The sequence below is a fragment of the Paenibacillus roseus genome, from assembly GCF_016424485.1.
Taxonomy (GTDB): domain Bacteria; phylum Bacillota; class Bacilli; order Paenibacillales; family Paenibacillaceae; genus Paenibacillus_D; species Paenibacillus_D roseus.
The window spans coordinates 57,672-173,014 of record NZ_JAELUP010000003.1 but is presented as its reverse complement, the minus strand read 5'-3'; the positions used below and the strand labels follow the sequence as shown (position 1 = coordinate 173,014).

Below are 115,343 nucleotides of genomic sequence, written 5' to 3'. Positions count from 1 at the left end.
ATCAGCAGGTAGATCTTATTGTGGATACGACAGGTGTCGTTGGCACACAAGTCCTTTCCAACTTGGCGCATGGCGGTTATTTGATGCTTGTAGGATTGAGAGACGGACTTAGCTCCTTTAATCCGAAAGAGATTGTCGACCGCAGTCTGAAAATTATCGGCTCCATCGATTCGCTAGGCACGTTCGCTACTGCCTTGTACATGATTGAACAAAATATTGTTCCGGCACAAAAAATCATTACGCATACGTTCCCGTTGGAACAATATCAGGAAGCCTTCCAGGCACTGGGCTGCAATATCGGCGAGCGTACGCTGAATCCCTCTTCCCAAGCGATTAAAGTCATTCTTCAGTCCAGCTGAGTGATCCCACGAACTGCGATGCAAATTCAAACCGTCAAGGAGCGATGAACATGATTGCAAATGAACAGGATTGGAAAGCTGCTCCAATAAAAGCTATTATTTTCGATATGGATGGTGTTCTGATTGACAGCGAACCGATCTATTTTGAAATCGAACGAAGCTCGTTCACCCATTTCGGAGCAGACGTAAGTGAGGAAGAGCATCACACGTTTGTAGGCGTGACGCTGGAATCGATGTGGCAGCAAGTGCTGGACAAGAAGCCCCTGGGATGCACACTGGAGGAAGCCTTATCCTATCATAAAGGCAACGTGATGCGAATCATGTCCGGCTTTGAACGACTGGAGCCTATGCCAAATGTAGAGCGCTGGTTAAGCTGGCTAAAATCCCAAGGGATTCCGCTTGCCGTCGCTTCTTCATCCCCCAAAGCGCTCATTGAGCTGATTATGGATAAAACCGGGCTTGGCGCATACTTTGACGCCTTCGTTACCGGGGAAGAAGTCGCGCACGGCAAGCCTGCGCCGGATATTTTCCTTCATGCAGCCGGCTTGCTCGGTGTAGATCCTGCCTCCTGCCTCATCATTGAGGATTCGCGCAACGGTGTACGAGCTGCCAAAAGCGCCGGGATGCGATGTGTCGGCTTCCAGAATCCCGGCTCCGGCAATCAGGATTTGTCCCAGGCTGATGAAGTCGTAAGCAGTTATGAGCAGTTGCTCTCCATTCGGCCTTCCCTGCCGATCATCTATCATTCCGAATTTGCATTGGAGATGGAAGGCTGATTTCAGGCATGCTTATTTTTTAAAAAAAGACTGCAAGCTTTTGTCCATCATGACAAGAGCTTGCAGTCTCACTGTGAATACATTCCGGTCAACTAAAGCTCATACTGCTGTGGGGTTAGTGCACATAATCGCTCAAGCCATTTTCCAAAGCACTCTTCCAGTTATTATTATGCCTTTTCGCTGCTTTCAAGGTAGTGAAGTTGGCGTGGTTCAGAATAAGCTCTGTTTGACCACCCTTATCGACAAAATGAATGGTGACCAGCGTTTCGTCCGCATCCGCCTCATTCACCCAGTTCCAGGTAAACGACAGTTTCTCATTTGGGATGATCTCCACATAATGACCCTCTAATGTGTGAACGAAGCCATTCGGGGCTTGCATGGCAAATCTGTACATCCCCCCTGGCGAAACATCCATCCGTTCAATCGTTGTCTTGAATCCTTTCACACCCCACCATTGTTCTAATTGCTCCTTGACTGTCCAGGCCTGGTAGACTGTTGCTCTGTCTGCACGGTAAATATGGTGAACGTCCAGCAGATGCTTTCCATTTTGCATTGTGATCATGAATAGCGCCTCCGTTAACGGTTTTTAGTGTTTTGGTCTAGAAAATGCTCAAGGTTAATGAGCTGCTCCGGCCAGAACTTACTTAAATCTATTAACCATTCCTTGGCACGATCCACAACGTCGGGGTTCACATTATAATAACGAAACGTTCCTTCCTTTCTCTTGGAAACAACCCCTGCCGTTTCCAAAACTTTGAGATGCTTCGAAATTGCGGGTAGTGACATTTCAAATGGCTCGGCAAGACTCATTACCGTCATTTCTCCATCCGCCAAACGTCGGATGATCTCTCTGCGTGTAGGGTCGGAAAGAACATGAAACACATCATTTAATAATTCATCGTTATATTTAACCATGTATTTAATTATAAATCGGGTACATTTCACTGTCAAGCTGGCCTGCTAACGCACTCCATAGATCCGTCAGAAACTACTGGCTATTTTGTGGGCTTTTTGTACAGCATCTTCTTTAATCTTCCGGGCTTGTTCCGGAGCTGCTGCCGTCCCTTCGACAAAGATGCCTTCAAACTCGGAAATTCCGAAAAACTCCATGATAACACTCAAATGCCGGTGTCCCATTTCCCAGTCAGCATATGCTGATCCTTGTGATAATACACTTCCGCTGGCTTGAATATGAATAGCCTTTTTATCTTGCAGCAAGCCGACTCTCCCCTTCCCGGAAACATATCGAAACGTTTTTCCCGCGACACACAACGCATCCAGATAAGCCTTCATCACGGTTGGGAAGGAGAAATTCCAGATCGGGTTCACAAACACATACTTATCTGCAGCAATAAATTGATCCACAAGTTCAGCCAATCTAGAAATCTTTTCCTTCTCTATGTCTGTTAACTCATTAAATGGCATACCTGTACTCATCTTTCCCCATCCTGAAAAAATATCGCTATCCAACTGCGGAATCCCCATTTTGAACAAATCAAGGTGAATGACTTCATCTTCCGGGTTAGCGCTTTGGTATGTCTTCACGAATTCTTGCCCCACGCCCAAGCTGTAAGAAGTCTCCTCATTGCCCGGGTTTGCTGTAATATACAATACGGTTGTCATTTCTAATTACCTGCCTTGTTTAGTTTTTTTGAAAAGCACATTGATAAGTTGAGAGAAGGTTTCTTTCGTTCAACTTACATAGGGGCTATTCTTTCAATCATATTTAACAAAATGGTTAATTAACTACATGGATAAGTATATGCATATCTCTATCATCTGTCAACAAAATCTTGACTATAAAATCAAATCGAATAACCATGTATACTTTTGGAAAAGTCCGGCATGTTAATAAATGGACATTTAGACATACATTCCTGATGGAAACAAGGAGAGGTTTGAATGAGCGAGCTGAATTGGAGCCGTTACTTGACGGAGATGACACTGGCATTTCATATTCTGTTTGCAACCATCGGAGTGGGCATCCCTATTTTCATTTCCATTGCCGAATGGATCGGTATTCGAAAGAACGATCCCCATTACACGCTCATGGCAAGACGATGGACGCGAGGTTTCGTCATTACGGTAGCCGTAGGTGTTGTGACCGGAACATGCATCGGCCTCCAGCTTAGCTTGCTGTGGCCGGAATTCATGCGGTTTGCAGGGAATGTCGTCAGCCTCCCCCTCTTTTTGGAGACCTTTGCATTCTTCTTCGAAGCTATTTTTCTTGGCATCTATCTGTATACATGGAACCGGTTCTCCAATCCGTATCGGCATTGGCTGCTTACGCTCCCGATTATAGTGGGGTCATCGGCATCCGCATTGTTTATTACAATGGTCAATGCTTTTATGAATACTCCACAGGGCTTTACGCTTGAGAATGGCAAATTGATTAACCTCGACCCGCTCGCAGCCATGTTCAATCCGGCTACCCCCTCCAAGGTGGCGCATGTCTTGTCCTCAGCCTATCTGACATCTGCATTTGTACTCGGCATGATTGCAGCCTTTTCCATGCTTAGGGGGAGGAATAACGATTACAATAAAAAATCCATCCGTCTCAATATGATAACCGGACTTGTACTGGCGGCGGCTACGATATTGATCGGAGATATTTCCGCTAAATTTCTGTTCGAGAAGCAGCCTGAGAAGCTCGCGGCAGCCGAATGGCATTTCGAGACAGGCAGTCGAGCAGCCTTGGTCATTGGAGGACGATTGGACCCTGTTACCCATGAGATTACTGGAGCCATTACGATTCCTAATGGGCTTAGCCTGTTGACCTCGTATGATCCCAATGGTGTTGTTGTCGGTTTGAATGAGTTTCCACGGGACGAGTGGCCCCCGCTTTATGTCCATTATTTATTTGATGCCATGGTCGGAATCGGATTCTACTTGCTGGCCGTACCCGTGTTGTTTCTGCTCATCAGCAGAGTGAAGCGTTGGAATGCCTACAACCGCTGGATGTTGGGAGCCATTCTTGCAGGCGGTCCATTCGCCCTGATGGCGATCGAGTTGGGCTGGTTCTACGCGGAAGTCGGCAGACAACCGTGGATATTAAGAGGCTACATGCGTGTAGCCGAAGCAGCTACGACGAACCCCAATACCCCGATTACCTTCTGGCTGTTCGCCGCCTTGTATCTCTTGTTGGGGATTGTTTGCCTTGTAGTGCTAAGCCGGCTGTTCCGCAATAAACCTGCCGAACTGGAGCTTGAAGAACGCCGAATTATTTTGTAAGGAGAAGATACAGATGACAATTGAGCAGATTGGGATCACGGTTCTATGGGTCTTCCTGTACGGCTACCTAATCGTGGCCTCCATCGATTTTGGGGCCGGATTTTATGCCTATTACGGCAGGGTAATCGGAATTGATACTGTGATTGGCCCGGTCATTTCGAGATATCTATCACCGGTCTGGGAAGTGACCAATGTTTTTCTGGTCTTCTTTTTCGTCGGCATTGTCGGCTTTTTCCCTGAGACCGCATACTACTACGGCACCGCCCTGCTCATCCCTGGCAGCATTGCCCTGATTCTCCTGGCAATTCGAGGCTCGTTCTACGCTTTTGCCAATTACGGGGCCCCCAAAAGCAATCTGTATCTTCTGGCTTATGGAGCAACCGGCCTATTCATTCCGGCAGCCCTATCGACGGTGTTTACCATTTCGGAGGGCGGTTTTTTAACGGTTGGGGATGGCTCTGTATCTCTGCTTATGGAAGAGTTGTTCTTTAGCGACTATTCATGGGCGGTTGTATTTTTAGCTGTTTCCAGCGTGTTGTTTATCAGTTCAACATTTCTAACGTATTATGCGAGTTATGCGGGGGACAAGCAGGCGCTCGAATGGCTGCGAACGTTCGCAATATGGGGCGGCGTGCCAACAATAATTTCCAGCTTATTCGTATTTATTGCGCTGCGAAACCATAACCGGGAACACTTTCAGCACACCCTCAATGTATGGTGGATGTTCGCACTATCACTGGTCAGCTTTATCATTGCCATATGGCTGATTTGGCACCGCAAAAAATATGGAACAGCCTTTATTCTGGTTATGCTCCAGTTTGCATTTGCTTTCTTTGGGTACGGGATCTCCCATCTGCCTTACCTGCTCTATCCGTATTTGACGCTTTCAAGCAGTGTTACCAATCCGGTAATGGGACGCGCTTTGGTTATCGCATTTATAGCAGGACTTGCATTGCTGATTCCGGCGCTGACACTGTTGCTTCGGCTATTCCTGTTCAATGCGAGCTATGTGAAAGGAGAAACGCAATGAATATATTTGACCGTCAAGATAAATGGTTGATGCGGTTATGTTTTGGCATTGCAGTGATTATGCTAATATCTGCTGTACGTTATTTCATGTAGGTTGGATGAAAAATATAAAACAGGCTGCACAGCAGCAGAAATATTCTGCCGTTATACAGCCTTTGTTCTCAAACTCATCATTGCTCGAAAAGCCAGCAGATTAGCCTTTCGGCAAGATTGGAGATATTTAAATTTATGTTGAATATATTTTTAACGCTCCGGCACCTACAAGGTTTCCGTTTGTGCTCACTTTGATTTTATAATTCAGGCTTGGATTGTTTATGTTGAACCAAACCACCTGCCCCTGACTAACGTTCTCCCTCCAGACACGGCTGCCATCCGGGCTCTCCAGAATAATATTCATGTTTGTCACATAGCTCAAATAAACCACGTGAACGTATAAATTATAATGTGGATATGTGTTGAAATTTCCGATAGACACTGCCTGATTGCCATCGATCTCTCTAGGGATAGATACATATTGAGTCGTATTTACAGCCCTTGCCCCTATTTGATTAGCCGAGGCTGCTTCAGCCTCAGCAAGCTTTTCTGCAATTTGTTCCTCGGTTAAGTACGATACCGTTTCAACGCCATTTTCATCCAAAGTCGTGAGCTTCCCATCTGCCAGGTTTAGAACATTTACTGCGACGCCTTCAGGACCGGTTCCGCTCTGTGCTTCCTCATTACCCGCAGCATACGCGGAAGTCGTCATCATCATGGTCAATACAAGCATTAGATAAAAGACTTTTTTGAATTTCATTGCAATTCCTCCTTAAAATTTGTTCTCATCAACTTGGTTGATGACGAAGTTCAGTACCTTGAAATTTGTACGCGGAATACCACCCCTAATATGCCTAAAAGAATGAAATTGCCCAATTTTACATTGGACTGGTGGATCATGGACACAACAAACAGGCTGCACAGCAGCAGAAATATTCTGCCGCGATACAGCCTTTGTTCTCAAACTTATCATTGCTCGGCTCGCGAATGTAGCCTAAATTCGTTCAAATCGGCTTAAAGCTAAAGCCGATGAGCGGCATGAAGTGTCGGTCCGACGAATTCATTCAGCGGGAAGCCGCCTGCAATTGCCTTGGTGATGAAGGCTTTGCCTTCACGAACCGCCTCTTTGACAGACAGTCCTTTTGCCAGCCCTGCTGTTACTGCAGCAGATGTGGTGCAGCCTGCCCCATGCGTATAGGTCGTCTTTACAACATCAGCCTCATGCCAGTCAAAGGCGCTCCCGTCATAGAGCAGATCAATAGCACGGCCGGGCTCAATAACGCCGCGATCCTTGATCAGAACATGCTTGGCTCCCTGCTCTTGAATAATAGCCGCGGCTTGCTGCATTTGCTCACGCGAACGGATCGGACCGGTCTTCGCCAACTGCGAAGCTTCAAACAGGTTAGGCGTTACCAGATCGGCACCTGGAATCAAATATTTAATCATCGCATCTGTGTTTTCCGGCTGCAGCACTTCATCTGTTCCTTTGCACACCATAACAGGATCGATGACAATTCCTTTACGTTCTGCCCGCTTCAAGTGGGAAGCCACAAGCTCGATAATATCGGTAGAGCCGAGCATCCCGGTCTTCATTGCATCGAAGCCGATGCCGTCCAATACCGTACGGAGCTGCGCTTCTACAATATGCAGTTCAACGGGATACACCTGATGGTTCCACGTTTCAGGCTCCATAGCTACGATAGTTGTCAATACAGTCATGCCGTAGACGCCAAGCTCCTGGAAGGTTTTGAGGTCGGCCTGAATGCCTGCCCCGCCGCTCGTGTCCGATCCGGCAATTGTTAATGTTTTAGGAATACTCATGAAGCCTAATTCTCCTTTTTTATTGTACATCCTACTGCTAAATAAACAATTTGTCAAAGTCGTAATAGAGAATTTTTTCGAAATATGTATGTTCATACGGGAGCCGTGTACTGAGGTACCCATGAGCTGCTCCCAACTTCGCTGTTCCGGTAAAAGAAAAAGCTTCTCCCACAAGGGGACTGACCCCCTGGTTTATGGAGAAGCTTTCTTTAGTTTGTTGCTGGTTCACGTATCACTTTTGGTAAACGCTTACAGTATACTAAAATGCCCTCTTCCACTTGACAGCAAGATAGGGTAATATTTCTTTAAGAGAACGATTACTTCTTGGTAATTGTAAACCAATTGATATTTAAACCTCCTACGGTAGGAAACGCTAAACCAATTTGCTGTTCTGTAGATGAAAGTACGACATCGTGGGAAATGGTGGTCCAGTTCTGCCATCCTCCCGTTGCTGGAACTGTAATGGTACCGAATACTGCTCCTCCACCAGCCCGTTCAAATTGAATTTGACTGCCACTTGGGCTAGCTACCCTGTAGCTGATGGTGTAAGTCCCAGGAGAAAGAGGGGTTGGAGTTGAATAAATCATCCAGTCACCAGGGTCGATCCATCCGACATTTTGCCCTCCCCCAACATCTGTTGTGGCTTGCTTCTGAACGCCATAACTGGATATATAATCCTCTGCTTCAATTTTTATAGTTTTGTCTTCAATTCTAATCCAGTTCAGATTAAACCCTCCAGCGGGGAATGCCAATCTTAATATCTGTTCCCCAGCAGGAAGACTAACATCATGGGAAATAGTGGTCCAGTTCTGCCAACCGCCAGTAGAAGGAACTTGGGCAGAACCATATACTTGACTAGTAGTGCCATTTTCCGCTCGAATGGTTCCTCCGCCATTTAGACTTGCTACCCTGTAACTTATTTTATACGTACTGGCAGCAGGAACATTGATGCGATACGTCAGCCAATCTCCCGGATCGATCCAACCTACATTCAGTCCACCGCCTGTATCGGTAGTAGCCTGGGTTTGTATTCCCGACATGCTGGCATAGTTTTCAGCTTCTATTGTGCCAGGTACATTATAGGTGGTGTTAGGCTGTTGGCCGCCGCCCATCCATAAAATCGCGTTCGTAATCAGTTTGTTCTGAGTCGCATCAGAAAAAGTAAAGGATTTCGTTGTGTTAGTTGCGTAGTCCATAAGATTATGGCCCACATTGAGATACATCATTTTATAATTTTTATTGGTCCAAACTACAGGGTAATAGCCACTGTACCAAGATTGGTTGGGGTCAGTTCCAAGGGGAAAACTCACAGGATCAATGGAGTATAGGATATCAATGTCTGGTTTGTTGCGCAAATCAACCGACCAGCTGTACCATTCGTTTGCGGGGGTTTTGAATGTTGCTGGCATATTACTGGTAGCGGGATGGTTACTGTTTTCGAGACGCAACACAGCTGGCGTTGGGAACCACGTGTTTGATTTAAAAGCTCCCGACCCCAAAAACTCGTTATAGTACCAGTTCCATGACGAAGGGTTTGTGGTAAAAGCACTGACATGAAATCCTAGCCATCCTCCGCCATTTCTCATATATTGCTCAAATGCAGGTCTTTGGGCGGCAGGGGGTGCGCCATCTAAGAAAATGACAACCTTGTACTGGGAAAGATAGGAAGCATTCAATTTACTCCAATCGGTAGTCGATTCGTATGAAAAATTGTACTGGCTGGCCAACTGGGGAAATCTCTGGTTTGCCTCGTTCACAAAGCTTATATGGGCTGCATCCCAAGTTCCATTGTAAAAAGCGATGACTTTAAATTGTGGAGCGGCTGCTGCTGTATTAGTACGGTAAGGAACAGAAGAAGCTATGAATATGAAAATTAAACAGATGGCAAAGATCCGTGCTAACAGCTTGCTGTTTGGCGTTAATATAGACATTTGTCTTTCCTCCAATTCATTTTTTGAAATTCTCTTTGGGGCTGTTACTCAAAGTAAACGCTTGCAAAAACAATGTTTTTAATCGTACATAAAACACCCCCTTTCTTTTGATGCATATTGATTATATCAACAAAAAATAACAAATAAAAGATGTAAATAATAAATTTGGATTTAATAGATAAAAATACAATACCTTAAACTGCCTACGACAAAAAACGACTCATTTGGGAGTCGCTTTTGTTAAAAAACAGCTTCGTGATTGCAAGAATACACACGGTATTGCTCAGATATTGATGTTGTCTATAAGCTGCTTGAAAGCCTGAATAAGCGCGATGGGGTTATCCTTGACCGTATAGGGAAACACACCCTGATTGGTGTGCAAGTACAAAAAACCGCCTTCCTTCCCTAATTTGCGGTATGACATATCGTGGACTTCGCCAATTGAAAATTCGCGGTGGCAGGTTGTAATCTTCGTCTCATACAGTTCAATAACCCGCTGATGGACAATCATGTCCTGAGGATTGGAAGTGACTCCCCGCTCGATCTTGACATACGGATGTGAAGCGATAGGCTGTAGCATATGCAGCACCTCCAAGGACTTAGTATTGAATACGGGGCTGTTTGCAACAGCTTAACTATAATGTTTTTTCCTGTCCCTGTAAAATATTCGCACCGTATGGGTTTCAAATGTGGTACCCATACTAAATCCATACAATTATACAATTAGAACGGCAAGGAGGAATCTTCATGAGCAGCCAGCACTGGCTCATCCCGGCGACCGAGGAATTGGGCTTCAAATTATTAAAAGGACATATCGTGCGCATTACCGATGTGGAAGGAGAACAGGTCGCAGACTTTGTAGCCTTTAATGCTAACGACCCAAGTGAGCGGCTCGATCCCGGCGTCACCCTCGATACGGTACGCAGCAAAAATGTAACGCCGGGAGATATCATTTACTCTACGAGATACCGGCCTGTATTCACAATCCTGAGCGACACTGTAGGCAGACATGATCTACTGCTGCCGGCTTGCCGCCCCGAAATGTATGAAGTGCTGTATGACAAGAAAGATCATATTAGCTGCTATGATAATCTTAATCACGCTCTAGCAGCGTTTGGCATCCCGGCTGCAGATCAGCATACCCCGTTTAATCTGTTCATGAATACAGTGGTTGATGCTGACGGCTCTGTCCGTGTAGAGCGTCCGCTGTCCAGAGCAGGAGATTATATTGAGCTACGCGCGGAAATGGATCTAATCGTAGCCGTCTCCGCCTGTCCCTGTGCCGAGAGCGCCTGCAACGGCTACACGTGTACGTCGATAGCGATTGATATCCGGTAACGGCTTCTAACCGGCAAGCTCCTTGAATACAATGACTTGTACACGTTCATTCTTCATTCAAGGAGCGATGTCGATGAATACCTTTATAACGTATATGGTGCTTGGCATCTCGCTATCTGCACCGATTGGCCCGATCAATGCGGCCCAGCTTGACCGCGGCGCCCGATATGGATTCATGCATGCATGGCTGGTTGGGCTAGGGGCAATGTTTGCCGATCTGGTGTACATGCTGCTTATTTTTTTTGGACTGGCCCATTTTCTCGATACGCCATTTATTAAAACCTTTTTGTGGTTATTTGGTTGTTTTGTCCTGATTTACACGGGTATCGAAACCTTGAACAACCTTAAATATCCTCCAAAACCTGAAAAGCAAATTTCCGGGGCAGGATCATTCCGCTCCGGCTTTATGATGGCGCTGATGAACCCGCTTAACATCCTGTTTTGGCTTGGCATTTATGGCTCTATCCTTGCAAGCAGCCTGCACAGCGCCGGAATGCTGACCATTTTGCTTCACAGTATGGGCATCTTTGCTGGAATTCTCTTGTGGGATGTCGTTATAGCCACCTTGGCTAGCTCCTTCCACCGCTTTGCAGGCCCTGCAACATTACGGTTCATATCTGCTGCTGCTGCCGTTTGCCTGCTCGGTTTTGGCGCATATTTCGGCTACAAGGCTTATATTCAGCTATTCGGATGAAGGCTTTCACCCATTTCCCCCTTGGGCATAAAATGTTCTTATACTTGCAAGGGGGATTCAATGCAATGGCCCAGTTATTGACGAAAGCATGGCTTGACGAGCATTTGGCCGAGCTGCCGCAATGGCAGCAGGAAGCCTTTGAACAATTTTCCGGTATGATTGCCGACCCTGGCGGAACGTATCCATGCATTCCCGGCAGACAAGGTTTTTTATCCAATCAGTTGCGCTTCGGTTTCGCCGCCGACCCGAGAAGCGAGCATGCGATTTCGGATGTCGCCTCACTTTTGAGCCAGTATGGCGAATGCTCACGGGATACAGGCAAATATGCATCCCTGGTCATTTTATTTGATACGCCAACAGAGCTGACCAATGTTGCAATAGAAGCCTATGAGGAGCTTTTTTGGTCCGTGCTGAACCGGGTCAGTGAGAAGGATACTACCGTCTGGCCGGATGACATATCTACCGATCCTGCTCATCACTCCTGGGAGTTTTGCTTTGATGGTCACCCTTATTTTGCCTTCTGCGGCACGCCCGCTCATGAGCAGCGTCGAAGTCGTCATACTCCTCATTTCACGATTGCCTTTCAGCCCAGATGGGTTTTTGAGACGATTAACGATTCGACTGCTTTCGGACGCAATATGAAGAAGCTCATTCGCCAAAAGCTTGTCGATTACGACGGTATTCCAGTACATCCTTCACTGAAATGGTATGGCCAGGAGGACAATCTGGAATGGAAGCAATACTTTCTGCGTGACGATGAGAGCATCCCCTCGAAATGTCCGTTCACCTATATGAAAAACAAGTTCAAAGCGCTGGGCATCCGGTTTCACAAATAAGGTTGACGAACCGCAAAAAGAGCCGAACCGCTAATGCGGCTCTGGCTCTTCGATTTTCCATTTATGCTGCATATATAATGTAATCAAACCGATTACAAGCAGGAGCATCAGACTGGACCAAAAACCCGGACGTCCCGAGCTCTCCAGAAGCACGCCCGATACGGCAGCCACAATAAGCAGTATTGCCGTGCACGATTTCACCCAGCCGCCTGCCCCCGGCTTTAGCAGCTTGAGATATGTGGCGAGAATGAACAGCCAAGTGTATAAGATGACAAGCCCGGCAGCTGTTGTAATATGCTCGAAGATTTGTTTGGGCAGCAGCAATCCCAAGAGAATCGACATACATAAGCCCAAAGCATTCATACCCAAAGCGTAAAGAGGCAGTTCTCTTTTCCCTTTTGTTATTGCAAGCCATTTTGGAGCGTCCTTGTCCTGCGCCAAAGTTACCAGCATCGTGGAGACTGCATATAACGATGCCACCAGAATCGAAAAACCGGCAATAATCATTACCGCATTGATCAGATGGACAAAAAAAGGCAAATGCATCGCTTCAAAAGCTGCAACAATCGGGCTTTTGGAATGAACGATTTTTTCATGGCTGACAAACATCAAACTTAGCCCGGCCGTCAGCATATACAATACCGTCACGGCGAGCAACATTACCCGGCCTGCCTTAGGCGCATCCTTCGGGTCCTGCAAATCTGCGGCCATAAACCCCATCACTTCAATGCCGCCAAAGGCGTAGAACGCATACAGAAGCCCTTTCCACGGCCCCTGCCATCCTTCTCCCAGCCATGCCGAAGAATTGTGGAGCGTGCTCCATTTTCCGGCTCCGCGGACCAGTCCCAGTACAGCGACACAAATGAACATCAACAGGGCGGCGATTTTGATCACAGCAAAAAAATTCTCCGCCTTATTGACGCCCTTGCTCCCCAAAACAACTACGCCTAGTCCCAATATGGCGTAGACGGCAGTGAATGCCCATAGCGGCATAGCAGGAAACCAGAGCTGCGAGAATAGTCCGAGCGCCGTGAGCGTGCTGCCCATGATGAGAATTTCCGAGCACCAGTAGGTCCACCCCATCAAGAAGCCCGCCCAGCGTCCATAGGCTTTTTTGGCATATGTACGGAAGGAGCCCTTCTGCGGAGAGTTTACTGTCATTTGGGCGAGTGCTTCAAATACGCAAAGTGTAGCAATGGCCGCCAGCAAAAAAAGCAGCAACACCAGCAGACCGCTCTTGCGGATTGCCAGGCTGGAACCGAGGAAAAATCCGCTGCCGATTGTACAGCCGACACCAAATAATGCAAGCTGCCACCAAGGCAGATTTTTGACAGTTTGATCCATGGCGCAGCCCTCCCATTCTGCCTCTTACTCTGTGCAGATGGAAGGATAATTATCCGGCAGGTTTTTCTCAAGCATAAGGATAAATGGACTCGAAATCCGGACATCATCCGGGCACATCATTTTGTAGTGACAGCAAAAGCTCTTACAGGAAAGGTGCCTATGTTCCTGATTTTCGGCGGGACCGCATAAAAGGTGAAGCCTTCCTCAGGCAAATGCTGCAAATTGCACAGATGCTCCACGATCGGGATGCCTTCGCGAAGCAATAAGGAATGAACTGGTCTCGATTTACCCGACGTATCGTCAATATTGAAGGAATCAATGCCGACTAGGACGGCTCCCTGATTACGCAGATAAGCGGCCGCAGCTTCTGTCAGATAAGGCGCATTCTCAAAATACTGCTCCGTATTCCAGTGTCTGTCCCACCCTGAGTGCACCAATACGGCTCTCCCCTGCAAATTCCGTCCGTGGAAGACCTGCTCATCGATTGCAGGCTGCTGCTCCGTTGCCCGAATCACGATGCCATCCAGACCGGCGAAAGCTGTCAGTTCCATCTCCGACAGATCCTTCCCGTCAGCATATCTGTGGAATGGCGTATCAATATAAGTGCCGGTATTGGACACCATCTCGATCTTTCCGATCTGGAACTCGGTTCCTTCCTCATATAATGCTCTGGACGCCTCGCGGCTTAAATAATCACATATAACAGGTGCCGGAAGTCCTTTGTACGTTACTAATCCATCTTCAATGATATGACTCAGATCAATATATGTTTCCGCAGCCACCCCGGTTTCCCCCCATGCTCCATTTTCATATATCCTGTGCCAAAAGTTCGATAGCCTTATGCGTAATCGCCCGGCTGCGTCTTGCTCTTCATCGCCACGCCGAAATCCGTATATATGCGGTTCGTCAAATCGATTCCTCTGCCTCCGGCTATATGATGCGCCAATATTTGGAACGGAATGATGAGAACGAACGGGGCCAAATATTCGTCGACTTCAAGCCCCAGGCCCAGTGTTCGATCGTTTGCCGAAGCGCCCAGCGACACCGTATACGTATAATTTGTAATCCGACTCTCATAATCCCGCAGCAGTTCCAGCCTTTCATGGACAGGCCCTCCCGTCTCCAGGAAGAAGATGCGATGGTTCGGATTCACTTCAAGATAAGGGCCATGCATGAACGCTTCCAATTCAATTCCTTGCGAAGGCATACGGACTGTCTCGCAAAATTTCGTTTCCACTTCCTTGATCGTGCCAACCGCGGGCCCGTAGCCAATGGCTGTAAATCTGGGCGCGCTTATCAAAGCTTCCTTATGCAACGCATAGAAAGACTCCGTCCCCGCGATGATATCCGGAATTGCATCAATGGCCGTCTGGAACTCTTTCAATGCACGGCTTACCTCTTCTTTCGTCGCCCGGCCCTTCAGCTCAGCCAAATGGAGTCCTGCCAGCATAAAGGTCAGTACCGTTGCCAGAAAGCCCTTGGTCACATAGCCTACACGCTCTTTGCCGCAGCCAATGTCAATTGAGATATCGGCCGCCTCCGATATGGCGCTGTTCGGATCGCTGGACAAAGAGACTGTCCGAATGCCGCTTTGCTTGCGGATTCGGTTCAGTGCTCCGATGGTGGAGGTGCTTTGCCCGCTCTGGGAAATCCCGATCGCCAGGTCGATATGCGGACTGATTTTATCATAGTAGGTAAAATGAAACGGCTCCCGCACATCGATCCGCACATCCGCCCACTTTTCAATAAAATATTTGGCGCTCAGTGCCGCATTATAGCTTGAGCCTGTAGCCAATACAAGCCAGTCCTCTTTGTCCTTCGCCAGATCGGCAAACGGTCGCACCTGCTCCGGATACTTGGATAGAATGTCGCGAGACATCGCTTGCTCCTCATGAATATAGGTCATCATCGTCGGTTTCATCGCCGCTTCTCCCCTCGCCATTGCCTTCTTTTACCTGTCAGACTCAATCGCAAACAAATCAGCGACAATAGATAGCCACTTGCCCGCGTTGCCCGTCCATACTTCCTTGTATGTGGCATTATTGAACTGTGGCCAGTACGGTTCATCCTCATTCAGGAATGTCTGGATACCGACTGGAATTTCCCCGGTCATCTCGCCTGACAGCACGGAATACTGTTGTGCGTAACGATAGCCTTCGCCATACATAAGCGACTGGCCGAACGGATTTTTGCCGACAATCCACTGCAGTTGTCCTTCGGCAATATCAATCAGAATACGGTCTTTAAGATAAGCACCCGCGATTGAGGCCGCTTTGCCCGTGGACAGCACAATGGCATTATTTCCGCGGAAGGAGAACCATACCGGAAACCGCTTCACATAATAGGAATCATTCAGTTTGACGCCCTGTTCCAGTTGCAGGACATACTCTTCCTTGGCCCGCTCGTCTGTCAGCAGATGCTGATACTTGAAGCTGCGATCATCAAGATGCTCATCCTTATGGTAAACCCCGCTCGAAATCATCGGGTAAGGATCTGTATAAGCAGCCAGCTTCTTCAAATATTCTCCATAGGCCTTGATCGACTCCAGCCAGCTATCCGCCTTCGGGTGCTCGCCCTGCGTGCGGTGAACAGCCGTCAGGGCAAGCAGGTACAGATGCTCCCGCGACTGGTGATTGAAGTGCTGAATGACCCGCTTGTCAGGATGGCGGTAGAAAAACCCACGCAATGTCGAGCTGTCGTCAAGTTGAATCCCTGCGAGTTCCTGGCAGCCTAACACGTAATGGATGAATTCAACAGCTTTCTCCCCATACCATTCATCCCCTGTCGCCTCATAAAGCATCGATGCCGCCCATGAAGCTGTCGCCATATACAAGCTCTCGGATGACTGGTATGTATGCTCCCAGAAGATCGGCTTCTGGTCGAAGCCGTGCTTGGCGAACTCCTCCATCGCATACTGAAAATCTTCCCTGGCCGCTTCCAGCAGCCGCCGCGACAGCGCCGCATTCGGAATCCGTCCATGAATATAAGCTTCAATCCCCGCACAGTAAAAGTTTTCATAGGCCTGGTTATGAACACGGGCAGCCGCATCATCCATATTGCCGATTCTGCCGTCTGTCCAGCGGGTAATTCCCGCGCTGGTAGCTCTGTAGCCGTCGCCGAAGCGGGTTTTGAGGATGAAATCCAGTCCCCATTCTCCTTCCTCCAGCAGCCGCAGATACAAATCCGCGTCACGAGCCTTGACTTGCTCGGCCATCTCGAACAGCGCCCAGGCGACTTCCGCTGTCTGGACAAGTTGCTGGGACACATCCCCGGCATCATGCCATCCGCCGTTAAAGGAAATGATTGTGCCCTTGTGTTCCGCGACAATATCGGCGTGGCAGCTGCCGTGAATGCCCGGAACCGGATAACCGCAGCGCTCACAAAAAATAAAATTCAATGATTTCCATATCGATGCCTGCCACACGCCCGCTGCGCTTCCGATATTAAAGTTCTCCGATACAGTCCCCCCCGCCTGCAGATAATAGCGCCCGCCTTGGTTGAAGGAGGTAAAATCCATGATTCCAAAGCTGCCCAGGCCCGTATCGATTTGGCGAATCTCTCCCGTGTACACCGTATCGCCCCGCTCTGACCGCTTGAGCTGAAACTGCCGCTCTTTCAGATCCGTCGCAAATGCCTTCTTGGTGGAGTTCAACCGGTATCCGCTATGAGAAAAGACGATTTCCCGCGGTCTTGGCAGCCAGCCCTTGGAAACCTCCTGCTCCGCAACTCGCTCCAGCGTGATGCTTCTGAGCTGAAGCGACATTTCCTCGCCGGCGGCGCGTTCTTTCCCGTTCAAAAAATAACCGATCACAACTTCCGTAATCGCATCTCTTGGAAGCTCTTCTATGTTCAAATGAATCGTTTGCCATTCATGGTTTTTCAAATTAACCCCATGGACGCCTTCCCGTTCATAAATATCCGGAATCGGGATAACGCCTTCATTGCGGAACTTGATCATCACGTAAGCATTGGGAATACCGTGGAAGTCCGCTTTTAATTCAATAGCCAACCGGTTGAATGTCTCCCAATTCTCCCGCTCTGCCTTCCTGAGCATCCATGAACTGCCGAAATTCACATAATCACCGTCAGCCGGCGCCCCCTCGGGCCAATGCGGCATTATCGTCGGGGAACTAAGCTGCAAGATACCATCGTCCTCTGCCGCCAATTGTCCTACTCCTGCATGAACCCAATTGCTTGCCGCGTCCTTGCCGCCCCCAAACCACGGGCTGGATTCAAGAACTTGATACTGCTGCTGGGCCCGCTCAAGCGACCAGTCTTCCTGCAATGGCAGGGGGCGATGAATATACCCTGAAAGCCTAATATCTTTCCATAATTCATCATTCATGCCTATACCCTCTTCCTGTGAAATTTTCGACCGAATTGTTCATGCACCCGCAGCGAGCGGGAGCTGTATGTTCGGCCCTTCCCGGACAAGCCGGTACTCGCGCCAAAATAACTGGAGAGGAGACCCATGAATTTCCTTCCATTTCGTTTGGTAACGATACCAAATAAGGAAATGATAGAGCTACTTTTGAATTGAGGGTAACAAAAAACAAATGCTGTGTCAACGGGAAAAAACAATACTTTTAAGAGAATGTATTTAAATTCAAAAATAGAATAAATAGCTTGGTACCGATACCAAAACAAGTTGAATCCTGCACGGGTTTCGGTTAAAATCAAGACGATCCTATGTAAGTATCCGAATAAGGATGTGTCACACATGAAAACCAAAATTACAATCTCTGAGATCGCCCGAAAAAGCGGTGTGTCCGTATCCACAGTATCCCGGGTTCTGAATAACAGCCCCTCTGTCTCTCCCGAAAAGAGGGAGAAAATTCAGCAAATCATCGCCGAGCACAACTATACGCCCAGCGTATTTGCCAGAGGGATGGTTAACCATACCAGCCAGAACATCGGCGTCATTCTGCCGGATATTACGAATCCTTATTTTGCTTCATTATTCATGGAGGTTCAGCGCTTTGCGCTACTAAGCGGCTACGCGACCCTTCTGTTCAATACGATGTTTGTACGCAACCGAAAGCAAGAGGTGAAGAAGTTGTCCGAGGAGGACTACTTCCGGATTATCCAGGAGAAACAGGTGGACGGCGTCCTTGTACTAGGCGGCCATATTGATAAAGAGGACATCCAGGAGTCCTTCATTCAAGCTCTGAATCAACTGCACCGGCAAATTCCCGTTGTGATTGTCGGCTCCAGAATTGATGGCTGCGATTGTCTGGTTGTCGAGCGCAACCTCAAACAGGGCGTCGCTGCCATTGTTCATCATTTTATCGCACTCGGTCATGAGCGGATCGGGTTCATCGGGGGCGAACCCGGAATTCGTATTACATCGGCGCGAATTGAAGCTTTTAAACAAGAGATGCGCGCATTGGGGAAGCCTGCTCTGGATCATCATATTATTCCATCCGATTACTATGCTCCTGACGGTTACGAAGCCATGATGCAATTGCTTGAAGAATCTCGCGAGACGCTCCCTACAGCGGTGATTGCCATGAACGATATGGTTGCTATCGGTGCAATCCGGGCGATGAAGGACCGGGGCCTGAGCTGCCCGGAGCATATTGCCATCGCAAGCTGTGATCAATTCCCGCAATCCGAGTACACCATCCCCCGTCTTACCTCGCTGGATCAGCATAATGAGTACCTGGGACGGATGGCTGTTCTTCAGCTTATAAGCGCGATGAATGGCTCCGAAGAGATGATCCATATTAACCACACGCCCAAGCTTATTATAAGGGAATCGTGCGGGGCTTAATGCTTTAATACTTTTAAAACCTTTAAACCGCACTCTGGCTGATCCGGGTATTCCGGCTGCCAAAGGGCGGTTTAAGACTTGATCTAGCTTTCTGTGGTGCTTGCGGCCTCAGACTGATCCTGCTGAATCCGGTACAGCATGGAGTACAAACCGTCCATGGCCATCAGTTCTGCATGTGTTCCTTTCTCCACAAGCCCTCCTTGTTCCATAACGACAATTCGGTCAGCCCGTTCAATAGCTGTCATCCGATGGGAGACGAATACGAATGTCACATCAGGAAGAGCTTCCAGAAGTGCATGAATCACTTCACGCTCAGTCCGCATATCCAGTGCCGACGTCGATTCATCCAGAAGCACAATTTCCGGTCGACGAATAATCGCACGCGCGATTGCCAGCCGCTGCTTTTGCCCGCCGGACAGCGTTCCTCCCCGCTCGCCAACCAGGGCATCATAACCTCCGTCCAATTGCTCGATAAATTCGTGCGCCAGCGCGGTCTTCGCCGCCTGTACCATCTCTTCCTCCGTGTAATCTTCTACACCCAGTGTCAGATTCTCACGCACTGTGCCTGTGAATAAATACGGTGTCTGCGGCACATAACTGGTCCGCTGGCGGATTGCATCCAGATGCTCTTGAACAGGCAACCCCAGTACTTCAACCAGACCGGATGAAGGCTTGATGAGCCCGCTGCACAGCCGGAGCGCGGTCGACTTTCCGGCGCCGCTCGGCCCGACAATTGCAAGAAACTCTCCCTTCCTCACCGTCAGGCTGATATCCGAGAGCAGCACCTTGCTGGCCTTGCCCTCAACCGGAACAACAGCAGCAGCCCGACACAGTCTGATCGGCTCTTCTGCTCGTTTAGATGCCTCTGTTTCTGGAGAGGAATTGCTGTCTCCGGATTCCCCGGAAGCCATCTGCTCACGAGCCAGCCCGTTGCCGCCCGCTTCGGAAGGCTCCTCATCCAGCGCAGCCAACCGGTCTCCCGCGCCCAGTCCCTGCTGAAAATTCCCCCAGGTATTGATGACACTGAGCAGCGGGCTCTGTACGCGGTTGATCAAGACCAGGAAAGCCAAAATTTGTCCGGCGGTCAGAGTACCCTGAATAGCCAGATGAGCCGTAAAGAATGCGCATGCAATCGTAATCAGTTGATTGGTTACATAGACGGACTGATTCATCGTCGTCTGCAGCATCGCCTGGCGCATATGGAGCCGGTTCTGCTCCTTGCGGCGGCGCTCATATTTGCCGGTGAACAGGCTTTCGAGTTGAAACAGGCGTACAATGGAGATGCCCTGCATCGTTTCCTGAAGCAGTCCGCGAACTTCCGCATCCTTCTGCTGCTGCACTTGTCCAAGCGTACGCAGCCGCTTGTCAAATAATCGCCCGATGAAGAATATGACAGGCGCCGAGGCTGTCACTACCAGGGCCAGCCTCCAGTCTATCGTGGCCAAATAACCGAATGCGACGGCAAACAGGGCCACATTGTAGGACAGTTCATAGACAATATTGGCGATCATCCCATTCGCCTGCTGGACATCACGGGTCGCCCGCGAAACGAGATCCCCCGTATGATATCGCAGCACAGACGGATATGGCAAAGAGGTTATTTTGCGAAATACATCAACGGACATGTCCCGCTGCATGAACGATTGGACTGAATTTCGCAAATAAAATTGCAGCATGAAAAAAATAATGATGGCAATACCCGCGGCGAAGCAAACGCCTGTCAGCATAAGCAGTCGGTCTATATCCCGCGTACCCGCGGCATCAATAAACCATTGCTGCACCCAAGCGTACCCGACATCATAGACAATATCGGCAGCAAGCAGCAGGACAGACAGCACGAAAGCCGCCTTATACGACTTGGCATATTTCATAACGGCCCAAAATCGTGAAGAAATATTGCGCCCCGCAAGTTCTGTATCCGGCAGGCTCATGCCGTCTCCTCCTTTCGGCTCGTACTGGCCGCTGCATACAAGCTGCGGTATCTGCTGTCACTTGAGAGCAACTCCTCATGGGTACCCTGCTCAGCAACCCGTCCTTCATGCATGACAATAATATGATCTGCCCCCCGTATCGTTGACAGCCGGTGGGCGATAACGACAACTGTACGACGGGCCATTACATTCTCTATCGCTTCCTGCACGAACCGTTCATTTTCACTGTCGAGGGCAGATGTTGGCTCGTCTAGCACAAGCAGCTTCGGTTTTCTAAGCATCGCACGGGCAATCGAGATTCGCTGGCGCTCGCCGCCGGACAGTGTAAGTCCACGTTCTCCGAGGGCGGTATGATAGCCTTCAGGAAGCCGTGATATCCAGTCATGCACATTTGCCAGCTTCGCCGCTTCAATGACATCCATCGTCTGGGCGTCTGTCTTTCCGAGCCTGATATTGTCGCCGATTGTGCCGGAGAACAGATAAGGCTCCTGCGACACATACGACACAGATTGCCGCCACGCAGACAGATCCATCTCCTTCAAAGACTGTCCATCAACCCAGATGCTTCCCGATTCCGGGGTCTGCAATCCGAGAAGCAGGCTGGCTATGGTCGTTTTGCCAGAGCCGCTCTCTCCGACGATCGCCGTCATCTGCCCGGTTTTGATTGTAAATTCCACCTCTCGAAGCGCTGGCTCGCTTTCAGGGTGATAACGGAAGGTCACACCTTCAAACCTGATATCTCCATCCGTGCGTATTTTCTGGACTCCTCCCGGCTTGCGGCCCTCCGACTCCTCCGGCAAATCGTTAATTTCAAACACGCGCAGCGCACTGGATACAGCCCCTTGAAGCTGCGGCCATATAGATGACAAGTTGGAGATCGGCCCGGACAGCCGCTCGAAGGCAACCAGGAAAGCGGCAAGCGCTCCTACATCCAACCTGCCCTGGGTAATGAGATAGCCTCCATAGCCCAATATGTACATCAGGCCAAGCACATACACAAAAATATTAACCCTGTAAAATATCGCCTCAAGTGCAAGCGCCTTCAGGTGATGCCGCAAATAACCCTCCCACTTCGACTTGAAGCGCTCCGTCATTCTCCTTCCGGCTCCATAGCTCTTGATAACCTCCATTCCCTGCATGCTGTCCATCAGGAATGCATCTTGTATGGCCTTGGCTTCCTGGCGTGAAGTATAGGTCGCGCGCATGGGCCGGGACATTGGTGTGGCCAGCAGCGGAATGACAAGCGTAATCAGCAGACAGCCAATCGTGAGTCCCATATTGACAATTGACAGATAAGCAAGCAGAAATCCGAGCTGCAGCACATTGCCGAGCAGTTGAATCATTTTGCCATTAATCGCCGACTGGGCGTCCGGGGAAGCATCGTTTATCCGGGAGAGCAAATCCCCCGTATGGTAAGTGGACAGTTCTCTTACGCGAAGCCGCAGCATTTTGTCAAGCAGGCTCTTCTGCAGCCGCAGCGTCGATCTGTTCTGCAGTCCAGTATTTAAATAGCTGCTGGCAAAACTCCCTGCCGTTTCTACCAGAACTAGCCCCCCCATGAATAAAATCGAGGTCGTTAACAAAGCGGTATCGCGGTCTATGGCGGCATTCACAATGCGTCGCATCAATTCGGCGTTGGCAACTATAATAAATGACAGTACGGTAGTCAGCGCCACAATTCCGGCATACCAGCCCCAGTACATTTTCGATTTCTGCCATAGACGGCCTAATACGTGAAAAGCCTGACGTCTTTGCGCCCGAAGCTTTGTTTTCTCCTGCACCATCCGGCCTCCCTTCTTCCGCTTCCCGAAGCATGCCGGCCCCGCCCTTGCGCGCGGAGCCGACAGCTGGATTCAATCCGTTTCAACCTGTATTTCGACGCGGCTGCTCAAGTAGTTGGCCATTTCCCGAATTGTATTGTACCTGAATACGATCAGATCCTCCGAGGAAATATTCTGTTGCTCCAGCTCTACCTCCAGCAGCACAGCCTGTATCGATGTGCCGCCAGCCTCAAAGAAGTTATCGGTTACCCCGATCGGCGAAATGCCGAGTACACTCTGCCACACCAGCACCAATGTCTTTTCCAATTCGGTCTCCGGCGCTTCATACTCCTTCCTTTGCTCCACAGCAAGCCCTATCTGCAGCAGGCTCTGTTTATCCGCTTTGCCGTTCACGGTGAGGGGGATTGAATCTACAAGTACGAATTGATCCGGAATTATGAACTCCGGCAGATGCAGGGACAAGATCGTTTTAATAGTCGCCGTATCCCGTTCCATATCCGCCACAATATAAGCAATCAGTCGTTCATCCTTCGACAGGACAACAGCCTCTTCAATAAAATGAATATTGCATAAGACTGTTTCAATCTCGGCCGGCTCAATCCGGTATCCCCGTATCTTGATCTGGTCATCTGCGCGTCCCATATATTCCAGGAATCCGTCAGCACGCCAACGAGCAAGATCGCCTGTCTTGTAGAGCCGGTCATTCGGAATGAACGGATTGGGAATGAAGCTCTCCCCGTTCAAATCATCCCTGCCAACATAGCCGCGGGCAACGCCAACGCCGCCGATATACAGCTCTCCAGTGACGCCAATCGGCTGCGGTTTGCCGTCCCGCAAAACATAGACCGTCGTATTATCGATAGGACGTCCGATTGGTACAGCCGGGCCCGCTGTCTCCCGCAGACAATCATAGAATGTGGAGTCGATGGTTGTCTCCGTAGGACCGAACAAATTCACAAGCTTCGCGGGCAGTTCTTCCATATAAGTATAAAACTTCTCCGCATAATACGGCTTGAGAACTTCTCCGCTGGAGAATACATAGTTCAGCGATGACAAGCGTTCAATCTGGGTATGCACATTCGCATATTCCAGGAAGGCATTCAGCATGGACGGCACAAAATGAATAATTGACACCTGATAAGTCTCCACAGCTTCGATAATGGCTTTCGGCTCGCGTTCGCGTCCCGGCTCCAGAAATACAAGCCTGGCGCCTTGAATTAGTCCCCAGAGCAACTCCCAAATCGAGACATCGAATGTGAACGGTGTCTTCTGGAGCAGTGTGTCGCCCCGGCCGATCGGGTAAGCCTTCTGCATCCAATGAAACCGGTTGACAAGTGAGCGGTGTTCAATTGCGACCCCTTTTGGAAGCCCGGTTGTCCCTGAAGTATATAGAATATAGCACAGCTCATGCGGATCAGCCATATTCACGATTCTCTCCGGCTCTTCGGCTTCAACAGCATCATCTCCCAACTGATCCATTAGCAAAATGCGCTCCGTATCACCGCTTCCAAGTCCATAATGCGAATGGGTCAGCATCTGGCTGCACTCGCTGTTCTCCAGGATGAAATCGATGCGCTTCTTGGGAAAATGAGGATCGACAGGCACATAAACAGCACCGGCCTTGAGAATGCCAAGCAGCCCGATAATCAGATCCTTCGATCGCTCAACAGCCAGAGCCACCTTGTCGCCTGGACGGACTCCTCTTGCTGCAAGCCTGCCTGCCAGCTTCTCCGACTGCCTGATCAGCTGCTGGTAGGTCAACTCTCCGTCCGGCGCAATGACCGCAGTGGAGTCCGCAAACATCCAGGCCTGTTCATCAATCAGGCTGACCACCGTGTCTTCCTCAGGGAACTTGGCCGCAGTCTCATTGAACTTGTGGACAATCAGCCCGCGCTCATCCTCAAGCAGCATGTCAATCTCATGTATGGTTCTCTCCGGCTCTTCGGTCACAAGACGCAGCAGCCGGATAAAATGATCGGCCATGCGCTGAATCGTATCATGCTTGAATAAATCTGCACAGTATTCCAGGCTCCAAAACAATTGATCATCTTCACGGAGCGTAACAACGAGCGTCAAATCAAATTTGGCGACCCGATGCTGGAATCCGCCGTAAGGCAGCAAGCGGACACCGGGGCCAAGCTCCTTGACCAACTCTCCCGTACCGTGATTATGCAAGACGAACATCGTATCAAATAGCGGATTTCGGCTGACATCGCGCCTTGTTTTGAGGCGGTCTACCAACTCCTCAAAAGCATAATCCTGATGCTCGTAGGCTTTCAATGCATTGCTCTTCACTTCGTTCATGAATGCCGAGAAAGTCGTTTCTCCCCGGGGCTTGTTGCGCAGGGCAAGCGTATTGATAAAGGCGCCGATCAATCGCTCCGTATCTGCATGATTCCGTCCGGCAATTGTGGTTCCGACTACAATATCATCCTGGCTCGTATACTTGAACAGCAGCACATTATAGACGGCTAGCAAAATCATATACAGAGTCATGCCGCTTTCCCTGCTTATTTTGAACAACTGTTCTGTCACCGGCTTGGGAATCTCAAAATCGACCCGCCCCCCTCTGAAGCTTTGAATTGACGGGCGGTTGTAGTCTGTCGGAAGATTAAGCATCGGTGTTCCCCCGGAGAAAACGTCCAACCAGTATTTTTCATGCTCTTGCTTGCGTTCGGCTCCTTCAGCTGATGTCTGCCAGACAGAAAAATCCTTGTATTGAATGCGCAGCGGAGCAAACCGCTTGCCCGCATAAAGCGCCATAAGCTCTTCAAGGAATATTTCGACAGATACACCATCCGTAATGATATGGTGCATATCCAGGAAAATCAGATGCCGGTCCTCGCCAAGCTTCACCAGTTCAACGCGCAGCAGAGGAGCCGTACTCAGATCGAATGGCCGGACAAACGCCTTGATCTGCTCATCAATCTCATCTTCGCTCTGCTCGGAATAAGGAATGTCCAACCTCACATTCTCATGAACCCGCTGTACCAGTTCGCCGTCAATCCAGCCAAATGAGGTCCGCAATGTCTCGTGCCGATTTACCAGCTCCTGCACCGCCCGCTTCAAGCGCTCCACGTCCAGCGCGCCGCGTATCAGCATTACATCTGGCACATTGTAAGTGACCTCGGCAAGATGGTTCAATACGTAGAGCCGCTTTTGCGAATAGGAAGCCGGATAGTACGCTCTTTTCCCGGCTGGTTTAATCCATTGATAGGCGCTATCGCTGCTGACTCCCGAACTTGTCTCAAGCTTGGTTTCTGCTTGAGCCTCTCCTGTTTTTACACTTGCCCCCAAGTAAGCAGCCAGTCCCTGGATCGTTGGCGTATCGAACAGCGTTTGCAGCGGAACTGTAATGCCGAATTCCTTCTGCACCTTGGACAAAAGCATGATCGCCTTCAGCGAATGGCCGCCCAGACTGAAGAAGCTGTCATGGCGTCCGATTCGCTCACTTAGCAGCACCTGCTGCCACAGCTCTGCAAGCCGAATTTCCACCTCGCCTACCGGGTCCTCATGCGCATTATTGACTGCCCATTTCTCGTCCTCCAAAAGTGCCCGCCGGTCAGTCTTTCCGTTCGGGGTCACCGGCAGACGGTCCAGAAGCACAAGATGGGCCGGCACCATATAGGCTGGCAGCCTTCCCTGCAAATAATGCCGAAGTTCCTCCTGCCTTGCTCTTTCCTCCACTGCAATATACGCCCACAGTTCAATGCCGGATTCGCTATCCGGCTTCGCCATCACAGCCGCTTCGCGAACAGCCTCATGCTCTGTCAGACATGCCACGATTTCTCCGATCTCGATGCGGTACCCACGCACCTTCACCTGCTCATCGCTCCGCCCCAGATAAATCAGACTGCCGTCTGCGAGACGCCTTGCGATATCTCCCGTTCGGTACATCCGTCCTTCCGGTGTGAAGGGCTCCTTCAGAAACCGCTCGGCTGTCCGTTCCTCCTGCTCCCAGTATCCGCGCGCTACACCATCACCGGCGATGTACAGTTCACCCGCGGCACCGCTTGGCACAGGCTGCAGAAGCTCATCCAGCACATAAATGCGCACGTTATCTGCCGGCCGGCCAATCGGAACGGAACTGGATACGTCCAGAACTGGATCAAAAGCATGAATCATGCAGCCGACAACCGTCTCTGTGGGGCCGTACTCATTGTAGATCGTGATCTGCCCGTCAAAGTGGTCGAGCACCTGTCTGGCAACTGCCGTCTCCAGCGCTTCTCCGCCAACAATCAGCGTCCGCAGGCGCTGCGGCACACAATCCGCCAGCAACAGCAGGCGCAAATGGGTCGGCGTCAGCTTAAGCACATCCACCTGATCTTCCGCCAGCAGCTGCGGCATAAGCTGTCCCTTGTCCTCGCCCGCGTAGACAACGATGCGGCCGCCTGTAAGCAGCGGGACATAGATTGACGTCACCGTGAGGTCAAAGGCAAGCGAAGAATAAAGCGCAAAGCTGCTTGGCTGGTTGCCGGTGTATTGCTTTCGCGCCCACCACAAATAATTGACCGCTCCGCGGTGTTCGACCATGACCCCCTTCGGCTGCCCGGTGGAGCCGGAGGTGTAAATCAGATACATCAGGTGATGAGGCTGAACATTCAACCCAGGATTGCTCTCGTCCCCTTCTGTCATCGCCTGATCAATGGCAAACCAGACGCTTGTCTCTGGAACCCGTGAAGCCAAAGACTCTTGCGTAAGCAGCGCCTTCATCTTGCTGTCAGCCGCAATGTACCTGATGCGATCGGCCGGATACGAGGGGTCAAGCGGCACATATGCGGCTCCGGCCTTCAATACGCCCAGCAGCGCTGCTACCGCCTCCAGGGAATGTTCAGCCATAACGCCAATCCGGTCCTCTGACTGTACGCCCTTGGCGATCAGGAAACGCGCCACCTTATTGGCCTTTGCATTCAGTTCGGCGTATGTCCACGTGCCTTTATTGCCAGATACAATTGCTGGTTCATCCGGGGTCTTCATGACCTGCTCCTCGAATAACTGATGCACAGATGTCTGCGGATATGCGGTCCCAGTCGCATTAAATAATATTAGCGACTCATGTCGCTCTTCCTCTGTCAGCAGGCTGATCTCACCAATTCGCTGATGCGGCTGCAGAGCAATACTGGTCAAGAGCCGGACGAAATTGGCGATCATCCGCTGCACCGTCTCTTGACGGAACAGGTCGATCCGGTACTCTATGCTCCACAGCATCTTCTGATTCTCAAGCAGGGTAGCAACGAGTGTCAGATCGACCTTCGCAGGCTCATGCCGGATATCGTCAAATTCGCGGATTACCGTCTCTTTCCCAAGGGTAAGCAGCGATGTGCCTCCGCCTTGATTATGCAGGACAAACATCGTATCAAACAGCGGATTGCGGCTAATATCTCGCGGAATTTTCAGCCTATCCACCAGTTCGTCAAACGCAAAATCCTGATGGTCAAACGCGCTTAAGGCATGCCGCTTCACTTCGTCCACAAATGCCGAAAATGACTTCCCGCTGCTTGGCTGGATGCGCAGCGCCAATGTGTTGATAAAGACGCCGATCAAATGTTCGGTGTCCGCATGATTGCGCCCTGCACTGGTTGTACCGATCACAACATCCTCCTGGCCTGCATACTTTCCTAGCAGGACGCCAAAGGCTGCCAGCAAGATCATATACATGGTTGTGCCCGTTTCGGCATTGAACCTTTGCAAAGCAGTGACGACATCATCAGGCACATCGAACGTCACCGTTCGTCCGGCAAAGCTCTGTACGGATGGACGAGGATAATCGGTCGGCAAATTCAGTGGCGGGACCCCCTCGTTGTACAAATCGGCCCAATAAGCCTCATGCCCCATAGTCGATAACATCTGCCCCCGCTGCCATACTGCGAAGTCCTTATACTGAATGCGCAACGGCTGCAATTCCGTACCTTCGTATAGCGCTGACAGTTCCTTCATCAAAATACCGACGGAAACACCATCCGTTATACTATGGTGCATATCAAACAGCAGGATATGCCGTTCAGCACCGGTACGGATCAGTTCCAAACGCCATAAGGGCGCCAACTGAAGATCGAAGGGCCGGATAAAACCAGCCAGCCTGGAGCCAATCTCGTCTTCTCCGGCATCGGAGCAAGGAATGGTCAGCACAGTATCGTCATGAACACGCTGAACCAGGCCGCCCTCGACCCACCCAAATGAGGTACGCAATGTTTCATGCCGCTGAATCAGCCTGTTCGCCGCCTGCTGCAGCCGCTCAGTATCAAGCGGACCTTCAATAGTCATCGCATGAGGCACATTGTAGGTTACTTCTGCCCCTTTTAACGCACTCAAGGCATACATCCGTTTTTGTACGTAAGAAGCGGGGTAATGGAGACGCTTCTCTATCGGTTCGATCGGCGAGTATATTTTGTAGAATACCTGATGCGCCGAAACTTCTGCTTTTTGTTCTTCCTCTGTCCCGCCTGCAGACAGGAAAGCTGCCAATCCTTTAATCGTTGGTCTATCAAACAGCGTTTGCAGCGGTACCGTCATGCCGAATTCCTTTTGCACCTTGGACAATAGCAGGATGGCCTTTAGTGAATGACCGCCCAAATCAAAAAAGCTGTCGCCACCCCCGATCTGCTCACGCCCCAGTACCTGCCGCCACATTTCTGCAAGCCGAATCTCCAGTTCTCCTGCCGGCTCCTCATGCGCCTGCACGATTGTCTGTGTATCGTCCTCAAGCAGCGCTCGGCGGTCTGTCTTCCCGTTCGGAGTCACCGGCAGACGGTCCAAGAGCACAAGATGGGACGGCACCATGTACGAAGGGAGCTTTTCCTGCAAATAATGCCGAAGCGCTTCATGCTCCGCCTGTTCATCCGCCGCGATGTACGCCCACAGTGCAAGACCTGATTCGCCGTCCGGCTTCGCCACCACTGCGGCTTCACGCACTGCTTCATGATCTGCCAGACATGCTTCAATTTCCCCAGTCTCGATGCGGTAGCCCCGCACCTTGACCTGCTCATCGCTACGGCCCAGATAGATCAGACTTCCATCACCTAAGCGTCTGGCAATATCACCCGTCCGGTACATCCGCCCCTCTGGTGTGAACGGTTCCTCCAGGAAGCGCTCGGCTGTCCGTTCCTCCTGTCCCCAATACCCGCGCGCTACTCCATCTCCAGCAACATACAGCTCACCAGGCGATCCGCCCGGCACAGGCTGCAGACGCTCATCCAGCACATAAACCCGCACATTATCCGCCGGTCTGCCAATGGGTACCGAACTGTACAGGTCACGAGCCGGATCAAAAGCGTGGATCATGCAGCCGACGACCGTCTCCGTCGGGCCGTACTCGTTATAGATCGTGACCTGCCCTTCAAAGTGGTCGTGAACCTGTCTGGCGAGCGCACTGTCCAATGCTTCTCCGCCGACGATCAGCGTCCGCAGGCGCTGCGGCACATGACCCGCCAAAAGCAGCAAACGAAGATGGGTCGGCGTCAGCTTAAGCACATCTACCTGGTCCTCCGCCAGCAGTTGCGGCATCAATTGTCCCTTGTCCTCGCCTGCGTAGACAATGATCCGACCGCCTGTGAGCAGCGGCACATAGATCGAAGTCACCGTCAGGTCAAAGGCAAGCGACGAATACAGCGCAAAACTGCGCGGTTGATTCCCTGTATACTGCTTGCAGGCCCACCACACATAGTTCACTGCCCCGCTATGCTCGACCATAACACCCTTGGGTTGTCCGGTGGAGCCGGAAGTATAAATCAGGTACATCAGATGATGAGGCTGGACATTCAACTGCGGATTGCTTTCATTTACTTCCGTCATCGTCTCGGTGATCGTGAACCAGGCAGTCGTCTCCGGGACACGATCGGCGAGCTCCTCCTGCGTAAGCAGCAGCTTCATCTTGCTGTCAGCCGCAATATAACGAATACGTTCGGCAGGATAAGAAGGGTCCAGCGGCACATAGGCAGCTCCCGCCTTCAGTACGCCCAGCAGTGCCGCGACAGCCTCCAGAGAATGCCCGGCCATGACGCCAATCCGGTGCTCTGCCTGTATACCCGTGGCAATCAGGAAGTGCGCCACCCGGTTGGCTCTGGCATTGAGCTCTGAGTATGTCCATACGCCTTCGCTGCCGGATACCGCTTGCTCATCCGGTGTTTGCAGCACCTGTTCCTCAAACAGTTGATGTATGGGCTGTAGCGGATATTGGGCCGCTGTTGCATTAAATACGCGAAGGAGTTCATGCCGCTCCTCCTCTGTCAGCAGATCGACGTCATCCAGACGGATATTAAGGTCCTTCATGACTTGCTGACAGAACCGGACAAACTGCGCCGCCAGACGGACAATCGTCTCCGGGGCATAGACATGGATATTGTAATGGAGCTGCAGCTCCATTGTTTCATCCTGCCGTCTGGCAAAAACAAAGGAAAGCTGGCTCTGCCATTGGTCCGCCGCGCTGCTCACACCCTCCATCCTGACCAGAAGCGGAAGCGGCTTGCCGCCGCGCGCCCTTGGAAGCAGTGACAGACTTGAAGCTTCCCTGGACAATGTCATCCTGGACATTGTCTTTTTCACATCAGTGGCAACACTAGCGAAGGAGGCCTTCCGGCTGGCCTCCGTCTGTACGGGTAACGGCGCTCCGTCTTCCGCTGTCATATCAGCGGACTGGAACGGCAGCGAGCATACTGTGATCGATTCACTGCCCGTTAAAGTCGTGAAAAATCCCTGTACTGCCCCGAGTAAAATCAAATACAACTCCTGATCAGAAAAATGAGCAGCTCTTTGCAGGTCCTGGACAAGTTTGGCCGGGATATCCTGAACGATTCGTGTCGTCTCAAATCCCGCAGCAGAGGTATAATCGAATGGCCAAACAAACAGCGCCAGCGAAGCGAAGCCCGAAGTCTGCCCCTGACTGGTCTTCAATACTGATTTATACATACATCCGTACACCCCTATTCCTGATTTTCATAGGCTTGTATTGCTGCGCTTAAATTCCGTATTGATTCCAGGGCTCAGCCATCGCTACAACGACCTTGCGTTTGCCGGTGTACGGATTGCGTCCGTGGGCGTTCAGCATATTGTCCAGCAGCAGAATATCACCCTGTTGCCACGGGAATACGAGTGATACTTCATTATAAATGCCGCGAATTTCATCAAGCACAGACTCCTCAATCGGCGATCCGTCTCCATAATAGACATTGCGCGGCAAATGCGCTTCGCCAATCGCGCTTACCATGTATTCTCTGATTTCCGGTTGGAGACTGGAGACATGGAACAGATGCGCCTGATTGAACCAGAGCATCTCCCCGGTTACCGGATGTTTGGCAATAGCCGAGCGGACCGAACGTGTGCGCAGGCGATCGTTACCCAGCCATTCCGCCTCAATCCCTGACCGCAAGCAGTATGCATCCACCTCATCACGGTCATCCGTCTGAAATACCGTCTGCCATGGCAAGTCAATATTGCCGCCAACATTGCGAACGTACATGACTTTCTTCTCCTCAAACTTCTGGCGGATGGCAGGGCTGATCCGATTGTATACCTCCCGGCTGTCGGCAATCGGCGTCTCTCCGCCGGCCAGGGAATTTTGCACGCAATGGAACCAGATTTTGCGCGGCCATGCATGTGTATAGGAATTCTCGTTATGGAGCGGGATAAACTGATCCTCCGGATATTCTGTTGACGTATAGATACGGCCCTGCACCTCACTTCTTGGCGTGGAGCGCTCCTTGTACTCCTCAAGCTGAGGCGTAATCGCCTGGGAGACACTCTCAAAATAAGCGAGTGAAGGGACTTGAAAATCCCGAAATAAAAACCCTCCTGTCGTCGTTAAATGCCGCTGAATCCACTCTTGATGCTCTCTCACCCAATTCAATAAATCTTCACCTTCATGAACCGGACGAATCATGAACTGGCGGTGTCCGGAATCAATGGGATCAATCTTGGCACTCGACAAGGATTGCAGCTCGTTCATCAAATCATAACCTCCATTTTCGCTTCGTAGATTTGTTGTAAAGGCATATGGGCGGCAGGATCAAGATTGACCACACGGCGGGACCACAGTTCCAGCAGTTCTTCTGCCAGAGCCTGCCGCTGCGACTCGTCCGTCCAGCCCTCCTCCTGCATCTGTTCCAGGAATGTGCGCTGCCCGTCAGCTTTGGACAGCAGCGTGAACATATCTAGAGAGATTCCGTATGGATGACGTTCCGAATAGTTCATGCCGATCTCCGCAATGGTAGCCAGTTCGCCCGAGGCTGTGGCTTTGCGCTTGAGATGAAGCTGGACATATTGCGGCAGCAGCGGATACAGATTCAAAAAGTCTGTCTGTGAGTTTTCTCTCTTTTTAACAAGGAAATCCCCCACTACCAGATAATTGAGCTTGGTCGTCAAGTAACAGACAATCGAATCCTTGACTGAATCAACAATCGGCTCGACGTTATTGTTAAATGATGTATTTAGAAGAATAGGAACTCCGGTTTTCTCGCCAAAAGACTGGATCAGCCCCCAATATTTCGGATTGGTTGACCGGGAGACGGTTTGAACACGCGCTGTACCGTCCACATGAGTAACTGCGCCAAGAATTTTGCGTTTGGCTTCCTTTACTTTAACCACAAAAATCATATACGGAAGCTGCTTGGTCTGTCCGGGAATCTCATAGTATTCCTCTGCTGCTTCTTCCAGAACTGATGGTGCGAACGGCCGGTAGCCCTCGCGCATTTTCACCATCGCATTAATGATATGCTTGTTCTCCTCAGGACGAGGGTCTGCGACAATGCTCCGGTTGCCGAGCGCGCGGGGGCCAAACTCCGAACGTCCCTGTACCCAGCCAATAACATGGCCTTCGGACAGCAATTGGGCCGTGCGTTCTACCGTATCCTCACCCATATGCTCCCACTCGACAAAGTCATCCCATGCCTGAACGATCTGACGCACTTCATCACTGCTGCCGATATTTTTGCCCCAGTACAGATGTTCCAGCGGGGCATACGGCTGACCCGGATTTTCTTCGTGGTACGTATGCAGGGCTGCCCCCAGCGCTGCACCGGCATCATGGGCGGCAGGTTGAATGAAAATATCCTTGAATAATCCGGAGTACAGCAGCTTACCGTTCATGGTGCAGTTATGGGCAACCCCTCCAGCCAGACACAAGTAGTCGTGATTCGTTTCTTTTTTGAAATGGGTCACAATATGCAGGATGATATCCTCCAGTGCTTCCTGAAGCGCTGCAGCAATATCCTTATGTTGCTGGGTGAACGGCTCCGCCTTTTTGCGGGGCGGGCATAGCTCGAATAATAGCGGGATATTGATATGCGTACGGTAGTTGCCATTCGGCAACAGACTGTAGAAGGTCTTGAATACCGAACGGTACACGGACGGATCACCATATGGAGCAAGCCCCATCACCTTGTACTCATCAAAGCGCCGATAGCCGAGGAATTGTATAATTCGTTCATAGAAATCCCCTAGCGAATCGTTTCGCGTCAACTCACGAAGCGGCTTCATCGTCCGGTTCTCGGCGGTCAGTATCATGCCTGAAATACCGTCCCCGCTGCCGTCAACGCTAAAGATCAGACTCTTGTCGAACCTGGACATGGCGTATGTGCTGAATGCATGAGCAATATGATGATGAACAAAACGGATTTTCTCCGGCGGAAGCTCATAGCCGAAGGCCAGGCGAATATAGCGCTGAATCCCGGCCCTCGTCCGCTCCAGCTCGAACTTCACCTTGTGAAACGATAAGTAAAATGCGAAATAATCGACTTCCTCGATGCCGACGCCTCCCTGCTCCAGGCAAAAACGGATAGCTTCAATTGGCGCTTTCGGCGAATGCTTGATCCGGTTCAGCCGCTCTTCCTCCATGCCTGCTATAACGACACCATCCCGTATCAGAACAGCTGCGGAATCATGGGAATACGCGAGCGAGGATTCCGAGGCTTGCTCGAATACCAAATCCGGCCCTGCATTAATACCTATAATGTTCATCCCTTGTCCTCCTTGTGTCCGGGTCATCCGGCAGGCAGCAGCAGCAGCCGTTTTGCCCAAAGCTCCATCAAATGATTGCAGCAGTGCGTCACATCTTCTGCTGCAGAAATATCCGATTCCGACAGCAGTTCCATAATCGTCCGCTCACCGTCCGCGTTCATCAGCACACGGTATACCTCCGCAGAGAGCGGAACGGAGAACCCGCGTCTGCAGGTACAAGACAGCTCCATCACTTGCGCCTTCTCGTTCGGCAGCTTATACGTCCATTTCCGATGGACATACGCATACTTCGGCAGCATCGGCTTAAGCCGCAACAGATCGTCAGGGTGGATGCGCTGCTTGCACACAAGCAGTCCACCTACTGCCATATAGTTGAAATCACCAGTTATCATCGAGGCGATTGCGTCATGGGCGGTTTCCGGCAAAGGCTCAAACGGGCTGCGCAGACTAAATTGAGCTACAAACGGAAGTCCAGTCTCCTGTTCAAACTTATCCAGCAACTCCCATAAAGCCGGGTTATCCGATTCCGCTACCGCATGCACCTGAACCGCCGATGCGCCTACGATCCCCGCTTTATGAGAAGGCTGGAGCTCATCCTTCCATTCAAGGGAGTAGTTCCCAAACCTGAATTGCGACGGCTGAATTTCTAAAGGAATGTCAAAATACTGATCAACAGCGCTCTCTTTAATTGAAATACAGACACTCCCTGCTTCATTGCCAGCGCTGCTGCTGTCCGGCGCAATCCTTGGGTCTGACAGCAGACATCGGTTGCCAAGTGAATTCGGGCCAAATTCGGAGCGGCCCTGTACCCAGCCAACCTTCTCCCCTGCCGCAAGCAGACTCGCTGCCTTCTCACTCGCACTGTGCAGATCGGACAGATTGTAATCTTCCGTCTCTCTGCTGATGATCCCGTCCCATAGTTCAATTGCCTCCAGCACATCGGACTCCGGTTCAATCGGGCTTCCCCAGTACAAATGGGTCCATGGACCCGAGCTGCACTTTTTGGTTTCACGCTGGAATACGCTAAGGGCGGCGCCAAGCGCAGCACCGGCATCACTATGTACCGGCTGTACGAACACTTCCTCGAACAAACCGGATTGCAGCAGCTTTCCATTCAGAACCGTATTGGCTGCAAGCTCTCCGGCAAAGCATAACCGCTTCATTCCTGTAACCTGCTGATAGTGGGTAACGATATGAAATACAATCGCCTCGATCATTTCCTGCAAGGAAGCTGCAAGGTCAGATGCACGTCTTGCAAGCTGCTTCGGGCCAGCGTCAATCCCTTCCAGTCTCCATATTTCGTGCAGCGCATTGCTGTCAAGCTTCAGCTTGTAGCCTCCGCCCGGCAGGAGCTCATAGGAAGAGGCAACAAATGGACGGTAGACAGCCGCATTTCCTGCAGCAGCAATCCGGTATAATTGAATTGTATCCGAAATCGGCGGCTCCAGACATTCACCGATATTCCGGCAAAATGTGATCAGCGAGTCAACGTCATGGAACGACTGAAGCGACTCCAGATCCAGACCGCTGCCCTTGGCTACAAGCCCGGAAAACCCGTCCTCCGATTTGTCCAGCGATAGAACGAGAGCGCTTTCAAAACCTGAGCATGCATAGGCGCTCATCGCATGGGCGTATTGATGCTTGACAAAAATAATACTTTTCAAGTCAAAGGAAAAATTAAATGCTTCTTTCAAATAGTTCCGAATCCATTCACGAATCGTTGCATAAATAGCATAGCGATTCGGATTGGCCAAGTAATTGCGCTGGAGAAAGAAGTTATAGAACTTTTCCTCACCGTAGACAACAATCTTGTCAATCTCGCTTAAAGACAGATTCGCTGCCTGCAGACAGCGTTCAATGGCAAGCACCGGACGATAATTCGTACGGGGAATACGGTTCAGACGTTCTTCTTCAACGGCAAACAATACCTCTCCGTCCCGGAGCAGCACGGCCGCCGAATCATTACGAGTGCTTTCCGTCAAATCGAATGCGCCTGCCGTACCTTCCAGAATGCTATCAAACCCTCCGCTTATCCCAATGATGTTCATTATCAAAATAACCTCCAATACGCTTATTGTCCGGCAGCGCATGGCAGGGTGTCCCGGCATCCATCTTGTCCAGGAGCCTGCATGTGACATAGCGGCAGCAACTGGTCTTACCGGCTTACATGCAAATCTGAATTTGTACGCAGCCGTTTAGCTTTCACGGACGGGAACGATCTTTAATATATTGCGAGGGTCTACAATTACATCTCCAATTCGGATTGTAATGGAATTTTTCTCATTGATTCTTCTGTTCAGCTCTTCAGCGTCGTAGTTCTGGATATGGGCAATCACCTTGTTGCCGTCCTGTGTGTATACCTCTACCTTCTCAATAAGTCTCACCCCCTCTCGCGGGACGATAATGGCATGGGCGTTTAATGCAGAACCTGCAGCAACAACTTCTTCTCATCTTCAAACCACTGCCGTACCTGTTCCTGAATTTCAGAAGCTCTGTCCCTCTTATTAGAAATTATAGATTTAAATGTAACATGCCGAAGTGCAAGCAGCCTTTGCTGGAGCTTTTCATACTCAAGGCTGAACTGACGGTTCTTCTCCAGATGCCCTGCCTGCTCCATGTACCGAATAGCAGTCATCAGCAATTTTTTATGATCGCATACAAGCGGGAACACTACTCTGTCAAATGGCTCGCCTGCTCCGAAACAATGAATAGAATGCTGCAAACAGGCGGAAATCGGCTCCAATCCGAATGAAAGCTCAGGGTTTAGCGTATGCAGGTGAAACAGTGTATTTCTGGAATGCGCATAATCACTAATCTGCCCAATAATACGTTCATAGAACAGCTCGTATTGTACATTGGGTTGAAGCTTAAAGAGACGGTTTCCCTTCAACCAGTAGCTCTGCTCGTCAAAATAAGCCCAGCTTGCCCTTAATTCATCAAACGAGGCCGTTGTCAATGAGAAGTTGTCACCCCTGATGAAATCAGCTAGGTGAACCGTTTTGGAGCCTTGGCAATATCCATGAACGAATACCGGGTGCGGCCGGGAGCCGACCGTCTGAAATGCGCTGAGGTGTGAAGTTTCCAGCAGCAGCAAAAGGTAGTAGTCCTGATTAATTGCATTCATTATCAATTCAATAGGGTCTGTACTATAGTTGGCCAGGAAATCACGGTTAATTACTTGAAGGTTAAGGAAGGGACAGCTTAATGGGGGCTCGGGGGTAAAGAAATCGACACCTCCGCCGCTAGTAACAGAAAGCTGCAAATAATTGCTCAACACCCAATTGATACTTTTGTCGTCCTGAGAAATTACAGCTAGCACTGGCGCATGTGTCATGTAAGAGGTAATGATCGGATAATTAACATCCAGAATCTTTTTCATGACATCCCCCATTCTGAACATTTTGTATGATTAAACTAATAATTGGTATTATATCATTTTCTGGTTTTTCCTTTACTATGCTATTTTTGGCTTTTATAGACTTTTCTTGTCCTCATTAAGGGTGAAACACCAGAAGGGATATGCTGGCGCTCGCCGCCGGGAATTGTGAGCTATCGCCGCTTGAATCAAATGGATCACTTAAAAAATAATTGGTATCGCATCATTTTATGGGTATAATTCCTATATGGCATTTTTGAAAAAGCCGAGTTTTTCGCCCCCCCAGAAGCTTTCACACTCTATCCATTTGACTTGTGCTTATTTTCGTTTAATTATTATACATATATCTTTTGTTGACTTTGTTTCCCGGACTGGATAACCGACATTTAACTATGGTTGTTGAGCGTGTGCGCTGCACGGACATATGGTAGTCGTATCATTTCAACATTTCAGGGGATTATAGGAAATAGAAGTTGTCATACCCAAATACTGGAGGCGCACCTTATGTGTGGAATTACAGGAATTATGACCCTTTCGGCAGCAGTGCCGGATAAAACTTTGCTGGAGCGTATGATTGGCGTTATTCGTCATCGCGGACCGGACGATGTCAGCTATTGGAGCGGCCCTCATATGGGACTCGGTTTTTGCAGGCTATCGATTGTCGATCTCGCGGAAGGCAGACAGCCAATCAGTAATGAAGACGGCAGCCTGTGGCTTGTCTTCAACGGCGAAATCTATAATTACCAGTCGCTCCGCGGAAAGCTGCAAGACCGGGGTCATCTGTTCAGCACAGAAAGCGACAGCGAAATTATTGTTCATCTTTATGAAGAATACGGTGAAGGGTGCGTTCATCATCTGCGCGGCATGTTCAGCTTTGCCATCTGGGACAGCAGGAAGCAGATGCTCTTTGCCGCCCGCGATCCGTTCGGGATCAAGCCCTTCTACTACCGTTCGAGCGGAGACAGCTTTATGTTCGCTTCCGAAATCAAGAGCTTGCTGGCGGCAAGCGGACAAGCCGCCTCGGTTAAGCCCGAGAGTTTGCTAAACTTTCTGACCTTCCAATATGTACCGGAGCCAACCACGATGTTCACTGGCATCTCCAAGCTCCAGCCTGGTCATTATCTGATAGCAAGGCCCGGAGAATCCCTGAAGCTAAAAAAATACTGGGAGCCATCCTTCACGCCGGAGGATCGGCCCTTATCCTATTATACAGAGCAGATTGAAGCCCGTCTGGCGGATTCCGTATCCCGGCATCTGACTGGCGATGTCGAAGTCGGCTGTTTCCTCTCAAGCGGTATCGATTCCACGGCAATCGCCGCTCTGCTGCGGCGTCACCGCAACGTTCGTACGTTCTCTGTCGGCTTCGAGGGGCCGCATAACGAGACGACTTTTGCTGCTGAGACTGCCCGGACGCTCGGTACGGAGCATTATGATATGCTCATTAGCGAAGAAGACTATTTTCAGTCAGTGCCCCGTGCGGTCTGGCATCAGGACGAACCCGTCGCCGATCCGTCAGCAATAGCATTGTATCACGTAGCCAAGCTGGCCAGTTCTAAGGTGAAGGTCGTATTATCCGGAGAAGGCGCAGATGAGCTATTCGGAGGCTACGGGATCTATCGTGAGCCCGCCGCGCTGGCTCCCTTCTCCCTGCTCCCCAATTGGGCTCGCCAGTTGTTGAAGAACCTGGCCGTACGTTTGCCTTCGGGAATGAAAGGGCGCAATTATATTCTTCGCGCTTCGACGCCGCTTGAAGAACGCTTTCTTGGCAATGCCAAAATCTTTAGTGAGGATATGAAAGCACAGCTGGTCAAATCATTTGCCGACCTGGAGGAGAACTTCCAGACCCCTCAGCAAATCGCCGGCCGCTATTATGCGCAAACTGTACATCTCGATCCGGTAACACGCATGCAGCATATTGATATGAATCTGTGGCTGCCCGGCAATATTCTGATGAAGGCTGATAAAATGACCATGGCCCATTCCCTCGAGCTCAGAGTTCCTTTTCTCGATCTGGAAGTGTTCGAACTGGCTGCCAAGCTGCCAAGCGCCTTCAAAACGGCTAAGGGCACAACCAAATACGCGCTGCGTCAGGCTCTCTCAGGGGTGGTACCCGAATCTGTTGTGAACCGTCCCAAGCTGGGATTCCCTGTGCCTCTCAGACAATGGCTCGCAGCGGGGCGCGGAGGCCGTGTGCTGGAACAGATTGAAAACGCAGGAATTTCCGACTATGTACATCTGGACCAGGTTGCCGCAATGTATAAGCTGCACCGTGAGGGCAGCGGGGACTACTCCCGCCGACTATGGGCGCTTTATATTTTTGCGCTGTGGCATACAGCCTTTATTAAAGAAGGCCCGTCCGCATCCTTCCAGCCTACACCTGACAGGGAACAAATTGTCCCTGGCTGGTCTCCATCCGTATTGCCGATTGACATCATTCAGACCTAAGCGGTCTTTCGTTACGGTTATTGTTCTCCTCTTCGGCTGGGCAAGCACTCGCTGGCTGCAAAGAGCAATAACCTTTTTTTCATTTTTGTCTTCTACTTTGCAATTCAAGCATTCACTTCAATCGTATTCAGCATTAAGTCCCCCATGGCATTGCCCCCCTGTACCCCCAGAACCCGGATTTGATCAAAACCTGCAATTGTAAAAGCAGTTGTATGCCCTGCCGGAAGCGTAATCGATTCCAAGACAATATTGCGATACGTAAATTGAAGCTGCACAGGTTTGATGGAGCCGGGGCTGGAACTGATCGTGCCTGTAGCGCGGATGATCTCATTCGTCGTATACAGCACCGCCGTTTCAAGGTCGTAGACATACCACGGACATTGCAAACAATGTACCGGTACAGCAGGGTCTTGAGACAAATCTATGCCGAGACACCCCTCTGAAGACATCATCATCCCTCCCCATCTCATTCCAGTATATCAACAGGCCGGGCATTTGAACGCGTATATCCGTCTATTTGTTGGCAAATATAGGCGTTCCCCTCTGACAATTGCCCATTTGTCATCGACTACACGAATGTCAGGGGCATTTAGCCCGCCTGATCAATATCATAGTTAAAGAAGGCGAATTTACAGGAGGCACTGAAGCATGAGAAGCCACTCATCCAGACTCATTCAGGCCAACAAACAAATTACGGTCGTCAAATTGAACTGTCCGAAAGTAACCTGCCGCCGATGCGGTAAAAAAAAAGAACCCCTTCCCGTAAACGCAAACAGAGACCGTTGATCTGCGAAAACCGCTCCAAGGGCGGAAAAAAACGCAAACCGTGGAGCGAACCAGGCGGAATTCCCCGGGTGATCGCCCAGGCGCCCGTGCAGGTTTCCGCCCCTGCCTCTCCTGCAAGCCGTCAATTTACCTGCGATAGTCTAAGCGGAAAAATATTTCAGCTTTGCGACGGTGTTCCTCGCGTATACTTTACGTCCGCGAATAGCTCCTCATCCAGCATTATCCGAATAGCGAATGACACGAAAGGCAGCATGAAGGCGGTCATCGAACTGCAGCGGGGCGACGCTGTTGAAGGTGTTATTGAGCAAGGACAACAGGTGAGCTTTGACGTTCCTTCCATTAGCAGGCTGTCCATTTCAAGCTCTGGTGAAGGCGGGATTTCCAAAGGCAACTATACGATCCGCATTCGCCGTGAAGCGAAATAAGGAGCGGATGGAAGCATATGAACGTGAAGCCATCCCGACAGATTTCCCAAGGAGTTGAACAAGTTGAATACCAAAGACGACAGGCACACCGCATTCTTGTCTGCTAGACAAGAGCTTGCCAAGGCTATAGAACGCTGGTACGTATGGCTCTCCTCCTCCCCTGCCGTATTGTTTCACGCTGCGGATATGGACCTCATGGTCGAGCCGGTTAGCCGCTTCCTTCAATCTGCTGAGTGGATGAGCGAGAGCGCTATAGCCAAGCATGAATGGTTTGTTCAAAAAGGAGCAGAACGATTGCTGAATCGTCTGGAAAAAGGAGACTTCGATATTTATGAGCAATGACGAACGGAATTTTGCGGTATGCATTGCCCAAGGATGCGCCGCCTGGAGATGCGGGGATGACGCTGAAGGGATCGGCTGGTTCCAGAAGGCGGCTTTGCTATGGCTGGATCAGCTAGAGCAGACGGAAGGTGACGGCGGCGAGCTGTTGGAAGCGCAGTACAGACAGTTGGCTTCAGAGGTTCGGCAGACCGTCAGCATGCTTGAGCATGGCGATATCGCGCTTGCCGCCGACAGACTGGAGGCTGGCTTGCTCCCTTTGCTCGGTTATCGCGCTGACGAGGAAAGGATCGAACGCAATGAATAGGCTCGTATTGGAAAACAAGGTTTTGCAGCAAAACCTGGATTATGTGCAGGATGAGCTTAGAGCGCTTCTGGAGCCTTACGTCTCGGGAGAATCGGGCGATCCGCTTGAGGTCGCACATGCCGAGAACGGTTCCCCTGTTGCCAGGCTGGCGACAGAGGGAGGCATCATTCACAGCAATAGTCTGATCCATCCCGAGGCAGAGGCCAGTCGCTGGGCGGAGTCCGTCCAATACTCGGATACGCGGATTAGTCTGGTCTATGGCTCAGGCTTTGGCTATCCGCTGCTGGAGTATGTGAAGCGCAAAAAACCCTACACCCAAACTCTCTTCATTGAGCGAGATATCCGCCTTTTTTATACCATGCTGTGCCATGTGGATATTCGTCCGCTGCTGGAGGATGGAAGCTGTCGTTTTTTAGTAGGCTCTATCCCCCAAATCCAGTCCCAGCTTCAATATGTGATGACGGGCGATTTTCTGCTGCAGAGCAGCAAGCTGACCGCTCACTTCACATGGCTCGCCCACCGCAATGAAAAAGAGCCCTATTTGGAGCTTCATCAATGGTTCATGAATACATTGGAATTGATGATCGCAAGCATCGGAAATTCCATTCACGATACACTGGCAGGCTTGTACAATACGATGGAAAATGCGGAAGCTATTATCAAGGCTCCCCGTCTCGCCTCTCTGCGCGGCGCCTTCAAGGGAAAACCCGCGATTATTGTATCCAACGGTCCTTCTCTTGACCATAATATTGATCATCTTCGGCAGGCTGCGGGCAAGGCCTTGATCATCACGGCTGAATCTGCGCTTCGTCCCTGCTTGGAAAGGGGAATTCTGCCGGATGCGATGAGTGTTACGGAGCGGTCGCCGGATGTGTATCATTATCATTTCGCTAATCAGAAGCTGCCTCCATCTCTGGCCTTGATCGGGCTAACCGTCATCGACCCGCGCATACCGACCTCGACCGAAGGACCCTGGGTGCCGGTATTCCGCCGTCTGGAGAATTCCGCCCGCTGGATTCAGCATGCCATCATGGAGAGCGGCGAGGCACTGAAGGGCGGCTCCTCCTCCGCTCATCTGGCTTTTGAGTTTGCGTTGTGGACTGGTGCGGACCCGATCATATTCATCGGGCAGGATCTGGCGTTCGGGCCGGACAAGGCGACGCACAGCAGACAATCCGTGTATTCCGAGGACCGTCTCCTGGGGCAGGTCCAGGCGTTGCAAAATCAGCCCGCCTACGAAGTACCCGGCGCCAACGGCGGGATGGTGCGAACAACAAAATTATGGCATGAGTTCAAATCCTGGTTTGAACAGCAAATCAGCCTCCATCCCGCGACCCGGTTTATTGATGCTACTGAGGGCGGCGCATATATCAGGGGAACAGAGCTCATGACACTTCAGGAAGCAGCAGCCTCCTTCTGCGTCGAGCCGCTTGAAACTTCGCTTCACGACTACTTGCTGGGCTGCACGCCCTCCGCTTCGGGCGAGGAGTTGTGGCTTGATGACCGGCTGCAGGAGCTGCGGCTGCGCTGTGAAGCACTGCGGCGAAAATTCCTGCTGCTGACGGAACGAGCCGAAGAGGACTTGCGCAGCTGCCGCCTGATCGATAAGGCCTGTTCCCTTCATCAATCATATCCCAACACCGAGATCCCGGCCTATATTGAGGCGCTGATTCGGGCGCAAAGCGATGTCTATCACAATTATACGGACCCGGATGTCAGCACCTATATGCAGCCGCTGCTTTTTGCGTATCAAAAGAAAATCAATGACCTGGGCGAGATCGATTCCATGGAGCTGCTCAGGCAGATGAACAGCTTGAGAAGCTCCATGCTCCAGGCAATCACAGAGAGCTGCTCGCTCATTGCCAGGCAGCTTCGGCAGGCCGGCAACCGTGTCGTGCCGCGCCATGTCACCTCCGGGAGCCAAATGGAATAGACCATTATAAGCATATTTGGGCAGCCAAGGCGTCATCCACCTATACCAATCTGAGCAATCGACCATAAGATATCTTGCAACTTTCTTCTCATTTCTTTCACATCAAGGAGGAAACCTTTAATGAGCTGTTCATCTCCGCAAACCTGCTGTCAGCAACCGATCGTCAGCGTGTGTCTGGCCAACCAGAACTATCTGATTGGAACAGGAACGTCGCTTGGTTCACTGATTTTCGGACCAAACCCGACTCCGGTAGCTGCTTCCGGCGTTCTGGCCAACAACTCATCCAACTCCGCATCCATTACATTCACATTCCGCAGAGGGTCCCGGGTCGTTGCGACAATAACCAATGTCACGCCTGGCCAATCCAGAGCCTTCGCTGTTTCCGGATTTACATCTATCAGTGCGACAGGTACTGTTATCAGCGCTGTAGCGGATTTGTGCATGACCGAATTTTTCAGACCTTCCGTATAACAGCGCAGCGTTTCCCGCCTGAAGCCCTTGTCTTGGGCGGGAGTACATAAGTTGCTTAGCTATCAAGGAGGATCTGCAATGAGAGAATGTGCCAACCTGATGATTGGACCGTATGCGACAATTCGCGAGGCTATTGCAGTTATTGAGAAGGAATCCGCCCAGATTGCCCTGGTTGCCGGTCCTGACTGTCGGCTGCTCGGCACGGTGACTGACGGAGATGTACGGCGCGGCATTCTGGACGGCTTGTCGCTTGAGCAGCCGGTAGAACGTGTTATGAACGCCAAACCCAGTACCATTGTGCGAGGGACGCCATGGAAAACAGCCTATGATTTGATGCTGGGCAAAGGCTTGCGACGGATTCCTGTTCTTTCTCCAGACGGTATAATTGCCGGTATGGAGGCGCTGGAGGATTATCTCAAGCCGCACCCACGGGAAAATTCGATCGTCATTATGGCGGGCGGCCTCGGCAGTCGCCTCGCCCCGCTCACAAAGGACTGCCCCAAGCCGCTGCTGAAAGTGGGCAGCAAGCCGCTACTGGAGACGATTCTGGAATCTCTCATTGCCTATTCCTTTCGCAAATTCTACTTCTCTGTCAATTACAAGGCCGATATGATCGAATCCTACTTCGGCGACGGCAGCCGTTGGGGAGTCCGCATCGAATATCTGCGTGAGGAAGAACCGCTCGGCACGGCCGGCGCCCTCTCCCTCCTTCCCTCGATTCCGGAGCAGCCGCTGATCGTCATTAATGGCGATTTGCTGACGAGTTTGAATTTTGCCCATCTGTTGCACTATCATCAGGAACATGCGGGATTAGCCACCATGTGCATTCGGGAATATGCGTACTCCATTCCATACGGCGTAGTCGATACGGATCAGCACCGCTTTCTCGGCATCCGGGAAAAGCCGGTCCACCGCACATTTGTAAATGCCGGTATTTACGTCCTCGAACCGCGCATTCTCGCCGCTATCCCCCGTTCCACCTATACCGATATGACGGCGCTGTTCGAGCAACTGGCGGCACATGACGAGAAATTGGCTGTATTTCCCGTACAGGAGTATTGGCTCGATATCGGGAAAATGGACGATTACGAGCGCGCCAACCGGGAGTATGGCGAGGTATTCCCGTGAGCGTGCTCGTTGTCGGCTACGGTTCCATCGGCCGTCGACACGTACGGCTGCTTCAAGAAGAAAAGCATGAAGCGGCGGTCGTAAGCAAGCATGGTGCGGTTGAAGCCAAGGCGGCCGGTGCGCGGACATATGACTCCCTGGAGGAAGCACTCGAGTATGAATCGCCTCGTCTGGTCATTATTGCCAACCGGACCTGTGAGCATGAGGGGACGCTATCGGCGCTGCTTGCATCCGGCTATACAGGGAACGTGCTGGTCGAGAAACCGCTGTTTCAACGTATGCCCGAGGCCTCTATGACGCGACAGCTGATGTCGATGGGTGACAGGCTATCTGTGTTCATCGCTTATAACTTGAGATTTCATCCTGTGCTGTCCCGCCTGAAGGAGCTGATCGGTACAAATCAGGTACTGTCTGTGCACGTGTACGCCGGCCAGTATCTCCCTGATTGGCGGTCCGGCGATTATCGCAAGCGCTACTCGGCCAGGCGCTCAGAGGGCGGCGGCGTGCTTCGGGATTTGAGCCATGAGCTGGATTATACGGAATGGCTGTTCGGCGCGTGGCAGCGAGTGGCCGCTGTGGGAGGCCGCTATAGTAATCTGGAGCTGGACAGCGATGATCTGTTCGCCCTGCTGCTAGTCACAGAGCGCTGCCCTGTCGTGACCATTCAGCTCAATTACGTGGACCGTACAGCCCAGCGCCAGTTAATTGTCAATACGATGGATAGCACCTATACAGCAGATTTGATCCGGGGGACGCTTGCTTACGGTGACAAGCGGGAGATCTTCGCCATTTTGCCGGACGATACCTACCGGACGCAGCTCAAAACGCTGACAGGCGGCTATTCAGACAAACTGTGTACGGTAGAAGAGGCGCTTAGTGTTGTGGCGCTTGTTGAAGCTGCCGAGAAGGCAGCACTGCTTGGGAGGTGGATTACGCGATGAAACGATTATGTACCCTATGCGCGCGGGGCGGCTCCAAGGGAGTTCCGGGGAAAAACATTCGCCCTCTGCTTGGCAAGCCGCTTCTGGCCCATAGCTTGCTGCAAGCGCAAACGTCCGGCTTGTTCGATACCATAGCGGTAAGCAGTGATTCGGAGGAAATTTTGCAAACGGCTTTGAAGTACGGCGCGAATTTGTTGATCACAAGGCCCCCCGATCTGGCAGGTGATGAAGCGGCGAAAATTCCCGCCATCGCCCACTGCGCCGAGGAAGCTGAACGGCTGACGGGCATCAAGTATGATACGGTCACCGACCTGGATGCGACCTCTCCCCTGCGGACCATAGCGGATATTGCCGGGGCGGTTCATCTGCTGGAAACTTCAGAGGCGTGCAATGTCATTACTGGCCATTCTTCCCGTCGTTCTCCCTATTTCAACATCGTCGAGCATCAGCCGGACGGGAGCGTCAAGCTGGTCAAAACTGCGGAGACCCCTATAGTGCGACGTCAGGATGCTCCCCGAACCTATGATATGAATGCATCCGTCTATGTCTGGCGCCGGGTATGGCTGCGGGCGGATTATCCGCTCTTTACCAAGCGGACGCTCCTGTATGTGATGGATGCGGCGAATTCGGCGGACATTGATTCGGAGCTTGATTTTCTGCTTGTAGAGGAGCTTATGAGGCGCAGGGGGGCGGATTCATGACGAGACATGGTGAATATAATAATGAGCTTGGTCAGGACAGCTTCTCGAAGCTGTTTGACCTGAGCGGGAAAACAGCCATTGTGACAGGCGGCCTTGGTATTCTGGGTCGGAGATTTGGCGCAGCATTGGCCGCGCATGGCGCTCAGGTTGCAATTGCAGATTTGGATGAGGATGAAGCGGACGGCTTTGCGCGGGAGCTGGAGCAAAATTACGGTCCTGTCTGTATCGGAGTCGGCTGTGACGTGTCTGACCCCGACTCCGTGGCTCGCATGACGGACAAGGTCGCAGAAGAACTCGGCGGAATCGATATTTTGCTTAATAATGCGGCCTCCAAGTCGGACGATCTGGAACAGTTTTTTTCCCCATTCGAGACCTACTCGCTAGCACAGTGGAAGAAGGTGATGTCCGTCAATGTGGACGGCATGTTTCTAGCGGCGCAGGCAGTCGGGAACCGGATGCTGAAGCAAAATCGCGGCGGGTCGATGATTCAAATGTCCTCCATTTATGGACTTCTCGGGCCGGATGAACGTATTTATGAAGGCTCCCGTTATCTCGGAACCGCGATCAATACTCCGGCAGTCTATTCTGCTTCCAAGGCGGCGGTCGTTGGGCTGACCAACCATTTAGCAGCCCGCTGGGCCCCATTCGGCATTCGGGTCAACACGCTTACCCCCGGCGGTGTTGAGAGCGGCCAGAACAGCCAGTTTGTGGAGCGGTACAGCGCCCGTGTGCCGCTTGGCCGGATGGGGCAGCCGGATGAGCTGGCGGGAGCAGCCATTTATTTGGCCTCCGACGCCTCCAGCTATGTGACCGGGCATAACCTGTATGTGGATGGCGGCCTGCACGCCTGGTAAGCAAGGAGCTTGTTGAGGCTCCCGCTGTCTTCTCTTTCGTCTGATCGACAATCTATCTCCTTGCTACCGTTAGCCATAATTAGCGCGCGGGCACGCCTTTGACGGTTAGACCGGCCCCCACATGGCGCGTTACAACCGCTCCTGCCCCAATTATGGCACGACTGCCGATGACAAGCTTGTCGGAGGTCGACCGCCCTTGCAGGATAACGGCTCCTGTGCCGATGCTGCACCTTTCCATCAGATGGACATTGCCTGAAATATTCGCTCCCGGACCAATCGTGACAAAATCTTCAACTATGCAATCATGGGCAACTGTACAGTTCAGGTTATACAATCCGAAGTTGCCATTTTGAATCCCTGTCGTGATACGGCAACCGGCAAATACAAGATTTCCTTGCCGTCGCAGCAAATCCGGCTCCTGCCTGACGGCGAGCGTCGCCGATGGATGAATCAGGTTGACATAGTTGAGCTGGGGAAACCGTTGGAACAACTGGCAACGCAGGTCAGAGTCTCCGATTGCAATAACGAAGGCAAAGCCCCCTGCATGGAGCGTATGAACCCGCTCCTCCCCAACAACGTTGAATCCATAATGCTGCCGAATTCCCAGGACCGGCTCCTTATCGATGAACACAAGCTCCCTGTACCCCACCTCCCAGGCCAGATCGGCCGTTTCTGCGGCCAGCCCGGATGCGCCCAGTATCGCCAGTTTCATTCCAGCAGCTCATCCTTCCTGTAGGCGCGTTTGGACCGCGTACCCAGCAGCTCCCAGTAAGCAAATGGGGACAACCCTCCCCCGGGCCGCTTGACCGCAAGATGGTCTTCCGTCAGCACTTCGCCTTCATCGATATCTTGGGCTGCAATCAGGCTTCTCCGCACCAGCTTGGCGTTCTCGCTCTCCTGGGGCGCCGGGATTTTCAGCGATGAACCGAGAGATGCTTCGACCTGACGGACAGACCGGACAAGCTCGCGGAACGCGGCAGGAGCAAGCGACGCCTGATGGTCCGGTCCTTCCATCCCGCAATCCAGTGTCAGATGCTTCTCAATGACAGCGGCTCCCCGCGCTGCGGCTGCAATGGCAACAGCTATGCCCTCTGTATGATCCGACAGCCCGACAGGCAACCCGAATGCGGCCGACAGTGTATCCATGGCTTGCAAGTTGATGCTGTCGTACGGGGCAGGGTACTCTGTTGTCGCGTGAAGAAGTGTCACTCGTTCCGCTAATGCCTGCCGGCCTACTGCGGACAGATACGCATGGCGGAACGTTTCGCGCGACGGTCTGGACGCTATTGGCCGGGTATATCCGAAGGCCAGTGCAGATAGCGCCTCTTCGACATCAGCGAGTGTACACATGCCGGTAGATAAAAGTACCGGCTTGCCACTGCGGCCGAGTTGAACGAGCAGCGGGGCGTTAGTCGCATCACCGGAGGAAACCTTGATTGCTCCCAGCCCAAGATGCCGAGTCAGCATATCCGCGCTCTCCAGATCAAATGGCGTAGACAGCAATTCAATGTTCAGCTCCCTGCATTGCCGTAACAGCGCCTCATGATCAATGACCGAAAGCTCAAGCCTGCGGAGCATGTCATACTGCGTTTCCCCGGCATCCGTTGTTTGCCGCTGGTACTCCGCCTTTGCTGCCTGCCGGCTTACGAGCCGGTCCGCCCGGAAGGTCTGCAACTTCACAGCATCCGCCCCGGCATCCGCCGCGACTTCAACAAGCTGCTTGGCAAGCTGGAGGGAACCATTATGATTGACCCCGATTTCCGCAATAATGGTGACGCGTCCCTTTTTCACGCCTATCCCTCCCCTTGCGCATCATAAAAAAGCTTCAAGCCGGCGCGACCGCGACCGACCTGACGGATCAGCTCCGCTACGATGCGCAAACCGCTGTTTCCTGTACCGTACGGGTTCTCCACGCCTGTACAGTCCATCCGGCAAGCCTGATGAATGGCCGCCTGAATGGCTCCAGACTCAGGCTCGCAATGCAATACGGAAGCACCCCGAAGTCGTCCCTTTTGCCGGAAGCCGATATCAACGCTAGGCTTGCCCAGGGAGGGAATCTCGCATATGCCGCTGGAAGAATTGCCGATCACCGCATCCACTATGCGCGCGGTACTGAAATAACGAAGCTGCCCCAAGGAGGTATAGGCCGCCGCATTGGCGTGCGCCGCTGTGTATCTGTCAATCCGTTCAGCATAAAGCCGTCCACCAGGGTCAGCGTTCGGCTTCGTAAATACAATACCCGTATCCTCGCCAAGCGCTGCCAGCGCCTTCATCAGTTCCTCCAGCTCCGCTTCCGCATCAGAACTACCCAGCGTTACCGAGTGATACGTCACCAACACATTGCGGGAACGAAAGGTGAAATTAAGCTCATGCTCCAGCTCCTCCCTGGAGAGCAGCGGAAGCTGCTTGATCCGGTCTATTCCGGGATGCCCGACGTTCAGTATCATATGAGGGTCTTCGCCAAGCTGCCTGACCCGCTGTGCGGAGCGTTTATTCGTCACAAAATGAAGCTGGGACATCTTCGTGATGCCATGCCGAATCGCTTCGTCCAGCGCTCCTTCCGTCACATCCCCTCCCCCGATGTGTGCAATGGGAATTCTCGCCATGAATGCCGCTGCGGCTGCAGCCCATATTTCATAGCGATCCCCAAGCACGACCACCCAATCCGGCTGTAGCCGCCGGTACGCATCAGCGAATCCAATCATGCCAAGACCGACCGATTTCGCCGCTCCTGCCGCCGTATCGCTGGACAGCAGCATTTCCACCTGGTCATGAATCGGGAATCCGTCCGCCTCAATAGCCCGGACCGTCATACCGAACTCCGGGGCCAAATGCATGCCTGTCACAATAAGCTGCAACTCCAACTGAGGAGCCGCTTCAATTTGCTTCATTACACTGTAGAGAAGGTCGTACTCCGCACGGCTGCCTGTGACGACAGCAATTTTATGTCTGGGGTTGGAGACGGCGCCATGAACCGCCTGAGTAGTATCGGTTATTTTGCGACTCATGCCCCCCTCCCGTCTGCCTCTTGCAAGAACGCGCTGCTCGGAAGATTGATGACTCGTCGCGCCAAGCTCTCTGCCGTGGACAAATCCATTCGCGGACTGCGCTTTAGCATGGGAAGCTGGTGCAGGGGCGTCCATAACGGACGCGTCATTATGCCCGCCTGATTGGTCTGCTCCAGCACTCCCTCCAGATGGGCAGCGTGAGATTCATCAAGCAACAGCGCATTGAGCCAGTAATTGCTGACCGCAAAGGAAGGTTCCTGAAAAAAACGAATGCCTTCCGCCTGCCGGAACGCTTCTTCATAGGCCGAAGCAAGACTTCGCTTGCTAGCCAGCATAACCGGGAGCCGTTCCAACTGCGCGACTGCCAGTGCCGCATTCAGATTAGGGAGCCGATAATTAAAACCTGTCTGGTCATGAACAAAGTTCCAGCGGTGCGGCAGCTTGGCCGTCGTCGTAAGATGCTTCGCTTTTCGAGCCAGCTTTTCATCATTGGTCAGGAGCGCACCCCCGCCTCCGGCTGTAATAATTTTATTCCCATTCAGGCTGATCGCCGCTATTTCGCCCCAACTCCCGGTATGTCGTCCCTTATAAAATGAACCTAAGGATTCCGCGGCATCCTCGACCATTTTCAGCTTGTAATGCGCGCAAATTTCCGCCAGCGGTTCAAGGTCAACCGGGTGACCCAGGGTGTGCATAGGCACAACCGCTCTGATTCGCCTGCCAGTCCTCGCGTTATAGCAGGAACGGTCTTTAAGTACAGCCTTCTTCCTTAAATAGTGGTCCAGCTTTTCAGGATCGAGGCCAAGTGTAGTTTCCGAACTGTCAACCAGATGCGGGATTGCCCCGCAATAGGAAACTGCATTAGCGGTCGCTACAAAAGTCAAGGCGGGAATCAGCACCTCGTCCCCCGCTTCAACCCCGCTTAGTGTCAGCGAAATATGGAGCGCAGCCGAGCCATTGACAACCGCAATGGCATGCTTGATTCCTGTATAAGCAGCCAAATCTTGTTCCAGACGATTCACGAATGCGCCGACTGAGGATACCCAGCCGGTATCGAGGCATTCCTTTACATATCGCCATTCATTCCCTGCAAAATGCGGGGCGTGCAATGGATGGGCTTGATCGCCTGAGGGCAATACTTTGCGCAAGCGTTCCAGTACGTCCTGAACAAAGGGGTGGCTCGTCATATCGTATACGCTTGCGGGTTGGGATACCGAACTGAACGTTCAGCAGTAAACCACTGCACCGTCTCGCTCAGCCCTCTTTTCAACCCTTCCTCCCCCGTATACTCCGGCTGCCAGTCCAGCAGCTTTTTGGCCTTGGAGATGTCCGCCCAGAGCCGCTCAACCTCGCTGTTGGCCGGACGAATCCGGGCCTGATCGGCCTCAATCTCGATTTGGGCGTCCATCACCTCTGCAATAAGCCGAGCTGTCTGTTCGATTGTCTGCTCATAGCCGCTGCCAACTTGAATAACTTGGCCAACCGACCGCGGAGAGGCTGCCACAGCCGCAAACCCGCGAACCGTGTCCTTCACAAATGTAAAGTCTCTCGTCGGATGCAGCGACCCGAGACGGATACGTCTTGCTCCGCTAGCAATTTGCGAGATAATCGTAGGTATGACTGCCCGAAGTGACTGGCGCGGTCCATACGTATTGAAAGGGCGAATGACCGCAACCGGCAAATCATAGGCATGGTAGAACGAAAGCGCCAACTGATCCGCCCCAATTTTCGAAGCTGCATACGGAGACTGCCCCAATATCGGGTGTTCCTCCGAAATCGGAACGAATCTTGCAGTTCCATACACTTCACTAGTGGAGGTATGAACGAGTTTGACATTTCCAAGCTCCCTTGCAGCCTGGAGAATATGGAGCGTTCCTTTTACATTCGTATCGATATAGCTCTCAGGGGCCAGATAGGAGTACGGAATACCGACTAGCGCAGCGAGATGGAAGACCAGCTTGCAGCCGCGCATTGCCTGTTTGACGGCTCCCGCGTCTCTAATGTCACCCTGTATAACTTCCACCTGGGACTTGATCTCTTCTGGAAAATGCGCAACCCACCCTGTGGAGCCAAACGCATTGTAATAGACAAAAGCTTTTACCTCGCAGCCGGACCGGACCAGCTCTTCGACCAGATGCGAGCCGATGAATCCGTCCGCGCCGGTTACCAAAGCTTTGTTTCCTGCCAAATTCACCTGTTCAGCCCCCAATCTGCTGTCATCTGTCCTCGCTAGATATCCTGTTCATTCGTTAAAGCAGGTATAATAATGTATTCGTGCGGAAGAAAACATATGCAGATGGAGGCGTGCGGAGCAAATGAAATACTTATTATCCAACCCTCACAAAGGAAATCGTTGCTGACGTGGAGGAACCTGAGAGCGTGATCGTCGCTGCAAGAGCAGTCGTGACTGTAACACGAATGATGTCGCCTGCATTTATGTTCAGCACAACCTGGTTATGCACCAGCCCGACCCCGATTGCTGCTGCAACAAGCGTGCCAGGTACAGCAACGCCGTTGCGGGAGAGCTGAAAATTGGTCAGGAGCGTAAGTGTCGGATATATCGCATAGGTGATCAGGTATCTGCCTGCAGTATTGAGTGTAAACGTGTCTGCAGCCGGATTTACAGTAATATCTGACGGCAGATTCTGGGCGTTGGGGAATGTAATGTTTCCCGTAGGGTTTAAGAGAGTCAGTATAATTGTCGCCCCGCTCGTGTTAGCCGCTGACCCTAGCGTGCCCGTCGGACCCGTGGGGCCGGTTGCACCTGTTGCACCCGTCACTCCTGTTGGGCCGGTGATTCCTGTTGAACCTGTTGGCCCCGTGTTGCCCGTCACACCCGTAGCTCCGGTCAGGCCTGTGGCTCCTGTTAACCCTGTTGAACCCGTACTTCCTGTCACACCGGTAGCTCCGGTTGCACTCGTCGGACCAGTACTACCAGTTGATCCTGTTGGACCTGTCGGACCGGTTGAGCCTGCGCTGCCCGTCACACCCGTAGCTCCGGTTAACCCTGTTGATCCTGTATTGCCAGTGACACCCGTAGCTCCGGTCGGGCCGGTAATTCCTGTTGAGCCCGTGGGACCCACAGTGCCTGTAACACCAGTAACTCCGGTTGGCCCTACAGGGCCAGTGGCTCCCGTTACACCTGTTGAACCCGTGCTTCCTGTCAAACCAGTAGCCCCGGTTGCACCCGTCGGGCCGGTACTACCCGTAGCTCCGGTAACTCCCGTTAACCCTGTTGGGCCTACACTGCCCGTCACACCAGTGACTCCTATCGAACCGGTTGATCCCGTTGGGCCGGTAGTCCCGGTGGGACCCGTGTTGCCTGTAACACCAGTAGCTCCGGTTATACCCGTTGATCCTGTACTCCCTGTCACACCCGTGGCTCCTGTCGAACCGGTAGTCCCCGTTACACCTGTTGAACCCGTACTGCCCGTTACACCCGTGCTTCCTGTGGCTCCGGTTGGACCTGCCGGGCCAGTGGCTCCGGTTACACCCGTCGGGCCAGTGATACCCGTTGATCCTGTTGGACCGGTGTTACCTGTAACACCGGTAGCTCCTGTGACTCCCGTTGGACCGGTTGCACCGGTGGCTCCTGTTAATCCTGTTGAACCCGTACTTCCTGTAACACCGGTGGCTCCCGTGCTTCCTGTTGAACCCGTGTTGCCCGTCACACCCGTAGCTCCCGTTGATCCTGTACTCCCTGTAACACCGGTAGCTCCTGTTTCTCCTGTTGGACCTGTCGGGCCGGTGGAACCTGTTGCCCCTGTTGGGCCGGTAGGGCACTTTTTACAGCAGTTAGGGCTATTGCATGAAGAATAAATGACACCTGCCCGGCAGTACGTATTGGTGCCAGCGCCATAAATGATTCCCATTGCAGTCCCTCCCCGTCTGTACAAATTTGAAAATCTATCAAACAAAGCACAAGCCACTCCTGCTTCTGCAAGGCCGATTTTCCCTTGTTATAGTAAATGTAATCTTTCTCCCATTTGCCTGTACGATCACCCTCCAACCCATATAAAAGGCTGCTTTAATAGACGATTACAGTTGTATAATGACCATGAGGGTGCTGTAATGACGGGAAACAGAATCGCAATACGAGACGAGGTTACAACTACATCAGCTGAACGAATGAATGTCAGGCAAAGACTATGTTTCTTCTGTTCAACTAATTTAGTTTACATAATTAAAATTTAGTAAACCAATCTTTTGCCGTAACCCTACTGTGTTTGAACTCTTGTGACTTTTGACAAATTCTGCGTTACCGTTTACGCTAAAACATGCACGTCTGATACTGGCTTCATCATCACTTACCTTAGCAAATTACCGATAATAATCCCGAAAAGTCGATTGTACATATTTTGCGAGATAATAGAGAGGAATGCACAAACTATGTTTACCAGAGAGAAGCTTGAGCACTGCCAAGCTGGATTGTACGCGATTGTTTTAATGATTGCCGCAGCGCTCGGGCTGCTGGCGCCGAACTGGATGGCCAAATTGGACAACAGTATACTCATTTCATCCATAATCGGCATTTTGATGTACGGGATGTTCACGCAAATCCCATTTATAGCGATTAAAGAATCGTTCGGAAACTTGCGCTTCATCTGGGCAATCTTGACGGTTAACTATGCTGCAGTTCCGGCTGTTGTATGGGGGTTGTCACAGCTGTTGCCGAATCATCCCCCTGTCCTGCTGGGTGTCTATCTGGTGCTGCTGGCACCATGCATCGACTATGTCATTGTATTTACTTATCTGGGGCGCGGCAATGAAAAGCTCATGCTGCTGTCGACTCCCGTGCTCTTCATTACGCAAATGATTTTGCTGCCGGTATATTTATGGTTGTTCATGGGAAAAAGCGCTGCGGAAATCGTCAATCCGGGGCCGTTTATTGAGGCATTTTTGATTATTATCGTATTGCCGCTTCTGATTGCATTGGCTATTCAGCTAATTTCAAGGACATCTCCCCAGGGGCAAACGCTGCTCGATTTCTCCGCATGGATTCCGGTCCCATTCATGGCGCTGACGCTGTTCGTCATCGTGTCATCACAGATCAGCAAATTGTCTGAGTATATGGGGCTCATCATCAAGGTAATTCCGGTCTATATCGCTTTTATGGCGATCATGCCGTTCATCGGGCGTCTGATTGCAAAATGGTTTCGCCTGGACGTGAAATCCGGACGAGCAGTTATATTCAGCGGCGGGACACGCAATTCATTGGTTGTACTGCCATTTGCACTGTCACTGCCGGATGATTGGAGCACGCTTGTTGCGGCGATTATCGTGACGCAGACTATTGTGGAACTGACCGGAGAGCTCATATACATTCGAATCATTCCAAATGCAATTCTAAAAGAATGACGGACCCCCTCCTTTTTTTGGAAGCCTAAAATGCCGGTTTCAATCAAAAAATGCAAACATTTCTAAATTAATGTCCTCTCATATCTCGAGTGCAATTTCCACATAACGGAATTCATGAACAATTGTGTTATTTTTATCGTCGTGAATAATAAACAACTGGATATGGTCTTAAAAGGCATGCTGGGGCAATACGAACAGTTTGGCGTGCATTCATTCTGTTGGAAGTACTGGAGGAAGTTCGATAAGTCGGGTTCAGCAACATCTCTTGGAACAGTAAAAGGCTGGCTGGGAGGTAATCCTATGCAATTGGGGCGCGATACCCGTTATGTAATCAATCGTGAGGAAGAGGATTCTCTGACTATGGGATTTGAGGCCGCTCGCTAATGATTCATGCTTTTTTTAACTTCATGCCTCCTCTCTGCACAGGACAACTAAGAAAGGTTGAATTCCTCTTTTTAAGTTTACATAATATAAATTAAGTTAACTATTATTTCGAAGAAAAGAACTCCGGATACGCTGCTTGTTCTTATTGATTTCAAAATGGAAACATAATACAATTTGGAATGTAAGGAGTCAATACTCAAAGGGGGTGTAACAAAATGCCCAAGATAAAAGTTCCCCGTTAATCACGAGGTCCACCATTTCTTTTCATTCTCTGAACACTCATCATAACATTGGGAGAGATGAAAATGAATCGAAATGAACCCGCACAACTGACTCATGATGAAAGATTAGCAAATTGCCACATCATTTCTGAACGGCTGCACCGGACGTATGGCGAGCAAGTGCTTGCAATCGGGGTCTACGGCTCTATGGCGAGAGGCACAGATGCGCCCTTTTCAGACATCGAGATGTTTTGCGTATTGCGAAACACGGATGAAAAAGCCGATGAGTGCTCCTATGAATGGTCAATGGGCTCCTGGAAAGCAGAAGTCGATGTACGAACAGCAGATACACTTCTTCATGAGGCGGCTGTTGTTGAAGGCGAATGGCCGCTCACCCATGGTCCATACTTTCACGTGCTCAGCTTGTATGATCCTGAACAGTTCTTCCCTCGTCTGAGGAAAACGGCTGAGTCTGTCTCCCCTATGGAATTCAAGTTGGCTATTGAAGAGGTTCTCGTTGGGGAAATCATGGAGCTTGTTGGGAAATTAAGAAATGCCGGAATGCAAGACAATTTTGCTTATTTACCGTACCTGGCGATGCAGATGGCTCACAATGGGGCAATGCTGATCGGACTCCATAATTGCAAGCGATTCACGACCGGTGCATTGGTTATGCCTGAGGCATTGACGATGCCGGATCGGCCCGCGGGTTTCGATCAGCTTGCAGAGCTTGTCATGTCCGGCTGCTTGAATGATCCGCCGCGAACTGTTGCTGTCTGCGAATCTTTCTGGGACGGCCTCGAGACTTGGGCGTTCAAGCATGACTACATCATTCATATACGCCGGTTCCCGTTTTGAGAAACCGAGAGTCGTTTCGCGATAAAAAAAAGGTTGCAGCTTGGCTGCAACCTTTTTTATCCTTATAGACATTCAATACACGCTTGTCGAGCTACCGGTCCAAAATTTCCATAGACAGCTTCGCAATACGATGAAGCTTTTTCAAATCTGCAGAAGTCCTCTTCCATACCCGTATTCCAATCAAGGCATTATGAAGCAATTCAGCAAGTTCATCAGCATCTCGGCTCGTTGCAAACTCCCCTGCCACCTGCCCTTGCCGAATAATTCTAGCCAGCAATTGCTCGGTTCGTATAAACCCTTTGGTCGTCATTTCATTGGCAGCGTTATCCCGCAAACCAAGTTCAACGGCTGTATTGACGTACATGCATCCCGCAGGGGCACTATCTAAATCCTCAATCATGAAATCAAAAATAGACTCCATTGCTTCTCTTGCCGTCTCACTGCCCTTAATCCTATATTCAAGTGTTGTATTTATAGTTTGGCCATACCGATTCATCGCTTGCATATATAAGGCCTGCTTATCCCCAAAGGTATCATATAGGCTTCTACGGTGAATGCCCATATGCTCCACCAGATCGGCTATGGACGTCTTCTCGTACCCCTGCTCCCAGAACAGTTGGACCGCCTTGTCCAATACTTCAATTTCTTCAAACTCTTTGCTCCTTGCCACCCGGCTTCCCTCCTTTGTCTACCTAACCATAACATTTCGAGAATGAGTGGTAAAGAAATTCTTGCGGTTTGTTCACTACCGACTGCCCATTTAGGCTCGAAACGGAAATCAGTCTTCGTTCCAGCGATCTGGATTTTATTGAAAAAACCGCTCCAGCTTTTCCTCCAGCCACTCTTGCACGGTCTGATTCTCCCTCTCTGCCAGACGCAGCAGCGTCTGTTTTTTCGCATCCGGCAAATAGACAGTAATCGGTGACAGACCGGTATCAATTAACACGCCATCATACTTGACAACGATTTCCCCCGATCGCAAAAACAGCCTCAGCTTATCGATAAAATCCGGATGCGTCTCGGGCAAAATCCCCGTCAGTACCGACTTGCGGACCTCTACCGTAAGGTCCTGCCCGACATGGAGCCTCATATTGACAGGGCCAATATGTTTGAACATTTCTTCGATTATCGTGTAGATGAAGGAATCAATGCCCCGCGGGATAGGAAACTTGAACATCGCATAGCCGTAGGCTGTATTCAGCTTGCGGTCAGAAATTTGCAACTCCGGCTGCCATCCGCCGACAACAGCCTCTTTATAGGGAAGACGCTCATTGTCCTCTGTCTGCAGAGTCGCCTCGACTCGCCTGTTGCTGACCCGCTTTAATTCTACCAGCCGTGCCTTGCTTCCGTCCTTCACAAACGGCTGATAGAGAAAAAGTCCGCTTTTCTTATCATAAATTGTCTCGTACTTGCCCGCATCCGGGTTTTCCTGCACATAGCGTTCCAATTCTGTTTCTTCTATAAAGTAAGTCCGCTTGCCCCGGTACTCTCCCTCGTAATAGGCCAAGCTTCCGTCATGCAGCAGTTTATGGACAAAGGTTGTCGACCTGCCAATCTTTTTCGCGGCCTCAGCAGAAGTAAGGTCTTTTTTCGTATACAATCCCTTAAGCCGCTCTACGTCCTCTATTCGAAAACGATATCCCCCATCACCGCGATGAGTCATCCGGTTCACAGGCTCAAGTCGTTTGGAGGGATCGGCATGATTAATAATCTTATATAAAGACGTCGCAGTAATTCCCAATGCTTCAGCAGCCTGGGTGACGTCCAGGTATATGCTTTGCGGCCCGCTTATCAGATGCATCTCCGCCTTTCTATATTATTGCCGTCATTCTATTATACAATCTGATTGCTATTTCATAAAGTAAAAAGTGCCGAATTTCTTTTCTAATTTCAATCTAATTCAGACTTAAACTTCAAATTCACTATTAGTTAATAAATATGATTTAGATAATTTAGTTCAATCAAAAAGAATGTACTATTATTTTAGATTAAACTGAACTTTTGAATTTTATTAACTGTCATATCTGATTAAAAAGAGAATAGACGAATTCTATTTTTATATGTATCTATTCATAGATTCTATTTTTATTTATACTAAAGGGTAGGCATATAAAATGAAAATGAAAATGAAATGGAGATGAGAGGCATGAGCACAATTCCGCCGGTACCCGGGGATGACGTCTCCTATTTGATAAGCGGCAACTCCCCTGCTCACGCTATTCAATCTCCTCGGCTGCTCCCCATGATGCTGGAAGATGATCATGTCATCAGCGTCATGAAAATCATTTCCGCTGACGAAGACCGCGAGGGCAATTACAACTTCTCTGCTGTCTCCAATCTGGGGATGATTTATCTGTATATTCACCACCGGGACAAGCGACGCAAGATTAGCACGAAGAAGGAATATATGCGAGAGCTTCTCTACCTGCTTCAATATACAGAAGATATCGGAAAAACAGATATTCGGGAATTAAATCGGTTGGATATGGAAATGTTCCAGACTAATCTGGAGGGAAGGACGAAGAAGAGTACCACGCTTAGCAAGAAGGTTATTATTGTGCAGTCGTTTTTAAAATGGTGTTACGAGGAAAGCTATCTGTCTAAGAATATTGCCCGTGGACTTCGGCCCGTTCATAAACAACGCGAAGAAATCCCGGATCATGATATTGAGGAAATGGATCTGCGGCAAGCGATTGACTACTATGGGGAACATCCGAAAATCAAGTCCCTGCTGCTTATTCTGGCAACGAGCGGATTACGGTTAAATGAGGTTATCACACCGAGCTGGGGCGATCTTTATTATGATGCGCGGCGCGGACGCTACTATTTGCGCACCCGTACCAAGCGGGACAAGCTGCGTCATGCCCATATCAAAGATTACGCGCTGGAAGCACTGCTGGAGTATCGGCACAGGCTCGGGATGAGTACGGATATTAACGGACGAGACAACTCCCCGTTCTATCCGAACCGTTTTGGCAAGCGTTATTCCTTGTCCAGTCTGTCAACTGCTCTGTCCCGATCCATGGAAGAGGCCGGGCTTACTACTGTTCACGGGAATCGCATTACACCGCATTACTTGCGGCATTATTTTACCCAGACTGCTTTTGCCAAGGGCGCACCGCTCGACTGGATATCCGAGACATTGGATCATTCCAGCACGAAAATTACGAAGGATAATTATTTGAGCCGGATGATGAAAAAAGAACGAGATGTCAGCGATTATGTGGATTTGATGTAGGAGGCCAAAAACGACAATGTAACTGAGATAGACAAAGACTTAAAATATCCCCCGCTGCTCTGATGCCATATTCAGAGCAGCGGGGGATATTTAATCATTTCAAGCTGCTGAATTTCTCGCATGGCCATACATGACCCAGAACATGAACAGCATTAAAGTCCTATGAGACAATTTACATGGAGAGAGATAACTGCAAGATACACCTCATGCGTTACATGAAAAATGAAATAGGTTTACATAACTTTAAATATGTTAACCTATTTCACAAACCACCCAGCAAAATTGCGAATTAAAGCAGTTTCCAACGGAATTGGTCTTAGAAGTGATAAAATGGCTCAACCTAAATTAAGGAATCGTGCTTTAACAGCGATCGGAAGAATCCTCTGCCACGCAGCGTCTCCTCCACCTAGAGGTCATCCACTAATTTAGGTTTTGATCCCATAAAATCCTTCTATTATTTATGAGAATTCTGCATGTAAACCAGAATTAGAATATTAGAAATTTTTCATTGGAATCTCATAATCAGGGGGGAACGCTGTAACGACCGCGTTTTCACTCTTACTGTAAATTTGTGTAAAAAATTTATGTGGTATAGTTATTCTTGGCTCCATGAACAGCATGAAGTCTTCATACTTCGACAACAAACGGAGGGAAAAACCGGGAATATGTTGAAACAAAAATTTTACCGTAAACTCATTATGACCTGCTTGTGTACATCCATCGGACTCGCTGCTTTCGCTTTTGGTCCGTCCAACCAAGTCAGCGCCGCTACGTCCGAAGCTACTGAAATCATTTCAACGGGAAAAGATCTTTTGGGAACTCCATATCGGTATGGCTCTTCCGGAACGACCAGTTCTTTCGACTGCTCTTCCTTTGTACAATATGTATTCAATCAAAGTGATATTTCTTTACCCCGTACGTCGTCCGATCAAGCTGAAATTGGGGAAAAAGTAGGCAAAAGCTCCTTAAGCAAAGGGGACTTGATGTTCTTCAATACAAATGGAAAAAGCATCAGCCATGTTGCAATTTACATAGGAGACAATAAGATGCTTCATGCCGCTTCCGGTAAAGGTGTAACCATTACAGATATCGATAATGTCTATTGGAAAAGCAAATTTGTTACCGCACGCAGAGTGCTTTAGCCAAGTAGACATAACTGGAATTATGTCTACTTGCTCCGCAACATCCTGCTGTAACCTGTATACTCCCCGCAACCACCTCGTCACAGGTGGTTTTTTTGTTTCTATAAATACTGACGATGCACTTGCGCCAAAGGTTGCAAAATCGTTACAACAAGCGCAACCGGCCTGGCAAAAAAACAGTGCCTGTCTACGATTAACCGGATATCTCCGCTCGCAAACAGGCACACTGAAGACTACTCCGCTCCCTATACCGTTTTCCGCTGATTTTCCTGAGCAGTTTCCTGCTTGATTTGCTCAAGAATGGCGAGCAGCTCTTCTTTGGTCGGAATCTTCCTTTCCATTCTAATTCCCTCCTGTATGTATGCGTTAACAGCACTGTGAGGCGCTCATCTCCCATTATACTAGATATAGCCCCCGATCAGCCTTGGTAAAGTTAGGGTATACAGCCGCGGGAATCGCTTGCTACAATAGGAATGGAGGTGAGCTAACTTGAACATTTTGAAAGTAAAGGACCGCTTAGAGCTAGACAAGCGAACTCCGGCTATGCCCTGGTATGTAGAGAAGTTCATTCATTATAAGCTGCCCGATTTGTCTCCGTCCTCTCTGCTCGAATATGTGCGGGATTATGAAATTTTTATGAACTGGCTGATGGCCGAAGGCTTAACTGAGGCAATAGCGATTAAGGATATTCCGCTGGAGGATTTGGAGCGGCTGCATATGGACAGCATTGATCATTATAAAATGTTTCTGTCAACCTTCAAAGCGGAGACGAACAACCGGACGACAATATCCCGCAAGCTCTCTTCGCTTCGCTCACTGTTCCATTATTTGAGTCAGATTGCCGAAGATGAGCAATTCTACCCGCTGCTCAAGCGCAATGTGATGGCAAAGGTTCATATCAAGCGGACCCATAAGCCTAAGGATACAGCCGCCAAGCTTGAAGGCAAGCTGCTGCAGGAAGAAGAAATTTATGAATTTATTCATTATATAAAAAGCCAGTACCCAATCGATGCTGCCGGCAACAAGCAAGCGCTGTACTCTTATGAGAAAAATAAGGTGAGGGATGCCTGCATCATAATTCTCATACTCAATTCGGGCCTGCGCGTATCCGAAGTCGTAAATCTTAATCTCGATGACATTGATTTGAAGAAAAAGCTCGCTTATGTATATCGCAAAGGATCAAATGACGATACATTCAAAACTCCGGTCTACTTCCGTCAGGAAGCCATCGATGATTTGAATGACTATCTCGCCTTGCGAGATCGGGAATATCGTCCGCCCAAGCGGGAAAAGGCGTTGTTCCTGGCGATTGCCAACGGCAAAACCGAAGGCTCCCGCATGACGAAGCGGGCAATTCAGGAAATGGTCATCAAATATGCCAAGCGCTTCGGCAAACCGTACCTGTCCGTTCACAAACTGCGCCATTCCTTTGCCACTGACTATTACTTGCGCAATGATCTGTATAAAACACAAGAACAGTTGGGACATTCCTCCCCGGAGACGACCCAAATCTATGCGCACCTGACCGACAAAACAATGGCCGAAGCCATTGATCATATCAAGGATTAGCGGATCGATTAATAATTGAAACAAGCGTAAACGGCTTTGCCGTCCTTGGACGGGCAAAAGCGCCAAACGGCAGTGCTGTCTCTAACAGGCACTGCCGTTGGCGCTTGAGCTTTTCATATGCGGCTCTCCTGACCTCCACACGGGATTACAGCACAGCCTCTACAACTGATCCAGCCTAATATCATCCAACCAAACCGTACCCGATGGCGTCTGATCGAATACAAATTCAATTCTTCTGATTTCCGTTATATCCACAGTTCGACCGTCCTCCCTCTTGAACGCGTTAAGCGGAATGAAAAAATCCTGATAGACCGACTCGGCCGAAGGAGTGAGCTTTCCGTTGCGGATAAAAGGCTCAAGCAGCTTTACATTCAGAAAATGACTGACCAATACAGGCTGTATAGCTTTGAAGTCGCTCAGCAAGCGCTTGATAGAGGTTCCGTCTTTCATGGTAACCTGTATGGAGAAATCAAGCTCCTCCTGACCCTCGGACACTGCGCCGGAATCGCGGGCCAGGGAAAAAGCAAATTCCGAAGCGTTGTTCAGTCTCAATGCCGTGCTCTTGGGAATTTCGAGACTGTATCTGCCCTGCGAATGCTCCCAGCTTAACCGGACGGCCCGATTCAGGCGAGAGCCGTCAACCCGGTTCCGCTTGGTTTCTTCCCCCCACTCCGCCAAATTTTTAGCCGCCAGACTTCCTTTCCTGAGGGTCGTTGTCTCCTGATTCTCATCTTCCTCGTAATCAGCGAGCGGGAGCATCTCGGAGTCATCATACCGACTTAAATAATTCGTTGGCGGCAATATATCACCAATTGTTTGCCAGTCCTTGAACATCGGGATATATTCCTTGCGCCCGTACAGGGTCGCCTCCAAAAAGGCGGCAATGTATGCCTTGGCGATCAAGCGTTGCTCCTCCCCCGCCATAATCGACTTCGTATTCATCAGCATTCGGAACGGCAGCTTGATATCATGTTTGCCCCAGCTTGTATTGAATTGGCCGTGATTGGCCTGCTCCACATACAAAGAAGCTTTCATATAAAAATCCTGATCCGCTTCACTTGGCTCAAAGGAAACACGGTCATACTGGCGATCACCGTCAAAGGTGTTGACATCGGAATCATAGGCGCCCTGAATAACGAAATAATTGATATTTTTCAGCTCGGGAAAGTTGTTCTCCAGCTTTTTATCAGTGGGGGCAATCGCCACAACGGTTTTGATCGGATATTGAATGCCGGTGAGTACTTCCTTCCGACTGGCCTGCTCATAGAAATCATCAAATCCGGCTGCCAATACAGCCGCCTGTCCGCCGCGGGAGTGACCAATAAGCCCAATTTCGTCAAAATTAATTGTATTATACAGTCGATGTTCGGGATCATCGCTCCACTCGTCAAGCTGCTTCAAATGCTTAATAATCATCCACGCCCGCAGCGCGTAATCCTCCGAGGGGATGCCGGACACCGCTGAATAATTGGCGAAGTTCTCATCGATGGACACGGTAATGAATCCCCTGCTTGCGAGCAACTCTCCCAAATACGCATAGCCGTCATCGGAGAAATCTTCCATATTATGATTGCCGTGAATAATCAACACCAGAGGAAACGGCCCCTCGCCCTCCGGCATCCAGACTCTGCCGTTCACCGGCAGCCGTGTCTCATCGAATCCCCAATAAACCGTTCGCAGCCTGCTCCAATCTTTTATAAAGGAAGAAGCATCTGCCGTCTGGGAAATCCAGTCCGCATGGCGGCCAAACTCGCTTCTTCGGGCATCTGTACCACTCCCGTAGGTAAAGGTTTGCACCGGATAGCTTCCTTGGGCTACAGGAGGGACGAGCCGATCTTCCATTTCGCTGGCATCGGACACCGTTTCCGTTGGCTGAAGTTCGGACAGGACAGGAACCGCCCCGTTTGCCTGAAGTCCGCCATAATAAATAAAGCCAAGAGACAGGGCAAGCAGCATTAATGGTCCAAGCATCAGTGTTAGGGTGCGGGGAGCCATTCGCTTGATCGGAAGAATGACGAAATAAAAAAGACATCCTCCCAAGATGCCGAATATGGCCAACGTCGCGGTCAGGATAAACGCCCCTGACCAGCTCATATTCGAGTACGTAAACAGTTGCGGGAACACGGCAAAAATACTGACAATGCTCCCGATAAAGTACACAGGCAGCTTCCAGGGAAGCAATACAAGCAAGAAACTCACAATAAACATGATAACAAATACCAGCAGATTTCCGACAGCTGCAACAGCAATCAGCAGAACAAAATCAGCGATGCGGCCAAGACCGGTAAACAATGTCAAACCGGTTTCCAGCCAGATACATAAAAATACAGCATGCAGCCCTATAAATGCAGCGATCAGCAGCTTCGGGTCATGCTCCCGAAGCTTTCCAAGCCGCTTTTTAAAGCGATTCATTGCCAAGTCTCCTTCATTCTGTAACGCGAACATCCCTTCCGCAAATTCAGCCTCGCCGGAACGTCAGGCGTATCTCCAAGTCCGTGAAGCTTCACGCTGACGGCGCAATAGTTTCCAGATTACTTTTTTCCGCGTCAGCCTTATTGTTTGAAGAAAGGGCGCTTCGGGTACTATTACCCCAAATCGCCCTCTATGAATCATTTTATTTTGGATAGCGCGCGCTGTACAGAGGCGGACAGCATTCCTGGCAAATAAGGCTTGACCAGGAAGTCACGGATTCCCCACTGGACCGCCTTGTCTTTCTCCTCAAACGCACTGGAAATAATAATCGGCGTATTGATAAACAGATCATTTTTTTTCATATGCTCAATCACAGTCCAACCATTCATACCGGATTCCAGCATCAGATCCAGGACGACAACATCGGGCTTGATCTGCTCAATTTGCTCAATCGCCAGGCGTCCCTCAGTGAACAGTTCCACTCGGTAACCGCTAGCGAGCAACTCGTCGCGCAGCATGTGAGAGAGATTATGATCATTTTCCACAAGCATAACCGTCGGGGCAGACTCGCGGATCAACTCGACAGCCTCCGGATCGGCAGGATGTTCTTCCCGTTCTTGCAGCGGCAGCGAAATGGTAAATGTACTTCCTTTGCCCTGCTCGGAGACAACGGAAATTTCCCCTTTGTGCTGATGAAGAATCTCTTTCACGATGGCCAGGCCAAGACCGGTACCCCCAATCTCTCTACGGTCCGAATTATCGACGCGATAGAACTTCGTAAACAACTGCGGGAGCGCATCCTTCGGAATGCCAAGACCTTCATCCTGGACATCCACTATGGCCTTGCCGCGGATGGAGCGACAAGCAATACGAACTTCGCCGCCACTCGGCGAATACTTGACCGCATTGCTGATCAGATTCGTCATGACCTGGCGCAGCTTGTCCTGGTCTCCGAGCACAGTACACGATTCATCCAGGTTCAATACAAAATTGTGGCTATCATGACCCAACTGCTGAATTTCCACAACCTCTCGAATTAGCGGCGTCAGCTCGACAGGCTCTACAACATAGGTCTGCTTGCCGGACTCCATTCGCTGCAGATCAAGAAAATCATTAATTAATGTCGTTAAACGCCTTGCTTCCTGATGAATGGTGTACATATATTTCCGCTGGCGCTCCGGCTTTAATTCTCTATGCAGCAATAGCTCGGCAAAGCCCAACACACTCGCCAGCGGCGTGCGCAGCTCATGACTGACCGTGCTCACGAACTCGGATTTCATCCGGTCCACCTCATACTCCCTGGTAATATCACGGTGAACAAGCAGCAGCCCGAATTGGACACCATCCCTGTACAACGGCTCGTAATAAAGCTGCATAAAGCGTTGGACAGGGTGCTTGATTTCATATTGAATACTTTGTGAAACCGTCGGCTCCCCCGCAACAATACGGTTGATAAAAGAAGTCAGAACACCAGCGCCAATCACACTTCCCTCGAGTTCCTGAAGCAGCTTCTCAAGCGAAAGCGGCAAGCGCCGCCCGCCCTTCCGGAAGAACTGGAACAAATCCATCATCTTGTCATTGACTTCCAGCGTCTCCCCCTGCATATTCATAAACTGAATACCTTCCTGGATCGTATTGAGCATATCGCGCGTCAACTGCCGCTGTCGCTCGGTTTCCTCATACATCACCAGTTTGTCCAGGGCGAGAGAGACCTGACGGGCCAAGTTCAACATGTCGCTCTCTTCGTGCCGGGTGATCGTCCGGCCAATGCGTGTAAGCAGCAGTATCGCCGTGACGGTCTTTTGTCCATTTATAATCGGAACGTACAGGTCCGTTGCTTGCATGTTCTCATGGCAGGCTTGCTCACCCTCCGACGCATCGCGCACATGCTTGTATGGCGCCAGCATCTCGATAGCCCTTACCGCCATGCTGTCTTCAAGCGATTCAATAAACCTGGCTGCCGCCGCAACGGACACACCGCTGGCCGCATAATCGCGAGTCGCATCCAGCAGAACCAGAATCCCTTTATCATAGTCGCTAAACCGCACCAGGTTTTGTATAATGCTGTCGAGCAGTTCCTTTTTGTCCAACGTATTGGCGAGCGCCTGAATGAAAGCGTTCCGGTTGGTCAAGTAAACTTCATTTTCCTCCAGCGTTTCGACGACCTGTTGAAGCTCCTCCTGCTGCGCCTGCAACTCATCCTGCTGGGCAATCAGCTCTTCGTTCTGGGCAAGCAGTTCCTCCTCTTTGGCCTGAATCTGGACCATCATGCTGTTAAAGGAACGGGCAAGATCACCGATCTCATCCTCGCGATCAAGGTTTTCCAGATGAATAATATCCCCTCGGCCAAATCGACCGGCCTGTTGCGCAAGCTGACCAAGCGGCTGACCGATATCGATTGCGACACGGCGGCTGATATAAAGCGACAGCAACAGCACAAGACATATATAAATGATAAATAGAATGCCTTGAAACGACAGGTCGCGGAGCAGCTTATCATTGGCGTTTGAAGCGATAAGTTGGACATTGCGCTCGAATTCTTTGGAAAACTGCATCAGTTCGTTGACCGGATTGGCTTCCCCCGAAGGAACAAACTTGCGCAAGCCTTCATAGTCGCCTTTTTCAGCCAGCGCTATGGCCCCCGGCAAAAGATTATCAAAATAATCCGTGAAGAAGCTCTCAATTCCGGCAATGAGCCGATCCTCTTCTTCCGTAAATTCAAGCTTTTTGAAATCCGCTATATATTGCTCAAGCTCTCTTTTCGCTTCGAACAACTTTTTGTATTCAAACTGGTTTAAATAAACATAATAGCCCCTGGCGCGCAAAATGATTTCGCTTGAATAATCTCCGATCTCCACAACAAGCTCCTGCTTGGTCCGGATATCATTGGACTTAAGCTCGTATTTCTGCAAGATCTGAATGGTGCTCCACAGCATAAAGATTGCGCCTGCCAATATAAGCAGCAGGGACAGCAGCAGCATTGAACTGAAGCGGCGGGTAATCCGCTTGCGTAAATAATGCTGCCATTTAGCCACGTAACATCTCCTCCACCTTATCAATCAGATCCAGCGGGCTGAATGGCTTGGACATGAAACCGTCCGCGCCCGCCGCCAGCACCTTGTCCTGCTCCGCCTGCTGATTCTTGGCGGAGAGCATTAAAATTTTGACATTCTCTTTGCCGGGAAGCTGTCTGACCTTTTCAATAATTTCAATCCCCGTCATTTTTGGCATCATATAATCCAGAATGACCAGGTCATATTCCCCGGATGTAATGTACTGGTAAGCCTCATCACCGTCGCTCGCCTCGTCGATGCTGTAGCCTTCATCCTCCAGCGTATCGACAACCAGCATCCGCAATATCGGCTCATCTTCTGCCAACAGCAGTTTTTTCATAAAATCATTAACCCTCCATCATGATCCAAATTCTAGGATGCAGCCTTTGTCTGCTTGCTCATTCATTGGCCGTTCCGCGATTTCCTTGGCAGATCTGCTAAGCCGAAGCAAGCCATGCAGGGTCTCATTTGCCGCCTCCAACGCAGGCTCCATCTGCGTATACACGACCGTAATCAGACCCCTATCCTCCCCTTCCGGCCAGAAAGTAGACAGACGCTGTTTCACCCGCTCAATATAAATTTGCACAGCCTCTTTTTCCATCCCCCGAAGCAAAACGATGAAACGGCTGCCGCTGTAGCGAACCACCGCCTGCAGTTCACTTTCAGACTCGCCAGAGAGCCTGGAGCTCAAACATTGAGCCAATCCGGACAGCGCAGCGTTGCCCGCTTCTTCTCCCCAGGTCAGATTGATTTGCTCCAGATTTGCGAGCTGAAACATCAGCAAGAAACCGTCATGTCCGGTATTCCCCGTGGCAGAGACAGCCTCACGGTAAAGCTCGGGAAGCTGCGTCCGATTCAAGACCGCTGTCAAGCTGTCAACAGACGCTAGTTCCTCCGCAACACGTTTGCGCAGCAACAGACGCTCCAACCGTGCAGCAAGCTCTGTCGCATGCAGCGGCTTCACGATATAATCATCGGCGCCGAGCCGCAGCGCCTGAACAGGGGCGGTCGGCGACATGTCCGCGCTCATCATAAGGACAGGAGTATGTACAGCCGCCGCCTGCTCCCTTGCAGCAAGCATAATATCGATCCCGCTGCTCATCTGCAAATGCAAATCCAGCACCATCGCATCAGGATTGCTCGTATGTACAAGACGCAGCGCTATCGCGGGGTCGGTCGTTGCCGTTACCCCATATCCTCTGCGACCCAATTCTTCCGTCAGGTAAGCGAGAATGGCTTCATCGTCATCGACAAGCAACAGACTCCCTTTTACGTTGCTCCCAGCCTTGCCTGCATCCACCTTAACAGGAGCGGCAGCATGTTCTCCTTGTACAAGCACAACCAGTGGTGACAAGAATTGTTTCAAGTCACTTCGCGGCCATTCATCCTGCGGTTGCAGTTCGAGCGCATTCATCAGAGAAGCAGCTTCTTCCGAGATACGGGACAGCCCGATCGTACCTGAAGTTCCGCGAATGGTATGCAAAAACCGGTACAGCTCATCGCTTGTAGCTACCGACTGTTGATCCGAATGTCTATCCGGGTTCGTATGCGGGCATTGTTCAGCTTCCAGCCAGAGCTCCAATTGCTCCTTCAATCTTGCAATTAAAGCAAGCTGATATTTTTCCATTTTTACACCTGCCAACTCTAAAGGAAGCCATGCTCTCGTTCTGCTTGTACCTTGATATTATACTTTCTTTTTCGACATTCTTCACCAATGTCCTGCTTGAAAATGACGCCTTACAACAATTCATTTTTTCTAAATTGTCTAACGCACCGGACATCTTGGTATAGAATAAAATTAGTGCCATAAAATATTTATGTGATTAAACCATGACTATCTCTTTTCAAAATTCACAGTTTAAATTTCAAAGCTCATAACTTACATTATGATTCGTCTTCCAGCGAGGAAAACGTTGATTTCAAAGTTAAATCAATTTTTCCTTTATACGCCGGATTTCCTCGGGCGGAACTTCATTTGCGCTATAACGCGCCTGCTCATACATATCCGTCAGTTGATGAGCCAGGCCAGGTTCATCACTCTCGCTTCTAAGCAACTCATCAAGGGTCTCCCTCGGTGTCTGATACGGCAGCCGTTCATAACCCTCTTTCCGCTTTTGGCGAAGCCAGACTCTGTACAGGAAACGAACTTTGTCATTGGCGCCCATATCCTCCTGCCAGCGTTCTCTGCCCCTCTTGCCGATGCTCTTCCGTCCCTTACCTTGCTTACTCCCGTTCCAGTCCAGTACCGTCTCGACTTCATCGACATACCCGTCATGAGCGAAACTGCCGCGCTGCCGGTTCAGCAACCGGCCAAGCCAGCGGCGAATTATGGAAGCTGCCCCAGGCACCCGTCTGATCCCCTTATAGAGCAGCCAAATCAGCAGGATACCCAGAGCGATCATGATGATGGCACTCAACAGCTTCTCCAGATACATGAGTAGCACGGAAGGCTCTCTCGGTTCGCCCGGGATCAACGGACTTATCTCGGGCGGCCCTGGCTCTAGCGGCGTCTGCTCTGGCGTCGCGCTCTCCCCTCTATCTTCAAACAGACTTTGTATCCAGTCCCTTAGCCAAATCAGCACCCGATCGAAGCGCTGAAGAAAGGTGAGCAGCAATACAGCCGCGAGCAGCAGGCCGATCTGTAGCCGGTTATGCCTGCGGACACCTGCTGGCAATGCCGAAGCCTCCCCACTCGCCGTCTCAATCCAAAGCATCCGGCTGTTGGAAATATACATTGCGGCGACAAGCGAGGCAATGCCGCAACCAAGAAGCAGCGAGGTGTACGGCTGCAGCTCCTGGACAAAACCGAAAATAATTGATGCGATAAAGTACAGGGACAGTCCCGTGAAATAAGCGCCTAACGGGAAACGCTCCCCCCAGGCAGCCTGATCGCTTCTGGCGCCCCGGTACAAAGAAATACCGATGAGCACTCCTGCTGAACCGAGGCTGGACAAACCCGCCCCATAGACTATATAAGACAAAGCTGCGCCGCCGACAATACAGAAGATCAACAGCCGATACAGCTGCCGCAGCTTCAGCAGGCTGCTTGCACAGCTTCCCAACCCATAGCTGAGCGCAAGAAGAAGCAACAACAGCAGCGCCGACCATCCGGAACCATGAAGCAGATAGACTTGAATAACAAGCAAAGCCGGGAAATAAAGCAGAAATTCCACAAACCCTTGGCAAGCCGCGTTCCGGGCTACCCTAAGCATTCTTGTCATAGACGGCCTCCCCTCTGAGCGGCAGCCATTGCACATCATGCCCCGCTCGTCTGAGACGGTCCAGTTGACTGCTGATTGAATCGCTCAAAAATGCGGAAATGACCAGGTAACCCACCCGCTGTTGGACAATCTCCGCTTCCTTTTGCAATAGCTCGTCAAACGGCATGGACAGCTCTATAAGCAGCTCTGCCATCGTATCCAAAAGCCGCTTGAGCTGAGCTTGTCCGCCTTGCGGCTCCATGCGGACAGGTTCCCTGTTCCGATCGAGCTGACAGGCATTGATCAAGAAGCCAAACTCCATTCCTTGGCTAGCGGCATAGCTCGCAACTCCCGCCGCGTAGGAAATCGCCCATTCGACACGCTGCTGTTCCTTGACCGTATTCCACATCCGCTCATGATCTTCAATATTAATAACGATCATCAGCCGGTTGTCCGCAGTATAGTCCCGCTTGTGCACCTGAAGCGCGCCCGTGCGCGCCGTCGCCTTCCAATTGACCCCTTTCATGGAATCTCCATAGCGGTATTCCCTGGTACCAGCCGTCATGAAGGGGTCCTCAACAATCCATCGCTTGACAATTCGCTCCCCATGCCAGCTCTGCGTGGGCAATGACAGCTCTGATAGCGGCAGCGGCTTCGGGTATACCTTCAGTTCGGAGCCGACATGAATCCGCTTTGATGTGCTGTTCATGCCAAGCGCGTCTCCGCAAGTCAAAGATACCGCGTCCATCCGGTAAACGCCGCGTTTTACGCAGGTGATTTTATGGCGTCGAGTAATTTTGGTATAAGGCAGCAGGCTGAACAAGCTTTTATGATTTTGCATAAATTGCCCTTCACTAATTTCCAGATTCGCTTGCCGCTCAAACCGCAATCCGATGTGAAGCAACGACTCCACCCTAAGCCAGGGCAGTGGAAGCAGCTTGTAATTTGCAATCTGTTCCACCATTTCGATTTGATCCCCCTGGAAGCATCGGTCCGTACTGAAGCTGCGGCTGTACGAGAGCCGGCGTTTTCCCCAGTATGTGTAAACGGCCGACTGCCCAATGCTGACCAACAGCGCCATCAATAAAATCCAGTGAATGTTCATCCCGACCTCCTATTTTCCCGGCGGATCAGCTTCGGCAGGCACAGGTATTTCACGGAGCAGGCTATTGATGAGCTGTTCATTGAATTGATTTCGGTCGTGCTGGAAGCCGGCAGGAATCAGACGGTGCGCAAGTACCGGCACTGCCATTGTTTTTACATCATCCGGAGTAGCAAAGCTTCGCCCCTGAAGTACTGCCTGCGCTTGGACGGCACGCAGCAGCGCCTGACTTCCGCGCGGACTGATTCCTGCAGCAAGCTCGTTGTGGCGGCGTGTTTCCTCGACAATTTGAAGCATATACAGCAGCAGATCATCATGAACGGTCACCTGTGTGTAGCTTTCCTGCGCGCGTACAATATCTTCGGCAGCAACAGCACTCCCCAGTTTGTCCAGCGGATTGGCTGTCTGGAATCTCTTCAGAATATGCAGACCTTCCTCAATAGTCGGATAGCCCATCCGAATTTTGAACAGAAAGCGGTCAAGCTGTGCCTCCGGCAGCGGGAAGGTTCCTTGATGTTCTACCGGATTTTGCGTGGCAATGACCAGAAATGGCCGGTTGAGCTTATAAGTCTGGCCGTCCACACTAACCTGCCGCTCTTCCATACATTCCAGCAAACTCGACTGGGTTCTTGGCGTTGCCCGGTTGATCTCGTCCGCCAGCAAAATGTTAGTAAACAGCGGGCCCGGCCGAAACTCGAATTCACTTGCTTTCTGATTAAAAAACTGGATGCCGCTCAAGTCCGAAGGAAGGAGGTCCGGTGTAAACTGAATGCGCTTGAAATCACAATCAATGGATTTCGCCACTGCCTTGGCGATCATCGTTTTCCCCGTACCCGGCACATCCTCGAGCAAAATATGACCCGAGGTCATAAGCGCAATCAGCAGTTTGTCGATCACCTCATCCTTCCCGACAATCACCTTGCTCACATGGTTTCGAATGGTATCAGTCAATGCTTTGATTTCCGTAAGTTTCATGGATACATCCACTCCTTTTGCGGCAAATAACAATCCATATAAAATTCAAGACCCAAAACCAAATGTAGTGCGCAACCTTTAGAGAGGGAAAATGCTACGGGACAGAGGATTCCTGTCCAGCACTAATCAAGCAGCAATTTTTATGTGGAGCTGTAATTAATGTCATTAATAATTAATAATCAAGGAATCGAGCTTTAACAGCGATCGGAAGAATCCTCTGCCACGCAGCGTTCCCTCCACCTAGAGGGCAACCACTAATTTTAGTTTTGAGCCATAATTAATAACATTAATTAATGTCTATATACTCATATAAGAATGAAGCACCCTTACGATAAAACCTGGGGTCGAACACACCGAGCTTTGTCCCGTCATCGACAATCACGACAAACGGAGACCACTCGACAAGCGTGCGAGCCTTCGGATTTTGCTCGAACAGTACTTCAAGATCGCTGTCTTCCTTAGACTCCAGTTCCGCTATCGGTGCAAGCCCTGTCCATATGGACCCTTTTTGCAACGTAACAATGCCGTCTTTCTTGCCAACTACCGTGAACACACCCGGAATAAAATCGGCTGCCAGCACAGACTGATCATACTGATCTTTCGTCTCATGAAGCAATGCCATGCCCTGGCCTGTCTGGGCAGCCGCATGGACAATCATCAACGCCCAGACAATCCGGTATATTTGATGAGGCGACCGGTGATACCGTTTCTTAATAATACGGGCTGTCCAATAACCGCCCAGCATGATCATCCAGAACACAACATCGACAATAGGAATGGTACCGAGCGTCAGTCTCGCCGAAGACAACGGTTCAAAATAACCTGTGCCCCATGCATTGAAAGTATCGCTTGTATCGTGAATAAAGACAGCCAGGAGCGACATGTTGAACCATCGCCACCCTTTTTCCTTGAACACAAGCCGGACAAACAAAGCAATGAAAGCCGCCCAGACCGGAACCATCAGCAAGGAATGCGAAATCCCGCGGTGCCACATTTGATAGCGCCCGGTTGTATCCCAAAACTGTGAAATCACATCCATATCGGGAATCTGGGAGCCGACCACGGTTGTAAACAACAGAGCTGCCTTTTGCCTCCGGCTCATATCGGTCTTGTTCACCGTTCCGTACAAGGCTAGTCCGAACAAAGTATGTGTAATCGAATCCATGGTTCCTCCAAAATAAGAATCGCTTGCTGCCCAAGCTTTATGATGCAGGAAATATTTCCTCCGTTTCATTTCCCGGGGAAGCGCAAAATCCGCCTCCTGCTTCTATGAAATGACATGGTTGTACGAAAAACCGTCGTTCTATGGCGGCTTTCATAGGCAGAGTTCGCGAGAAAGCAATTAACATCCGTCGTTTGCTCCCTCCATGAGAGCTTGAATAATAGCAGGAAGCTCGGATAACTGGCGGATGGCTGCTGTCGGGACAACTCCCCTCTCCTTCATTTCGGCTGCTGTTGTTTTGTAAGTGACAAACGGGACGCCCGCATCAAGCGATGCCCTGCCGTCAATCCATGAATCCCCTACAGAAATCCAGTTCTGGTCGGCAATCCGGGGAAAATGTAGCTTTACCAGCAAATAAGCCGAAGGAGAAGGCTTCAGCGCCTCCATCTGGTCCCTCCCTATAATTAAATCGAAGCAGGAATGTATGCCGGTGGAATGCAGCGCGCTCTCTGCCGCGACCAAAGCATTGTTGGTTACCAGTACAAGCGTGTAGTCTCCATATAGGGCTGTCAGAAGCGCTGTCGCTCCGGGCTCAAGCCCTACACCCTGCATGCCGTCATACTCATGGCGGGCAATGCTTGCCAGCAGCTCCCGCTCCAGTTCGCTGGTAATCCCTTGCTGCCGGGCGTAGTCCAGCAGCATCGACGATGTATGGTGTTGAGCGGGAAAATCCTCCTTCACGATGCCATGGAGAATGAGCATTGCAAGCAAATCCCGCTTCATGGCCTGAAAATCAATTGTAGACTGCAACAGCGTATTGTCCATATCAAAAATAATGCCACGTTCAGATTTACGGTGCGTATTCATCAGACTCCTTTTCCGATGTAAGACTTGCATATAGGTAAGCATACACTTCCTTCCAGAATAGAACAAGCCGATATTTGGAATGAATTGGGGTTTAATACAAGACAAAAAAACGCCTACTCTCCAAAGCTTCAAACAAAGTTCTAAGGCAGCCGCCTAGCGAATAGACTGCTTCATTGAGCGTGTCAAACACTGTAGAGGAGGTGTTGTTGGATGTCTGAAAATGCCGGGGAGCGTCATAGCCGTCCTGTCATCCCTCAGCCAATCCGCAAAAGCGATGGCGCAGGGGCAACGGATTTGGGGCCGCGCGACGTAATGCGGGATTTGGAAAACCCGGATATGCTGGTGCCTCCGGTGACCGATGCCGGGCTGATTCCCAATCTGAAGTTTTCATTCTCGGATACTCATATGCAGCTTAATCAAGGGGGGTGGTCGCGAGAAGTTACAGTGCGGGAACTGCCTATCGCAACTACACTGGCCGGAGTCAATATGAGGGTTACTCCAGGCGGTGTGCGGGAGCTGCATTGGCATCAGCAGGCGGAGTGGGCTTATATGCTGTTGGGGAACGCAAGGGTAACCTCCGTCGACCAGAACGGGAGAAATTTTATTCATGATGTCGGTCCGGGCGATCTGTGGTATTTTCCACCCGGAATCCCCCACTCCATTCAAGGTCTGGAGGAGGGTTGCGAATTTTTACTGGTTTTCGACGACGGCAATTTCTCGGATCTGAATACGCTATCGATTTCCGACTGGTTCGCACATACGCCCAGAGAGGTACTGTCCGCCAACTTCGGAGTGCCCGAAAGCAACTTTGACGGGATTCCGTCTGGGCAAGTATATATTTTTCAAGATGAGGTGCCCGGTTCAATCGCAAGCCAGCAGGTTGAATCTCCTTATGGAACCGTTCCGCTAAGCTTTACTCACAAGCTGTTTGCACAAGAACCCATCAAGACTCCGGGCGGTACGGTGCGGATTGTGGATTCCACCAACTTCCCCATCTCCAAGACGATTGCTGCTGCACTAGTAGAGATTTATCCCGGCGCCATGAGGGAGCTGCATTGGCACCCGAACAATGATGAATGGCAGTATTACTTGACAGGTGAAGGCCGGATGACAGTATTTGCCGGTAATGGCGCCGCTCGCACGTTTAATTATCGAGCCGGCGACGTCGGCTATGTGCCGTTTGCCTTTGGACATTATATCCAGAACACCGGCAAGGACAGCCTGTGGTTTCTGGAAATGTTCAAGAGCAGCCGTTTTGAGGACATCTCGCTGAACCAATGGATGGCGCTTACGCCGCGCGATCTTGTCCGGGACAATCTCCATGCCTCATCAAGTCTTCTGAACGCACTGCGCAAGGAAAAATGGCCCGTTGTCAAATATCCCGGCTTCAGTAGTGAACCGAGATAATTCAGCCATGTATATTCCTTAGTTGCCGCACAAGAAAGAGAAATAGTACAATAGAGAAAATAAAATGAACGTTTCACGGATGCCCGTCCGCCCAACTCAGCCGAGCATCCGTGAAACGGACAAGGCTGGTATGCGACATGAGGTTATGGAAGGTCGGACTCATTTATCTGGGGATTGCTGCCCTGTTTTTCTATTATCGGACAGAACTGTCGAATTGGCTGATTCATCAGTACCCGCCAATCGGGCTTGTCTTTGCGGTTGCCGTGGCTCTTGCTATATTTCCGGTACTGCCCTACAAGCTCATTATCGGGACACTTGGCTTCAAATATGGTCCGCTATCCGGGGCGCTGATTAGCTGGGCTGCGGTGTCCGTAGCGTCCATCCTGTTGTTTTTGGCGGCAAGAAAATTATTTCGTGAGAGAGCAATCGCCTATATCAATCGCTTTGAACAAGCCGAACGAATTGGACAAATGATTGAGAGGCGTCCCTTTTTGACTATCTTTATTGCCCGGCTAATTCCATTTTTCCCGCAGGGACTTGTCAATCTTTATCCCGCCTTTTTATCTGTACGGCTGTCTACCTACATTGTCGCTTCTTCCCTCGGAAAAATTCCGGCGATGCTGCTCTTTTCTTATTTGGGAGCCCAATTGTTCACAGATTGGAGACGGGCTTTGCTTGTCCTTGCCGTATATTCCTGTGCAGTACTTGCCGCTTATTTGTGCTACCGCCTCTGGTTCCACAAACCGACCGCCGGCCAGTGATTGCGGATATGCCGTTCAGCGGTCGAACAGACTCCCTTTATCCCACTCTTCCTTCAATACCGCATAGTAATACTCGTCCCACCACCCGCCGTCGCCCCGAGGTATACATTGCTTGAAGAAACCCTCCCGACGCATGCCAAGCTTCTCCATCACACGCCAGGACGGAATATTGTCCGGCTGACAGGTCGCAATGATCCGATGCAGATGCAATCTGCAAAAACCATAATCCATGACCGCACGGGCAGCTTCAGTCGCATAGCCCTGATTGCAGTAACGGGGATCAAATACCCAACCGATCTCATACGTATGCTGACCAAAGTACGGGTGAAAGACGATATGCCCGATAACCGCCCCCGTCTCAGCCTGTACAACAGCGTAATTTCGGGGAGCGGATACGATATTTTCTTCAAGAAATGAACGAACACCAGCTTCATCGAGGGCGCCGCCGGGGATATAAAACATCACATCCGGGTTTGAAGCATAGCCCTGCACCTCGGTATGGTCATTATGCCGGAACAGACGAATGCATAATCTTCCCGATTGAATAAACATGGTTCTCCTCCTTGTTTGCGTTTCTATATATTTTGGGAAAAATACTGGAATGTCACCGAATGTTGAAAATTCCGCACTTGTTAAACCGACACGTTATGTTACAATATCTTTTGAGCTGTTTAAGCTATGAAACTTCTATAGAAAAGGTGACATACAATGGATAATAAATCGGCATTTACAGTGCTGCTCTATTATAAATTTGTCAAGCTGGACAACGCGGAGCAATTCGCGCAAGAGCATCTTGCATATTGCAAAGAATTAGGGGTTAAAGGCCGGATTCTAATCGCGGATGAAGGCATTAATGGCACGCTCTCCGGGACGCCGGAGCAAGCGGAGAAATATATGAATGATTTGCGGGCAAATCCGCTTTTATCGGATATTGTGTTTAAGATTGATACTTCGGACCAGCATGTTTTCAAGAAGATATTTGTCCGCTACAAGAAAGAACTTGTTACTTTCCGTTATGACGAGGCCGAACTGGACCCGAATGTAATCGGCGGCAAACGGCTCTCGCCGAAAGAATGGCATGAATATTTGCAGCGTGATGATGTTATTGTACTAGACGGCCGCACTGGCTATGAATTTGATATTGGCCACTTCCGCGGCGCTATTCGGCCAGAGGTCGATTCCTTCCGGGAATTTCCGGAGTGGATACGTGAGAATATGAAAGATTACAAGGACAAGCCTGTTCTTACTTACTGCACCGGCGGTATCCGCTGTGAGAAGCTGAGCGGTTTTCTCATTCAGGAAGGCTTTCAGGATGTATACCAGCTTGAAGGCGGAATTGTAACGTATGGTCAGGATGAAGAAGTTAAAGGACATCTGTGGGACGGCAAATGCTATGTATTCGACGAACGGATTTCTGTGCCGATCAACCATACCGATGAGGATGTCGTAGTCGGCAAGTGCCATCACTGCGGCAAGCCGGAAGACCGCTATATCAATTGCGCTCATGACCCTTGTCATCTCCAGCATATTTGCTGTGAGGAATGCGAGGCTGAGCATAACGGATACTGCTCAGACGAGTGCAGTCACAACGCAGCAGAGGCGGCAGCAGTTTAACCATAAGTATAGAAGTTGAACGAAAGAAAGTCAGGCGTGCGTGTGAAAGGTTCTTCCGATCGCTGTTGTTCCCGGAGTCTCCAGAATCCTTTCACACTCCGGCCACCTACTTCCGTTTCTTTAGTGCAACTTATATAGCTTTCGCGTAGAAATATTTATAAAGGGGAACTAGATAACCTTAATATTGGAACGAAGAGCAACTGCGATAGGGTGTGCAGTTGCTCTTCGTTATGTGAATGAGGCTTAATTTGCTGCCAAACTTTCGTTCACAAGCTGTTCATTTAATTGATCCGCCAGGTCAAGCAATTGCAGCGGCTCACTGATCGTGTATACTGGACGCTCGCTCTCATCAGCCGGTTCATGCGGATAACGCGGAGTCCAGTTGATGAAAATGCTGGTAATACCCAGCGCGTTGGCGCCTTTGATATCACGGCTCAGGTTGTTTCCAACCATCGCTACGCGGCCGAAATCAGCCTCGCTCAGCTCAATCGATCCTGCTGCCGCTTTGAACATACGGGCGCTTGGCTTGGTTGCCTTGATGTTCTCGGAGTAGATCATCGTTGTGAAATAATCGTACAGGCCTAGCTGTTTATATACGTTTTTGAACGACTGAGCGTCGCCGTCTGCAACCATAACAAGCGTGTACCCCCGCTCGACAAGCGTCTTCAGCATAATATCCGCACCGGGGATAATGCTGGCCGAGGTGACAATTCCCTCTTCATCGCGTGTTTCTGTTGACTCATCAATAATAGTATCTCCGCTGTCCAGGAATAGAATCAATTTTTTCTCGCTCATTGGCAGTCCTCTTTTCGTTAGTTAGGTTTATATCATTGAGTCCCCGGGATTACCCTTGGCGAACCAGTTTGTACGTACTGCCTGCCTTGGCAGCAAAAGTTACAATGTCATGTGCGGACTCGCCTGCTTGTACCGGCTTGCCGTTTTGAAGCACAGTTACCGGAACTGACGTGCGGACAGACAGGTCGCCGTCTTGCGCGGAGACAATCTCCGCTTCCCGCAATTTCCCCTCGCCCCAGGTCAGACTGATCTCATAGCCGCCGCGCGCTCTAAGTCCGGTCACTGAACCTTCGCTCCAACTGTCCGGAAGGGACGGAAGCAGATACAAATAAGGCTCATGCGATTGCAGCAGCATCTCGACAATTCCTGCCGATGCCGCAAAGTTGCCATCAATCTGGAACGGCGGATGCGCATCAAACAGGTTGGCATATACGCCGCCGCGATGATAGTTATCCGGCTCGCTGTCCTTCACCAGTCGAAGCAGATTGGCGATCAGGCCAAGCGCACGGTTGCCATCACCGAATCTCGCCCACAGTGCGACCTTCCAACCAAGGCTCCAGCCTGTACCCTCATCTCCTCTGCGGATGAGCGATTGCTTGGCAGCCTCAAACAATTCCGGTGTCTGCTCTTTCGTCAACTGCCGTCCAGGGTATACGCCGAACAGATGCGACACATGACGATGGTGGATGTCTCCATCCTCATAATCCTTATACCATTCCTGCAATTGACCATATTTGCCGATCTGTAGCGGGAACAGCTTGTCTCTGACCGTTGCCACTTCCGACACGAATGCCTCGTCAATGCCTAGCTCTTCTGCAGCACGGATACAGTTGGTGAACAGTTCCCAGATGAGCGTTAAGTCCATTGTCGTTGCCGCGCTCAAGCCGAATTCGCCATCAGCCGTTCTGAACTTATGCTCCGGCGAGGTCGACGGCGACGTAATCAGACGGCCTTCGCTATCCTCATGGAGGAAATCTAGACAGAATAACGCAGCTCCCTTCATCACTGGATATGCGCGCTCACGCAGGAATTCTTCATTTCCGCCAAATTGGTAGTGCTCCCATAGGTGCTGGGTCAACCAGACTCCCGCCATCGGCCACAGTACCCAGATCGGATCGCCGTCGCCGTAGTCGCCTACAGGCGCCGACTGCGCCCAGATGTCGGTATTATGGTGCACCGTCCAGCCGCGGGCTCCATAGTTCACACTGGCTGTCTCCGTACCGGTCTTGTACAAATTGCCGATCAAATCAAATAAAGGTTCATGGCATTCTGCCAGGTTGCAGGTCTCAACCGGCCAGTAATTCATTTGTGTATTGATGTTCAAGGTGTAGTTGCTGCTCCATGGCGGTCTGGTCGATTCATTCCAGATCCCCTGCAAATTGGTCGCCTGCGAGCCTGCTCTGGAGCTGGCAATCGTCAAGTAACGGCCATATTGGAACAATAGGGTTACCAGTGCGGGATCAGAAGCGCCATATTCCGCGATGCGATCTTCGGTCGATATCCCCTCTGGCGCTGTAGAATCACCAAGATGGAGCTGAACCCGGTCATACAAGGAGCGGTAATCCGCAATATGCGCCTGCCGGAGCTGTCCATAAGAGCGCGCCTCAGCCTGGCCGATCAGCTTGACTGCTTCCGCAGCAGCATCCTTGCCTTCCTTGCCCGGATTTTTATCAAAACCATTGAAACTCGTTGACGCACTAAATAAAAAGGTAGCGCTGGTGCTGTCCAATACATGGATGCCGTCACCATCGATTTCAACGCGGCCGTCCTCGATTTGAACCGAAAGGCAGCCTTCAAATTTCATTGCGTTTGACGACTCGGCATCACCGTATATGACAGGTTTCGCTGTATTAAAGTAGTTAGGCGCGGTATACTCAGGAGCTGTCCCGCGAAGATGAAAACGGTCTCCCGCTGCAGCTGTCTTGTACCGAAGCGGGCTGCTTAGTCCGGCATGAACGCTTAGCATGCCCGGCGTGCTTGCAGTAAGGCGCAGAACAATCACCTGATCCGGGTAGGAAGCAAATAGTTCACGGGTATAGGTCACCCCGCCAATGACATACTCCACTGTTGTGACCGCATTGTCCACATCAAGCGTACGCTTATACGAATGGTAGACAGACCCATGGTCAAAACGGAGATGGATATCTCCCAATGGCAGATAGGACTGCGTATAGGGTCCCATCATCTCCTGGCCTATGCGGTCGGCTTCAGCATAGCGGCCTTCCTTGATCAACTCGCGTACGCGGGGCAGAATTTCTTTGGCTCCAGGGTTGTTCCAATCCTTCGGATACCCGGACCACAAGGTATCCTCATTCAGGGCAATTCGTTCTCTATCTACCCCTCCAAATACCATGGCGCCAAGCCTTCCATTGCCGATTGGCAGCGCTTCCGTCCACGCTATTGCAGGCCTGCCGTATTGGAGTGTAACAGGCTTCGTCTTGTACATGGTTGACCATCCCTTTCATTTCATGCATTTTGCCAGCTTTGCCATCATAATTCTAGCACAATTTTTGAGAAGCAGGTATACATTTTCGTGTACTTGTCAGACCTCTTATGATAGCAAAAACCGAGCAGCAAATAGGCATGAACCAGCCCCCTTATTTAGCGGTCATCCGAAAGAAGGTAAAGCGCTTAACCTCATACAAGTCACCCATATTCAACCCAAGTCCTGTATCTCCGAAAAACCTGACGCCATTCTTGGCAAAAGCAGCCCTGCTCCCAAAGGCTCAGGGCTGTCCATTTTACACAATTTTTAAAGTTGTGCGCGCTATTCTTCCAAGCTGAATTGCCACTGTATGCCGAATTTATCTGTCAGCATACCGTAACATTTGCTCCAGAATGTCGGCTGAAGCTCCAGTGTCACCTGACCGCCATCTTGAATTTTGCCGAAAGCCTTGCGCAGCTTCTCTTCATCAGATAGCACAACGGCCAGACTGATGTTGTTGCCTGGAACGAAGGGCATGCCTGGGAACACATCCGAGAACATGACGTTGCTGCCAAACACATTAAGCCGTGTGTGCATAATGAGATGCTTCGCTTCTTCCGGAAGAGGGAATTCCGGGTTTGGAGGTGTCTCCCCAAATGTCATAAAATTAGGCGCTTCTGTTTCAAAAACCTGTGCATAAAACTCTACGGCCTCGCGACAATTCCCATTGAAATTCAAATACACGTCTACTGACATTGTCAAGCTCCTTTATCCGAAAATGATTGGCATGTCCAGCCGATATTACTATACTATATTATCTTGAGCTATTCAATTGCCGTCGCAAAAAGAAGGTTCATTGCTGAATGAGGTTGAAATAGCATCCAAAAACTCAATTTTTCCCATTGGAAGATAAATTTCGAAATTTTTTATTGACAACTCTTTGAAATTTGTATTATCCTTGTTTTTACAAAGACAGACATTTTATTCCGATGTTCGTTCCCTCCCTCTTATCTTCAATTTCGAACGTCAATCGGACTTCAATCGCCCCGTCCTTCCTCCTTATTCTATATTCACACCTTAGACAGGGAGGCACTAAGCGCGTCTTGCGCAAGACCCCAGTTTACGCCACACCCGTTGCTTCACTCTTTTTCAACACATTTTGCAAATTTCATCTTTGATCTCGGACGACACTTCGTATCTCCAATCCACAATTTGTATGCCGCATATCTCTATTTTTCATGTTTGCTTTATTCCGGTTTTCACAATTGCAGAAGTTAATAGAGAAATAACCCAAATAGAAACCGCTTTCAATCAATGCATTCCGATATCTGTATTCCTCTGTTCCCATTTTCTGCAAATCAACAGAAAGGATGCGAAGCAATGCGAATCAGCAATTGCCTGCGAGCGACTAGTGCAGCCCGGAAGAAGATAGCGCTTACAAATGTCCACTCGAGCCGTTCGGTAGAAACCAGATTTGGGGGGAGAGCGCCGCCATCCGAATTGCAGCCTATGAATGCGCTATCTTGCCAAGTTGCAACAAATTGATAGGATTGACGTCCTCTTTCTGTAATGTGAAGCTCGCTCGCTAGTCAGAACTTTTCCAATCCAATTGTAAAGGAGAATCCGTAATGAATGTAAAACACGCTGGCCTTACCCCTTCTTTCGGGAAATCGCTTCTGCTCCTGCTCCTCTCTTTCACCCTCATTGCCTCAACGCTTGGCTTGACTGCTCCTGCCAACAAAGCTTATGGAGCGCCGTTACCGAAGAAAATCATCGCCTATGTAGCAGGCTGGGCCAACTGGACCGCGAATGACCTGAACGTCGAGAGACTGTCGCATATCAATTACTCCTTCGCCCTGATCTCCAACGGCAGAGCGACGCTTACGAATTCTGACCGCACGAAGCTGCAATTGATGGTTGGACTGAAATCCAGAAATCCGGACTTGAAGGTTTCCATCGCAGTTGGCGGCTGGGGGGCAAACGGCTTCTCTGATGCAGCGCTGACGAACGCTTCCCGTACAACGTTTGCAGACAGCATCGTTGATTTGGTGACGCAAAACAACCTTGACGGTGTTGACATCGATTGGGAGTACCCGACCAACCCAGCAGGCGGCACATTAGCCCGCCCGCAGGATAAGCAAAATTTCACGCTGCTCTTGGCGAAAATTCGAGAGAAATTGAATGCCCGAACCCAAATTAGCGGCAAAAACTATCTGTTGACCATCGCTGCTGGAGCAAGCAGCGGCTATCTGAACGGTGTGGAAATTAATAATATTACCCCGATCCTAGACTGGATTAATATTATGACTTATGATTTCCACGGCGGCTGGGAGTCCTCCACAGGTCATCACGCGAATCTCTCCGGTCGTGACATCAGTGTGACCTCCTCTGTAAACCTGTTCCGCAATGCTGGCGTACCCGCTAGCAAAATCGTAATCGGCGGCGCATTCTACGGCCGAGGCTGGAGAGGCGTCCAAAACAGCAACAACGGTCTTGATCGTACTGCCACCGGCAGCGGCTTCGAGGTCGACTATAATACAATCGCCAGCCAATATCTGAACAAAAACGGCTATGTTCGTTATTGGGACAACAACGCACAAGCTCCTTACCTGTTCAATGGCAACACCTTCATTACTTATGATGACCCGCAATCTCTCAAATTGAAGGTTCAATATGTGAAAAACAATAACCTGGGCGGCATTATGTTCTGGGAGTACAGCAATGACAGAAGCGGAACCTTGCTGCAAGCGATTCACTCGGAAGTCGTCAGCGGCACCAATCCGAACCCGAGTGGATTCTCCTATCTGGTAGCACAAGCCAACCAGAAGATCGTCGCAGCGGACAACTACGGCAATGATCCGCTTGTTGCCAATCGCGATACAGCCGGAGACTGGGAACTGTTCGAGTTTATTACCAATTCCGACGGAACCGTGTCTCTTAAGTCAAAAGTCAATGGAAAGTATGTTACCGCAGATATTAATAACGGAGGCAGACTCATCGCCAGGGCTACAACCATTCAGCAATGGGAGAAATTCAACCGGGTAAACCTGAGCGATGGAACGATTGCGCTCCAGGCGCTTGCCAATAATCTGTATGTCACGGTTGAGGTGAATAACGGAGGCAGACTTATCGCCAACCGCGCTTCGGTCGGCGGGGCATGGGAAGCTTTCCGGGTTCATAATACGTAATTTGACCAAAGCGTAAACGAAGGCATTGTCGCCTGTTGAACAGGCAAAGCTTCGTTTCGCGGTAAATATTTCAAGAAAGCCAGGGCTGCTTGCGAATATGCAGTCCTGGCGCTTTTTATACAGAGAATCGAATCAGCGTCACTGCTTCATGAATTTGTCCCATCCTGGACACCGGGTCCTCCCACAGCCAATCCTCAGACAAAATCGAGTGTTGGTGCGATCCTGGCGTAATCCTCATAATGATGACCATCAAAGTTTAAAATGATATCCGGCTTCAAGCAGATAAGTTAAGTTGCGGGGATTTGACGATGTGTGCCGTCTTGTTTCAATTCACGCACTCACGTAGAGTGCGACCTTTTTTGAGCAGTCCAACTGCCGGAGCAATGCCGGTTTCAATCCACGCACTCACGTAGAGTGCGACTTGTTGTGGATGTGCGGCTATGACCAAGTCTTTCAGTTTCAATCCACGCACTCACGTAGAGTGCGACATCTACTTTGCTGTCGATAATATTTTCCAAAAAGTTTTCAATCCACGCACTCACGTAGAGTGCGACACGTACCGGCAACTGGTGACTTCACGGCATATTTTGTTTCAATCCACGCACTCACGTAGAGTGCGACTGGGACACATCGAACGGAGCCGGTAACGTCATGCGGTTTCAATCCACGCACTCACGTAGAGTGCGACGACATGGCATCTTATACGACAGGTGCAGAGCAATATGTTTCAATCCACGCACTCACGTAGAGTGCGACTGTAGCCAGAAGAACACCCAACCAAAACCGACCAGTTTCAATCCACGCACTCACGTAGAGTGCGACAATGACCGTTCTGCCGTCTGAATATACGATGAGGTTTCAATCCACGCACTCACGTAGAGTGCGACATTTACGAACCGACTTCCGACCCGCAAAATTCTGTTTCAATCCACGCACTCACATGGAGTGCGACGTTGATCGGCAGATTGTTGGGGCGACTGCCGACTTGTTTCAATCCACGCACTCACATGGAGTGCGACGCAACCATACGTCATGTAGGGTTAACCTGCACCCCTGTTTCAATCCACGCACTCACATGGAGTGCGACCCCGCCGATTATTTAGGCGGGGACTTGAGATTTTGTTTCAATCCACGCACTCACATGGAGTGCGACTAGCAGTGACCATCTCGCCATACGTAAAAGACCGGTTTCAATCCACGCACTCACATGGAGTGCGACTCTCTTCCCGTTTTTTGAAGTTCACGGTGTAGAGCGGTTTCAATCCACGCACTCACATGGAGTGCGACAAGCTTCCGTCCCTGCTACAGCCTATTAGGACAACCAGTTTCAATCCACGCACTCACATGGAGTGCGACGCAAAATGGATTGCCAAAAAGTCTGTTGTAACGCGTTTCAATCCACGCACTCACATGGAGTGCGACATGGGCAACCAAAGGCCCTTTGGCCTCTTGATCCTTCGTTTCAATCCACGCACTCACATGGAGTGCGACCCTTATCTTCGCAATTGTGTTAACTGCTCATATACCGTTTCAATCCACGCACTCACATGGAGTGCGACTTTTGATTAGGCGTCAAAGTCCCTGACCAACCGGTTTCAATCCACGCACTCACATGGAGTGCGACATTACTGGTGCCGTGTCAAAACGCTTGCCGTCAAGGTTTCAATCCACGCACTCACATGGAGTGCGACAGCGAAAATGAACGGAATTGCCCCATGATCGGAATGAATTCCGATCATTTTCCCTAAAAACAATAGATTTACCAGAGCGAAAAATATTGACTTTCAGGCTACTCTATGATTTTACCATGTTTTCGACAAATTTCGAGGTGCGAAGGACCCGGGAAAATCATGGGAGCTTCACATTCGCACCTCAAAGAATCAATGGGCCGCTTATATCATAGGACGGCTTGGCTCCAACATGCTGAACCTTCGTCTTGTAGTTGTCTCCCAAATTATAAAAGCGCAAGCTATCCGTTGTCTCGTCAATTAATTCCTCTAATTCATACTTTAACCGCCGAAACTGGGTGGCGTCAACCATGCATTCAAATACAGAGTTTTGCACCCGTTGACCGTAATCCAGACACTTCTTGGCTACCTGGGACAGCCGTCTTCTGCCCTCCTTGCTTGATGTGCTGACATCATATGTAATCAGAACCAGCAATCGATCACCTACTTCCACAAAAATGGCGGGTACTCGTCCAAATCTCCACGGATATGTCTGGCCAGCAGCAATGCCTGGGCGTAAGGCACAAGCCCCCAGGAAATTTTCTCATTCAAATACGGATGCATAATCTTCTCCTGCTTGCGCTCCTGCCATGCTTGCAATACAATCTTCCTCGTATCATCGTCCATAATTACAGCGCCGTTTTCTTTCCTGTAAAAGCCCTTTTCATTAATCAGGCGCTTGTTGATCAGCGATAATACAAGACGATCCGCATAAACCCCGCGGAGTTCTTCCATTATATCCAGCGCAAGCGAAGCTCTTCCCGGACGGTCACGATGCAGGAACCCGACATACGGGTCCAGCCCCACCGCTTCCAATGCCGACTTCATGTCTTTGGACAACAGAGTATATGCAAAAGACAACAACGCATTAACGTTATCCAGCGGCGGACGCTTGTTTCGTCCATGGAAGAAAAAGTTCTCCTTTTGCTGTAAAATGAGCTGGTCGAACATCGAATTGTATTGCACAGCCGACGTTCCTTCCAAACCGCGCAACACCCCAAGGTCCTCTGCCCCGCGAATCAGCTTCATCGTCTCCGTCAAAGAGCCTGTAACCTGCTTCATTCGACTGGTATCAAGCCGCAGGGGATAATCCCGAGTTGCCCGCTCCAAAATCCACTTCTGATTATATACCTTACCGAAAATCATATTTCTCGACAGGAGCGCGCTCCGTCTCTCATCATCGGAAATGCGGTACTGCTCTTTTCTAAGCAGCACATTTCCTCTGTCTTCGCCAATAACACGGGCCAAAAAACGGCCGCTGCGGGTCATAAAAGTAAGCGCAATGTTACGGGAAGCACAAGCTCCCATCAATGCAGGACTCACCCCGGCATAACCGAATGTACATATCGACTCCAGATTATGCAGCGGATATCTGGCCAGCGTCTCCTCCTCTTTCTTCACGACAATATTCTCACCGTCAAGCGACAGATACGTGTCCGGCATAGTTACAAAAAAGGTATTCAGCAGCTTTTTCATTCATTTAACCTGCTTTCAATATAACTGGAGACGGATCTTTTGCTCATCATCCCCGGCAAACAAACCGAATTCAAGGAGCAGCTTTGACAATGCGGCCCCGTTTTAACTTTTGGGGTATGATGGTTTTGAAAATAATGCCGCATCTCCTGCAAGCTTTCCTGTACGCGCTCCCGATCTTCGGAGGAAACCGGAACTTCTACGCGGTGCTTGATCTCGTCATAATAGAGGTAACCTAACGACAGATCGCATACCAGCATTTCCTCCAGACAAATCAATTGAGCAATTAGCTGGGAACGGTCAGAATCGTTCTTCTTCGGCTTGCCTCGCTTGTACTCGACCGGGTAAGGAAGGAAAAGTCCTTCCTCCCCTGAGAGCGACACCCCGCTGGGATCACGGACAAATTCTACAACATCGCAAATCCCTGTAATACCGAGCTGCCTGGAATGCACCGGAAGCGCGCGAACGATAAGCTTGTCTCCCCGCTTCTCCCGAATCATCGGTTGGTCCGCCTTGGTGTGCAAATAAGCGCCTTCGACCGTACGGACATTTTCTTCCCACTGCTGCTCAATATGGATGAGCGCCCACTGTCGCTTGCAAAAATTAAAATGCTGAATGCCGGATAGCAGCAAATAATCTTCTTCGTTATAGTCCTTCATATTCCTGAACTTCCAGACCGTCAAGCGGCTGAATCGTGTACACATAGTCCTCTGCAGATTTGGCCTCGCTGACTTCTTCCTTCAAATGGATTTGCAGGGAGCGATGCACCTTGGCAGATGAATATTGTCCGAGCTTGTTTTTATGCTCCCACCAGTAGACACGATGCACCTCCATACTTCCATCCGGGCGTGCGGAAGAAGAGTCATTAGCGAACAAGCTCGTCAAAGCCTCGCGGATTTTCTCCGCATCTTCATGCGTGAAGCCCGTCTTTTCCGCCAATTGTGTATTAATGCTTCCATAGAATACATAGACGCCGAAATCTACTCTGTGCTTCATCCCCATTGTATCCGAGCTTTTCTTGTTCGGATCTTTGGCGGGGGTTACAGCGTTCACGCTTTTCGTAATCTGCATACTGGAAATATCGATCGGGGCCAGACTGACTGCGGTATGAATCGAGACAGGCCCGCGAATACCAATGGAGACATCCGTACCGCTGAACGCGAAGACTTGCCCGAAGCTGCGAACATCTATCCATGATTGACATGCAACTTGCGCATACAGATCATTGTTTTGCTTTTTGCCTTTTGCAAATTCCTGAAGCTCTGCATTCCCGTCTACACGGTCCTTGATACTGCGGTAAGCGTCCCCACGTCTCTCATCAGACTGAACCAGAATCGGTTCCCCATTATCTTGCAGCCTGTTGCGAATTTTTCTCTTCAAGCACACATCCGAAATTTCCCCGTATCCATCATAATTTTGCCGTGGACGATTGCCGTTAAGCGGATCGCCATTCGGGTTGGCATTGCGAACAGACAGCACGACAGCAAAGTCAATTTTATGATCCAAGGTACTCATCTACATCTCTCCCTCTTCATGATCCGTATTTTCTTGATCCGATGCTTCCTCTTTCTGCTTCTTGCTCGTATATAGATCGTAACGCTGACTATAAAAGCCCAACAGATAAAGGCCGCTAAGCGATTTGTCTGTAAAATCTTCCACTTTCAACTGCGAGCCTACTTCATCCAGCAGGCGATTATAGTAACCGGCTTCCGTTCCCAATCTTGCCTGATAGGGCTGAATGCTCGCTTGAATGGTTGTCCAGGTACGTCCCGGCCGCTGCGCAAAAGCGTTCATATACCGAATGGCATTGGTAGCCCGCTTCTCCTCTGTCTTGCTCAAAGCCCTTCTCTCTAATACATCCGCAATTGCAAGCATTCTGCCAAATAAATAGCTGCGATCCGTACATTGTGTATCCAGGGTCACAGTGAACCCCCCTTTTTCATAGGTTTTGCTAACCAAAGCGCAGGCAATACCGAGCGTCTTCTCCCACTCCCATTCGTCCATGCCTACAGGGTTGGAAGCGCGACTGATCGCACTGCGGACAATATCTATCGGGATCTTACGGGCATCAATAATAGAAGGCAGCATTCTTTCGATCAGACCTTTGACGACTTTATCATTTGCCCGAGAGCCGTAGGCTGCCAGTGCAATGTCCTTGGTGGCGGGCGCTCCGAAAAATGTAACGGTCTGGTTGTTCTCGTCCTTTTTGTGCGTGTGCCGCCAGCAGCAGGTTTCATGCCACGCTTCCAGACGGTCAAGGAACAGTTCCTTATTCATATCCCGGTAATAAACAATCGACATTCGCCCAGGCGTCGCCGCATCCAGAATCATAATAATGACATTGGATTTGTAATCGCCGCTATACCGATAGCCGCCGATCGCTTTCCGGATTTGATTCGCAAATTCCTTACGTGTCCGGTCTCCATCGCTTTGCTCCGAATCCTGATCCTGGTAAAGCGTGAAGCTGTCCGCAAAAAGATCGGGCACATCCAGTTGCTCCGTTCCCCATACCAGAAAAACTTTGCCGTCAATCGTATAGCCTTGCCGATCAATGAGCCATTTCAAGGCATTATGCGCTTTTTGCGAGACTTCGTAACTGACAGCAGCAGCGTCCCGGCTCGTTCGAAACCTCCCTCTGAACGTAAAGCCGCTCGTATCATTCGCAGAAATCAGCTTGGACTTGTCAGCCGAGTTTCGAATTCTGGAAGCGTGTTTGTCGGCATACGGGAGCTGTTCTCCGGTCACATAACACGTATCGATCTCCGTCAGCTTTAACTCATAGAATTGGATAAAAGCCTGCTGTACCGACGAGTCGCGCCACAGCCGATCCTCCGGCTCGCCGGGAACCTGCACCGCAAATCTGACGAAGGAAGCGCTCTGATCCGAGGCAATTACTTTGAACAGTTCCGGCTTCTCTCCATATTTGACTTCCATCGCGGGCGTCCATTTCTCAATCAGCCTGTTCTCATCATCGACCTTTAGTACCTTGGCCCGAATCAGATCGGTCATTAAAGTTCCTGCCGCAAGATATTGATAGACGGCCTGCACCTTGGGATGGGCAGCAGCCGACTCGCACCAGGAGCGCAATTGCTCTATGTAATCTTCATGCGGCGTACCTTTGGGCGGGTCACAGTATTGAGCATAGTCGCCAGCCACGTAGACCAGCTTGTCAAATAGCGGGTGAGGAACAGGAGCGCTCGTTCGGCTAGCCGAGGCTTCTGTACATGGAATAATGGTGCCGGCATCGGACTTATCGACGACTTTAGCTGAAACAAAGCCACCCTTGCCGTCCAGATTCACTTCAATATGCGCGCTTTGCGTCGTATGAGAGACAGGTATGAGGGCGTACTCGCTGCCATTTCGCTTTTTTTCGAACTTGCCGATTTGGTCTGTATTTTGCTCGTAGGTCGTGTTCAAATGAACGAGCCAGTTCATGCCTCTCCCCCCTCTGGAAACATTTCATCATACAGAAGGTCGACAGGCTGCATATTCCCGGCCCCGAAGGTCTTGATTGATCCCTCGCCTGTCTTCCGAACAATCGTGCATTCTTCAGGACGGATAAAGCGAACAACACCGTGCTGCATTTTGGCCCGCCAAAGTCTGGTTTCGCGGTCGATTCCGCCTGTCTCATCCGGGTAGCTGATTCCGTGAATCATATTGCCAAAATCAATTTCCGGAGCATCGTCATAGGCTCCGACGCCCTCTTCGAAGTTGCACGGCTCTACATAACCTTGACACTCGCGTGCGCCCAGAAAAATATCCCGGCGTCCTCCTGCTTTAACACAGCGTTTGGAGACGTTGTGATGCTTATGTTCGTTGCGGTCATGAATCAAATCTTCCCGATAGAGGTTGAATTCGAAATGAGCGCGAACGCGGTAGCGTACATCTTTCAAGTACGTATAGTAGGCTAAAGTATTTCCGCCTCCGTATTCAATCGGACGGATTCCTTTGGATTCGGTCTGGATAGGGTTCATAATTCGGACCTCATCGACGTACCACATGATCGTGGGCTTCCAGTAGATCGATTCGGTAATTCCTTTCAATGCCTGATAGGTTGGAATTTGGTAGCTGAATTTTTCCCCTCCAAGCTTGGTCAGCGGGTCTGTAAAAAGAGCATAATTGCCGTACACTTCAAACTCAATTTGGTTGCGCATCATTATCCTCCTTTCTTGACATGTAAGCGTTTATAAGTTTCTGTTCGAGCTGAACTTTTATTTCTGCGTAAGATGAAACTTTTGTCTGTCAAGGACGGAGAGCCGTTTATGCCGGATAGCGGTATTTAAGTCGATAAAAACGACCATTCGCCTTCTCCCGTTATTTCCACGCCAAATTTCTCTGAGTAGGCAATGTCTCGCAGCGCGAGAACATGACCGTGCAGCAGATAATAGACATTGCTGCTCTTCTCTAGTCCCTTCCGTTCATGGTCATAAATGTTAACCATATACTGTTGTGCCTTCTGCAGCAAAGTCCCTAGCTCCCCGGCTCCCAGTTCCCCGTTCAGGGACACAATAAGTTCTCTTGCTTCCTTATTAAATGGAACCAATACCGATGTGGCTGCGTTGCTGATCGCCTCGAAGTATTGCTCTGCTGTAGCAAAAGAAGGACGGCTTAATAGTTTGGGCGCTTCCCGATGCTTATTTTTATAAGCATGATAGTAGTCTTTGTTCATATCGAGCAGATCGAACAAATTTTTCTCCAGCTTGGGCACATGGTAATGCATCTCATCGCCATCGCCGATTTGATGATAGTAATAGCAGAAGTAACTGCTCATCGCTGCCGGAGACAGCAAATCATGACCGAAGCGCTCTGGTTCCTGTCGGAACTCATGCAACAACCGTTCTGTCTTTTCCCCTCCGATACGAATTTCCGGCAATTGCTTGAGCACTTCATCGGCGGATTTAATAATGAATACATTCCGGCTCGGGTCCTTCCCATGGCGGTTGCATCTGCCCGCCGCCTGAGCGATGGAATCCAGGCCAGCCAGAGACCTGATGACACAGTCAAAGCTGATATTCACACCCGCTTCAATAAGCTGCGTACTGACGCAGATTACCCGATCTTCATCCTCAAGCGCCTTCTTGATCTCCACAAGCTCTTCCTTGCGATGCGCAGCGCACATATTTGTACTTAAATGGAATAACCGGACACCGCTTTCCTTCACCCATTCCTGTTCCTCCAATTCGGCAAACAGCTTGCGAACAGCGGATTTGGTATTTAAAATGGCAAGCACACTGTCTACTTCATCCATTTGCTCCTGAATGAATGCGGCGAGTTCCGGGGCCTTCCAGCCCGCAGCAGTTGTGCGGTCGATCATCTCGACGCGTTTGAAATTTTTGACCACCTCATCCAGGTTCTGAATAATTTCAGGCTCCTTGGGAAGATGAAGCTTGTGCTTCACATAATCAAGCCCTGGCTGGGTAGCTGTACAAAGCAGCAAGCTGGATCGGCCAATCAGATGCAAAAAATTCAGAGCCGCATTGAATAAAGAGATACATTTTACAGGTACAGATTGAACCTCGTCAAAAATGATGACTGCATTCGACATTTGATGCAGCCTGCGTACATTGCGTGTCCCCTTTGCAAAAAAGGTGTTAAGAAACTGCACCATCGTTGTGAAGATGATCGGGCGGTCCCAGTTGTCTTTGGCCAGCTTGATCTTTTTCTTCTTCACATCGTAGTCTTCGTCCTCAGAACCCTTCTCTTCAATTACATTCGAGTGATGCTCCAGAATCATATCGTGCTCTTGCAGGATGTTGCGAACCTCATCCGCATTCTGCTCAATGATCGTCGTATAAGGGACAATATATATGATCCGTTCTTTACCGTGCGTAATCGCATGTTTGAGCGCATAGCGCAGGCTCGCCAATGTTTTGCCCCCGCCTGTCGGGATGGACAGTGTATAAATCCCTGATGGATGAGCCGCAAAATCCTCGCATTGAAGAGACATTGCCCGCCGGAGACGATTAATTGTCGTGTCGGCATGATCAGACTGGTTAAGTTCTTGAAGATGATGAATGAGCTTGTCATAGCTTTTACTGAAAAAAGACAAATGGTCGAATGGCTCTTCTTCCTGCTCATCTTCCTCAAATCTTCTCGTGTTCGTCCGGTCCGCATCGATCAAGCAGCTAAATATATATTTAATCAGCAAGGAGATTGCAACCGGGGGCAGGCCCTGCTGTTGAACAAACGATAGATGATGCCTAAGCTCGGCTTTTGCCTTGGTATAATATTCATCCATGTCGTGTTCAGGAAAATGAGTAAAGAATTCACTTGCCGCATTTTCGTACTCATCCAGGGCTTTGTCATCTACCCGCTCAATAAATGAAGGTGTTGACTCGGGATCAAGAAAATCTCGCAACCCCTGGTGATGAGAGACGACGCAATTGGAAATCCACTCTGCCGCAAGCTTATCGTCGACTGCAGCAGAATTTTTGTGATACCGACGGTAGAGCAGCCTGCCTCCTGCTGTGGAGTGATCCACAGACCCTTTACGGGGAGGCTCATCGGGATTTTCCACTGCTTGTTGAATGTACGTTCGAAATCCCATTGTAAACTTCCCCAAATCATGCAGTACACCCGCTAATCCTGCCAAATACCGGACGCCAATTTTGCTCCCTAGCCGTTCACTAAGCTCTTGCACCTCTCGCAGATGATCCTGAACCGTCTGAATCTTGCCATCCTTCTGGCGGATGTGAGCGATATAATCCATTAGCCTCCCTCTGTTCATCAAAGAATTGAACTTATTACCTAATAACAGGGTAAAAAGTATCAATAAACCTATTCGACAACAAGTTACATATTCCTACCAGTAAAATAAAAAATATGAAAGAAATTATTTTTCTGGTTCAACATCGAAATCAGGGCAGCATTTCATTCGGGGATAGACGATTGCTTCGGCAATATGTTAAAACGAACAACAGTTGACACCATCTTATTTTTGGCATATAAAGTAAAGATGAGATTAAAAAGGCTATTAAGTTGAACGTATGCAAATGGAGTAGAGCCTGCGTGTAAAAGTGTTCTTCCGATTGCTGTTGTTCCCCAACTTTTGGAATTAAAGGTAGTAGATGAGAAAATCCGGGAACACAGGCGAACGCTTCGCTGCAAATAGAAGTGTTTATCCGTTTCACAATTATAAACAGCTCTACTTCCACGTGAAACCGGGCTATATCCGTTAAGACGGTACAGCCGTTTGAACTTGTCCTAGTTGGTGCGAATGTGAAGCTCCCATGATTTTCCCGGGTCCTTCGCACCTCGAAATTTGTCGAAAAAAGGGTTAAATCATAAGTTAGTTCAAAAGTCAATACTTCCCCCCTGCTGAAGGGTATCAGTTTTCCAAGGAATCTCCGAAATTCTTCGTGACATTGGGTTAATTCTACTAATTTTCGCTGTCGCACTCTACATGAGTGCGTGGATTGAAACCACATACCGCGTATAGACTCATGGGCGGATTTTTCAGGTCGCACTCTACATGAGTGCGTGGATTGAAACTTCTTGATCCCAGGTTTGCGACCAATTCGTAAACAGTCGCACTCTACATGAGTGCGTGGATTGAAACTGGAAGGGTGAAGGAATGAAAGATTGGGTAGGGCTTGTCGCACTCTACATGAGTGCGTGGATTGAAACAAAATCTTAGTGGTGACAGTATCTATTACGTCTGTGTCGCACTCTACATGAGTGCGTGGATTGAAACCGTTACACCGTCCGGCGACTAGCTGATAATGTCGGTCGCACTCTACATGAGTGCGTGGATTGAAACTAATTCGCCCTCCGTACAATAAACTCACCGTCCTCGTCGCACTCTACATGAGTGCGTGGATTGAAACGGTAGAGCTATCTAAATCCACGCTTTACCGTCTCCTCGTCGCACTCTAGATGAGTGCGCAGATGGAAGCTCTGCTTCCACCCACTCAAATTTCGGTGAGACTGCCAGTTCTCATATTGGAAATTATTAGAAGGAGTGGTGTAGTATGCGTACAATAATTCAAAAGAAATTTTACAAGAAGCCATCCCGGAGAATTTCCGCGCATTAAACAGGGAAATCGTCGCACTCGCGGATTCCCTGTATTTTGAGGAAGAATCCGAAATTGATTATATTGAGAGAGATTAACAAGCACAATTGGGAAACATGCATTCAACTCCAAGTAGAACCTGGACAGGAAGCCTTCATCACATCCAATTTATATTCAATTGCTCAGGCTCAGTTTCTGGACGGTTTTGTTACGAGGGGAATCTATAAAGAGGATCAAATGATTGGTTTTGCAATGTTTGGTCTTGATTTTAAAATGGTAATTATTGGATTTACAGATTCATGCTGGATCGCCACTTTCAAAGACAAGGCTATGGTCAACGAGCCATGCAATATGTTATTGAAGATATTGGAAGCAGAACGGATAAAACAGATGTCATTCTGCTGGGATATCACCCTGACAATACCCAAGCCAGGGCCTTGTACGCCAAGCTCGGATTCGAAGAAGAAGGAATCGCCCCATGGGGCGAACAAGTTGCAAGGTACCGCTTCACTTCTTAATTTTAAATGACTTATCAGCAATCAGAAGCTCAGTGTTCTAAATATCTGCATCAAAAGCAAAAGAGACTGGGCAAGCCCAGTCTCTTTTGCAGAAGGAAACCGTATCCACATCGGCCCCTCATCCTACACCCTGTAATTCAAATCTGATTTACAACTAAATTACTTTTTGTATTTCAGTTCATACGCCTCTTGATAGATGGCCAAGTACCGTGCCAAATCCATCTTTTTCAAGTTGTTGAGGTACGAGTCCCAATCTTTCTCAAGATTCGCATCTCCAGTTACAAAGCGGGCGATCATTTCGTTAACATAGTCGGTAATGGTTTTGGACAAGTCGGAAATTTCAGCAGCCTGCTCGTTTGTAAAGAACAACGGTGGCAATACATTTTCAGCAGCCTGCTTGTATGGTGCGTATTTTTTGCTTGCTTCGTCATACATGATAATTTCCAGCGGTTTCTCCGGATTGGCTACCTCGCCGAGTCGAAGCTCATTCGGGCGGAATGAAGGACCGGATTGATTCCAGTTGAAGTTTTGCGTTTTGCCCCAGTCAGCGATTTGTTTCCATTTGGCTTGCTCGCCGTTAATACCAATTTCACCCGGCTCAGCTTTTTTCCACTCCTTGTCAGGGCGTCCGATTACAGAACGAAGCGTAACTTCCTCGTTATAAAGCAAGTCCGCAAGACGGAATGCAGCCGCTGGATTTTTAGAAGCTTTTGTAATCAGGAAAGAGCCGCCTCCTACGAGATGGTAGGCTTCATAAGGAGCGATTTGTACGCCTTCAGGACCTTTAAGCGGTGGAACGGTTTTGTATTCCAGCCAGCGGTTGCTGCTGCCGTAAAATTCAGAGATTACGCCCATGTGCATAGCCGAAGCTGCTCCCAAAATCGCGGTATCCGGATTTTCACCCAGACGTTTCAATTGATCTCCATCTTGAGTCAACGCTTGTGGGTCCAGCAATCCTTCCTGGTACAACTTACGCAAATATGTCAGCCCTTCACGCCACTGCGGCTTATCGTATGGAACCACCGCTTTTCCATCTTGCAGATAAACGCGGTCACCACCTGGATTGTAAATGAACGCATTCATCAGGAAAGAGTCGATGTTGCTAAAGAAGCCAGTTGGTGATCCAGAGAATGGAATTTCATCAGCTTTGCCGTTTCCGTTCGGATCGCCATTTTTAAACGCTTTCAACACTTCATAAAACTCATCGGTCGTCGTAGGCATTGACAATCCCAGCTTATCTAGCCAAGGCTGGTAAATCCACATTCTTTTCGGAAGTGTACAATGGTAGCATTGATTCACGTGCGGCAACGCATAAATGTTGCCATCCGGCGCGGTGATGGAATCTTTGACGATAGGCAGCTTTTCGAACATCGCCTTTGTCTCGAAACCATATTCATCAATTAAGTCATTGAGTGGCCGGAAGATGCCTTGAGAGCCATAAATCATTTGCTGAGCGTTGGATACACCGAAGTCCATAATAACATCCGGCAGATCATCGCCGCTGGACAGGATAAGATTGAGCTTCTCAGCGGACGACTTGGACGGGATAATATCCCACTCAATATGAATATTGGTCCGCTCTTCCAGATACTTTGTGAACTCATTGGTAGCGTAGTCTTCTACAACCGGATTGCTCGGTACCATAATGCGAATGGTCGTTTTTTCGTTTGTAATCGGGAATTGTCCCGCCGGGTTAACTGCTGCTTTGCCTTCGGCTCCCTGGTTTACGTTTGTAGAACCGTCTGTATTCTTAGAGGATGAACAGGCAGCCAATATTGGTGTCATAACCAATGTTAACACAAACAGCATTAAAATTGACTTTTTCAAATGAATCCCCTCTTTTTCTCTGATTTTAGATTAACTTACCCTTTCAGTGAACCGATCATAACACCCTTGACAAAATATTTCTGAACAAACGGATAAACGACGAGCAGCGGGAAAGTCGAAACGACAATCAGAGAAAACTTTAGCAGTTGCCGCAATGCTTCCCGTTTGGCTGCCTGATCCACATCTGTCAGCATCATCGCATCAACATCGTTCTGAATCAGAATATCCCGTAAGATGATTTGCAGCGGGTAAAGACTTTGCTTCTTCAAATAAATCAAAGCGCTGAAGAATTGATTCCAGTGGCCAACAGCATAATAGAGAGATATGACCGCGATGATCGGTCCTGAAAGAGGCAGGACCATTCTCCATACAAAACTGAAGTCATTGCAGCCATCAAGTTGCGCCGCTTCAAGCAGTTCATCTGGAATGGTGCTCTGGAAATAGGTTCTCGTAATAATAACATTCCATACACTAAGCGCGCCGGGCAGCACCATCGCCCAGACCGAATTCAACATGCCCAGATCTTTGACAAGCAGATAACTCGGGATAAGTCCGCCGGAAAACATTGTCGTAAAGACGAACAACATCATAATGAGATTCCGACCGTAAAAATCTTTGCGCGCCAGCGGATAGGCGGCCATTATTGTCATCACGACATTGATCAAGGTGCCGAACACCGTGTAATAAATCGAATTTCGAAAACCTGACCAAATCAGCCTATGCTCAAAGACAGCCGAATAGCCATCGAGTGAGAAGCCGACCGGCCATAGCCATACCTTCCCCGAGATGACTGCGGAAGGATCGCTAATGGAAGCGCTTAAAATATAAATAAGAGGATACAGTACCGTAATTAAAAACAGGCTTAATATGACATAGTTCAAGATGGTGAAAAGGCGATCACCTAATGATTCTCTGCCAAACGATTGTTCCATGGTGGCCCCTCCCCCCCTTTACCATAGGCTCGTTTCATTTGTCTTTTGCGCGATTTTATTGACGCTGTAGATCAGGACAAAACCGATGACGGACTTGAACAGGCCAATAGCCGCCGAATAAGAATAGTTCATTGCCTGCGATAACAGACCCACCTTGTAGACATAAGTATCAATAATTTCTGATGTCCGGATATTGAGCGGATTTTGCATCAGGAGCACTTTCTCATACCCGATTTCAAGCATGCTGCCAGTATTGAGGATCAGCAGAATGATTGCTACCGGCATGATGCCCGGAATATCAATGTGCCAGATGCGGCGCCATTTGTTCGCGCCATCCACAACCGCAGCTTCATGCAAAGAAGGGTCAATACCCGAGAGTGCGGCCAAATAGATAATACAGCTGAATCCGACGCTTTGCCAGATTCCCGACCAGACATAAATGGATTTGAACAAACCCGGTGAACCCAGAAAATTAATCGGGTCCATGCCAAGTGCCTGTAAAATCATATTGACTACGCCATGTCGAGGATCAAGCAGTTCGAACACAATACCGACCATAACGACGACAGAGATAAAATGAGGTGCATAGGTGACCATTTGAACCGATTTCTTGAAGAACCGGTTGCGCACCATATTAAGACTGAGCGCCAGAATGATAGGAAACGGAAAACCGGCAATCAAACTGTACAGGCTTATCAGGAGCGTGTTTTTCATTAGTCTGCCAAATTCATAAGAATTGAAAAATCGGATAAAATGTTTCAGCCCTACCCACTGGCTGTCCCAGATCCCTTTGGATACTACAAAATCCTTGAAGGCAATTTGCGCTCCGTACATCGGGACGTATTTAAAAATAATAATGTAGAGCACCGGCAGAGCAATAAGCACATACAACTGCCAAACCTTCCTCATTTTCACAAGACGGGCGGCTATGCCTTTCTGTACTTTCTCATTTCTCGACAATGGTTTAAGCGCTTCCAATCTTGTTCACCCCCTCTCGCTACTAAACATATAGCAACGACTGCCGGACGTAAATACGTAGTTCATTTCCGGATATGCAGCCGATAGGAAAAGGGGATGTGCATTTGCTTTTGCAATGTGCAATTGTATTGTATACCTTGAAAAACCCTTTAACAGTGCGGGTTTGTGGCCTTCCGATAGCCTAATGGACTCAGTCCGTTGCTTCGCTTGAACGCTCTGCAAAATGTATTGGATGAGTTATATCCTACCCGTTCGGAAATATCATTTACGGCCATTTCTGTTGAGACAAGCAGCTTGCGGGCTTCTTCCATCCGCTTGTTCTCAATATAGTCCGAAAAATTGATACCCGTCTGTTCCTTGAAAAATTGAGATAAATATACTTTCGATATAAGCAGTCGGTCTGCGGCAGCATCCAGATTCAGATCAGCCTGCATATAAGAACCGTCAATCAAGCGAAGAATATCGTCCAGCAGGCGCAAGTTTTGACTGCGCTTGCGTTCATTCACATGGTCGCAAATGGCGCGATAGTGCTCGACGACTGCATCGTAAATTTTCTTCATATCGTCGGAGTCATGCACTTGACCCATTAGCGGTCGAATATCAACCGCCGTATCCGGCGCGACCTGTTCATGCAGCTTGGCCAGGTTAGCAACCAAATCGCAAATAAATAATTGCAGCAACGGCAGCGGAAGATGACGTTCTACAAAATTGTTCCTGTACAATTCATCCAGCAATCTCTCCACTTCGTGCCAGTCGCCTGATTTTGCAACATTCACCAGCCGAACGGCCGCATCCAGCGGATAATAGTAGCTTGTTTGTTCCTGAGGCAACGAATCAAACCAGATTATGCCCCTGGTTTGTTCTCGCCCATGGAAGGACAATGCTTGCCTGGCTTCCTCATAGGACTTGGAAATCTCCATACGCGACTCGTAGATTCCGCCGACCCCAATTGCAAACGAAATATTCAGCCCTTGCATGATTTCAGCAGATAGCGTCTCCAGGCTCTGCTTGATCAGACGTTCGCAGTCCTCTCTGTGATCGGAATTATCAAAGAAAAGCAATGCAATCTTGTCCTCGGACACGTCGTGATCATAGATATGTTCACCGAGCAGCCTGTGCATAGCTTCCTTCAAAATAACGCGCTTGTAATCCAGGTCTTTCAGCATTTCTTGGCTCAAGGAATGGTCATAACCGGTAAACTGGAGCAGAGCAACGCCACAGAACCTGTCATTAAGATGCAAGTTTTGGTGAAGCAGCGCAGTTTCAATATTCTTTTCCCCGATAACTTCGCCTTTAAGCAGTTGCTCAAAGAGCGCCGCTCTCAGCAAAGGCGCTTGTCGGCGCATTTCCTTCTGCAACCTGGTGTTATTATCAACCAGGTCGGATACGGAACGCTGAATAAAGAAGAAAGGATTGCCGGTTTTATTATCTTCGCTGTGAAAACTCTCGTTTAATGTGCGGACAATTGCTTTTAAAGGCTTATTGCTGCGATAAGTGAAAAAATAGGCAAGCAATATTCCAAACAGAATAAAAATCGCCGCTGCCGTGAATACAATATTTTTAATATAGAATACCTTCTCAAGCACGATGTGCGGAGGCTGTGCGACAACATAGGACCACCCGTTCTGCCGGCTTGTTGTGTACGTGATTGTCATGTCAGCAGTTTTTGGGGAGGCTTTGATAAGCCCTGACGGCCCGTCATGAAGCAACTCTTCACGATTCATGGGTTGAACAGCAGCAGGGTCTGCGCCAATCGATATAATAATCTGCCCCTGCTCATCCATAACATAGATCGAACTGCCGTCCTTGGACGAAATTCCTTCGAACAGCTTCAACACTTCCCGGTTATCGATCAGAACCATAATCGTCCCCTGGGGATCGTTCGGGTAGCCAAGCGACTGGCGGTAAATGAGCATATCGTATGGTCGGTCATGATAAACAACACGCTGCGTCGGCATCAAATTACGATGGGAATACCCATTAAAAAATCGGTCGCGCCATTCGTCCAGCCCTTCTTTGGGGTCAAACAGGACCGATTCATAAAACTTGGGCATCTCGTAAGTCGAGTGCGGAGAAAGAACAATATCGCTTTTATTATAATAAATATAATAATCAAGGATAAAATTATTAGATAGATTGTAGTTGTAAAGTTGTCTTTGCGTGTCCCAGATGCGGTATGTCATTGCGCCCTCGAATGGATCAAGGACATGCTGAAGCCGCATGATCTTCGGATCATTTCTCAACTGTTGAACGACCATCTCAACCTCGGCCAGTCTGCGCTCTAATGTTGACTTTGCCTGCTCCAGAATATGCATATTATTCCGACTGACCTCATCCTCGAACAACTGTAAGGTTTTGGCATAAATAACCCAGCCAAGCAGCATGGCAAGAACGATGAATATAAGATAGGGCACAAGCAAACGTAGAAATAAGCTATGTTTTCCCATTTTTTTCATAAGCTGCATCGCACAGCCGCCCCCTTTTTGTATATGGAAACGCATACATATTCAATATAACATACTTATCACACTTGCACTACTGTTCGAAAACAAAAAAACCGTACCTGATACTCGGTACGGTGCTGCATAATCAACCTTCTATCTATCCCAAATTGGGGACAATCGTCACTTCTTCGCCATAAGGCAGCCTTGCACATTCCCGATACTGCTTAGGCCGGCAATTCTTTTGAACACCTTGATCCCAATGTATACGCCCTCGCGGCGGCAGGGTGGGAGCAGAAGCGCCGTGACATAATAATGATTTCGAAAAGTAAAACGCTTTCTGCAATTGACTTATTGAGAAGTTCCAAATTATGATCACAAGTTGGCGGAGTCGGGCTCCGGGATCTTCCAATGTTGACTCGTCATACGGGCGGATCAAGGGGGACATCCCCCTTGCCATATTTTTTCCCTATTCCACCCTTATGTTACAACTTGCTGCCCCAGATACTTGTCCGTTTGAACAGTACGAGTCAATTCCTCAATTAACTGGGCGATCAGCGGTTTTTCAATCTCAGCAATCGTGTCCAGCCGGTTATTGATTCTCGCTGCATCAAACTCCCTTTTTACTTGCATTTTCAACACAAACTGCCTCAGCCCGAGCACATCCTGCTCCAATTCGCGGAACGCCTGAATAGTACTCGTTGTCTCAGACAAGTAGCCCAGGCGAGTCAAATATTCTACACGGCTTGTCATTATTTTTTTGTGTTCCCATAGCGTATTCAGCGAAATAACAGGGTAACGGAAAGCAGGGTCCTGAGGTGTAATCGCTGCCATTTGTATGTTGTTAAATTTCATAAGCTGGTAAATGGAAGTTCCGTAGTCGTACAAGTCCATGTTGAGATGAAGCTTTACGATTTCCGAGGAGGAGCGGGAATAGTAGTAGTCCGTCAGTTCTTGAACAATAACGCCGATATCGGGGGCATACATGTGGCAGCGGTATTTGAAGTCATCGTCAGGCTTCCAGATCAGGAAGATATCTTCATTCCAAAAACCTGTCTCCAGGTCATGAGTAGCCAGCTGCATTTCTTCAAAGGTTACTTTCTTAATTGCGTACTGCTCCTTATCATCATATAAAAGAACGGTGTAATAATCATTGTAAATATCTGCGCCAAAGACCAGGATCTCCTGAACTTGGCTGAATTGTTTATAAGCAAGAGTTTGGGGGATAAAGTATTTATCGACGTTTATGAAAATGTATTTTCCATTCTTCAAAGAATTCAAAATGAAGTTGTGCATATCAACATCCAGTTGCTTTAAGGTAGGAATCTTAATCATTTCGTAATCGATAATTGCTTTATAGTAATGTGGGGTGTCACACTTCACAAATCTCAGTTCATTATCAATGTTATCCAGAACATCTAACTTGTTGCATTGCAGGTTAATAAAATGACTGTAAAGCCAAGGCTCGTAATTGTCGAAGGTGGTAATGATGGAGAGCATGAATGCATAATGCATGCGTCCTTTAATAATGGGTGAGTGGTTAACAGGTAATTGAATCATACTATCCCTCCTGTTTGGTGTGGAATCATGTTCTTTTGTTTACTTCTGTGATTTGCTCCTTTCTGCACAGCGAATTTCGGATAAATTTTACAGGACTTATATTTATTCTCTTAAGTTCGATATTTTCCTCCCGAACATTTGTTCCTTTTTGAATGATTGACTGCAAAAAAATTGTCTTCCAATATTTTACTACCCTCTTTTCATTATACAGAAACCTGTTGCTACGATGAAGGCGGGAAATTTTATATACATGGAACGGGAAATACCGGACATCATAAATGTCCGGTTGCCTGTAGTCTATATATCAGTTGAACAAATGAATGTCAGGCGAGACCTGCGTGTGAAAGGTTCTTCCGACCGCTGTTGTTCCCGGATTTCTTGAATGACGATTTCAGAAGAAGAAATCCAGGAACAAATGCGAGCGCTTCGCTTCTACAGAATCCTTTCACACTCTGGCTTACTTATCCGCCATCCTTATCGCTGTTTGGTTTCTTGGACTTGAGATAACTGGTCTTGGGATAACCCACTTGTTTACTTCCTACCTTATATTTTTCCAGCATAGGGCCAATATCTTTAATTGTTGACCAATTAATATGCGTAGCTTTATTATCAAAGCTGGTTTCTTGCTTGCTGCATATATACTTGTCCATACGGTCGGTTTTAAACAGCGTACCCCCACCTAACTTCTGAATGCAAGCATCAATATAGCTCGAGATTTGCTGTACAGCATCCGCATCCTCGTCAGGCTTTGTAATCAGAGAAACAAAGTCATTTCCCTGTTTTTCAAGCTTGATGCTTTCAATGCTTATTCGCACCTTGCCATAACCATAAGGCTTGGCTCCCCCTATTAATTCATAAGCATTCTTAATGTCATTCTGATGTCTCTTCACATCATCCTTGTATTCCTCTGAGTCTAGCAACCTTTTCATATCAAGCCCTAGGATCAATAAACCTAGTTCACTAGGGAACAAATTGGAAAAATAGATTTTCCCTTGTAAGCGCACGCCTTCAGGGCGTACAATCTGTCTTGCAGACTCTATATTTTTTGTCTTTTTTTCAGGCTGATACTCTACAATTTTAGGAAGTATATGATAATATTTGTATCCGTTTAGTTTTGGCCGGGGTGATTCTTCTTTCTTATCTTTATTGTCCTCTACTTCCTTTTCATACTTCGCTCTTCTATCATTCTTGGGCTGCAAATACATCCCTGCCGCGGTTGCGGAGGGGCTTGCCAGCAGAAATGTTCTGGTTTTTACATCAAGTTCTCCTTTCGTGCTAACAATATCAATCGGGCTGAAGCGAAGCCTCGATTTGTAAGCCGATGCATTCACATCCTTGTTTTCCCCTTGGCTAACATATCCAAACATGGCTCTCGCATAGTCAATATTGGATGAATTCGAATCCTTTAATAATTCGCTAAGCTGATGATCATAAGCTACCTTGAAATAGGGGGTTCGCCCAATAAATAGCCCCTGATCCTTTTCACAACGTTCCTGTTCCTGGTAAAACACGATAATCTCTTTGTTTTTGCCTCCTGGCATTTTGCATTTCGACAGCTTGTCATACTTATCGAATATATTGTAAAAATCATCCTCAGTATGTTGTTCCTTCAATAATTGATTGTATTTCCATACAACATTCGATGGAACCTCAATTTCTTTGTCATCATTCGGATTGTTAATCAAATAATGGGAGCGTTTGGAGACTGCATTTGCAGAATTAAACAAATAGCCTGTCTCCCCTAACTCCTCCCCTTTTGTTCCTATAGAGACAAGACTTCCAGCTTCTGTCCGGGAGAAGGATACCGGTTCTTCGTAAGGCTTAAAGTCTTTATTGGATTTCAAGAAGGAATAGTAGATATCAATTCTGGCCTTATACCCCCACCTTTCGGCGCTTTTGCTTATTAATTCCGAAAAATCACTTTTATATCTCACTACTTTATTTAGTTTTTCTGTCAATTTCCTCTTGAGAATTTCAATTTCCTCTATTGCTTTTGATTCATCGTATGGCTGATTTTTTAAATCGGACTTTAGTTTCTTGACATCACTTTTGTTTAAATTAAAGTGTCTCAAAAAAACGTCAGACATTCTCTCGACTGTATCGCTATCCAGTTTATCTCTGAGATTAAATCGAAGAACCTTAATTTGCTCGGTTAATTGGCCGATTTTTTTTTGCAGCTTCTCCATCTCCTGTTGATAGCCTGTATGAGCGCTGGCTCCCCAATTATAAAGTTGATTATTCTTATCTAATAACCCAGGGCTGTTGTATATAAGCCAGTGTTCCTTTACTGAAATGAAGTTTTTATTGCCGATAGGTTTCGCCGGGATAATATAAAATGTCTGATCCCTCTTCATCAGATATCCTGCATGAACATTCTCTTCAATTTTACCTTTGCTTTTTTCATTCTCAGACAAGAGGATCTGCCGATATCTACCGCTCGCAATATCCCGATATACCATTTCAGAGCGGTCTATAAACTCCGGGTAACTGGCGCTTAAAATTTCAACATTGGATCTCACTTTCCCCCTGAGCTGGCTCCCACTCAAGAAGAAGCTCCCATCTGCCCTTGTTCTCATCTCCAAAGCCAGCTCACCGTGCGGTTGGATGGTATATGAAATCGTTCCGCTCAATCGCCGGCCCCCATGACCCTCATCGTGTTTGGGCACATTTTGTACGGTATACGGATAAAGATATTTATCCGAAGAGTTGTCATCCTGAGAGCTGCTAGCGCCCGGAAAGGGAATAAAATCATAGGGGAGCGTTAAAGGAATCGGCCTATCTTTTGGAAAGTTCTTCTTCGGGTAGTTCATCGACTCTTCTCCTTCCAATTCTGGTATTCCAATGCAAACAAAACAGTCTTCTTCACATACGCCAGATTATCCTCGTAATCGAGATACTCCTTGACAACTAGTGTGTTGTACAATCTCGATTTATTATCCTCTATTTGATAAGACCGCTCAATAACTCTATTGTATGAGTCATCTGATGCTACAGGATTATGAATCAAAGGCTCGTACGCCCGGAAAAGGTTGTTGTCCTGAACAACATATACCTCCTGTTCCTTGTTAAAAAAGTGAGCTTCGATAACCATGCCTTTATCTATAGCAACTTCGAGCAGCGAATATTCGGAGTCTGTATTATTCCCTACCAGCACACGATCCAGCAAATGTGCAATGTAATAAAAGGATTCCATATTCAAATCCGTTAGATGAAATGGCTTCATAGATCTCCCTCACCTTCTCTCAATAGATCGATCCGGCATTCAAGCCATGTTTTGAAATGGTTGTAGCTGCTCTCCAGCCATACGAGGCTGTCTGTGTCCAACGCATTGGTATTATTCAGTTCACAGCTCCATCCATTGCCTGAAACAACGGTGTTATCGCCCATAAACTGCCCCAGGCCGATGACCGTTCTTCCACCTACGGGAATTTTTCCTGATCCGATTTTACGGAGTACATAGATGATTGGAAATAAATACGGGGTTTGTTCTTGCGGATTTGTATCTGTCCGTAATTTAATATTCCACTTCGCTTCGCCTTGAATCTCATTCTGATGCTTGAGAGCGGCGGCAAGCACCCCACCGGTGAGTCGATCTATTTTGTTATAAATCGGCAATGTGGACTTTACTTCTTCTAAAACTTTCTGTGCTTTCCTGAGAGGCCGATTAATCTCTACAGGGAAAGCATTAGCTTTTGCAAGTCTCATATCCTCCACAATCAGCTTGCCGGTCTGTTCTTTGCTGCCGAACATCTCTGCGCAGATGTTATCAACCTTCATTTGAATGTCAGCACTCTGATTGTCTGCCAGCATTCGCAGCAGCAATAATCGAACTTCATTGCGAAGCAATCCCTTCATACTAGTAGCGGGAATAAAGTATTCACTACTGTTGTGTAATAATCCCGTCACTTTTGCAGTTGTTTGCTGGTTAGAACCGGAGGAACCCTTCATATCCTTTCTGGCTGTGTCATCTGTAAAAGATTGATATACACCATAAGGAAAGCTTCCTGCCAACGAAAATACGATCTGGTTATCTATGTTGTTTGCTGTTTTGTCTACTGGTTTCGCCCATTCATCAGCATCGAGCTTTTCTTTACCGGTGTGATGCTCAGGATGTGTAAAAATAAAATCATCAAGCGATTCGAGATCATCAAATTTGAATATATTCCGTTCCAGAGTCAGCACTTCAAATTGTCCAAATCCCGTGCTCTTTTTCCCGCCAAAGGTCAACTTCCCGGAATGAATACCTGTCACCCATTTTCGGATCAAAGATTGAATTGCATCGGTATCCAGCAACCCGTTGTGTAAAGGTTCAACATCACATTCGATTCGGAATGAAAGCGTGAATCCCGACTCCAGATAATCGAACTTATATTTATGATGATTTAGCGCAGTTCCGTATCCGGGATCAACCGCGGTTCCATCCTTTCTCACAATGCCATGAGAAGCAGTACCAGAAGCACTTTCAATGATGCCGTCGCTAATATAAAGTCGGCTTTCTACAAATTCGCCAGATCGAATGTCGGAATGAGAATGGCCCGGTTCATTGTCTGTAGACTCCCTCTTATCATGCTCTAATACACCACCCATGAAATTGAGAATGGCATGTTCTGATTCGCCAATTTGCCTCAAATAAGCTCTAAGGGCACCGCCTATGCTGTTGCCTGTAATGAATGGCTTACCCGAAGCATTTTTGAGCAATTCTTCAGATTTTCTGCCTCCAAAATATGCGGCTGATTTCGCAGTAAGCTTCAAGTAATAAATATGCTTCTCATTCATGGTGTTTTCCTCCTTGAGCAGATATGCAGCCCTTCAATGAGAAGCTCGGCTATAAATGTCTTTTGGACATCCGGCTTTTCTATATCATCATAGTACAACTGCCCACTCCGGCTTCCCAACATATGTCTGGCGTATGATGAAAGCGGTCCCTCACTATTGCCTCCCGTATCTCCTGCTAAATAGTGGACAATTTCCTTAAAACCACAGCCGGCGATGGAGCATTTCAGCTTATCACTCTCATAGTCTCTATCAAGAAGACGGGTAATCAATTCGGCTTTCGGATCAAGAAGCCACCGGTTTACAATATCCTTCATATTCTGATAATGATGAACTTTGAGATTAGGAGAAAGGGTGAAGCCTGATTGCGGTTGCTGACTTTGGAAAGAGCGGTCACATAGTAGATGGAGCCATCTTGTTTTAGAGCTTTTTAATCCATCACGAATGATTGACATAACTTTCTTAGCATCGCCTTTCAACAGTGAAGGACAGCTATCATTTCCCTTCTCCGACGGAAACTCTGCAACAGGCGCATAGGTTTCAGCACGCTGCTTTATCATGGAGAACTGATTCGGGTACGCAATATTAATTCCCAACCAGCCAAATCCATCCCGGGTCCGAAAACCGGACAGACTTTGCTCCAATTTGTTCACTGCGTTCTCCAATTCCTGTTGTGCAAGATGCTCTTGCAGCTTATACACAAGGACAGAGCCCGCTTTTAACGTCGTTTCTTTCGGATATCTCGCTTGCCATTTGGCATTATACCCTTCGCTCAGACCTGTTTGCACAAATTGCTGAACGAGTTGGGCTTTAATCCCGCAAGTTCTGTACAATTCCTGCTCAGGGATGTAATTTACCGGTTGTCCGTACTCATTACGGAACAAACAATCGGACAAGCAGGTTATCATTACATATTCACTGTCACCCAATACAGAAGTGTTAAACCCCAACCTTTCTTTAGCTTCGCTATAAACTGTTGTGGCATCCCCAATCTTCTCTACATAACTCAATCCGTAACCGGAGCCTTTAGAGCCGCCGAGGTAACAATCACGCAGCTGCTGCAAAGTGCTATTAACCGATGCTGCCACATCGTCTTCATAGGCAATAATTGCACGGAATGTCTGACCGGGTACAATGGCCTGGTAGCTAAATAAATTCTCTTTTTCCTTTTGGTCGAAATTGAGGCTCTTGCTATGATGAAGAGTATACGCTTTTGCAACATGAATGCCATGAAGCCCCTCTTGCTGGATCGCTACAAAGCGAAACTCCGGTGAATTTTTAAACTCAGGATTCTGTTCTTCAATCAGATTGGTCAGCTTCAATGCCGGATGGAGATTCGGATTAATTTTTGCTTTCCGCCACTCATGCTTGTTTACCCTCAAATGCTGTGGAACGGGGAAATAAAGGCTACCCCGCTGATACGGATAGGCATTATAGCAGGACATGCCTTGTAACACCGGAGCCAAGGAAGCTTCATCACAAATGCCAAGCCGCAGCATAGCACTAATCATGGCTCCCCTTATGGTGGAACCCGGAATATAATCTTTACATGGCTCAGTAGGACCTGATTTGCTGCCGCCTGCTCCGATCTTTAACGGCTCTTTATTTATGATTTGCACGACTTGATAATTCATCCCACTCTATCCCTCCTTGCATTGTTGATGATTCCTTCATTCGATAGAACTTCGTTTCCACTTCACCCCGTCCACGATGAATATGACTTCCAATTCTTTTTAAGGCATAAACGATCCGGGTCAAATCTTCTACCAATTCATCAGACACACTGCCATGCAGACTAATCGGGGCATAAAAGAGGAGACCTTCCTTCACGGTATGACAACTGGTGAACATTTTGTCCTTGACGATTCCATCCTCTAATTGAATGCCAACCCGGATATTCGTTTGTGCCTCAATTAAATCATGTCTGGTCAAATAGGAATAATAATTAGTGGGATCCTCACCATGACCTTGTTCCGAAATCAGCTTGCGGATATCGCTTCGCACCGCTTCCGGCAGCTCCAGATGCCCTAGCCTCATCACACCTTGACCAGGAAGCGCCTGCAATTTACGATTACCCTTCAATAGCTCTGAAATATAATCGGTCAGTGATTTTACATTACCGTTATCGATGTCCTTGTACTCTTTATGCAATTTTTGAAGCTCCCATATATTAATGCCAAACAATTCGGCAATGGAGTAAAGAAATCGTTTTGCACGCGCACCATCTATAAGGCTGTATTGTTTCAGGAGCCAGAATGCCTGATGCTTCATCTGGCCCTTGAGTGTTTTGGCATGTAAGTAGACACATCCATATGGGTCCGCCAGCACTTTGGATTGCACCAGATTAGGCTCCTTCTCCCCGCTGCTAAAAACCGCCTCACTTAACAGACGGACTTGCAATCGAAATCGATGATCAGTCTGTATCATCATCGGCCTCTCCTTCCGTCCACATAAAATCCATGGCCTCAAGTATGTCATTCAGAATATACGTGTAGCGTTTGGAATTTCCTTGGGTGGTTACAATCGCAGCATGTTCCAGACCCGCGTTCGCAGCGATAAGGCTTCCATTTTCCTGATCGGTCAGTTCTTCGGTGACAATATGATGTATTTTTTCCCCAATCTCCATTTGGTTTGTTTCAAACAGCAGCTTGTAGCTAACCCACCCGCCGTACATCACGTTCTTCATCTGTTCCAGAAACGAAGAACGATCCGGCAGTTTATGAATTCGACTGACCATGCGCTCAAAGGATTGGTAGCTGAATACATGCTGATCGTAAGCTTTCTCCTGATCGACACGCAATGGCATAATATGATAGGTTTCCTCATCGCGCCCATGCCGGATATCTTCATCGTAAGCCGTCTCACTCATGACCTGCCCTTCTACAATCTTCCATTGAATGAAAGATGCATCTGCAGCGTGCTCCCCCTTTTGCCATAACGCCTCTTTGGCTTTGTGACACAACGACTCTGCGGCTTTCACAGCTTCGTAAAACGGATACGTCACTTTTACAATAGTTACGCCTGCACATGCTTTTAGAGAAACTTTGCTTCCAATCAGATCCAGAAGTATTTGCTGATGAACCGCTTGCTCTGAAATTAGCTGAATGTTTTCCACAATTCGCGCGGCAATCTGAATCGCATACTCGGCTTCTACAATGAGACAAATATCGTCGCCTGCAAGCACAACGGGTGTAACGAGAAGATGTGAGCGACCATCTGCTTCGTCCTTACCCTGACATTTGCGCTGACCAAAGTCTCTAAGCGTCTGGGCCACCGCTTCAAGATAAATCGTTTCGATTTCATGGCTAAAAATCCGAAGCTGCCCAAAGGATTCAAGTTTGCTTACCATCTCTCCCATTTTATTTCCGTCAATAGCAACAATACCGATATAGCTTTTCCCGTCATCCTGCTTCTTGTAATCCTGTAATTCAAGTGTAATTTTGACCGGATATCCTTCGAATTGCCTCTCTAGTCGGCTTGCAAGAAGACGTCTGGCTATCTGGATATTCTGACCGCTGGGGTTCTTAGTCGGTACAGCTTTAGCTTTGCCTGCCTCGTCAACCTTCTCAATCCCATATGTCCAACGCCTGAATTGACTTCTCCGACTGTCTTTCAGCTTATCTGATAGTTGAATCAGTTGACTGCGCACAGTTTTCATCCCGTCTTGATTGGGCTCAGCCTTGGTTTCGCCAGAATTATACACACTTATGTACAACTCCAACTCCGGATAAAACTCAAGAACTTTAGCCGAAAATCCTCTTACAAACGAATGGGCTTCGCTCTTATTACTGAATAGGATAATACTATTCCCGCCGCCGCTAAATTGAAATT

88 protein-coding genes and 2 CRISPR repeat arrays (2 of these 90 cut by a window edge) are annotated in these 115,343 nt (G+C 49.3%); of the genes, 29 read left to right on the top strand and 59 right to left on the bottom strand.

What is annotated here, in order from left to right; all coding sequences use genetic code 11:
- Nucleotides 1-359 carry the end of a zinc-dependent alcohol dehydrogenase gene (locus JFN88_RS01590; protein WP_199017539.1) on the top strand. It extends 679 nt beyond the left edge of the window, so the window shows 359 of its 1,038 coding nt (coding positions 680-1,038); its start codon lies off the left edge, out of view; its stop codon occupies nt 357-359.
- Between the two features lie 50 nt (nt 360-409).
- A complete protein-coding gene (locus tag JFN88_RS01585; RefSeq protein ID WP_233167320.1) occupies nt 410-1,135 on the top strand; it encodes an HAD family hydrolase in 726 nt (241 codons plus the stop codon).
- Nucleotides 1,136-1,250: 115 nt separating this feature from the next.
- On the opposite strand, the gene JFN88_RS01580 is transcribed toward JFN88_RS01585, so the two are convergent.
- Genes JFN88_RS01580 through JFN88_RS01570 form a run of 3 tightly spaced genes read right to left on the bottom strand, consistent with a single transcriptional unit; the run spans nt 1,251 to nt 2,758 of the window.
- Nucleotides 1,251-1,697: an SRPBCC family protein gene (locus tag JFN88_RS01580; RefSeq protein WP_199017537.1), complete on the bottom strand. Its 447-nt coding sequence runs from the start codon at nt 1,695-1,697 to the stop codon at nt 1,251-1,253.
- 14 nt (nt 1,698-1,711) lie between these two features.
- Nucleotides 1,712-2,080 (bottom strand): ArsR/SmtB family transcription factor, encoded by a 369-nt coding sequence (locus tag JFN88_RS01575; protein ID WP_332908411.1) that lies wholly within the window; start codon nt 2,078-2,080, stop codon nt 1,712-1,714.
- A 36-nt stretch (nt 2,081-2,116) separates the two neighbouring features.
- The gene (locus JFN88_RS01570; protein ID WP_199017536.1) at nt 2,117-2,758 is read right to left on the bottom strand and encodes an NAD(P)H-dependent oxidoreductase; all 642 of its coding nucleotides are present in this window, start codon (nt 2,756-2,758) and stop codon (nt 2,117-2,119) included.
- 279 nt (nt 2,759-3,037) lie between these two features.
- Between JFN88_RS01570 and JFN88_RS01565 the strand changes: the two genes are divergently transcribed.
- Both JFN88_RS01565 and JFN88_RS01560 read left to right on the top strand, forming a co-directional pair.
- On the top strand, nt 3,038-4,366 hold the full coding sequence (locus JFN88_RS01565) for a cytochrome ubiquinol oxidase subunit I (RefSeq protein WP_199017535.1): 1,329 nt from the start codon (nt 3,038-3,040) through the stop codon (nt 4,364-4,366).
- A 13-nt stretch (nt 4,367-4,379) separates the two neighbouring features.
- On the top strand, nt 4,380-5,396 hold the full coding sequence (locus JFN88_RS01560; protein WP_199017534.1) for a cytochrome d ubiquinol oxidase subunit II: 1,017 nt from the start codon (nt 4,380-4,382) through the stop codon (nt 5,394-5,396).
- A 225-nt stretch (nt 5,397-5,621) separates the two neighbouring features.
- On the opposite strand, the gene JFN88_RS01555 is transcribed toward JFN88_RS01560, so the two are convergent.
- The 4 genes from JFN88_RS01555 to JFN88_RS01540 all read right to left on the bottom strand — a co-directional run bounded on the left by JFN88_RS01555 (nt 5,622) and on the right by JFN88_RS01540 (nt 9,760).
- Nucleotides 5,622-6,188: a hypothetical protein gene (locus JFN88_RS01555; RefSeq protein ID WP_199017533.1), complete on the bottom strand. Its 567-nt coding sequence runs from the start codon at nt 6,186-6,188 to the stop codon at nt 5,622-5,624.
- 260 nt (nt 6,189-6,448) lie between these two features.
- The gene (thiD, locus tag JFN88_RS01550; protein WP_199017532.1) at nt 6,449-7,249 is read right to left on the bottom strand and encodes a bifunctional hydroxymethylpyrimidine kinase/phosphomethylpyrimidine kinase; all 801 of its coding nucleotides are present in this window, start codon (nt 7,247-7,249) and stop codon (nt 6,449-6,451) included.
- 317 nt (nt 7,250-7,566) lie between these two features.
- Nucleotides 7,567-9,180: a carbohydrate-binding protein gene (locus tag JFN88_RS01545; RefSeq protein WP_199017531.1), complete on the bottom strand. Its 1,614-nt coding sequence runs from the start codon at nt 9,178-9,180 to the stop codon at nt 7,567-7,569.
- Nucleotides 9,181-9,463: 283 nt separating this feature from the next.
- Entirely contained in the window at nt 9,464-9,760 is a 297-nt protein-coding gene (locus JFN88_RS01540; protein ID WP_199017530.1) for a hypothetical protein, read from the bottom strand.
- 167 nt (nt 9,761-9,927) lie between these two features.
- Between JFN88_RS01540 and JFN88_RS01535 the strand changes: the two genes are divergently transcribed.
- The 3 genes from JFN88_RS01535 to JFN88_RS01525 all read left to right on the top strand — a co-directional run bounded on the left by JFN88_RS01535 (nt 9,928) and on the right by JFN88_RS01525 (nt 12,048).
- On the top strand, nt 9,928-10,518 hold the full coding sequence (locus tag JFN88_RS01535) for a DUF1989 domain-containing protein (protein ID WP_199017529.1): 591 nt from the start codon (nt 9,928-9,930) through the stop codon (nt 10,516-10,518).
- A 73-nt stretch (nt 10,519-10,591) separates the two neighbouring features.
- Nucleotides 10,592-11,212, top strand: coding sequence for a LysE family transporter (locus JFN88_RS01530; RefSeq protein WP_199017528.1), 621 nt, complete (start codon nt 10,592-10,594; stop codon nt 11,210-11,212).
- 65 nt (nt 11,213-11,277) lie between these two features.
- The gene (locus JFN88_RS01525; RefSeq protein WP_199017527.1) at nt 11,278-12,048 is read left to right on the top strand and encodes a YqcI/YcgG family protein; all 771 of its coding nucleotides are present in this window, start codon (nt 11,278-11,280) and stop codon (nt 12,046-12,048) included.
- A gap of 30 nt (nt 12,049-12,078) precedes the next feature.
- Here JFN88_RS01525 and JFN88_RS01520 read toward each other — a convergent pair whose 3' ends face one another.
- The 4 genes from JFN88_RS01520 to JFN88_RS01505 form a co-directional block, all read right to left on the bottom strand.
- Nucleotides 12,079-13,392 (bottom strand): amino acid permease, encoded by a 1,314-nt coding sequence (locus JFN88_RS01520; RefSeq protein WP_199017526.1) that lies wholly within the window; start codon nt 13,390-13,392, stop codon nt 12,079-12,081.
- Between the two features lie 116 nt (nt 13,393-13,508).
- On the bottom strand, nt 13,509-14,174 hold the full coding sequence (locus tag JFN88_RS01515; protein WP_199017525.1) for a cyclase family protein: 666 nt from the start codon (nt 14,172-14,174) through the stop codon (nt 13,509-13,511).
- A 56-nt stretch (nt 14,175-14,230) separates the two neighbouring features.
- Nucleotides 14,231-15,313 carry an SIS domain-containing protein gene (locus JFN88_RS01510; RefSeq protein ID WP_199017524.1) on the bottom strand — a complete coding sequence of 361 codons (1,083 nt, stop codon included), beginning with the start codon at nt 15,311-15,313 and terminating at the stop codon, nt 14,231-14,233.
- 30 nt (nt 15,314-15,343) lie between these two features.
- Nucleotides 15,344-17,737: a glycoside hydrolase family 9 protein gene (locus JFN88_RS01505; protein ID WP_199017523.1), complete on the bottom strand. Its 2,394-nt coding sequence runs from the start codon at nt 17,735-17,737 to the stop codon at nt 15,344-15,346.
- A gap of 375 nt (nt 17,738-18,112) precedes the next feature.
- On the opposite strand from JFN88_RS01505, the gene JFN88_RS01500 reads away from it, so the two are divergent.
- A complete protein-coding gene (locus JFN88_RS01500; protein ID WP_199017522.1) occupies nt 18,113-19,165 on the top strand; it encodes a LacI family DNA-binding transcriptional regulator in 1,053 nt (350 codons plus the stop codon).
- Nucleotides 19,166-19,248: 83 nt separating this feature from the next.
- Here the strand turns inward: JFN88_RS01500 and JFN88_RS01495 are convergent, their stop codons facing one another.
- The 8 genes from JFN88_RS01495 to JFN88_RS01460 all read right to left on the bottom strand — a co-directional run bounded on the left by JFN88_RS01495 (nt 19,249) and on the right by JFN88_RS01460 (nt 38,205).
- The gene (locus tag JFN88_RS01495; RefSeq protein ID WP_199017521.1) at nt 19,249-21,096 is read right to left on the bottom strand and encodes an ABC transporter ATP-binding protein; all 1,848 of its coding nucleotides are present in this window, start codon (nt 21,094-21,096) and stop codon (nt 19,249-19,251) included.
- Entirely contained in the window at nt 21,093-22,877 is a 1,785-nt protein-coding gene (locus JFN88_RS01490) for an ABC transporter ATP-binding protein (RefSeq protein WP_199017520.1), read from the bottom strand. The genes JFN88_RS01495 and JFN88_RS01490 overlap by 4 nt, the downstream gene beginning before the upstream one ends.
- Nucleotides 22,878-22,949: 72 nt before the next feature.
- Nucleotides 22,950-31,781 carry a non-ribosomal peptide synthetase gene (locus JFN88_RS01485; protein ID WP_199017519.1) on the bottom strand — a complete coding sequence of 2,944 codons (8,832 nt, stop codon included), beginning with the start codon at nt 31,779-31,781 and terminating at the stop codon, nt 22,950-22,952.
- Nucleotides 31,782-31,830: 49 nt separating this feature from the next.
- Entirely contained in the window at nt 31,831-32,817 is a 987-nt protein-coding gene (locus tag JFN88_RS01480) for a TauD/TfdA family dioxygenase (RefSeq protein WP_199017518.1), read from the bottom strand.
- Nucleotides 32,817-34,826: a carbamoyltransferase family protein gene (locus JFN88_RS01475; RefSeq protein ID WP_199017517.1), complete on the bottom strand. Its 2,010-nt coding sequence runs from the start codon at nt 34,824-34,826 to the stop codon at nt 32,817-32,819. The genes JFN88_RS01480 and JFN88_RS01475 overlap by 1 nt, the downstream gene beginning before the upstream one ends.
- Nucleotides 34,827-34,849: 23 nt before the next feature.
- Nucleotides 34,850-36,874 carry a carbamoyltransferase N-terminal domain-containing protein gene (locus JFN88_RS01470; RefSeq protein WP_199017516.1) on the bottom strand — a complete coding sequence of 675 codons (2,025 nt, stop codon included), beginning with the start codon at nt 36,872-36,874 and terminating at the stop codon, nt 34,850-34,852.
- A gap of 147 nt (nt 36,875-37,021) precedes the next feature.
- Entirely contained in the window at nt 37,022-37,210 is a 189-nt protein-coding gene (locus JFN88_RS01465; protein WP_199017515.1) for a hypothetical protein, read from the bottom strand.
- A gap of 32 nt (nt 37,211-37,242) precedes the next feature.
- Complete coding sequence (locus tag JFN88_RS01460) at nt 37,243-38,205, bottom strand: hypothetical protein (protein ID WP_199017514.1); 963 nt, start codon at nt 38,203-38,205, stop codon at nt 37,243-37,245.
- A gap of 501 nt (nt 38,206-38,706) precedes the next feature.
- Between JFN88_RS01460 and asnB the strand changes: the two genes are divergently transcribed.
- Nucleotides 38,707-40,647: an asparagine synthase (glutamine-hydrolyzing) gene (gene asnB, locus JFN88_RS01455; RefSeq protein ID WP_199017513.1), complete on the top strand. Its 1,941-nt coding sequence runs from the start codon at nt 38,707-38,709 to the stop codon at nt 40,645-40,647.
- A 104-nt stretch (nt 40,648-40,751) separates the two neighbouring features.
- Here the strand turns inward: asnB and JFN88_RS01450 are convergent, their stop codons facing one another.
- Nucleotides 40,752-41,096, bottom strand: coding sequence for an S-Ena type endospore appendage (locus JFN88_RS01450; protein ID WP_199017512.1), 345 nt, complete (start codon nt 41,094-41,096; stop codon nt 40,752-40,754).
- Nucleotides 41,097-41,501: 405 nt separating this feature from the next.
- Between JFN88_RS01450 and JFN88_RS01445 the strand changes: the two genes are divergently transcribed.
- The 9 genes from JFN88_RS01445 (at nt 41,502) to JFN88_RS01405 (ending at nt 48,532) form a co-directional block, all read left to right on the top strand.
- Nucleotides 41,502-41,858, top strand: coding sequence for an S-Ena type endospore appendage (locus JFN88_RS01445; protein WP_199017511.1), 357 nt, complete (start codon nt 41,502-41,504; stop codon nt 41,856-41,858).
- Nucleotides 41,859-41,921: 63 nt separating this feature from the next.
- Nucleotides 41,922-42,200 (top strand): hypothetical protein, encoded by a 279-nt coding sequence (locus JFN88_RS01440; protein WP_199017510.1) that lies wholly within the window; start codon nt 41,922-41,924, stop codon nt 42,198-42,200.
- On the top strand, nt 42,190-42,504 hold the full coding sequence (locus JFN88_RS01435; protein WP_199017509.1) for a hypothetical protein: 315 nt from the start codon (nt 42,190-42,192) through the stop codon (nt 42,502-42,504). The genes JFN88_RS01440 and JFN88_RS01435 overlap by 11 nt, the downstream gene beginning before the upstream one ends.
- Nucleotides 42,497-44,437 (top strand): motility associated factor glycosyltransferase family protein, encoded by a 1,941-nt coding sequence (locus JFN88_RS01430; protein WP_199017508.1) that lies wholly within the window; start codon nt 42,497-42,499, stop codon nt 44,435-44,437. The genes JFN88_RS01435 and JFN88_RS01430 overlap by 8 nt, the downstream gene beginning before the upstream one ends.
- Before the next feature lie 120 nt (nt 44,438-44,557).
- Entirely contained in the window at nt 44,558-44,908 is a 351-nt protein-coding gene (locus JFN88_RS01425; RefSeq protein ID WP_199017507.1) for an S-Ena type endospore appendage, read from the top strand.
- Nucleotides 44,909-44,986: 78 nt separating this feature from the next.
- On the top strand, nt 44,987-46,036 hold the full coding sequence (locus tag JFN88_RS01420) for a nucleotidyltransferase family protein (protein WP_199017506.1): 1,050 nt from the start codon (nt 44,987-44,989) through the stop codon (nt 46,034-46,036).
- Nucleotides 46,033-46,977 carry a Gfo/Idh/MocA family protein gene (locus JFN88_RS01415; protein ID WP_199017505.1) on the top strand — a complete coding sequence of 315 codons (945 nt, stop codon included), beginning with the start codon at nt 46,033-46,035 and terminating at the stop codon, nt 46,975-46,977. Before JFN88_RS01420 ends, JFN88_RS01415 begins: the two co-directional genes overlap by 4 nt.
- Nucleotides 46,974-47,678, top strand: coding sequence for an acylneuraminate cytidylyltransferase family protein (locus tag JFN88_RS01410; protein ID WP_199017504.1), 705 nt, complete (start codon nt 46,974-46,976; stop codon nt 47,676-47,678). Before JFN88_RS01415 ends, JFN88_RS01410 begins: the two co-directional genes overlap by 4 nt.
- Nucleotides 47,675-48,532 carry an SDR family NAD(P)-dependent oxidoreductase gene (locus JFN88_RS01405; RefSeq protein ID WP_199017503.1) on the top strand — a complete coding sequence of 286 codons (858 nt, stop codon included), beginning with the start codon at nt 47,675-47,677 and terminating at the stop codon, nt 48,530-48,532. Before JFN88_RS01410 ends, JFN88_RS01405 begins: the two co-directional genes overlap by 4 nt.
- Before the next feature lie 79 nt (nt 48,533-48,611).
- On the opposite strand, the gene JFN88_RS01400 is transcribed toward JFN88_RS01405, so the two are convergent.
- The 6 genes from JFN88_RS01400 to JFN88_RS01375 form a co-directional block, all read right to left on the bottom strand.
- On the bottom strand, nt 48,612-49,244 hold the full coding sequence (locus tag JFN88_RS01400; protein ID WP_199017502.1) for a PglD-related sugar-binding protein: 633 nt from the start codon (nt 49,242-49,244) through the stop codon (nt 48,612-48,614).
- Nucleotides 49,241-50,323, bottom strand: a complete 1,083-nt coding sequence (gene neuB / locus JFN88_RS01395; RefSeq protein WP_199017501.1) for an N-acetylneuraminate synthase — start codon at nt 50,321-50,323, stop codon at nt 49,241-49,243. Before neuB ends, JFN88_RS01400 begins: the two co-directional genes overlap by 4 nt.
- Before the next feature lie 2 nt (nt 50,324-50,325).
- A complete protein-coding gene (gene neuC / locus JFN88_RS01390) occupies nt 50,326-51,540 on the bottom strand; it encodes a UDP-N-acetylglucosamine 2-epimerase (protein ID WP_199017500.1) in 1,215 nt (404 codons plus the stop codon).
- On the bottom strand, nt 51,537-52,727 hold the full coding sequence (locus JFN88_RS01385; RefSeq protein ID WP_199017499.1) for a LegC family aminotransferase: 1,191 nt from the start codon (nt 52,725-52,727) through the stop codon (nt 51,537-51,539). Before JFN88_RS01385 ends, neuC begins: the two co-directional genes overlap by 4 nt.
- The gene (locus JFN88_RS01380) at nt 52,724-53,734 is read right to left on the bottom strand and encodes an NAD-dependent 4,6-dehydratase LegB (RefSeq protein WP_199017498.1); all 1,011 of its coding nucleotides are present in this window, start codon (nt 53,732-53,734) and stop codon (nt 52,724-52,726) included. Before JFN88_RS01380 ends, JFN88_RS01385 begins: the two co-directional genes overlap by 4 nt.
- A gap of 133 nt (nt 53,735-53,867) precedes the next feature.
- Entirely contained in the window at nt 53,868-55,412 is a 1,545-nt protein-coding gene (locus JFN88_RS01375) for a beta strand repeat-containing protein (RefSeq protein ID WP_199017497.1), read from the bottom strand.
- A gap of 517 nt (nt 55,413-55,929) precedes the next feature.
- On the opposite strand from JFN88_RS01375, the gene JFN88_RS01370 reads away from it, so the two are divergent.
- The 3 genes from JFN88_RS01370 to JFN88_RS01360 all read left to right on the top strand — a co-directional run bounded on the left by JFN88_RS01370 (nt 55,930) and on the right by JFN88_RS01360 (nt 58,361).
- Complete coding sequence (locus tag JFN88_RS01370) at nt 55,930-56,898, top strand: arsenic resistance protein (protein WP_199017496.1); 969 nt, start codon at nt 55,930-55,932, stop codon at nt 56,896-56,898.
- Nucleotides 56,899-57,012: 114 nt separating this feature from the next.
- Nucleotides 57,013-57,282 (top strand): hypothetical protein, encoded by a 270-nt coding sequence (locus JFN88_RS01365; protein WP_199017495.1) that lies wholly within the window; start codon nt 57,013-57,015, stop codon nt 57,280-57,282.
- 305 nt (nt 57,283-57,587) lie between these two features.
- Nucleotides 57,588-58,361: an ANT(4')-I family aminoglycoside nucleotidyltransferase gene (locus JFN88_RS01360; protein WP_199017494.1), complete on the top strand. Its 774-nt coding sequence runs from the start codon at nt 57,588-57,590 to the stop codon at nt 58,359-58,361.
- A 91-nt stretch (nt 58,362-58,452) separates the two neighbouring features.
- Here the strand turns inward: JFN88_RS01360 and JFN88_RS01355 are convergent, their stop codons facing one another.
- Together JFN88_RS01355 and JFN88_RS01350 are read right to left on the bottom strand one after the other, a co-directional pair.
- On the bottom strand, nt 58,453-59,031 hold the full coding sequence (locus tag JFN88_RS01355) for a TetR/AcrR family transcriptional regulator (RefSeq protein ID WP_199017493.1): 579 nt from the start codon (nt 59,029-59,031) through the stop codon (nt 58,453-58,455).
- A gap of 135 nt (nt 59,032-59,166) precedes the next feature.
- The gene (locus tag JFN88_RS01350; protein WP_199017492.1) at nt 59,167-60,162 is read right to left on the bottom strand and encodes a helix-turn-helix domain-containing protein; all 996 of its coding nucleotides are present in this window, start codon (nt 60,160-60,162) and stop codon (nt 59,167-59,169) included.
- Between the two features lie 345 nt (nt 60,163-60,507).
- On the opposite strand from JFN88_RS01350, the gene JFN88_RS01345 reads away from it, so the two are divergent.
- The 3 genes from JFN88_RS01345 (at nt 60,508) to xerS (ending at nt 64,310) form a co-directional block, all read left to right on the top strand.
- Nucleotides 60,508-61,599, top strand: a complete 1,092-nt coding sequence (locus JFN88_RS01345) for a tyrosine-type recombinase/integrase (protein WP_199017491.1) — start codon at nt 60,508-60,510, stop codon at nt 61,597-61,599.
- A gap of 665 nt (nt 61,600-62,264) precedes the next feature.
- Nucleotides 62,265-62,741 (top strand): C40 family peptidase, encoded by a 477-nt coding sequence (locus JFN88_RS01340; protein ID WP_199017490.1) that lies wholly within the window; start codon nt 62,265-62,267, stop codon nt 62,739-62,741.
- 489 nt (nt 62,742-63,230) lie between these two features.
- Nucleotides 63,231-64,310: a tyrosine recombinase XerS gene (gene xerS, locus JFN88_RS01335; RefSeq protein ID WP_199017489.1), complete on the top strand. Its 1,080-nt coding sequence runs from the start codon at nt 63,231-63,233 to the stop codon at nt 64,308-64,310.
- Nucleotides 64,311-64,469: 159 nt separating this feature from the next.
- Here xerS and JFN88_RS01330 read toward each other — a convergent pair whose 3' ends face one another.
- The 9 genes from JFN88_RS01330 to JFN88_RS01290 form a co-directional block, all read right to left on the bottom strand.
- Nucleotides 64,470-66,722, bottom strand: a complete 2,253-nt coding sequence (locus JFN88_RS01330) for an alpha/beta hydrolase family protein (protein WP_199017488.1) — start codon at nt 66,720-66,722, stop codon at nt 64,470-64,472.
- A gap of 197 nt (nt 66,723-66,919) precedes the next feature.
- Nucleotides 66,920-69,757: an ATP-binding protein gene (locus JFN88_RS01325; protein WP_199017487.1), complete on the bottom strand. Its 2,838-nt coding sequence runs from the start codon at nt 69,755-69,757 to the stop codon at nt 66,920-66,922.
- The gene (locus JFN88_RS01320; protein WP_199017486.1) at nt 69,750-70,115 is read right to left on the bottom strand and encodes a response regulator transcription factor; all 366 of its coding nucleotides are present in this window, start codon (nt 70,113-70,115) and stop codon (nt 69,750-69,752) included. The genes JFN88_RS01325 and JFN88_RS01320 overlap by 8 nt, the downstream gene beginning before the upstream one ends.
- An 18-nt stretch (nt 70,116-70,133) precedes the next feature.
- Complete coding sequence (locus JFN88_RS01315; RefSeq protein WP_199017485.1) at nt 70,134-71,402, bottom strand: response regulator; 1,269 nt, start codon at nt 71,400-71,402, stop codon at nt 70,134-70,136.
- A gap of 298 nt (nt 71,403-71,700) precedes the next feature.
- Entirely contained in the window at nt 71,701-72,996 is a 1,296-nt protein-coding gene (locus tag JFN88_RS01310) for a DUF4129 domain-containing protein (RefSeq protein WP_199017484.1), read from the bottom strand.
- The gene (locus tag JFN88_RS01305) at nt 72,980-74,080 is read right to left on the bottom strand and encodes a DUF58 domain-containing protein (protein ID WP_199017483.1); all 1,101 of its coding nucleotides are present in this window, start codon (nt 74,078-74,080) and stop codon (nt 72,980-72,982) included. The genes JFN88_RS01310 and JFN88_RS01305 overlap by 17 nt, the downstream gene beginning before the upstream one ends.
- 9 nt (nt 74,081-74,089) lie before the next feature.
- Nucleotides 74,090-75,052: an AAA family ATPase gene (locus JFN88_RS01300; RefSeq protein ID WP_199017482.1), complete on the bottom strand. Its 963-nt coding sequence runs from the start codon at nt 75,050-75,052 to the stop codon at nt 74,090-74,092.
- Between the two features lie 286 nt (nt 75,053-75,338).
- Nucleotides 75,339-76,217, bottom strand: a complete 879-nt coding sequence (locus tag JFN88_RS01295) for a metal-dependent hydrolase (RefSeq protein ID WP_199017481.1) — start codon at nt 76,215-76,217, stop codon at nt 75,339-75,341.
- A gap of 177 nt (nt 76,218-76,394) precedes the next feature.
- Entirely contained in the window at nt 76,395-77,081 is a 687-nt protein-coding gene (locus JFN88_RS01290) for an HAD family hydrolase (RefSeq protein WP_199017480.1), read from the bottom strand.
- 210 nt (nt 77,082-77,291) lie between these two features.
- On the opposite strand from JFN88_RS01290, the gene JFN88_RS01285 reads away from it, so the two are divergent.
- Nucleotides 77,292-78,488 carry an oxalate decarboxylase family bicupin gene (locus tag JFN88_RS01285; RefSeq protein WP_199017479.1) on the top strand — a complete coding sequence of 399 codons (1,197 nt, stop codon included), beginning with the start codon at nt 77,292-77,294 and terminating at the stop codon, nt 78,486-78,488.
- A gap of 137 nt (nt 78,489-78,625) precedes the next feature.
- The gene (locus JFN88_RS01280) at nt 78,626-79,249 is read left to right on the top strand and encodes a TVP38/TMEM64 family protein (protein ID WP_199017478.1); all 624 of its coding nucleotides are present in this window, start codon (nt 78,626-78,628) and stop codon (nt 79,247-79,249) included.
- Between the two features lie 15 nt (nt 79,250-79,264).
- On the opposite strand, the gene JFN88_RS01275 is transcribed toward JFN88_RS01280, so the two are convergent.
- Nucleotides 79,265-79,801 (bottom strand): GNAT family N-acetyltransferase, encoded by a 537-nt coding sequence (locus JFN88_RS01275; protein ID WP_199017477.1) that lies wholly within the window; start codon nt 79,799-79,801, stop codon nt 79,265-79,267.
- A 156-nt stretch (nt 79,802-79,957) separates the two neighbouring features.
- Between JFN88_RS01275 and trhO the strand changes: the two genes are divergently transcribed.
- Nucleotides 79,958-80,863, top strand: a complete 906-nt coding sequence (gene trhO, locus JFN88_RS01270) for an oxygen-dependent tRNA uridine(34) hydroxylase TrhO (RefSeq protein WP_199017476.1) — start codon at nt 79,958-79,960, stop codon at nt 80,861-80,863.
- 243 nt (nt 80,864-81,106) lie between these two features.
- Here trhO and JFN88_RS01265 read toward each other — a convergent pair whose 3' ends face one another.
- From JFN88_RS01265 to JFN88_RS01255, 3 genes are all read right to left on the bottom strand, one after another.
- The gene (locus JFN88_RS01265; RefSeq protein WP_199017475.1) at nt 81,107-81,658 is read right to left on the bottom strand and encodes an HAD family hydrolase; all 552 of its coding nucleotides are present in this window, start codon (nt 81,656-81,658) and stop codon (nt 81,107-81,109) included.
- Nucleotides 81,659-81,707: 49 nt separating this feature from the next.
- Nucleotides 81,708-84,104 (bottom strand): glycoside hydrolase family 95 protein, encoded by a 2,397-nt coding sequence (locus JFN88_RS01260; protein ID WP_199017474.1) that lies wholly within the window; start codon nt 84,102-84,104, stop codon nt 81,708-81,710.
- Nucleotides 84,105-84,425: 321 nt separating this feature from the next.
- Nucleotides 84,426-84,839 (bottom strand): VOC family protein, encoded by a 414-nt coding sequence (locus tag JFN88_RS01255; RefSeq protein ID WP_199017473.1) that lies wholly within the window; start codon nt 84,837-84,839, stop codon nt 84,426-84,428.
- Between the two features lie 872 nt (nt 84,840-85,711).
- Between JFN88_RS01255 and JFN88_RS01250 the strand changes: the two genes are divergently transcribed.
- Nucleotides 85,712-87,271: a glycosyl hydrolase family 18 protein gene (locus JFN88_RS01250; RefSeq protein ID WP_199017472.1), complete on the top strand. Its 1,560-nt coding sequence runs from the start codon at nt 85,712-85,714 to the stop codon at nt 87,269-87,271.
- 322 nt (nt 87,272-87,593) lie between these two features.
- Nucleotides 87,594-88,962: direct repeats of the CRISPR family, unit length 32 nt; unit sequence GTTTCAATCCACGCACTCACGTAGAGTGCGAC.
- Between the two features lie 181 nt (nt 88,963-89,143).
- On the opposite strand, the gene cas2 is transcribed toward JFN88_RS01250, so the two are convergent.
- The 7 genes from cas2 to cas3 all read right to left on the bottom strand — a co-directional run bounded on the left by cas2 (nt 89,144) and on the right by cas3 (nt 97,180).
- A complete protein-coding gene (gene cas2, locus JFN88_RS01245; RefSeq protein ID WP_199017471.1) occupies nt 89,144-89,434 on the bottom strand; it encodes a CRISPR-associated endonuclease Cas2 in 291 nt (96 codons plus the stop codon).
- 8 nt (nt 89,435-89,442) lie between these two features.
- Entirely contained in the window at nt 89,443-90,474 is a 1,032-nt protein-coding gene (cas1c, locus tag JFN88_RS01240) for a type I-C CRISPR-associated endonuclease Cas1c (protein WP_199017470.1), read from the bottom strand.
- Nucleotides 90,471-91,130, bottom strand: a complete 660-nt coding sequence (cas4, locus tag JFN88_RS01235; protein WP_199017469.1) for a CRISPR-associated protein Cas4 — start codon at nt 91,128-91,130, stop codon at nt 90,471-90,473. Before cas4 ends, cas1c begins: the two co-directional genes overlap by 4 nt.
- Complete coding sequence (gene cas7c, locus JFN88_RS01230) at nt 91,117-91,986, bottom strand: type I-C CRISPR-associated protein Cas7/Csd2 (protein ID WP_199017468.1); 870 nt, start codon at nt 91,984-91,986, stop codon at nt 91,117-91,119. Before cas7c ends, cas4 begins: the two co-directional genes overlap by 14 nt.
- Nucleotides 91,987-93,906, bottom strand: coding sequence for a type I-C CRISPR-associated protein Cas8c/Csd1 (gene cas8c / locus JFN88_RS01225; RefSeq protein ID WP_199017467.1), 1,920 nt, complete (start codon nt 93,904-93,906; stop codon nt 91,987-91,989).
- A complete protein-coding gene (gene cas5c / locus JFN88_RS01220; protein WP_199017466.1) occupies nt 93,903-94,625 on the bottom strand; it encodes a type I-C CRISPR-associated protein Cas5c in 723 nt (240 codons plus the stop codon). Before cas5c ends, cas8c begins: the two co-directional genes overlap by 4 nt.
- A 125-nt stretch (nt 94,626-94,750) precedes the next feature.
- Entirely contained in the window at nt 94,751-97,180 is a 2,430-nt protein-coding gene (gene cas3 / locus JFN88_RS01215; RefSeq protein ID WP_199017465.1) for a CRISPR-associated helicase Cas3', read from the bottom strand.
- A gap of 681 nt (nt 97,181-97,861) precedes the next feature.
- A CRISPR array of direct repeats spans nt 97,862-98,366; the repeat unit is 32 nt; unit sequence GTCGCACTCTACATGAGTGCGTGGATTGAAAC.
- A gap of 192 nt (nt 98,367-98,558) precedes the next feature.
- Here cas3 and JFN88_RS25585 point away from each other — a divergent pair.
- Nucleotides 98,559-99,011, top strand: coding sequence for a hypothetical protein (locus tag JFN88_RS25585; protein WP_438943381.1), 453 nt, complete (start codon nt 98,559-98,561; stop codon nt 99,009-99,011).
- A gap of 149 nt (nt 99,012-99,160) precedes the next feature.
- On the opposite strand, the gene JFN88_RS01205 is transcribed toward JFN88_RS25585, so the two are convergent.
- The 11 genes from JFN88_RS01205 to JFN88_RS01155 form a co-directional block, all read right to left on the bottom strand.
- Nucleotides 99,161-100,828, bottom strand: coding sequence for an ABC transporter substrate-binding protein (locus JFN88_RS01205; protein ID WP_233167317.1), 1,668 nt, complete (start codon nt 100,826-100,828; stop codon nt 99,161-99,163).
- A 35-nt stretch (nt 100,829-100,863) separates the two neighbouring features.
- Nucleotides 100,864-101,760, bottom strand: coding sequence for a carbohydrate ABC transporter permease (locus JFN88_RS01200; RefSeq protein ID WP_199017464.1), 897 nt, complete (start codon nt 101,758-101,760; stop codon nt 100,864-100,866).
- A gap of 18 nt (nt 101,761-101,778) precedes the next feature.
- Complete coding sequence (locus JFN88_RS01195; protein ID WP_199017546.1) at nt 101,779-102,669, bottom strand: ABC transporter permease; 891 nt, start codon at nt 102,667-102,669, stop codon at nt 101,779-101,781.
- Nucleotides 102,670-102,887: 218 nt separating this feature from the next.
- Complete coding sequence (locus JFN88_RS01190; protein WP_199017463.1) at nt 102,888-105,203, bottom strand: helix-turn-helix domain-containing protein; 2,316 nt, start codon at nt 105,201-105,203, stop codon at nt 102,888-102,890.
- Nucleotides 105,204-105,659: 456 nt separating this feature from the next.
- Nucleotides 105,660-106,739, bottom strand: a complete 1,080-nt coding sequence (locus tag JFN88_RS01185) for a hypothetical protein (protein ID WP_199017462.1) — start codon at nt 106,737-106,739, stop codon at nt 105,660-105,662.
- A 461-nt stretch (nt 106,740-107,200) separates the two neighbouring features.
- Nucleotides 107,201-109,549: a hypothetical protein gene (locus JFN88_RS01180; protein WP_199017461.1), complete on the bottom strand. Its 2,349-nt coding sequence runs from the start codon at nt 109,547-109,549 to the stop codon at nt 107,201-107,203.
- Entirely contained in the window at nt 109,546-109,962 is a 417-nt protein-coding gene (locus tag JFN88_RS01175) for a hypothetical protein (protein ID WP_199017460.1), read from the bottom strand. The genes JFN88_RS01180 and JFN88_RS01175 overlap by 4 nt, the downstream gene beginning before the upstream one ends.
- Entirely contained in the window at nt 109,959-111,515 is a 1,557-nt protein-coding gene (locus JFN88_RS01170) for an RAMP superfamily CRISPR-associated protein (protein WP_199017459.1), read from the bottom strand. Before JFN88_RS01170 ends, JFN88_RS01175 begins: the two co-directional genes overlap by 4 nt.
- Nucleotides 111,512-113,146 (bottom strand): hypothetical protein, encoded by a 1,635-nt coding sequence (locus JFN88_RS01165; RefSeq protein WP_199017458.1) that lies wholly within the window; start codon nt 113,144-113,146, stop codon nt 111,512-111,514. Before JFN88_RS01165 ends, JFN88_RS01170 begins: the two co-directional genes overlap by 4 nt.
- Nucleotides 113,115-113,942 carry a hypothetical protein gene (locus JFN88_RS01160; RefSeq protein ID WP_199017457.1) on the bottom strand — a complete coding sequence of 276 codons (828 nt, stop codon included), beginning with the start codon at nt 113,940-113,942 and terminating at the stop codon, nt 113,115-113,117. Before JFN88_RS01160 ends, JFN88_RS01165 begins: the two co-directional genes overlap by 32 nt.
- Nucleotides 113,926-115,343, bottom strand: the 3' portion of a protein-coding gene (locus JFN88_RS01155; protein WP_199017456.1) for a Cas10/Cmr2 second palm domain-containing protein. It continues 223 nt past the right edge of the window; only the last 1,418 of its 1,641 coding nucleotides appear in the window; the start codon falls outside the window, past its right edge; its stop codon occupies nt 113,926-113,928. The genes JFN88_RS01160 and JFN88_RS01155 overlap by 17 nt, the downstream gene beginning before the upstream one ends.

What these genes read in the sequence shown, in the direction of transcription:
- JFN88_RS01585 (WP_233167320.1), top strand. Translation starts at nt 410, where the DNA reads ATGATTGCAAATGAACAGGATTGGAAAGCTGCTCCAATAAAAGCTATT.
- JFN88_RS01580 (WP_199017537.1), bottom strand. Translation starts at nt 1,697, where the DNA reads ATGATCACAATGCAAAATGGAAAGCATCTGCTGGACGTTCACCATATT.
- JFN88_RS01570 (WP_199017536.1), bottom strand. Translation starts at nt 2,758, where the DNA reads ATGACAACCGTATTGTATATTACAGCAAACCCGGGCAATGAGGAGACT.
- JFN88_RS01565 (WP_199017535.1), top strand. Translation starts at nt 3,038, where the DNA reads ATGAGCGAGCTGAATTGGAGCCGTTACTTGACGGAGATGACACTGGCA.
- JFN88_RS01560 (WP_199017534.1), top strand. Translation starts at nt 4,380, where the DNA reads ATGACAATTGAGCAGATTGGGATCACGGTTCTATGGGTCTTCCTGTAC.
- JFN88_RS01555 (WP_199017533.1), bottom strand. Translation starts at nt 6,188, where the DNA reads ATGAAATTCAAAAAAGTCTTTTATCTAATGCTTGTATTGACCATGATG.
- thiD (WP_199017532.1), bottom strand. Translation starts at nt 7,249, where the DNA reads ATGAGTATTCCTAAAACATTAACAATTGCCGGATCGGACACGAGCGGC.
- JFN88_RS01545 (WP_199017531.1), bottom strand. Translation starts at nt 9,180, where the DNA reads ATGTCTATATTAACGCCAAACAGCAAGCTGTTAGCACGGATCTTTGCC.
- JFN88_RS01540 (WP_199017530.1), bottom strand. Translation starts at nt 9,760, where the DNA reads ATGCTACAGCCTATCGCTTCACATCCGTATGTCAAGATCGAGCGGGGA.
- JFN88_RS01535 (WP_199017529.1), top strand. Translation starts at nt 9,928, where the DNA reads ATGAGCAGCCAGCACTGGCTCATCCCGGCGACCGAGGAATTGGGCTTC.
- JFN88_RS01530 (WP_199017528.1), top strand. Translation starts at nt 10,592, where the DNA reads ATGAATACCTTTATAACGTATATGGTGCTTGGCATCTCGCTATCTGCA.
- JFN88_RS01525 (WP_199017527.1), top strand. Translation starts at nt 11,278, where the DNA reads ATGGCCCAGTTATTGACGAAAGCATGGCTTGACGAGCATTTGGCCGAG.
- JFN88_RS01520 (WP_199017526.1), bottom strand. Translation starts at nt 13,392, where the DNA reads ATGGATCAAACTGTCAAAAATCTGCCTTGGTGGCAGCTTGCATTATTT.
- JFN88_RS01510 (WP_199017524.1), bottom strand. Translation starts at nt 15,313, where the DNA reads ATGAAACCGACGATGATGACCTATATTCATGAGGAGCAAGCGATGTCT.
- JFN88_RS01505 (WP_199017523.1), bottom strand. Translation starts at nt 17,737, where the DNA reads ATGAATGATGAATTATGGAAAGATATTAGGCTTTCAGGGTATATTCAT.
- JFN88_RS01500 (WP_199017522.1), top strand. Translation starts at nt 18,113, where the DNA reads ATGAAAACCAAAATTACAATCTCTGAGATCGCCCGAAAAAGCGGTGTG.
- JFN88_RS01495 (WP_199017521.1), bottom strand. Translation starts at nt 21,096, where the DNA reads ATGAGCCTGCCGGATACAGAACTTGCGGGGCGCAATATTTCTTCACGA.
- JFN88_RS01485 (WP_199017519.1), bottom strand. Translation starts at nt 31,781, where the DNA reads ATGTATAAATCAGTATTGAAGACCAGTCAGGGGCAGACTTCGGGCTTC.
- JFN88_RS01480 (WP_199017518.1), bottom strand. Translation starts at nt 32,817, where the DNA reads ATGAACGAGCTGCAATCCTTGTCGAGTGCCAAGATTGATCCCATTGAT.
- JFN88_RS01475 (WP_199017517.1), bottom strand. Translation starts at nt 34,826, where the DNA reads ATGAACATTATAGGTATTAATGCAGGGCCGGATTTGGTATTCGAGCAA.
- JFN88_RS01470 (WP_199017516.1), bottom strand. Translation starts at nt 36,874, where the DNA reads ATGAACATCATTGGGATAAGCGGAGGGTTTGATAGCATTCTGGAAGGT.
- JFN88_RS01460 (WP_199017514.1), bottom strand. Translation starts at nt 38,205, where the DNA reads ATGAAAAAGATTCTGGATGTTAATTATCCGATCATTACCTCTTACATG.
- asnB (WP_199017513.1), top strand. Translation starts at nt 38,707, where the DNA reads ATGTGTGGAATTACAGGAATTATGACCCTTTCGGCAGCAGTGCCGGAT.
- JFN88_RS01450 (WP_199017512.1), bottom strand. Translation starts at nt 41,096, where the DNA reads ATGTCTTCAGAGGGGTGTCTCGGCATAGATTTGTCTCAAGACCCTGCT.
- JFN88_RS01435 (WP_199017509.1), top strand. Translation starts at nt 42,190, where the DNA reads ATGAGCAATGACGAACGGAATTTTGCGGTATGCATTGCCCAAGGATGC.
- JFN88_RS01430 (WP_199017508.1), top strand. Translation starts at nt 42,497, where the DNA reads ATGAATAGGCTCGTATTGGAAAACAAGGTTTTGCAGCAAAACCTGGAT.
- JFN88_RS01425 (WP_199017507.1), top strand. Translation starts at nt 44,558, where the DNA reads ATGAGCTGTTCATCTCCGCAAACCTGCTGTCAGCAACCGATCGTCAGC.
- JFN88_RS01420 (WP_199017506.1), top strand. Translation starts at nt 44,987, where the DNA reads ATGAGAGAATGTGCCAACCTGATGATTGGACCGTATGCGACAATTCGC.
- JFN88_RS01410 (WP_199017504.1), top strand. Translation starts at nt 46,974, where the DNA reads ATGAAACGATTATGTACCCTATGCGCGCGGGGCGGCTCCAAGGGAGTT.
- JFN88_RS01405 (WP_199017503.1), top strand. Translation starts at nt 47,675, where the DNA reads ATGACGAGACATGGTGAATATAATAATGAGCTTGGTCAGGACAGCTTC.
- JFN88_RS01400 (WP_199017502.1), bottom strand. Translation starts at nt 49,244, where the DNA reads ATGAAACTGGCGATACTGGGCGCATCCGGGCTGGCCGCAGAAACGGCC.
- neuC (WP_199017500.1), bottom strand. Translation starts at nt 51,540, where the DNA reads ATGAGTCGCAAAATAACCGATACTACTCAGGCGGTTCATGGCGCCGTC.
- JFN88_RS01385 (WP_199017499.1), bottom strand. Translation starts at nt 52,727, where the DNA reads ATGACGAGCCACCCCTTTGTTCAGGACGTACTGGAACGCTTGCGCAAA.
- JFN88_RS01375 (WP_199017497.1), bottom strand. Translation starts at nt 55,412, where the DNA reads ATGGGAATCATTTATGGCGCTGGCACCAATACGTACTGCCGGGCAGGT.
- JFN88_RS01370 (WP_199017496.1), top strand. Translation starts at nt 55,930, where the DNA reads ATGTTTACCAGAGAGAAGCTTGAGCACTGCCAAGCTGGATTGTACGCG.
- JFN88_RS01365 (WP_199017495.1), top strand. Translation starts at nt 57,013, where the DNA reads ATGAACAATTGTGTTATTTTTATCGTCGTGAATAATAAACAACTGGAT.
- JFN88_RS01360 (WP_199017494.1), top strand. Translation starts at nt 57,588, where the DNA reads ATGAATCGAAATGAACCCGCACAACTGACTCATGATGAAAGATTAGCA.
- JFN88_RS01350 (WP_199017492.1), bottom strand. Translation starts at nt 60,162, where the DNA reads ATGCATCTGATAAGCGGGCCGCAAAGCATATACCTGGACGTCACCCAG.
- JFN88_RS01345 (WP_199017491.1), top strand. Translation starts at nt 60,508, where the DNA reads ATGAGCACAATTCCGCCGGTACCCGGGGATGACGTCTCCTATTTGATA.
- JFN88_RS01340 (WP_199017490.1), top strand. Translation starts at nt 62,265, where the DNA reads ATGTTGAAACAAAAATTTTACCGTAAACTCATTATGACCTGCTTGTGT.
- JFN88_RS01330 (WP_199017488.1), bottom strand. Translation starts at nt 66,722, where the DNA reads ATGAATCGCTTTAAAAAGCGGCTTGGAAAGCTTCGGGAGCATGACCCG.
- JFN88_RS01320 (WP_199017486.1), bottom strand. Translation starts at nt 70,115, where the DNA reads ATGAAAAAACTGCTGTTGGCAGAAGATGAGCCGATATTGCGGATGCTG.
- JFN88_RS01315 (WP_199017485.1), bottom strand. Translation starts at nt 71,402, where the DNA reads ATGGAAAAATATCAGCTTGCTTTAATTGCAAGATTGAAGGAGCAATTG.
- JFN88_RS01310 (WP_199017484.1), bottom strand. Translation starts at nt 72,996, where the DNA reads ATGACAAGAATGCTTAGGGTAGCCCGGAACGCGGCTTGCCAAGGGTTT.
- JFN88_RS01305 (WP_199017483.1), bottom strand. Translation starts at nt 74,080, where the DNA reads ATGAACATTCACTGGATTTTATTGATGGCGCTGTTGGTCAGCATTGGG.
- JFN88_RS01300 (WP_199017482.1), bottom strand. Translation starts at nt 75,052, where the DNA reads ATGAAACTTACGGAAATCAAAGCATTGACTGATACCATTCGAAACCAT.
- JFN88_RS01295 (WP_199017481.1), bottom strand. Translation starts at nt 76,217, where the DNA reads ATGGATTCGATTACACATACTTTGTTCGGACTAGCCTTGTACGGAACG.
- JFN88_RS01290 (WP_199017480.1), bottom strand. Translation starts at nt 77,081, where the DNA reads ATGAATACGCACCGTAAATCTGAACGTGGCATTATTTTTGATATGGAC.
- JFN88_RS01285 (WP_199017479.1), top strand. Translation starts at nt 77,292, where the DNA reads ATGTCTGAAAATGCCGGGGAGCGTCATAGCCGTCCTGTCATCCCTCAG.
- JFN88_RS01280 (WP_199017478.1), top strand. Translation starts at nt 78,626, where the DNA reads ATGAGGTTATGGAAGGTCGGACTCATTTATCTGGGGATTGCTGCCCTG.
- JFN88_RS01275 (WP_199017477.1), bottom strand. Translation starts at nt 79,801, where the DNA reads ATGTTTATTCAATCGGGAAGATTATGCATTCGTCTGTTCCGGCATAAT.
- trhO (WP_199017476.1), top strand. Translation starts at nt 79,958, where the DNA reads ATGGATAATAAATCGGCATTTACAGTGCTGCTCTATTATAAATTTGTC.
- JFN88_RS01265 (WP_199017475.1), bottom strand. Translation starts at nt 81,658, where the DNA reads ATGAGCGAGAAAAAATTGATTCTATTCCTGGACAGCGGAGATACTATT.
- JFN88_RS01260 (WP_199017474.1), bottom strand. Translation starts at nt 84,104, where the DNA reads ATGTACAAGACGAAGCCTGTTACACTCCAATACGGCAGGCCTGCAATA.
- JFN88_RS01255 (WP_199017473.1), bottom strand. Translation starts at nt 84,839, where the DNA reads ATGTCAGTAGACGTGTATTTGAATTTCAATGGGAATTGTCGCGAGGCC.
- JFN88_RS01250 (WP_199017472.1), top strand. Translation starts at nt 85,712, where the DNA reads ATGAATGTAAAACACGCTGGCCTTACCCCTTCTTTCGGGAAATCGCTT.
- cas1c (WP_199017470.1), bottom strand. Translation starts at nt 90,474, where the DNA reads ATGAAAAAGCTGCTGAATACCTTTTTTGTAACTATGCCGGACACGTAT.
- cas4 (WP_199017469.1), bottom strand. Translation starts at nt 91,130, where the DNA reads ATGAAGGACTATAACGAAGAAGATTATTTGCTGCTATCCGGCATTCAG.
- cas7c (WP_199017468.1), bottom strand. Translation starts at nt 91,986, where the DNA reads ATGAGTACCTTGGATCATAAAATTGACTTTGCTGTCGTGCTGTCTGTT.
- cas8c (WP_199017467.1), bottom strand. Translation starts at nt 93,906, where the DNA reads ATGAACTGGCTCGTTCATTTGAACACGACCTACGAGCAAAATACAGAC.
- cas5c (WP_199017466.1), bottom strand. Translation starts at nt 94,625, where the DNA reads ATGCGCAACCAAATTGAGTTTGAAGTGTACGGCAATTATGCTCTTTTT.
- cas3 (WP_199017465.1), bottom strand. Translation starts at nt 97,180, where the DNA reads ATGGATTATATCGCTCACATCCGCCAGAAGGATGGCAAGATTCAGACG.
- JFN88_RS01200 (WP_199017464.1), bottom strand. Translation starts at nt 101,760, where the DNA reads ATGGAACAATCGTTTGGCAGAGAATCATTAGGTGATCGCCTTTTCACC.
- JFN88_RS01195 (WP_199017546.1), bottom strand. Translation starts at nt 102,669, where the DNA reads ATGAGGAAGGTTTGGCAGTTGTATGTGCTTATTGCTCTGCCGGTGCTC.
- JFN88_RS01190 (WP_199017463.1), bottom strand. Translation starts at nt 105,203, where the DNA reads ATGCAGCTTATGAAAAAAATGGGAAAACATAGCTTATTTCTACGTTTG.
- JFN88_RS01185 (WP_199017462.1), bottom strand. Translation starts at nt 106,739, where the DNA reads ATGATTCAATTACCTGTTAACCACTCACCCATTATTAAAGGACGCATG.
- JFN88_RS01180 (WP_199017461.1), bottom strand. Translation starts at nt 109,549, where the DNA reads ATGAACTACCCGAAGAAGAACTTTCCAAAAGATAGGCCGATTCCTTTA.
- JFN88_RS01175 (WP_199017460.1), bottom strand. Translation starts at nt 109,962, where the DNA reads ATGAAGCCATTTCATCTAACGGATTTGAATATGGAATCCTTTTATTAC.
- JFN88_RS01170 (WP_199017459.1), bottom strand. Translation starts at nt 111,515, where the DNA reads ATGAATGAGAAGCATATTTATTACTTGAAGCTTACTGCGAAATCAGCC.
- JFN88_RS01165 (WP_199017458.1), bottom strand. Translation starts at nt 113,146, where the DNA reads ATGAATTATCAAGTCGTGCAAATCATAAATAAAGAGCCGTTAAAGATC.
- JFN88_RS01160 (WP_199017457.1), bottom strand. Translation starts at nt 113,942, where the DNA reads ATGATGATACAGACTGATCATCGATTTCGATTGCAAGTCCGTCTGTTA.